General features: G+C 67.9%; 77 protein-coding genes, 1 tRNA gene, 1 other RNA gene, 1 pseudogene and 1 riboswitch (1 of these 81 cut by a window edge). Of the genes and pseudogenes, 43 read left to right on the top strand and 37 right to left on the bottom strand.

The genetic code is table 11. From position 1 onward, the window contains the following. Positions 1–258: 258 nt before the first annotated feature. A pseudogene (locus HWX39_RS36465) lies at positions 259–414 on the top strand (integrase); the annotation flags it as partial. A 91-nt stretch (positions 415–505) separates the two neighbouring features. Here HWX39_RS36465 and HWX39_RS30020 read toward each other — a convergent pair. Further along, positions 506–853, bottom strand: a complete 348-nt coding sequence (locus HWX39_RS30020) for a hypothetical protein (protein ID WP_175971308.1) — start codon at positions 851–853, stop codon at positions 506–508. 764 nt (positions 854–1,617) lie between these two features. On the opposite strand from HWX39_RS30020, the gene HWX39_RS30015 reads away from it, so the two are divergent. Both HWX39_RS30015 and HWX39_RS30010 read left to right on the top strand, forming a co-directional pair. After that, a tRNA-Met gene (locus HWX39_RS30015) sits at positions 1,618–1,694 on the top strand. A gap of 212 nt (positions 1,695–1,906) precedes the next feature. Next, the gene (locus HWX39_RS30010) at positions 1,907–2,239 is read left to right on the top strand and encodes a hypothetical protein (RefSeq protein WP_175971307.1); all 333 of its coding nucleotides are present in this window, start codon (positions 1,907–1,909) and stop codon (positions 2,237–2,239) included. Between the two features lie 46 nt (positions 2,240–2,285). Here HWX39_RS30010 and HWX39_RS30005 read toward each other — a convergent pair whose 3' ends face one another. Further along, positions 2,286–3,026, bottom strand: a complete 741-nt coding sequence (locus tag HWX39_RS30005; RefSeq protein WP_175971306.1) for an SDR family NAD(P)-dependent oxidoreductase — start codon at positions 3,024–3,026, stop codon at positions 2,286–2,288. Between the two features lie 115 nt (positions 3,027–3,141). Between HWX39_RS30005 and HWX39_RS30000 the strand changes: the two genes are divergently transcribed. Then, positions 3,142–3,756: a TetR/AcrR family transcriptional regulator gene (locus HWX39_RS30000; RefSeq protein WP_175971305.1), complete on the top strand. Its 615-nt coding sequence runs from the start codon at positions 3,142–3,144 to the stop codon at positions 3,754–3,756. A 29-nt stretch (positions 3,757–3,785) separates the two neighbouring features. On the opposite strand, the gene eco is transcribed toward HWX39_RS30000, so the two are convergent. Beyond that, positions 3,786–4,286 (bottom strand): serine protease inhibitor ecotin, encoded by a 501-nt coding sequence (gene eco / locus HWX39_RS29995; protein WP_175971304.1) that lies wholly within the window; start codon positions 4,284–4,286, stop codon positions 3,786–3,788. A gap of 143 nt (positions 4,287–4,429) precedes the next feature. On the opposite strand from eco, the gene HWX39_RS29990 reads away from it, so the two are divergent. Then, positions 4,430–4,735: a hypothetical protein gene (locus HWX39_RS29990; RefSeq protein ID WP_175971313.1), complete on the top strand. Its 306-nt coding sequence runs from the start codon at positions 4,430–4,432 to the stop codon at positions 4,733–4,735. A gap of 184 nt (positions 4,736–4,919) precedes the next feature. Here the strand turns inward: HWX39_RS29990 and HWX39_RS29985 are convergent, their stop codons facing one another. Then, on the bottom strand, positions 4,920–5,321 hold the full coding sequence (locus tag HWX39_RS29985) for a hypothetical protein (protein ID WP_175971303.1): 402 nt from the start codon (positions 5,319–5,321) through the stop codon (positions 4,920–4,922). 117 nt (positions 5,322–5,438) lie between these two features. Here HWX39_RS29985 and HWX39_RS29980 point away from each other — a divergent pair, with 117 nt between their 5' ends. Together HWX39_RS29980 and HWX39_RS29975 are read left to right on the top strand one after the other, a co-directional pair. After that, positions 5,439–5,819, top strand: a complete 381-nt coding sequence (locus tag HWX39_RS29980) for a DUF5594 family protein (RefSeq protein WP_175971302.1) — start codon at positions 5,439–5,441, stop codon at positions 5,817–5,819. A 159-nt stretch (positions 5,820–5,978) separates the two neighbouring features. Next, a complete protein-coding gene (locus HWX39_RS29975; protein ID WP_175971301.1) occupies positions 5,979–7,346 on the top strand; it encodes an MFS transporter in 1,368 nt (455 codons plus the stop codon). A gap of 31 nt (positions 7,347–7,377) precedes the next feature. Here HWX39_RS29975 and HWX39_RS29970 read toward each other — a convergent pair whose 3' ends face one another. From HWX39_RS29970 to HWX39_RS36460, 3 genes are all read right to left on the bottom strand, one after another. Further along, positions 7,378–7,971, bottom strand: coding sequence for an AAA family ATPase (locus HWX39_RS29970; protein WP_175971300.1), 594 nt, complete (start codon positions 7,969–7,971; stop codon positions 7,378–7,380). Next, positions 7,964–9,385, bottom strand: a complete 1,422-nt coding sequence (otsA, locus tag HWX39_RS29965) for an alpha,alpha-trehalose-phosphate synthase (UDP-forming) (protein ID WP_175971299.1) — start codon at positions 9,383–9,385, stop codon at positions 7,964–7,966. The genes HWX39_RS29970 and otsA overlap by 8 nt, the downstream gene beginning before the upstream one ends. A 141-nt stretch (positions 9,386–9,526) precedes the next feature. Beyond that, positions 9,527–9,724, bottom strand: coding sequence for a hypothetical protein (locus HWX39_RS36460; protein ID WP_244135124.1), 198 nt, complete (start codon positions 9,722–9,724; stop codon positions 9,527–9,529). A 288-nt stretch (positions 9,725–10,012) separates the two neighbouring features. Between HWX39_RS36460 and HWX39_RS29960 the strand changes: the two genes are divergently transcribed. After that, the gene (locus HWX39_RS29960; protein ID WP_175971298.1) at positions 10,013–10,564 is read left to right on the top strand and encodes a hypothetical protein; all 552 of its coding nucleotides are present in this window, start codon (positions 10,013–10,015) and stop codon (positions 10,562–10,564) included. Further along, positions 10,561–11,055 (top strand): hypothetical protein, encoded by a 495-nt coding sequence (locus HWX39_RS29955; protein WP_175971297.1) that lies wholly within the window; start codon positions 10,561–10,563, stop codon positions 11,053–11,055. Before HWX39_RS29960 ends, HWX39_RS29955 begins: the two co-directional genes overlap by 4 nt. Positions 11,056–11,105: 50 nt before the next feature. On the opposite strand, the gene HWX39_RS29950 is transcribed toward HWX39_RS29955, so the two are convergent. Then, entirely contained in the window at positions 11,106–12,443 is a 1,338-nt protein-coding gene (locus HWX39_RS29950) for a nitrate/sulfonate/bicarbonate ABC transporter ATP-binding protein (protein ID WP_011352844.1), read from the bottom strand. Between the two features lie 22 nt (positions 12,444–12,465). Beyond that, a complete protein-coding gene (locus HWX39_RS29945) occupies positions 12,466–14,223 on the bottom strand; it encodes an ABC transporter permease subunit (RefSeq protein WP_175971296.1) in 1,758 nt (585 codons plus the stop codon). A gap of 515 nt (positions 14,224–14,738) precedes the next feature. Here HWX39_RS29945 and HWX39_RS29940 point away from each other — a divergent pair. Further along, complete coding sequence (locus HWX39_RS29940) at positions 14,739–15,005, top strand: hypothetical protein (protein ID WP_014896379.1); 267 nt, start codon at positions 14,739–14,741, stop codon at positions 15,003–15,005. Positions 15,006–15,047: 42 nt separating this feature from the next. Here HWX39_RS29940 and HWX39_RS29935 read toward each other — a convergent pair whose 3' ends face one another. Together HWX39_RS29935 and HWX39_RS29930 are read right to left on the bottom strand one after the other, a co-directional pair. After that, positions 15,048–16,364 carry an ATP-binding protein gene (locus HWX39_RS29935; protein WP_175971295.1) on the bottom strand — a complete coding sequence of 439 codons (1,317 nt, stop codon included), beginning with the start codon at positions 16,362–16,364 and terminating at the stop codon, positions 15,048–15,050. Then, on the bottom strand, positions 16,348–17,073 hold the full coding sequence (locus tag HWX39_RS29930) for a response regulator (protein ID WP_009693256.1): 726 nt from the start codon (positions 17,071–17,073) through the stop codon (positions 16,348–16,350). Before HWX39_RS29930 ends, HWX39_RS29935 begins: the two co-directional genes overlap by 17 nt. Positions 17,074–17,297: 224 nt before the next feature. Between HWX39_RS29930 and HWX39_RS29925 the strand changes: the two genes are divergently transcribed. After that, positions 17,298–17,849: a periplasmic heavy metal sensor gene (locus HWX39_RS29925; RefSeq protein WP_175971294.1), complete on the top strand. Its 552-nt coding sequence runs from the start codon at positions 17,298–17,300 to the stop codon at positions 17,847–17,849. Between the two features lie 70 nt (positions 17,850–17,919). Here HWX39_RS29925 and HWX39_RS29920 read toward each other — a convergent pair whose 3' ends face one another. Continuing rightward, on the bottom strand, positions 17,920–18,615 hold the full coding sequence (locus HWX39_RS29920; protein ID WP_175971293.1) for a pirin family protein: 696 nt from the start codon (positions 18,613–18,615) through the stop codon (positions 17,920–17,922). Between the two features lie 369 nt (positions 18,616–18,984). Here HWX39_RS29920 and HWX39_RS29915 point away from each other — a divergent pair, with 369 nt between their 5' ends. The 4 genes from HWX39_RS29915 to HWX39_RS29900 all read left to right on the top strand — a co-directional run bounded on the left by HWX39_RS29915 (position 18,985) and on the right by HWX39_RS29900 (position 22,194). After that, a complete protein-coding gene (locus HWX39_RS29915) occupies positions 18,985–19,767 on the top strand; it encodes an ABC transporter substrate-binding protein (RefSeq protein ID WP_175951039.1) in 783 nt (260 codons plus the stop codon). A gap of 229 nt (positions 19,768–19,996) precedes the next feature. Next, on the top strand, positions 19,997–20,686 hold the full coding sequence (hisQ, locus tag HWX39_RS29910) for a histidine ABC transporter permease HisQ (protein WP_027786761.1): 690 nt from the start codon (positions 19,997–19,999) through the stop codon (positions 20,684–20,686). Then, positions 20,683–21,396: an ABC transporter permease gene (locus HWX39_RS29905; protein WP_069257301.1), complete on the top strand. Its 714-nt coding sequence runs from the start codon at positions 20,683–20,685 to the stop codon at positions 21,394–21,396. The genes hisQ and HWX39_RS29905 overlap by 4 nt, the downstream gene beginning before the upstream one ends. Before the next feature lie 18 nt (positions 21,397–21,414). Next, entirely contained in the window at positions 21,415–22,194 is a 780-nt protein-coding gene (locus HWX39_RS29900) for an ABC transporter ATP-binding protein (protein WP_175951038.1), read from the top strand. A 54-nt stretch (positions 22,195–22,248) separates the two neighbouring features. Here HWX39_RS29900 and HWX39_RS29895 read toward each other — a convergent pair whose 3' ends face one another. Continuing rightward, positions 22,249–22,743, bottom strand: a complete 495-nt coding sequence (locus HWX39_RS29895) for a GNAT family N-acetyltransferase (protein WP_175971292.1) — start codon at positions 22,741–22,743, stop codon at positions 22,249–22,251. A 133-nt stretch (positions 22,744–22,876) separates the two neighbouring features. Here HWX39_RS29895 and HWX39_RS29890 point away from each other — a divergent pair, with 133 nt between their 5' ends. After that, a complete protein-coding gene (locus HWX39_RS29890; RefSeq protein ID WP_175971291.1) occupies positions 22,877–23,803 on the top strand; it encodes a LysR family transcriptional regulator in 927 nt (308 codons plus the stop codon). A 562-nt stretch (positions 23,804–24,365) separates the two neighbouring features. Then, positions 24,366–25,445, top strand: a complete 1,080-nt coding sequence (locus tag HWX39_RS29885; RefSeq protein ID WP_175971290.1) for a porin — start codon at positions 24,366–24,368, stop codon at positions 25,443–25,445. A 142-nt stretch (positions 25,446–25,587) separates the two neighbouring features. Here the strand turns inward: HWX39_RS29885 and HWX39_RS29880 are convergent, their stop codons facing one another. Both HWX39_RS29880 and HWX39_RS29875 read right to left on the bottom strand, forming a co-directional pair. Further along, positions 25,588–25,926 (bottom strand): P-II family nitrogen regulator, encoded by a 339-nt coding sequence (locus tag HWX39_RS29880; RefSeq protein ID WP_006398637.1) that lies wholly within the window; start codon positions 25,924–25,926, stop codon positions 25,588–25,590. A gap of 83 nt (positions 25,927–26,009) precedes the next feature. After that, positions 26,010–27,716: an NAD+ synthase gene (locus HWX39_RS29875; RefSeq protein ID WP_175971289.1), complete on the bottom strand. Its 1,707-nt coding sequence runs from the start codon at positions 27,714–27,716 to the stop codon at positions 26,010–26,012. Between the two features lie 110 nt (positions 27,717–27,826). Between HWX39_RS29875 and HWX39_RS29870 the strand changes: the two genes are divergently transcribed. Further along, positions 27,827–29,005 carry a GNAT family N-acetyltransferase gene (locus HWX39_RS29870; protein ID WP_175971288.1) on the top strand — a complete coding sequence of 393 codons (1,179 nt, stop codon included), beginning with the start codon at positions 27,827–27,829 and terminating at the stop codon, positions 29,003–29,005. A gap of 83 nt (positions 29,006–29,088) precedes the next feature. Here the strand turns inward: HWX39_RS29870 and HWX39_RS29865 are convergent, their stop codons facing one another. After that, positions 29,089–31,347, bottom strand: coding sequence for a glycoside hydrolase family 3 C-terminal domain-containing protein (locus HWX39_RS29865; protein ID WP_175971287.1), 2,259 nt, complete (start codon positions 31,345–31,347; stop codon positions 29,089–29,091). Positions 31,348–31,490: 143 nt separating this feature from the next. On the opposite strand from HWX39_RS29865, the gene HWX39_RS29860 reads away from it, so the two are divergent. Next, positions 31,491–32,525: an AraC family transcriptional regulator gene (locus tag HWX39_RS29860; protein WP_175971286.1), complete on the top strand. Its 1,035-nt coding sequence runs from the start codon at positions 31,491–31,493 to the stop codon at positions 32,523–32,525. A 49-nt stretch (positions 32,526–32,574) separates the two neighbouring features. Continuing rightward, positions 32,575–33,399, top strand: a complete 825-nt coding sequence (locus tag HWX39_RS29855; RefSeq protein WP_175971285.1) for a GIY-YIG nuclease family protein — start codon at positions 32,575–32,577, stop codon at positions 33,397–33,399. Between the two features lie 54 nt (positions 33,400–33,453). Here the strand turns inward: HWX39_RS29855 and ppa are convergent, their stop codons facing one another. Beyond that, a complete protein-coding gene (gene ppa / locus HWX39_RS29850; RefSeq protein ID WP_027786751.1) occupies positions 33,454–33,981 on the bottom strand; it encodes an inorganic diphosphatase in 528 nt (175 codons plus the stop codon). Positions 33,982–34,320: 339 nt separating this feature from the next. Between ppa and HWX39_RS29845 the strand changes: the two genes are divergently transcribed. From HWX39_RS29845 to HWX39_RS29830, 4 genes are all read left to right on the top strand, one after another. Beyond that, complete coding sequence (locus HWX39_RS29845) at positions 34,321–35,760, top strand: aldehyde dehydrogenase family protein (protein WP_175971284.1); 1,440 nt, start codon at positions 34,321–34,323, stop codon at positions 35,758–35,760. Between the two features lie 92 nt (positions 35,761–35,852). Continuing rightward, on the top strand, positions 35,853–36,611 hold the full coding sequence (locus tag HWX39_RS29840) for an SDR family oxidoreductase (RefSeq protein ID WP_175971283.1): 759 nt from the start codon (positions 35,853–35,855) through the stop codon (positions 36,609–36,611). A gap of 112 nt (positions 36,612–36,723) precedes the next feature. Continuing rightward, entirely contained in the window at positions 36,724–38,028 is a 1,305-nt protein-coding gene (locus HWX39_RS29835) for an MFS transporter (RefSeq protein ID WP_175971282.1), read from the top strand. A 40-nt stretch (positions 38,029–38,068) separates the two neighbouring features. Next, positions 38,069–38,434: a DUF4180 domain-containing protein gene (locus HWX39_RS29830; protein ID WP_175971281.1), complete on the top strand. Its 366-nt coding sequence runs from the start codon at positions 38,069–38,071 to the stop codon at positions 38,432–38,434. A gap of 115 nt (positions 38,435–38,549) precedes the next feature. Here the strand turns inward: HWX39_RS29830 and HWX39_RS29825 are convergent, their stop codons facing one another. The 3 genes from HWX39_RS29825 to hemC are packed head-to-tail and all read right to left on the bottom strand — an operon-like array spanning position 38,550 to position 42,714. Further along, on the bottom strand, positions 38,550–39,737 hold the full coding sequence (locus tag HWX39_RS29825) for a heme biosynthesis protein HemY (protein ID WP_175971280.1): 1,188 nt from the start codon (positions 39,735–39,737) through the stop codon (positions 38,550–38,552). A gap of 2 nt (positions 39,738–39,739) precedes the next feature. Next, positions 39,740–41,710, bottom strand: coding sequence for a fused uroporphyrinogen-III synthase HemD/membrane protein HemX (hemDX, locus tag HWX39_RS29820; RefSeq protein WP_175971279.1), 1,971 nt, complete (start codon positions 41,708–41,710; stop codon positions 39,740–39,742). Continuing rightward, entirely contained in the window at positions 41,710–42,714 is a 1,005-nt protein-coding gene (hemC, locus tag HWX39_RS29815; protein ID WP_175971278.1) for a hydroxymethylbilane synthase, read from the bottom strand. The genes hemDX and hemC overlap by 1 nt, the downstream gene beginning before the upstream one ends. Before the next feature lie 207 nt (positions 42,715–42,921). Here hemC and ppc point away from each other — a divergent pair, with 207 nt between their 5' ends. Continuing rightward, complete coding sequence (gene ppc, locus HWX39_RS29810) at positions 42,922–45,948, top strand: phosphoenolpyruvate carboxylase (RefSeq protein WP_175971277.1); 3,027 nt, start codon at positions 42,922–42,924, stop codon at positions 45,946–45,948. A 118-nt stretch (positions 45,949–46,066) separates the two neighbouring features. Here the strand turns inward: ppc and HWX39_RS29805 are convergent, their stop codons facing one another. Continuing rightward, the gene (locus HWX39_RS29805; protein WP_175971276.1) at positions 46,067–46,819 is read right to left on the bottom strand and encodes a class I SAM-dependent methyltransferase; all 753 of its coding nucleotides are present in this window, start codon (positions 46,817–46,819) and stop codon (positions 46,067–46,069) included. A gap of 215 nt (positions 46,820–47,034) precedes the next feature. Between HWX39_RS29805 and HWX39_RS29800 the strand changes: the two genes are divergently transcribed. The 3 genes from HWX39_RS29800 (at position 47,035) to HWX39_RS29790 (ending at position 50,162) form a co-directional block, all read left to right on the top strand. Further along, the gene (locus HWX39_RS29800) at positions 47,035–47,844 is read left to right on the top strand and encodes a helix-turn-helix transcriptional regulator (RefSeq protein WP_175971275.1); all 810 of its coding nucleotides are present in this window, start codon (positions 47,035–47,037) and stop codon (positions 47,842–47,844) included. A 130-nt stretch (positions 47,845–47,974) separates the two neighbouring features. After that, a complete protein-coding gene (gene argH, locus HWX39_RS29795) occupies positions 47,975–49,384 on the top strand; it encodes an argininosuccinate lyase (RefSeq protein ID WP_175971274.1) in 1,410 nt (469 codons plus the stop codon). A gap of 94 nt (positions 49,385–49,478) precedes the next feature. Next, positions 49,479–50,162: an HAD family phosphatase gene (locus HWX39_RS29790; protein ID WP_175971273.1), complete on the top strand. Its 684-nt coding sequence runs from the start codon at positions 49,479–49,481 to the stop codon at positions 50,160–50,162. A gap of 82 nt (positions 50,163–50,244) precedes the next feature. On the opposite strand, the gene HWX39_RS29785 is transcribed toward HWX39_RS29790, so the two are convergent. The 5 genes from HWX39_RS29785 to apbC all read right to left on the bottom strand — a co-directional run bounded on the left by HWX39_RS29785 (position 50,245) and on the right by apbC (position 55,959). Next, a complete protein-coding gene (locus tag HWX39_RS29785; RefSeq protein ID WP_175971272.1) occupies positions 50,245–51,072 on the bottom strand; it encodes a lysozyme inhibitor LprI family protein in 828 nt (275 codons plus the stop codon). Further along, a complete protein-coding gene (locus HWX39_RS29780) occupies positions 51,072–53,351 on the bottom strand; it encodes an arginine/lysine/ornithine decarboxylase (protein ID WP_175971271.1) in 2,280 nt (759 codons plus the stop codon). Before HWX39_RS29780 ends, HWX39_RS29785 begins: the two co-directional genes overlap by 1 nt. 81 nt (positions 53,352–53,432) lie before the next feature. Further along, positions 53,433–54,002: a dCTP deaminase gene (gene dcd, locus HWX39_RS29775; RefSeq protein ID WP_006398615.1), complete on the bottom strand. Its 570-nt coding sequence runs from the start codon at positions 54,000–54,002 to the stop codon at positions 53,433–53,435. Positions 54,003–54,197: 195 nt separating this feature from the next. Continuing rightward, positions 54,198–54,734 carry a superoxide dismutase [Cu-Zn] gene (gene sodC / locus HWX39_RS29770; RefSeq protein WP_175971270.1) on the bottom strand — a complete coding sequence of 179 codons (537 nt, stop codon included), beginning with the start codon at positions 54,732–54,734 and terminating at the stop codon, positions 54,198–54,200. A 133-nt stretch (positions 54,735–54,867) separates the two neighbouring features. After that, on the bottom strand, positions 54,868–55,959 hold the full coding sequence (apbC, locus tag HWX39_RS29765) for an iron-sulfur cluster carrier protein ApbC (RefSeq protein WP_175971269.1): 1,092 nt from the start codon (positions 55,957–55,959) through the stop codon (positions 54,868–54,870). Between the two features lie 348 nt (positions 55,960–56,307). Between apbC and HWX39_RS29760 the strand changes: the two genes are divergently transcribed. Together HWX39_RS29760 and metG are read left to right on the top strand one after the other, a co-directional pair. Further along, a complete protein-coding gene (locus HWX39_RS29760) occupies positions 56,308–56,952 on the top strand; it encodes an OmpA family protein (RefSeq protein WP_175951015.1) in 645 nt (214 codons plus the stop codon). A 376-nt stretch (positions 56,953–57,328) separates the two neighbouring features. Then, a complete protein-coding gene (gene metG / locus HWX39_RS29755; RefSeq protein WP_175971268.1) occupies positions 57,329–59,491 on the top strand; it encodes a methionine--tRNA ligase in 2,163 nt (720 codons plus the stop codon). Positions 59,492–59,550: 59 nt separating this feature from the next. Here metG and HWX39_RS29750 read toward each other — a convergent pair whose 3' ends face one another. Then, complete coding sequence (locus tag HWX39_RS29750; protein ID WP_175971267.1) at positions 59,551–63,633, bottom strand: translocation/assembly module TamB domain-containing protein; 4,083 nt, start codon at positions 63,631–63,633, stop codon at positions 59,551–59,553. A gap of 28 nt (positions 63,634–63,661) precedes the next feature. After that, entirely contained in the window at positions 63,662–65,464 is a 1,803-nt protein-coding gene (locus HWX39_RS29745; protein WP_175971266.1) for an autotransporter assembly complex family protein, read from the bottom strand. A gap of 270 nt (positions 65,465–65,734) precedes the next feature. Here HWX39_RS29745 and HWX39_RS29740 point away from each other — a divergent pair, with 270 nt between their 5' ends. The 4 genes from HWX39_RS29740 (at position 65,735) to panD (ending at position 68,339) form a co-directional block, all read left to right on the top strand. Continuing rightward, entirely contained in the window at positions 65,735–65,923 is a 189-nt protein-coding gene (locus HWX39_RS29740) for a DUF3460 family protein (protein WP_006478107.1), read from the top strand. Positions 65,924–65,927: 4 nt separating this feature from the next. After that, entirely contained in the window at positions 65,928–66,800 is an 873-nt protein-coding gene (locus HWX39_RS29735) for a ScpA family protein (RefSeq protein WP_011352890.1), read from the top strand. Positions 66,801–67,067: 267 nt separating this feature from the next. Continuing rightward, the gene (gene panC, locus HWX39_RS29730) at positions 67,068–67,907 is read left to right on the top strand and encodes a pantoate--beta-alanine ligase (protein ID WP_175971265.1); all 840 of its coding nucleotides are present in this window, start codon (positions 67,068–67,070) and stop codon (positions 67,905–67,907) included. A 45-nt stretch (positions 67,908–67,952) separates the two neighbouring features. Further along, entirely contained in the window at positions 67,953–68,339 is a 387-nt protein-coding gene (gene panD / locus HWX39_RS29725) for an aspartate 1-decarboxylase (protein ID WP_174941621.1), read from the top strand. Positions 68,340–68,470: 131 nt separating this feature from the next. Here the strand turns inward: panD and HWX39_RS29720 are convergent, their stop codons facing one another. The 4 genes from HWX39_RS29720 to HWX39_RS29705 form a co-directional block, all read right to left on the bottom strand. Then, positions 68,471–69,139 (bottom strand): ParA family protein, encoded by a 669-nt coding sequence (locus HWX39_RS29720; protein WP_175971264.1) that lies wholly within the window; start codon positions 69,137–69,139, stop codon positions 68,471–68,473. Positions 69,140–69,275: 136 nt separating this feature from the next. Beyond that, positions 69,276–69,689, bottom strand: coding sequence for a DoxX family protein (locus tag HWX39_RS29715; protein ID WP_175971263.1), 414 nt, complete (start codon positions 69,687–69,689; stop codon positions 69,276–69,278). 150 nt (positions 69,690–69,839) lie between these two features. Next, on the bottom strand, positions 69,840–69,980 hold the full coding sequence (locus HWX39_RS29710; RefSeq protein WP_167316019.1) for a hypothetical protein: 141 nt from the start codon (positions 69,978–69,980) through the stop codon (positions 69,840–69,842). An 81-nt stretch (positions 69,981–70,061) separates the two neighbouring features. Then, a complete protein-coding gene (locus HWX39_RS29705; protein ID WP_175971262.1) occupies positions 70,062–71,564 on the bottom strand; it encodes a cobyric acid synthase in 1,503 nt (500 codons plus the stop codon). A gap of 74 nt (positions 71,565–71,638) precedes the next feature. On the opposite strand from HWX39_RS29705, the gene cobU reads away from it, so the two are divergent. From cobU to HWX39_RS29685, 4 genes are read left to right on the top strand one after another with little or no spacing between them, the layout of a single operon-like run. Next, positions 71,639–72,193 (top strand): bifunctional adenosylcobinamide kinase/adenosylcobinamide-phosphate guanylyltransferase, encoded by a 555-nt coding sequence (gene cobU, locus HWX39_RS29700; RefSeq protein ID WP_175971261.1) that lies wholly within the window; start codon positions 71,639–71,641, stop codon positions 72,191–72,193. Continuing rightward, positions 72,187–73,131 carry an adenosylcobinamide-phosphate synthase CbiB gene (gene cbiB / locus HWX39_RS29695; RefSeq protein ID WP_175971260.1) on the top strand — a complete coding sequence of 315 codons (945 nt, stop codon included), beginning with the start codon at positions 72,187–72,189 and terminating at the stop codon, positions 73,129–73,131. The genes cobU and cbiB overlap by 7 nt, the downstream gene beginning before the upstream one ends. Next, positions 73,124–74,143, top strand: a complete 1,020-nt coding sequence (gene cobD, locus HWX39_RS29690) for a threonine-phosphate decarboxylase CobD (protein ID WP_175971259.1) — start codon at positions 73,124–73,126, stop codon at positions 74,141–74,143. The genes cbiB and cobD overlap by 8 nt, the downstream gene beginning before the upstream one ends. After that, positions 74,140–75,054 carry a cobalamin-binding protein gene (locus HWX39_RS29685; protein ID WP_175971258.1) on the top strand — a complete coding sequence of 305 codons (915 nt, stop codon included), beginning with the start codon at positions 74,140–74,142 and terminating at the stop codon, positions 75,052–75,054. Before cobD ends, HWX39_RS29685 begins: the two co-directional genes overlap by 4 nt. Before the next feature lie 89 nt (positions 75,055–75,143). Here HWX39_RS29685 and cobC read toward each other — a convergent pair whose 3' ends face one another. From cobC to HWX39_RS29660, 5 genes are read right to left on the bottom strand one after another with little or no spacing between them, the layout of a single operon-like run. Beyond that, complete coding sequence (cobC, locus tag HWX39_RS29680; protein ID WP_175971257.1) at positions 75,144–75,728, bottom strand: alpha-ribazole phosphatase; 585 nt, start codon at positions 75,726–75,728, stop codon at positions 75,144–75,146. After that, positions 75,713–76,489, bottom strand: coding sequence for an adenosylcobinamide-GDP ribazoletransferase (locus HWX39_RS29675; RefSeq protein WP_175971256.1), 777 nt, complete (start codon positions 76,487–76,489; stop codon positions 75,713–75,715). The genes cobC and HWX39_RS29675 overlap by 16 nt, the downstream gene beginning before the upstream one ends. Beyond that, positions 76,479–77,534 carry a nicotinate-nucleotide--dimethylbenzimidazole phosphoribosyltransferase gene (cobT, locus tag HWX39_RS29670; protein ID WP_175971255.1) on the bottom strand — a complete coding sequence of 352 codons (1,056 nt, stop codon included), beginning with the start codon at positions 77,532–77,534 and terminating at the stop codon, positions 76,479–76,481. The genes HWX39_RS29675 and cobT overlap by 11 nt, the downstream gene beginning before the upstream one ends. A gap of 52 nt (positions 77,535–77,586) precedes the next feature. Continuing rightward, complete coding sequence (locus HWX39_RS29665; protein ID WP_175971254.1) at positions 77,587–78,402, bottom strand: ABC transporter ATP-binding protein; 816 nt, start codon at positions 78,400–78,402, stop codon at positions 77,587–77,589. Further along, the gene (locus HWX39_RS29660; protein ID WP_175971253.1) at positions 78,399–79,397 is read right to left on the bottom strand and encodes an iron ABC transporter permease; all 999 of its coding nucleotides are present in this window, start codon (positions 79,395–79,397) and stop codon (positions 78,399–78,401) included. Before HWX39_RS29660 ends, HWX39_RS29665 begins: the two co-directional genes overlap by 4 nt. A gap of 158 nt (positions 79,398–79,555) precedes the next feature. Next, positions 79,556–79,807: riboswitch (cobalamin riboswitch) on the bottom strand. A 154-nt stretch (positions 79,808–79,961) separates the two neighbouring features. Here HWX39_RS29660 and HWX39_RS29655 point away from each other — a divergent pair. From HWX39_RS29655 to HWX39_RS29635, 5 genes are all read left to right on the top strand, one after another. After that, positions 79,962–80,312 carry an ATPase gene (locus tag HWX39_RS29655; RefSeq protein WP_166961172.1) on the top strand — a complete coding sequence of 117 codons (351 nt, stop codon included), beginning with the start codon at positions 79,962–79,964 and terminating at the stop codon, positions 80,310–80,312. Then, positions 80,309–80,623, top strand: a complete 315-nt coding sequence (locus HWX39_RS29650) for a cell division protein ZapA (protein WP_011352906.1) — start codon at positions 80,309–80,311, stop codon at positions 80,621–80,623. The genes HWX39_RS29655 and HWX39_RS29650 overlap by 4 nt, the downstream gene beginning before the upstream one ends. Positions 80,624–80,704: 81 nt before the next feature. Further along, a non-coding RNA gene (gene ssrS, locus HWX39_RS29645) (6S RNA) lies at positions 80,705–80,886 on the top strand. A gap of 71 nt (positions 80,887–80,957) precedes the next feature. Then, positions 80,958–81,419 carry an EVE domain-containing protein gene (locus HWX39_RS29640; RefSeq protein WP_175971252.1) on the top strand — a complete coding sequence of 154 codons (462 nt, stop codon included), beginning with the start codon at positions 80,958–80,960 and terminating at the stop codon, positions 81,417–81,419. Positions 81,420–81,600: 181 nt separating this feature from the next. After that, positions 81,601–81,621 carry the start of an SIMPL domain-containing protein gene (locus tag HWX39_RS29635; RefSeq protein ID WP_174941592.1) on the top strand. It continues 720 nt past the right edge of the window, so the window shows 21 of its 741 coding nt (coding positions 1–21); the start codon lies at positions 81,601–81,603; the stop codon falls past the right edge of the window.

Here is an 81,621-nt window from a genome sequence, read left to right as displayed (position 1 = left end):
TGCCGAATACGTCCGTCAGTTGGGCCTGCAGGCCCAACTGACGGACCAACAGAACGCCGAAGACTAACATTGCCTTTGGCACTGAAAACCGGGACCGTTCATTTTAACCTCGGACTCTAACTGCAGTTCGGACTAAAACCGGGGGCAGGTTCAAGCCGTTGCCCGGTTCTACAGTCGCTTCTTCCTTACGTTTGCGTGGCATAGCGTGGCTCCTTGGCCGTCAGTTTATGCCTCGCACACAAAAGTTCGGATAGGCTCCGCCAGATTGCGCACGCCGAACGCAATCAGGTAACGGCCGCCTACATTCACGCCGAATATCTGCCGGAGCGCAGGCGAATAATGCAGGCATGGGGCGATCATCTCGATCGCTTGAAGGCCGGAGCGGCGGCCATTCATATCGCGTCAGCGCGCTAACCCGTCGATGGCTTGCCTGCCTCCCCTTGCTGCAACACTGGAGGCGAGCCTCTCTCATTCTAGCGTGAGCCGCAGTGCCGCACGTTTCAACCTAGCGGCCGACGAATGGAGATGCGGCAACCGCCCACATTCCAAGAAGAATCAGACACTCAACGGCGAACATTACTTGGTCGTATGTATTGCGAAGCGCTGAGCGCATCGCATAAACGACGTAAATCAATGTGAAGAGGGGGGTCACGACCCACGTGGCAGCGGTAAACAACAGAAAGCCCGTCGTGCCGGTTGTAAAAATCCCACTATGAAATCCGCCGACCTCGACATACCAGTATGCAAAGCCGAGCCACGGAATCCACAATCCGATGAAAGTAGCGATAGCGAGCGTGATCGCACCTGATGAAGGCCCTGATCCAGCGCTCTCGATGTCTTGTGATTCGCTCATAGTGTCGTTAGCTCCCAAATGATCCCGCAGCAGGTTCTCGCCGAGGCAGACGACGGTAGCTTCGGCGGCTCGCGGATTCTCCGGGGTTAGAGTCCGATTTCTGTAACGGGATGATAGCGAGATTCCGTCACGGCAGCGGACAGGCGGCGCTCTGTCAATGCGACATGGGTATGCCCCCCTTCCCGCGCATCTCCCACCGATTTTTCAGAGTTGCCACCGCACTGCCGGCTCCCTGCATTTCCGTATGAATATGCCCCCCCTTGGCGTGTCGGGGATAGAGAAGAGACTCAGGTGTGAGCCCCCGCGTCTTTTGTCCTAGACGCAGGGTCCCCAACTTTCCGGCCGCCTTAACACTTGCGGCCGGCGCAACAATGCCCGACCGAGGCGCATCGTGGACGCCCCTCTCGAAAACACGTTGTCGACGCCTCTTGAATCTCGGAGAACCGCGCCCCATCCGGCTTCACGGTCGTTACGGCCGGTCGGTACCTGTCCGCTCAGTGCAAAACGAGTTGGAGATTTGAAGAAGAACGCCGGAATCGGCCGCAAAGCCTTGTGGGGACCAGCCATCCTGGCGTAATCCACTTCCCCACGATCAAGCACCGCAACGACGGCGACGAAAGCGCCCGACGTCGAAGCAGATCGGGAAGCCACAGCAGCCAACCTGCACCCCAGATCGTCACGCTTGGTGAAGGTGAAGCGCAGATTCATTCGACGCAAATCACCAATCAATTGACTCCCCACATCAGCCCTAGTACACTTCGCGCCGCGGGGTGGAGCAGTCTGGCAGCTCGTCGGGCTCATAACCCGAAGGTCGTAGGTTCAAATCCTACCCCCGCAACCAATACCGAAGCCCGCTCTGCGAAAGCAAGCGGGCTTTTTGCTTTCCGCATGCCCTGTTGCGTGTGCGCTGACTGGCTGCACCGCGCACAAATTGCAGAACATTCAGTCCCTGGCGTCTCCTGCGACACACGATCGCACCCCGTCCGGTCACTTCTGTCTCGCGCCATACATTGCGTAGAATTCCGAACCTTCTCCAGCACCCGGACTCCCGCCATGATTCGAGCGATCGCGGCACTCGCCGCGCTTTCAGCGATGACCGGCACGGCAAACGCCGCCGACACCCTCACCGCGCCCGCGAAGCAGCGCTATGTCAGCCCTGGCATCGCCAACATCACGAACGCAGCAGCACCGCACGCGGAAACGTCCTCCCCCAATTCACGCTGCCGTGAACTGGCCGCCGGCATCGACGCCGTCACGCACGCCCCCGACCGAGGCCAGAAGGTCGTGCGCGGGATGGGCCGGGACGGCAAGCCGCGCAACGAGCTGCGCGCTTACGACAAGCGCGCCGATCTCGAAACAGAGCATCACCGGCTCGGCTGCCGATAACGAACGCAACACCACCCGGTCGAAAAATCACGCCGGGTGTCCGCATTCACGCGTTCGCACCACCATCGATCGTCAACCCGGTCCCGTTGATCGATCGCCCTTCCGGCCCGACCACGAACGCGACGAGCGCCACCACGTCATCGGCCTTGCCGTACTGCGGGATCGCCATCCGCGAACGCTGCGCACTGGCATGCTCGCCATCGGCCGGGTTCATGTCGGTATCCGTCGACCCCGGATGCACGATATTGACCGTGATGCCGCGCGGACCCAGATCGCGCGCAAGCCCCTGCGTCCAGCCGATCAGCGCGGCCTTGCTCGCCGCATAGAGGCTCATCCCTGCATCGGGCACGCGCGTGGCGAGGCAGCTGCCGGTCGACACGATGCGCCCGCCCTCCCCGAGATGCCGCGCCGCCGCCTGCGACGCGACGATCACCGCGCGCACGTTCACGTTCAGCGTCGCATCAATATCGTCGAGTGTGAGATCCGCTAGCCCGCCGGCCCGGAAAATCCCCGCGTTGTTGACGAGAATGTCGAGACCGCCGAACGCCTCCGCGGCACGATCGACCGCATCGCGCACGGCAACCGGATCGGCACTGTCGGCCTGGATCGCGACGGCGCGGCGGCCCAGCGCCTCGATACCGGCGACGACGGCCTGCGCCCGCTCGGCCGATTTCTCGTAGGTAATCGCGACGTCCGCGCCATCGGCCGCCAGCCGTTTCGCGATTGCCGCACCGATGCCCCGGCTGCCGCCAGTGATGAGTGCACGCTTGCCCTGAAGTCGGTTCATGTCGGTTCCTTTCCCAGTTTATGTAACGATCGACACAGAATGTGGCAAGTTGCGCAGCACAGTCAATTGATTTAATTTATCGATCAGTACAGATATCGATGAAGGAACGGACGCAATGGCTGAACGGGGCCGACCGAGAAGCTTCGACAAGGAAGCGGCGCTGGAGCGCGCGATGGAGGTGTTCTGGCGCCTCGGCTACGAAGGCGCGTCGATGGCCGACCTGACGGCCGCGATGGGCATCGCGTCGCCGAGCCTGTATGCGGCGTTCGGCAGCAAGGAAGCGTTGTTCCGGCAGGCGCTCGACCACTACCGTGCCACGGAAGGACGGGAAATCTGGGGGGGCGTCGAGCAGGCCGGCAGCGCGCACGACGCCGTGCGGAACTACCTGATGGATACCGCGCGCGTGTTCACGCGGCGGTCGAAGCCGACCGGCTGCCTGGTCGTGCTCTCAGCGCTACACCCGGCCGAACGTTCCGATACGGTTCGGCAAACGCTGATCGCGATGCGCGAGCGCACGGTGGAGAATCTGCGCGAGCGCCTCAGCCAAGGTGTCGCGACCGGCGAAATCGCGGCGCAAGCTAACCTCGACGCGATCGCGCGGTACTACGTGACGGTCCAGCAGGGGATGTCGATTCAGGCGCGCGACGGCGCAAGCCGTCGCGATCTGGAGGCCGTCGCGCAAGCCGCGCTGGCCGCGTGGCCAGCGCTCGTCGGTACGGGCGGCGCGTAACGGCAGGACGTCGCGGCCGCGCCGTAACGTTACTGCTTTGCCGCGTGCTGCACGTCCTTCGACGCATGCCACACGCGATAGCGCACCTCGAAGCCATCCGGCACATAAACGACGAGCGGCAGGCGGCTGTTGTAGCGCAGCAGCTGGCCGTCACCGCGCACCTGCACGAACCGTTGCTGCGGCGCCTGGCCCGGGCAAGCCATCAGCGTCGATGCCGGCCCTTTCACGTCGGTGAGCTGGTAGTACGTATAGCCCCAACCCTTCACGTCCTCGGCGGTCAGCTCGCCGCCGAACCACTGCTGGTTGCAGTCGGTCTGCAGCATCTTGCCGATCATCAGCTCCACGCGCGCATCGCCTTCGTTCTCGAGTGCGGGCAGCGCAATCACGACGCGCTGCTGGCCGGCCGCTGCCTGCGGAAACATCTTGATCGACTCGGCCGGCACGGCGGGCGCCGACGCAGGCCCGGCCACGCAGGCGGCGGCAGTCGTCACGCAGAAGGCGGCCAGCACGGCCCGGATCGCGAATTTCATCGATGGACTCCTGAAAAACAAATGAGCCCCGGATGCTAACACTTTCGCCGCAACACCTTACGGCACTGTAATTTGACGACACAATTGCAAACAGCTGGCAATCCCCTTGCGCGGTACTTATAGGGGAACCCATGGAGAACATCATGCTGAAGCTAATTGTTGCCGCAGGCGCCGCCACCCTGCTGGCCGGCTGCGTCGTCGCCCCGGATGCCGGATACGGCTACGGGCAGCCCTACTATTCCGCGCCGGGCTACGCGTACGCCCCGTCGCCGGTGTACGGCACGGTCAATATCTGGGGCGGTGGCGGCGGACGCGACTGGGATCGTGGCCGGCGCGATTACCATCGCTGGGACGGCGATCGTGGCAACCGCGGCAACGGCTGGGGGCACGGCGGCGGACACCGCGGCGACTGGAACGATGGCGGCGGAGGCGGCGGCCATCGCCACTGACCCATGCATTTGCAACCGTTTGTATCCGCACTCCGCGCGTCAGGATGACCGACGCGTCAGGCAGACGAACGCACGGCCGCGCAAAAAACGAAGGCCCTCGCATGAAGCGAGGGCCTTTTGTCGTCCGGTGCGACGAAGGGAACGGCGGTGGCACCAACCGTTCGCGCTTCGCGCGGCCGCCTGCTTACCAGCCGGCCGGCTGCGCGTAGCCGCCCGCTACGGGCGCGCCGCACACATACGCGCGCTGGTAGCGATCGTAGCAATAGTTCGGGCCGTCGTCCTGGTACTGCGCCTGCTGGTAGGTCGGATACGCAGGCTGCTGGTACGCGGGGGCCTGGTAGTACGTCGGCGGCTGATAGGCCGGTGCCTGGTACGCGGGCGCCTGATATGCAACGGGCGGATTCATCGCGGACGTCACGATCGCGCCCAGCACCGCGCCGCCGATCAAGGCGCCGATGACGGCGCCACCGTCGCGACCATGCGCGGACGCCGGACCTGCCACGGCAAGCGAACCGGCGAGGACACACACTGCGGCAATTTTTTTCATGATGGACTCCCACGCGAAGTGGTACTGGATGCGATGCATTGTGGCGGCTTGCGGCCGTAATAGATGCAGCAAGTGGTAACGCGCGATTACCGGTATCACGCACATCGAAATGCGCCGGCGCCGTGCTACGATTTTCGGCATACAGGAGACGCCGTCATGCAGCCCGAAACCGCCCGCCGTTTCGATACCGAATTCGCCCCGCGCATCGCACAGGCGATCGCGGCCTTCTTCGCCGATCACGTGCTGACCGACGTCGTCCCGTATGGCGGCCACGGGCACCCGACGTGCGTGCAGATCCGCAGCGCGCCGCACGAGCATGTCAGCGGCTTCGAGCATCCGCTGAACCTCGAGTTGACCTGGGACACCGACGAAATCGAGCGGCTGATGGAGCCGGACGGTCCGCAACGCTTCGAGCATTATCTGGCCGCGCTGCCGAAAAAGCTGGACGCGTGGCAGGGCGCGCGCGACATCGATCTCCTGTCGCGCACACAGGCCGACCCGCTCGTGCGGCTCGGCGGCCTCGACTTCGAAGGCTGAGTGCCGGCGTCGCGCCATGCGGCCCGGTGATACACTCGACCGGCCCCGCTCCAGCGCCGTTGCGCCGGCCGGGCCGCTCATCGCCACCTCCACCCTTTTCGCATGGTTGCGCACGCAACCGGCAACCGGGCGCGCGGACAACCACGCATCTGCCCCGCCATGAACGCCGATACCGGCCTGCCGCTTCCGCAACGCTACTGGGCGATCGTCTGCGTCGCACTGGGCATCACGCTCGCCGTGCTCGACGGCGCCATCGCGAACGTCGCGCTGCCGACGATCGCACACGACCTGCACGCATCCGACGCCGCGTCGATCTGGATCGTAAATGCGTACCAGCTCGCGGTCACGATCACGCTGCTGCCGCTCGCATCGCTTGGCGAGCGCATCGGATATCGCCGCATCTACATCGCGGGGCTTGCGCTGTTCAGCGCGGCGTCGCTCGGCTGCGCGCTCGCGGGCTCACTGCCGATGCTGGCCGTGATGCGCGTGATCCAGGGCTTCGGCGCGGCCGGCATCATGAGCGTCAACGCGGCGCTCGTGCGGATGATCTACCCGTCGTCGATGCTCGGGCGCGGGCTGTCGATCAACGCGATGGTGGTGGCGTTGTCGTCGGCAATCGGGCCGACGGTCGCGTCCGCGATCCTGTCGTTCGCATCGTGGCCGTGGCTGTTCGCGGTCAACGTGCCGATCGGTATCGCCGCGGTACTCGGCAGCCTGCGCGCGCTTCCGGCGAACCCGCTGCACGATGCGCCGTACGATTTCCCGAGCGCGCTGATGAACGCGTGCGTGTTCGGGCTGCTGATCACGGCCGTGGACGGGCTCGGCCACGGCGAAGGCCATGCGTACGTCGCGGCCGAGCTGGCCGTCGCGTTCGTCGTCGGCTACTTCTTCGTGAAGCGCCAGCTGTCGCAGCCGGCGCCGCTGCTGCCGGTCGACCTGATGCGCATCCCGATGTTCGCGCTGTCGGTCTATACGTCGACGGCGTCGTTCACGTCGCAGATGCTCGCGTTCGTCGCGCTGCCGTTCTGGCTGCAGAATTCGCTCGGCTTCTCGCAGGTCGAGACGGGCCTCTACATGACGCCGTGGCCGCTCGTGATCGTGTTCGCCGCGCCGCTCGCGGGCGTGCTGTCGGATCGCTATTCGGCTGGCATCCTTGGCGGGATCGGGCTCGCGCTGTTCGCGGCCGGGCTGTTGTCGCTCGCGACGATCGGCGCGCACCCGGGCACCGTCGATATTGTCTGGCGGATGGCGCTGTGCGGTGCGGGCTTCGGGTTGTTCCAGTCGCCGAACAACCGCGCGATGCTGTCGTCGGCGCCGCGCGAGCGCAGCGGCGGCGCGGGCGGCATGCTGAGCACCGCGCGGCTGACCGGGCAGACGCTTGGCGCCGCGCTCGTCGCATTGATTTTCGGGCTCGCGCCCGATCGCGGGCCGACGACTGCGCTCTATGTCGCCGCGGCATTCGCTGCGGTGGCCGCGGTCGTCAGCATGCTGCGCATCACGTCGCCTCGCCCGGACACGGCGACCTGACGCCGCCACGCACCACGCGCGCAGCCGGGCATCATGCCGCGTCGAGCGCGTCCATCACGAAACGCACGCGCGCCTGCACGCTGTCGCGCGGCAATTCGATCAGCCGGTAGTCATATGACGTGTAGCACTCGACCATCGCGTCGTAGGTGCGCACGGCTTCCGCGAAATCCTGCCGGCGCTCGGTGTCCTGCGCATAGACGTCCGGCCACGGCGGCGCGATGAACACGCGCGGGTGATAGCGGAAACGGCGGGCCGCGGCTTGCGCATGCGCGGGCACCGGCAGCCCCGTCAGTCTCAGGTAGCCGACCACGTCCGGCACGCCACGATCGAAGAACACGGGTCCGCGCACGCGGCGCGCAAGATCGTACGAGCGCATCTCCCAGCTCAGCATCAGCTCGGCGAACGCGGCCGGGTCGCGCCATGGCAACGCCTGACCGTCGATCGCCATCTGGTCGCGGATCACGCCGCGGCCCGCTTCCTGCGAGCGCGAGAAACCGGCGTGCTCGAGCGCATCGAGCAACGTGCTCTTGCCCGAACCCGGGCCACCGGTCACGACGAAGAAGCGGTGGACGGCGTCTTCGCTCGCGTCGTCGGCGGCGCCGGGCTCCTGCATGAAATCACGCATGCGCAACCCGCCGGCCCGCGCGGCGCGTGACCGACGCGGCGGCCGCAACGCTGCGCAAGTCGGCAACGAACGTATCGCGCCAGACCGACAGGTCGTTGACGCGCAGCCGGGCGAGGTTCTCCTCGTGGCGCGCCTGCCGCTCCGCGAGCGGCATCGACAGCGCGCGCTCGAGCGCCTCGGCCATCTGCGACAGGTCGTACGGATTGACGAGAAGCGCGCCGGTCAGCTCCGCTGCCGCGCCCGCGAACTCCGACAGCACGAGCACGCCCGGATCGGCCGGGTCCTGCGACGCGACGTACTCCTTCGCGACGAGATTCATCCCGTCGCGCAACGGCGTCACGTAGCCCACCTGCGACATCCGGAAGAACGCCATCAGCAGGTTGCGCTCGTACTTGCGGTTCAGGTACTGGATCGGTGTCCAGTCGAGCTGCGAAAAGCGGCCGTTGATCCGGCCCGCCTCGCCCTCGAGCGTTTCGCGAATGTCCTGATAGGTCTTCACGTCGGAGCGCGTCGGCGGCGCGATCTGCAGGAGCGACACGCGCCCCTGCCAGCCCGGCGCATTCGCGAGCATCCGCTCGAACGACTGGAAGCGCTCGACCAGCCCCTTCGAGTAATCGAGGCGGTCGACGCTCATCACCAGCTTGCGGCCGTCGAGCGCCTCGCGCAGCATCTTCACCGGCTTGCGCGTGCCGTACTGGACGGCCACCTGCGCAATCGCGTCGGGATGCACGCCGATCGGATAGGCGGCGACCTTCACGACGCGACCGTGCGCGTGCAGCATCCCGTCGTCGCTCGCCGCGCCGATCCCGCGCCGCTCGATGTAGTCGGTAAACGCCTGCTTGTCGTTCTCGGTCTGGAAGCCCGCGACATCGTACGCGCACATGAACTTCACGAGTTCCTCGTGCGGCGGCACGAGACGCAGCATGTCGGGCGACGGAAACGGAATATGCAGGAAGAAGCCGATCGGGTTCTTCACGCCGAGCTCGCGCAGGCAATGCGCAAACGGCAACAGGTGATAGTCGTGCACCCAGATCAGGTCGTCGGGGCGCAGCAATGCGGCAAGCTGCTTGGCGAGCATCGCGTTCACTCGAAGATAGCCCGCGTACTCCTGGCGGTCGAAGCGCGCGAGATCGCCGCGGTAATGGAACACCGGCCACAGCGTCGCGTTCGAGAAGCCGCGGTAGTACTGGTCGTAGTCGCGCCGGGTCAGCCCGACCGTCGCATAGGTGACGTTGCCGTCCCGCTGGATCGCGGGCTCGGCGTCGGGCGCGCCGACGATCTCGCCGTTCCAGCCGAACCAGATGCCGCCCGTTTCCTTCAGCGCGTCCATCACGCCGACCGCCAGGCCACCCGCGCTCGGGCGTGTGTCCTCGCCGGCGGCGACACGGTTCGATACCACGATCAATCTGCTCATGCGGCTTCCCCTCCTCGATTCGATTGGCTGGCGCGCGACGCGCGCCACGGCGGACACGGCTCCTCGAAGGCGGCCGTGCAGCGATTCAGACGTGAGCAATGCAGGTGTGAAAGACAGCGGCCGAGTGCGGCGGCAATGACATCAGGCGTCCTGCTCCTGGCCGAGATCCCGCTGATAGTCGAGCCCTTCCGGGCGAGCGCCGCCCTGGTTGTGATCACCGTCGGACGGCGTCTCGCCGGGCGCGCCGGCAGGCGGTACCGCTGGCGCGTCGGTCCGCGGACGCGGGTGGTCTGCCGCTGCATCCGGCGGCCGGGGCGAAAACCGTTTCGAACGACGCATGGCTGGGTGTCTCATGTGCGGCGCGGCCCGAGGCCGTCGTAGAAACATTCCATGACTCAAAAGTCTAGGTCGCTTCCTTGCATGCCAAGGTAACAATTGCCTTCAATTTGTAACGTTTCGACCCCGCTCGATTCATCTGTCCGACAATGGCGCCGCGCGCACGCGCGCGGCCTGCCGTCCGGCGATTTGTCAAAGCTTTGCAATTTTCCTATGACAATTGCGAAACAATGACGCGGCATGACGGCGTGCATGCGACGCCGCTCACCCAGACAGGACTTGCACTCAGGGATGAACAATCGTTTCGAATCGCCGCGCCGGGCCATGCCGGCGCGCGTCGTGCTGGCCGTGATCGCCACGGCCGCACTGCTGTCCGGCTGCAACTCGCTGTATAGCGAGGGCGCGACAGCCGGCGCCGGTATCGCGGGCGCCGCGATCGCCTCCAAGGTCACCAGCAACGCCGCCGTCGCGACGGGCATCGGCCTCGGCGCCGTCGCCGGCGCGCGAGCAGGCGTCCAGTACACGCAGCGCGTCGCTCACCGCTACACACAGGATCAGATCGCGAAGGCCGCCGGCCCGCTCGACGTGGGCGGGGTCGCGCCTTGGTCGACGCACCACGCGTTCCCGATCGAGGACGACGAGCAAGGTCGCGTGACGGTCAGCCGGATGATCAGCGTCGGCCCGCTCGACTGCAAGGAAATCGTGTTCGCGGTCGACACGCCCGCCAAGGGCGACAAGGCCGCGCAATCGGCGTTCTACGTCGCCACGATCTGCCGCGACGGCCCCGTGTGGAAGTGGGCATCGGCCGAACCGGCGACCGAACGCTGGGGCGCGCTGCAATGAGCGTCACGCTTCGTATCGCGGCCATCGGCGCGCTGTGCGCGGCGACGGCCACGCTGTCGGGCTGCGGGTCGGTCGGCGCGGCGAGCGGCGCGCTCGCCGGCGCGGCGACGGGCCTCGTCACCGCGAACCCGGCGGTCGGCGTCGGCGTCGGGATTGCCGTGCAGGCGGCGACCGACGAAGCCGTCAACCGCACGATGAAGCAGTTCCATCAGAACCAGCAGGACGCGATCGCGAAGGTGGCCGGCAGCCTGGCCGTCGGCGATGTGAAGCCGTGGAAGGTGAAGAACACGCTGCCGCTCGAAAACGGCGAAGGCGAAGTGCGCGTCACGCGCGCATACGCGTCGGCGCTCGCGATGTGCAAGGAATTCGCGTTCTCGGTGAAGGACGGCGACAAGGCCGACTGGTATTTCGCGAATGCGTGCCAGCAAGGCACGCACTGGAAGTGGGCGTCGGCGGAACCGGCGGTCGACCGGTGGGGGAATCTGCAGTAAAGGTGCGCGGCGCATACACACATGCCGGGCCGTACGGCCCGGCATGTCGATCAGGACTCGACGTCCTCGAGACTGAAAATCTCGGTCTGGTCGTTGTACGAGAAGATCTCGCCGTAACGGCCCCAGTCGATCACCGCGTCGAGCGTCTCCTCGGCGGCGCCGTCCGACAGGAAATCCTCCAGCTCCTGCTCGAAGCGCACGCGCGGCGCACGATGGCCCGGGCGCTCGTTCAGCACCTTCTTGATCCGCGCGGCGAGCGGCACATGCTTCAGCAGGTGATCCGCGAACATCAGCTTGCGCTCCTGCGTGCCGAATTCCGCGAACACGCGCCCCGGCGGCGTCAGGAACACGTCCCCTTCCCGCACGTCCGCGAAACCGAGGTACTGCAGCACTTCGGCGATCGGGAACAGGTCGTCGACCTCGAGGTGCAGCGTGCGCGCGATTTCCGGCATGTCTGCGCGGCCGTGGTACGGCGCCATCGCGAGCGTCTCGATCAGGCCGGCCATCAGGTTGGTCGACACCTGCGGCAGCCAGCTGCCGAGCTCGAGCCCCTTCTTCGTCGCCTCGCCGGTCTGGCGGGCCGTCATCTTCGCGTAGATGTCGTCGACGAGCTTGCGGAACGCCGGGTCGAGACGGTTGCGCGGATGCTTGAACGGCACCTTGATCTCGGCGATCACGCGGCCCGGGTTCGACGACAGCACGAGGATCCGGTCGCACATGAACACCGCTTCCTCGATGTTGTGCGTGACGATCAGCACCGACTTGATCGGCATGCGGCCCTGCGTCCACAGATCGAGCAGGTCGGTACGCAGCGTCTCGGCCGTCAGCACGTCGAGCGCGGAGAACGGCTCGTCCATCAGCAGGATCGTCGGGTCGACGACGAGCGCGCGCGCGAAGCCCACGCGCTGGCGCATGCCGCCCGACAACTCGCGCGGGTACGCGTTCTCGAAGCCGTCGAGACCGATCAGGTCGATCGCGGCAAGCGCACGCTCGCGCCGCTCGCGTGCGCCGACGCCGAGCGCTTCGAGGCCGGCTTCCACGTTCTGCAGCACGGTGAGCCACGGGAACAGCGCGAAGGTCTGGAACACCATCGCGACGCCTTCGGCCGGGCCGCGCAGCGGCTGGCCGAGGTAGGTCACCTCGCCGCCGGTCGGCTCGATCAGCCCGGCGATGATACGCAGCAGCGTCGACTTGCCCGAGCCGGAACGGCCGAGCAGCCCGACGATCTCGCCTTCGCGCAGCGACAGGTTCGCATCGTCGAGCACGAGCAGCTCGCCCTGCGTCTTGTTGAAGCCGCGACAGACGTGATCGACGCGCAGGATTTCCTCACCGAGGCGCGGCGGTTGGTTCGTCTGGACGGGGGCGTTTACAGCATTCGGATTGTGCATCGCGTTTCGCTCTCAATCGGTCTCAGTCGAGCCGCAGCTTCGCTTCGGCGAAAGCATACAGCGGACGCCACAGCAGGCGGTTGAACAGGGTAACGAACAGGGACATCACGGCGATGCCCAGGATGATCTTCGGAAAATCGCCGGCCGCGGTGGTCTGCGCGATATAGGCGCCGAGGCCGTGCGCCTCGATCTTGGTATTGCCCCACTGCACGGCCTCCGACACGATGCTCGCGTTCCAGGCACCGCCCGATGCGGTGATCGCGCCGGTCACGTAGTACGGGAAGATGCCGGGCAGGATCGCCTGCCGCCACCACTGCCAGCCACGGATGCGGAAGTTCGTCGCCGCTTCGCGATAGTCGTTCGGGTAGGACGTCGCGCCGGCAATCACGTTGAACAGGATATACCACTGGGTGCCGAGCACGATCAGCGGCGACAGCCAGATGTCGGGGTTCAGGTGGAAGCGCGCGATCACGATCACGAACACCGGAAACAGCAGGTTCGCCGGGAACGCCGCGAGGAACTGCGCGAGCGGCTGCAGCTTTTCGGCGAGCTTCGGGCGCAGCCCGATCCACACACCGATCGGCACCCAGATCACCGACGCGATCGCGATCAGCACGACCACGCGCAGCAGCGTGATGAGCCCGAGCACGATCACATGGCCGACGTCGCTCATCGTCACCCCGGTCGACACGAAGCTGATGACGCGCCACACGATATACGCCGTGCCGATCAGTAGGAGTCCCGCCCACGCAATGTCGACCGTGCGCGACGCCTTCTTCTCGACTTTCGGCAGCGAGAAACGCATCGCACCCGACAGCGGCAGGCGCAGCGGAATCCGCGCGGCCTTCGCGAAGAACCAGCCGGCCGGCACAAGCAGCTGATGAATCAGCCGTGTGCGGCGCACGAGGTCGAGCAGCCAGGACTGCGGTGCATCGCCCGACGCGGTGTTTTCCATCCGGAACTTGTCGGCCCACGCGATGAGCGGGCGGAACAGGAGCTGGTCGTACGCGAGGATCACGACGGTCATCGTGAGGATCACCCAGCCGATCGCACCGAGGTTCTTGTCCGAGATCGCCTGCGCGAGATACGCGCCGATGCCCGGCAGCGTGATGGTCTGGTTGCCGACGGTGATGGCCTCCGACGCGACGACGAAGAACCAGCCGCCCGACATCGACATCATCATGTTCCAGATCAGGCCCGGCATCGAGAACGGCACTTCGAGCTTCCAGAAGCGCTGCCACGACGTCAGGTGAAAGCCGCGCGACACTTCGTCCAGATCGCGCGGCACCGTGCGCAGCGACTGGTAGAAGCTGAACGTCATGTTCCACGCCTGGCTCGTGAAGATCGCGAAGATCGCCGCGAGCTCGGCGCCGAGCACGCGGCTCGGGAACAGCGCGAGGAAGAACGTGACCGTGAACGAGATGAAACCGAGCACCGGCACCGACTGCAGGATGTCGAGGATCGGGATCAGCACCATGCCGGCACGCCGGCTTTTCGCGGCGAGCGTGCCGTAGATCAGCGTGAACGCAAGCGACGCAACCATCGCGGCGAGCATCCGCAGCGTGGTGCGCAACGCGTATTCAGGCAGGTTCGACGGGTCGAGCGAGATCTTCTGCGTCTGCAGGGTGCCGATCGGCGCCATCGTTTCGTGGAAACCGACGATCGCCATCGCGAGCAGGCAGATGATCAGCGGAAACGCGATGAAATCCCACCGGTTCGGCAGGACGCGCCACGCGGACGCGTTGGCGGTCCGGTTCGGATTGAAGAATCCGACGTCCATCAGGCGCTCTCCCCGGTAAGGCCGAACGAAGCCGGCAGTCGATGTTGATTCATGGCAAAGCGCACGGGTGCGGTAATTCGATTGACTGACGATCGCGCGAGCGCAGAGCGCCGTGCGTGCGTGCATGCGCTGCCGCGCCCCGGACAAGTCGGCCTGCGACGGCACGACACTACACCAACCTGTATTTCAGGTACAACCGTCCGGGAACGGCGCACGCGGTGCACGGATCGTGCCTGGCGGGCGCGTGGGCGGATGGCGGGTGCGCGGGTCGAGCAGCCCGGCCGCAGTCTTTCGGCCGGCATGCAGGCACGAATTATGCCGTGATCCGGCCCGCCCGTGAACCCGCCATCCGCACGCGCGCGCAAACCATGTCGGGCGTCACCAGCCGGATACGACTAAGCGGGTATGATCAGGGCTGGCCCGTGGGGTCTGTTACGCACGGTACGGAGGCAATGCATGCGCGTGCCCGATGTCAACAGGCCCCGGGAATCAATCGACGAGCGGGAGGAAAGGGAATGGCAGGAAACTTGGTGATCGTCTGCCGCGATCAGGATGCCGACGCGTTCTACGAATTGATGCAGGAGTACGGGTCGTTCCAGACGCGATTGTCGTCCACGGCGTGGTACCTGAACATGAACATCGTGCCTGAATCGCTGCAGGAGGAAATCCTGGAACGCCTCGGCCGGTATACGACCGTCTACATCTTCGAGGCCACCAGCGTGACCTACAACACCATCGACAGCAACGCGGCCGAGACGCTCGGTACGCTGTTCGGCGAATGATGCCGCGCGGCGCCGGCCCGGCCGGGCTGGCGCCGCAGCCGCTCATGCGGCCTGTGCGTGGCGTTCGTCCTTCGGCACGACCTCGAACGGGAACGTCATCGCGACGCGCAGGCCGCCTTCGGGGCGGTTGCCGATGTCGCACGCCCCGCCCAGCCTGAGGACGAGCCGCTCGACGATCGCGAGCCCGAGCCCGCTGTGGCCGTTGCCGCCGCGCGCGGGGTCGAGCCGCACGAACGGCCGCGTGGCCGCCGCGAGGTCGCGCGGCGCGATCCCGCCGCCGCTGTCGCTGACCGACAACACGTAGCCGGTCGGCGTGCGCGCCGTCTCGATGAGCACGGGCGGCGCACCGTATGCATGGGCGTTGTCCAGCAGGTTCGACAGGATCCGGTCGAGCGTCGCCGTCGGCAGCCGGAAGCCCGGATCGGCGTCGAGCCGGGTCTGGACCGTCGGCGCATTCGGCGCGACCGCACGATAGCTGCGCGCGATCCGCTCGCACGTCTGATCGACCGGCACCGGCTCGCTGCGATCGGACCCGCCGTGCGCAAACACGAGGAATTGATCCACGATGTGCGACATCGAATCGACGTCCCGCACGACGCCGTCGCGCAACCGGACGTCTTCCATCATTTCCGCCCGCAGGCGCATCCGCGCAAGCGGCGTGCGCAGGTCGTGCGCGACGCCCGCCAGCATCACCGCACGGTCGCTCTCGGCCTGCGACACCTGTTCCACCATCTGGTTGAAGCCATGCGTGAGCTGGCGCAGCTCGCGCGGGCCGCGCTCGCGCAGCGGCGGCACCGGCTGGCCGCGGCCGAAGCGCGCGACCGCACGCGCCAGCGAACGCAGCGGCTGCTGCAGCTGCCAGGCGGCGAACAGCGCGGCGATCACGCCGGCCGAGAAGATCGTGCCGAGCCACAACAGCATCCGGTCGAGCGAGCGTGGCGGCCGCAGCGGCTGAACCGGCACCACGATCCAGTTGCGGTCGGTCGGCTCCTTCACCCACAGCACCGGCGGATGGCCGGGCGCGCCGATCTCGACGCGCGTGCCGGGCGGCATCCGTTCACTCACGTCGTCGCGGAACCGCTTGAGCGGCGCCGGCAGGTTCGACGGGTCGCCATTCGGCACGTCGGTGCTGTCCGGCGCCACGAGCCGCACACGCGAAGGCAGCGGCTGGTCGGGCGTGCGCTCGACGTGCTGGCGCACCGCGTCGACCAGGAACGCGGCCTCTTCGACCGCGTAACGCGTCTGCATCTGGCTGCGCTCGAGCCGCATCGCGAAAAACCACGCGAAGTGCGACAGGAGCAGGACACCGACGACGAGTAGCGCCAGCCGCCCGAACAGCGAATCAATGGGTTTGCGCATGGGCCTCGCCGTCGGGCACGAACACGTAGCCACGCCCGCGGACCGTCTGGATGAAGCGCGGCGTCGACGGATCCGTTTCGAGGATGCGGCGCAGGCGCCACACCTGGACGTCGATGCCGCGGTCGGTACCGTCGTACTCGGGCCCGTGCAGGAGCTCGAGCAACCGCTCGCGCGTCAGCGTGCGCAGCGCATGGTTCACGAAGATCTTCAGCAGCGCGAATTCACTGCTCGACAGCGTGGCCGGCTTGCCGTCGACCGACAGCGTGCGCGCCTGGAAGTCGAGCACGAAGCGGCCGAATGCGAACGGCTCGCGCTGTTCAGGAGCCGCCGCCGACGGCGTCGCGCGGCGGCGGCGCAGCACGGCCTGCACGCGCGCGAGCAGTTCGCGCGGGTTGAACGGCTTGCCGAGGTAGTCGTCCGCGCCGAGCTCGAGCCCGACGATGCGGTCGACGTCGTCCGCGCGGGCGGTCAGCATGATCACGGGGATGTCGTCGCCGGCCGCGCGCAACTGGCGCAGCGCGGTCAGGCCGTCGACGCCCGGCATCATCAGGTCCAGCACGATCAGGTCGGGCCGCTCTCGCTCGAGGCGCTTCTCGAGCGTCGCCGCGTCGTGCAGCACGGACACTTCCATCCCCTGGCGCACGAGGTAGTCGCGCAGCAGGTCTCGGAGTTCTTGGTCGTCGTCGACGATGAGGATCTGGGTAGTCATGGCTCGAAGTTTACCGCGCGAGGGCGGAGTCGAAGAACGAAACAAAGGGACGAAAGGGTTACTGCGGGTTACCGCGCAAGGCAACTGTAATGCGCGGTAACCCGGCCACCGCCCCACGTAACACCGGCAGCGGCCTGCATCGCTAACCTGCGTCTTACCGGATGCGGTACTCGGCGTTCCCGGCACCGCATCGCCGGACCCTTTGGATACAAGGAGTTTCTGAAATGTATAAGAAGACTTCCCGCGTGGCCATCGCGGCCGCCACCGTGCTCGCTCTCGCATTCGGCACCGCGCACGCCGCGCAGCCCGACGACATGCCGCCTCCGGGCGGCCCCGGCGCCCACCAGATGCACGGCGGCCACGAAGGCGGCCCGTTCGGCGCCATCATGAAACTGCACGACCAGCTGAAGCTCAATGCGTCGCAGGAACAGCAATGGCAGGCGGCCGTCAACACGATGAAGCAGAATCGTGAAGCGATGCGCAAGACCCACGAGCAGATGCGCGACCAGTTCAAGGCGCAGCAGAACCAGCCGATCCTCGACCTGAGCGCGATGCACTCGGCACGCCAGCAGGCCGAGTCGCAGAACGCGCAACTGCGCGAGCAGACGTCCGCCGCGTGGCTCACGTTCTACAACGGGCTGAACGACCCGCAGAAGACGATGGTCAGCACGGCGCTCAAACAGCAGTTCGCGAAGATGGAACAGCGCCACGAGAAGATGAAGGCGCGCTGGGAGCAGCATCGCGCGGCCAACGCCGCGTCGGCGCCGGCGCAGTAAGCCGGCGGGCCGCTCCCCGGAGCGGTATCGAAGGGGACGCGGGCACCGGCCCGCGTCCCCTTCTTGCGTTTCAGGCCACGTCGAGCAGCAGCACCTCGGCCGCCCGGCCGCGCGCGAACGACACCGCGTCCACGTCGCCGATCCGCGCGCCGTCGCCCGCGGCCAGCGCGCGGCCATTCACCTCGAGGTCGCCGCGCACCACGTGCACGTATGCGCGGCGCCCGGCCGGCACGTCGAACGCCGCCGCCTCATCGCCGTCGATCAGCCCCGCGAAGATGCGTACGTCCGCCCCGATCGACAGCGCACCATCGCCACCGTCCGGCGCCGCCACCAGCCGCAGCCGCCCGCGTTTCTCGTCGTCGACAAAGCGCGTCTGCGCGTAGCCGGGACGACCGCCCGCCCCGGCCGGCGCAAGCCAGATCCGCAGCAGGCGCAACGGCTCGTCACGCGATGCGTTGGTTTCGCTCAGCATGACGCCGGTGCCGGCGCTCACGCGCTGCACGCCGCCCGCGCGAACGATCGCCCCGTTGCCGAGGCTGTCGCGATGCGCGAGCGCGCCGCCGAGCACGCAGGTGACGATTTCCGCATTGCGGTACGGCCGCATCCCGTAGCCGCGGGTCGGTGCGATGCATTCCTCGTTCAGTTCACGCAACGCGCCAAACGCCGACGGCCCGCTCCGGCCGGACGAGAGAGGAAAGCTGTGAAGGAATTCGTGCCAGCCATGGCTGCGCTGGTCGCGGTCGGCGGCGCGGCGGATCTGGAACATGGGACGGACACTCCGTGAGATGCTCGGTTCGGGTATGCCGTCACTGTATGAGTGTGCCAATCGCGCCACAATCCGCCGCTTGCGCACCGCATCGTTGCACCCGCGGTTGCAATCGATGCAATGCTCATTGCGAATGCGACGATTATCGCAACAGCCGGATCAATGTGTCGAAGAATCGATCGGTCCGCCCGGATCGCCGGTTTCCGGGTATCGCGTTCGGGTAAAATACCGGCCTTTTGGCGTTCGCCGTTGCGGCGGCCGCCATTGCCAGAGCGCCGATCGGCGATTTTTGGCCGTCTAGAATACGTCGCGACGCCCGGTCCAACCGGCCGCGAGCGCTCCCGGAAAGTCAGCAACAAAAGGATGGAAATGAAGAAGGCCGCCCTGTGCGCCGCCCTCGCCCTCGTGGCGGGCAGCGCCTTCGCGAAGGAGTGGAAGACCGTGCGGATCGGCGTCGACGCCAGCTACCCGCCGTTCGAGTCGACCGCGCCGAGCGGTGAGATCGTCGGCTTCGACGTCGATCTCACCAAGGAAATCTGCAAGCGCATCAACGTGAAATGCGTGTGGGTGGCGCAGGATCTCGACGGGATCATCCCGGCGCTGAAGGCGAAGAAGTACGACGTCATCGTGTCGTCGCTGACCGTCACGGACAAGCGCCGCGAACAGATCGACTTCTCCGACAAGGTATACGACGCGCCGGCGCGGATGATCGCGAAGACCGGCTCGCCGCTGCTGCCGACGATCGCGTCGCTGAAGGGCAAGCGCGTGGGCGTCGAGCAGGGCTCGACGCAGGAAACCTACGCGAAGGCGTACTGGGAGCCGCAGGGCGTGACGATCATTCCTTACCAGAACCAGGACCAGGTCTATGCCGATCTCGGCTCGGGCCGTCTCGACGCGACGCTGCAGGACGAGTTGCAGGCCGACTACGGCTTCCTGCGCACGCCGCGCGGCAAGGGCTTCGCGTTCGCCGGGCCGGAAGTGAAGGATCCGAAGACGATCGGCGACGGCACCGCGATCGGCCTGCGCAAGGAAGATACGGACCTGAAGCTCAAGATCAACAAGGCGCTGGCCGACATGCACAAGGACGGCACGTACGACCGGCTGTCGCACAAGTATTTCGCGTTCAGCGTCTATTCGGCTTCGGCCCGCTGAGCGACGAAAAGAAGCGGCAACGGATGCGGGGGCGGCCCCGCATCCGCGCAGTACAGGCAGTCAACCACGCGCCGCCCGCCCCCTCGCCCGCCGCTCGCGCGACGGACAGGCCCGGCACCGTTGCCGGGGCGGACGGTCATGATACGTACGGGGCGTTCCGCGCAGCTTGGCGGACGCGTCTTTCGCGGCGCACCGCGTGCGCCCTAAGGGACCACACCAGGGACCACATATGTTTCTACAAGGTTACGGCCCGCTGATCCTCGCTGGCACCTGGCAAACCGTCAAGCTGGCGGTGCTTTCGCTTGCGCTGTCGTTCCTGCTGGGCCTGCTCGGCGCGGGCGCGAAGCTGTCGCGCAACCGGTTCACGAACGGCGTCGGCACCGTCTACACGACGCTGATCCGCGGCGTGCCCGACCTCGTGCTGATGCTGCTGCTGTTCTACAGCCTGCAGATCTGGCTGAACATGGCGACCGACGCACTCGGCTGGGACCAGATCGACATCGACCCGTTCCTCGCCGGCGTGCTCGTGCTCGGCTTCATCTACGGCGCGTACTTCACCGAGACGTTCCGCGGCGCGTTCCTGTCGGTGCCGCGCGGCCAGCTCGAGGCCGGCAGCGCGTACGGGATGACGAGCTGGCAGGTGTTCACGCGGATCATGTTCCCGCAGATGATGCGCTTCGCGCTGCCGGGCATCGGCAACAACTGGCAGGTGCTCGTGAAGTCGACCGCGCTCGTGTCGATCATCGGGCTCGCCGACGTCGTGAAGGCGTCGCAGGATGCCGGCAAGGGCACGCTGCGGTTCTTCTTCTTCACGCTGATCGCGGGTGCCGTCTACCTCGCGATCACGACGATCTCGAACTTCGTGCTGATGTGGCTCGAAAAGCGTTACTCGACCGGCGTCCGCAAGGCTGACCTATGATCGAACTCATCCAAGAATACTGGCGCAACTATCTCTACACCGACGGCTATCGCATCACCGGTGTCGCGATCACGCTGTGGTTGCTGGTCGTGTCGATCGGCCTCGGCTTCTGCCTGTCGGTGCCGCTCGCGGTCGCGCGCGTGTCGAAGAAGAAGTGGCTGTCGGGCGCCGTGTGGCTCTACACGTACGTGTTCCGCGGCACGCCGCTCTACGTGCAGCTGCTGCTCTGCTACACGGGCCTCTATAGCCTGCAGGCCGTGCGCGGCACGCCGATGCTCGACGCGTTCTTCCGCGACGGGATGCACTGCACGCTGCTCGCGTTCACGCTGAACACCTGCGCGTACACCACCGAGATCTTCGCGGGCGCGATCAAGGCGACGTCCTACGGCGAGATCGAAGCCGCGCGTGCGTACGGGATGTCGACGTTCACGATGTATCGCCGCGTGATCCTGCCGTCGGCGCTGCGCCGCGCGCTGCCGCTGTACAGCAACGAAGTGATCCTGATGCTGCACGCGACCACCGTCGCCTTCACCGCGACCGTGCCGGACATCCTGAAGATCGCCCGCGACGTCAACTCGGCGACCTACATGTCGTTCCATGCGTTCGGCATCGCCGCCCTGCTCTATCTCGTGATCTCGTTCACGCTCGTGTGGCTGTTCCGCCAGGCCGAGCGCCGCTGGCTCGCGTATCTGCGCCCGCAAGGCAAGTAAGTTTTCGCAGGACTATTGATGAATTCCCAGACTCAGAAGCTTTTCGTCGACGATCTGCACAAGCGGTACGGCGACAACGAGGTGCTCAAGGGCGTGTCGCTGAAGGCGAACTCGGGCGACGTGATCAGCGTGATCGGCTCGTCCGGCTCCGGCAAGAGCACGATGCTCCGCTGCATCAACTTCCTCGAACAGCCGAACGCGGGCCGCATCTTCGTCGACGGCGAGGAAGTGCGCACCGCGCTCGACAAGACGGGCGCGCTGCGCGCGGCCGATCCGAAGCAGCTGCAGCGCGTGCGCACCAAGCTGTCGATGGTGTTCCAGCACTTCAATCTCTGGTCGCACATGAACGTGATCGAGAACGTGATGGAAGCGCCCGTGAACGTGCTCGGCATCCCGAAGAAGGAAGCCGAGGAGCGCGCTCGCGCGTATCTCGAGAAAGTCGGCCTCGCGCCGCGCGTCGAGAAGCAGTATCCGTCGCACCTGTCGGGCGGCCAGCAGCAGCGCGTGGCGATTGCCCGCGCGCTGGCGATGCATCCGGACGTGATGCTGTTCGACGAGCCGACGTCGGCGCTCGACCCGGAGCTGGTGGGCGAAGTGCTGAAGGTGATGCAGAAGCTGGCCGAGGAAGGCCGCACGATGATCGTCGTCACGCACGAGATGGGCTTCGCACGTAACGTGTCGAACCACGTGATGTTCCTGCACCAGGGCCGCGTCGAGGAAGAAGGCGTGCCGTCCGAGGTGTTCGCCAACCCGAAGAGCGAACGCCTGCGCGGGTTCCTGTCGGGCAGCCTCAAGTAACGCACGCCGCACGAGCGGGCGCCCGCGGTTCGCCGCGCGGCGCCCGTTTTGCGTTTACGCGGTCACCGGCGTGCTGTCGGCGAACGTGCGCAATTCGTCGCCCGCGAGCCGGTAGCGCACCCATTCGCTCTGCGGCGCCGCGCCGACGCTCTCGTAGAAGCGGATCGCCGGCTCGTTCCAGTCGAGCACGCTCCACTCGAAACGCCCGCAGCCCGACTCGACCGCGATCCGCGCGAGCGCCTTCAGGAGCCGCAGCCCGGCGCCCGCACCACGAAAACGCGGCGACACGTACAGGTCCTCGAGATACAGCCCCTGCCGGGCAAGCCATGTCGAATACGAGAAGAAATACACGGCGAAGCCGGCCGGCTCGCCGTCGACCTCGCACATCAGCGCGCGCGCCGGCGATCCCTCGCCGAACAGGCTGCGCTCGAGCGACGCGGGCGTCGCGATCACTTCGTGTTCCGCCTTCTCGTAGATGGCCAGCTCGGTGATGAAACGCAGGATCTGCGGCACGTCGGCGACGGTGGCGGAACGGATGTCGATTTGCACGGGTTGAGCCCTCCTCCGGCCCTGACTTGAAACGGAACACGGCGCCGCGCAGCCGCGCTGGCGCCAATCAGGTCGTCATGCTACGTTCGCGCTGCGCCTGCAGGAAGTGCAGTTTCTTCATCCGGACCTGAACATGATGCATCCCGATCTGCGCCGCCTCGACCTGAACCTGCTGCTCGTGTTCGACGCGCTGTACCGTCACCGCTCCGTCGCCGCGGCCGCACACGAACTCGCGTTGAGCCCGTCCGCGCTGAGCCACGCGCTTGCACGGCTGCGCGACGCGATCGGCGACGCGCTGTTCGTCCGCCTCGGCAACGAGATGCAACCTACCGTGCGCGCCGACGACATCGCGACCTGGGCCGGCGACGCGCTCGACGCGATGTCGAAGGGGCTCGCCCGCGCGCGCCGCTTCGATCCCGCGCACAGCGACCGCACGTTCGTGTTCGCGGCGACCGACTACACGGCATTCGCCGTGCTGCCGGCGTTCCTCGCCCGCATCCAGCATGTGGCACCACGCTTGCGGATCCGCGTCATCCATTCCGACCGGAAGATCTCCGTCGACGAGCTCGCGGCCGGCCGCATCGATTTCGCGCTCGGCTACCACGAGGAATCGGCGGCCGACGCACCCGGCATCGAGGACTTCGACTGGTTCTCCGACGACTACGTCGTGATCGCGAGCGCCACGCATCCGGACATCCGCCGGCGGCTGACGCTCGACCAGTACCTGGCGGCACGCCACGTGGTCGTCACGCCGTGGAACGAGTCGCGCGGCGTCGTCGATCATGTGCTCGACCGGCTCGGCCTCGCGCGTCAGGTCGCCGTGCAGTTGCCGACCGTGCTGGCCGCGCCGTTCGTGATCGCGGAATCCGCGCTGCTGATGACCGTGCCGAACCGCGCCGCGCAGGCGCTGCGGCACGCGGCGCCGATCCGCATCTTTCCCGCGCCGTTCGAGATCCCGCGCTACACCGTGAAGGTCTACTCGCACGCGAAACATGCGCGCACCGATGCACATCGCTGGATTCGCGCGCAGTTGCTCGCCGTAAGGCCGGAGCCTGCCTGACCGATGCACGCCGGTGCATCGCGTTGCGCGTGACCGAGCGGGCACGACAAGCACCGGCCGGCGGCGTCCGGCAGCCGCCCGTTCATTACGAAATACTTACCGATTTCTCATGTCGGGCGCTTACGCTCGCGCCCTCGCAACGTCAATAGTGGCAATCCTTGACCCCTGTTTGCGAAATTCGTGTCTGCCTTGCGGGACAAGGGTTTTCCGTTAATTGCAAACCCTCGGCGCACCGGTTGCGCACCGTGTTGCATGGCAATTTGACGACAGGTGTTAGTCAAACAACGATTTCCATCGCCACAAAATTGTATTTTTGCTAAATTAGTAACCAAAGTAGCAAAACGAAGTTCGTGAAATGTAGTTTAGCTTCACGACACTACAAGGAGACCCCGCAGGCCGACCCGGCTGCGCGGGACCAATCAACGGTTTTCCGTCCGCTTGCCCGCGTGCTGCGCTTACCGGCCCTGCACGAGGTCTCCCTGGTTATCCCGCTTTTGCCCGGCGCTCGCGCTCCGGGCATCTCGTGCAGTCTGGGTTGACTTTTTGACAGGGTATGGAGGAGATGATGAAGAAAGCTTTGGTCGCGGCCGCGCTGATGGCTGCTGGGGTGGTGACGGCGCACGCGCAGAGCAGCGTCACGCTGTATGGCCGCCTGGACGCCGGCATCGAGTACCTGAACGGCCTGCAAAACGGCCACCAAGTGCGCGCGGAAAGCGGCGACTGGGGCACGAGCCTCTGGGGCTTGAAGGGCACCGAGGACATCGGCGGCGGCAACAAGATCCTGTTCCACCTCGAAGGCGCGTTCAACACGATGACGGGCGGCTTCAGCGGCTCGATCTGGGATCGTTATGCGACGGTCGGTATCTCCAACGACCGCTACGGTACGCTGCTGTTGGGTCGCGAGCTCGCGATCGCCAACGGCGTGTGGGACTTCGACCCGTTCGGCCAGTCGGCCTGGTCGACGGCATCGCTGGTGCGCGGCCGCAACTGGAACAAGACCAGCAACAACGTGTCGTACCAGTCGCCGCAGTTCTACGGCCTCGACTTCTACGGCCAGTTCTCGTTCTCGAACTCGACCAGCTTCAACGGCAACACGACGGCCGGCGCAGCGGGCCGTGCAGCCGGCGCACAGGTCACCTATACGAATTCGCTGTTCCAGTTGCGCGGCATCTATGACGAAACGCGCGACAGCAACGGCCGCTTCTCGGACGTGTTCAACTACTCGCGCGAATACTTCGCGGGCGTGAACGTGTTCCTCGGCCAGTTCAAGGTGCAAGCGGCCTACCAGGCCTCGCGCGCCGACGGCAGCGGCGGCCCGGCAGTCAACGCCGGCGTGACGGGCACCCAGCAAGTCTGGGGCGGCGTGACGTGGCAGGCAACGCCGGCAGCGGCGCTGATCGCAGCCGTGTATCACGTGAACGCGAACCACGGCGGCGGCAACGCGAACATCTATACGGTTGGCGGCTCGTACAACATCTCGAAGCGCACGCTGTTCGACCTGCAGGTCGCGACGGTGCGCAACAGCAAGAACGCCAACTTCGGCCTGAACGCGAACGGCGCCGGTACGGCCGTGTCGACGGGCAACCCGAATCCGGGCGGCAGCCAGACCGGCGTCTACGCCGGTATCCAGCACCTGTTCTGATCAGGCGACGTTCTCAAAGAATCGATTCAACGACGTTTTCCACGCTGCTGCGAGAGGCGCGTATCGGTGCGGTACCCAACCGGGTATCGCACCGTTTTTTATTGGCGGGCCGGTTTCGCCGTCCCATCGACGAATGCGGCGCTCAGACGGCCGCTTCGTTCTCTTCGCCGGTGCGGATGCGGATCACGCGCTCGACGTCCGACACGAAGATCTTGCCGTCGCCGATCTTGCCGGTGCGCGCCGCGCCGATCACCGCATCGATCACCTGGTCGACCTGCGCTTCCGCGACGACCACCTCGATCTTCATCTTCGGCAGAAAATCGACGACGTATTCGGCGCCGCGATACAGCTCGGTATGGCCCTTCTGGCGGCCGAAGCCCTTCACTTCCGTCACGGTCAGGCCCGTGAGACCCACTTCGGCGAGCGCTTCGCGGACTTCGTCCAGCTTGAACGGCTTGATGATGGCTGTGATGCGTTTCATGATGGTTGTCCCTCAATGCTCGTTTGGATGAAAAATCGCGATCCCGATTGTAAGCCGGCGAGCCGCGCACGGCGCGACACGGCTCAATCGAGCCGTTCGGTAAAACGTGACGTGATCGGGTAGCGCCAGTCGCGCCCGAATGCGCGATGCGTGACACGAATGCCGATCGGCGCCTGGCGGCGCTTGTATTCGTTGATCTTGATGAGCCGCGTCACGCGTTCCACGTCGGCCTGGGCATAACCCGCCGCGACGATCTCGGCGAGCGGCCGGTCCTCTTCCATGTACATCCGCATGATCGCGTCGAGCACGTCGTACGGCGGCAGGCTGTCCTGGTCGGTCTGGTTCTCGCGCAGCTCGGCCGACGGCGCGCGCGTGAGGATCCGCTCGGGGATCACGTCGCGCAGCAGGTAATCGGCCGTTTCGTTGCGATAGCGGCAGAGCCGGTACACGAGCGTCTTCGCGATGTCCTTGATCACCGCGAACCCGCCGGCCATGTCGCCGTACAGCGTGCAGTAGCCAACCGCCATCTCGCTCTTGTTGCCGGTCGTCAGCACGATCGAGCCGAACTTGTTCGACAGCGCCATCAGCAGCGTGCCGCGAATGCGCGCCTGGATGTTTTCTTCCGTCGCGTCTTCCGCGCGGCCCGCGAACTCGCCCGCGAGCGATACGCGGAACGCATCGAACATCGGCGCGATCGCGATCTCGTCGTAGCGCACGCCGACGCGCCGCGCCATTTCCGCCGCGTCGGTGGTCGAGATGTCGGCCGTGAAGCGCGACGGCATCATCACCGCGCGCACGCGCTCGGGCCCGAGCGCATCGCATGCAACGGCCAGCACCAGCGCCGAATCGACGCCGCCCGACAGCCCGATCAACACGCCCGGAAACCCGTTCTTGCCGATGTAATCGCGCACGCCCGTCACGAGCGCGCGGTACACCTGCGCGTCCGTCGACAGCTCGGGCGCGATCGCGCCCGGCAGCGGCCGCGCGCCTTCGAATTCGACGATCGCGTGCCCTTCGTCGAACTGCGGCATCTTCGCGACCAGCGCGCCCTGCGCGTCGAGCACGAACGAGCCGCCGTCGAACACGAGCTCGTCCTGCCCGCCGACGAGGTTCACGTACACCATCGGCAGCCCCGTTTCGCGAATCCGCGCGCGCAGGATGTCGAAGCGCACCGCTTCCTTGTTCATGTGGTACGGCGAGCCGTTCGGGATCAGCAGCACCTGCGCGCCGGCCGCCTTCGCGATCTGCGCGGCCGATGCGTGCCACGCATCCTCGCAGATGATCACGCCGAATTTCACGCCGTTCAGCTCGAACACGAGCGGCTCGGCGTCCGTCGCGAAATAGCGCTTCTCGTCGAACACCTCGGCGTTCGGCAGATCCTGCTTGCGGTAGGTGCCGACGATCTCGCCGCCGACGATCAGCGATACCGCGTTGTAGGTATCGGTGGGCGGCACGCCGCGCTCGATCGGTCGGTTTGCATTACCATCGACGGCTGGCGCGTGCACGCCTTCGCCTGTGCCGCGCAGCGGATGGCCGACCAGCACCGCGAGCCCGTCGAACGCCTTCAGGGCGTCGGCGAGTGCGTCGAGTGCAGCCGCGGCCGCCGCGTAGAACGCGGGCCGCAGCAGCAGGTCTTCCGGCGGATAGCCGGACAGCGCGAGTTCGGGTGCGACCATCAGCTGCGCACCATCGTTGTGCGCGGCGCGCGCGGCCGCGACGATCCGCGCGACGTTGCCGGCGAAGTCGCCGACGGTGACGTTGATCTGGGCGAGAGCGAGTCGGGTCTTCATGGCGGGATCGGCGCAGCCCGGCGGCGCGCCCTGAACGGCTGACGAAAACGTCCCGGTGCGGGCCGCGCAGGCCCGCGCATCCGGCGACACAGAATGGTACGGATTCACGCTTGAAACACGAACGCATCGATTATCGCACGGGCATCCTGTCGTCCCCCGCGGAGGTGCCGGCCGAGGAATGGAACGCGCTGCTTGCCCGCGACGCGCAGCCGACGCCCTTCCTGCGCCACGAATTCCTCGACGCGCTGCACGTCGCGCGCTGCGCGGTCGACGATACCGGCTGGTCACCCCACTTCGTCACGCTGACCGACCCGCGCACCGGCCGCCTCGCGGCCGCCGCGCCCGTCTACGCGAAACAGCATTCGTATGGCGAATACGTGTTCGACTGGGCCTGGGCCGACGCGTACCAGCGCAACGACCTGCCCTACTACCCGAAGCTGTTGTGTGCGGTACCGTTCACGCCCGTGCAGGGCACGCGCCTGCTCGCGGCCGACGACGACGCGCGCCGCCGGCTCGCGGCCACGCTGCTCGCGTTCGCCGAGCAGAGCGACGTGTCGTCGCTGCACGTGCTGTTCCCGACCGGCGACGAAGCGGCGCTCCTCGAATCGATGGGGATGATGCTGCGCGAAGGCGTGCAGTTCCACTGGATCAACGACGGCTACCGCCACTTCGACGATTTCCTCGCCACGCTCGAGCAGAAGAAACGCAAGAACATCCGCGCGGAGCGGCGCAAGGTGCACGATGCGGGCGTGACGTTCAGGCGGCTCACCGGCGACCGGATCACCGACGCCGACTGGCGGTTCTTCTCGCGCTGCTACCGGCAGACCTATCGCGAACACTATTCGAGCCCGTACCTGAACCTCGACTTCTTCCGCACGATCGGCGCGACGATGCCCGAGAACCTGCTGCTCGTGATCGCAGAAGCCGGCGGCCAGCCGATCGCCAGTGCGCTCGCCGTCTACCGGCGCGGCGAAAACGGCGGCGGCACGCTGTACGGCCGCTACTGGGGCGCGGTCGAACATGTGCCGTGCCTGCATTTCGAAACGGCCTACTACCAGTTGCTCGAATTCTGCATCGAGGCCGGGCTCGATACGTTCGAAGGCGGCGCGCAGGGCGAGCACAAGCTTGCGCGCGGCTTCCTGCCGACCGTCACGCACTCCGCGCACTGGCTCGCGCACCCGGCGTTCTCGGACGCGGTCGCGCGCTTTCTCGAACGCGAGACCGAGCATATTCACGCATACGTCGACGAACTGCGCGAACACGATCCGTTCCGGCGCGGCACCGGGTAACGCGAGACGGCTCGCGCGCCGCCCCGCATCGGGGGAATCCGGCGCGTGGCCGGCCGGGCCCGCCCGATGCATGACGCGGCCGGTCAGCGCGCCGCGAGCGACACCGCCTGCGACAGCGCCTGCGGATCGCGCGACGACGCGGCGGCCGTGAGCGTATAGCTGCCCGCACCGACCCGCCATGCATGCGTGGTCACGTCCCAGGTCGCGAAACGCTGCGACGGAATCGCAATGCCGACCGTGCGCGCCTCGCCCGGCTGCAGCGCGACCTTGGTCCAGCCGACGAGCCGCTTCGGCGGCTCGCCGAGCGACGCGGGCAGCGCCGCATAGACCTGCACCGTCTGCGCACCGGCCCGCGCGCCGGTGTTCGTCACCGTCACGCCGACCGTCACGTTGCCCGATGCATCGGCCGCCGCGGTCATCCCGGAAAGCGCGTACGTCGTGTACGACAGCCCGTAGCCGAACGGGAACAGCGGCTCGATCGCCTTCGCATCGAACCAGCGATAGCCGTACGCGAGCCCCTCCGCATAGACGGTCTGCGACCTCGCCGGATCGATCGCCGGCTGCGGCAGGTCGGCCTCCTGCTTCGGGAACGTCAGCGGCAGCCGGCCCGACGGGTTCGCATCGCCGAACAGCAGGTCGGCGATCGCCTGGCCGCCCTGTGCGCCCGGATACCACGCTTCGAGCACGCCATGCACGTTCGCGAGCCACGGCATCAGCACGGGGCTGCCGTTCTCGAGCACGACGATCACGCGCTTCGCCTTCGCCGCGACCGCGGCGATCAGTGCGTCCTGGTCGTACTGCTGGTTGTACGGGTCGGCCTTCGCATCGGGCAGCGACAGGCTCGCGAGGTCGAGCCCTTCCGTCTGCCACTGCGTCGCGAACACGATCGCGACATCGGCCTGCGCGGCCGCGCTCGCCGCGGCATTCGCGTCGGTCCCGTCGAGATAGCTGACCGATGCGTTCGGCGCCTTCGCGCGGATCGCCGCGAGCGGCGCGGACTTGTACCAGGTCGCGCAACCGCCGAACAGCATACCGGCCGGTTGCTGACAGGTCGTCACCGCGTTGCCGTCGATCGCCGGCACCGCGCCCGAGCCGCCGCCCGACAGCACGCCCGCGTCCGCATGCCCGCCGATCACGACGACCGACTTCAGCGCGCCGGCCGCCAGCGGCAGCACGGACCGCGCATCGCCGGGCGCGGCCGCGTTCTTCAGCAGCACCGCGGATTGCCGTGCGATCGCGAGCGCATCGGCGTTGCCGGCCGCTTCGTCGATCGCGCCGCCCGGCTTCGGCGGTGCGTCCATCACGCCGACGCGGATCAGCGTGCGCAGCTTGCGCTGCACCATGTCGTTCAGCCGCGACGCAGACACGCTGCCGGCCTGCAGCGCCGCGCGCAGCTTCGTGTTGAAGAACGAGCCGAGCGGCGCGTTGCTGTCGTCCGCCGCGCCCGGTTCCTCCTCGTCGAGCCCCGCCTGTACGGCCGCGACCGTCGAATGCGTCGCGCCCCAGTCCGACTGCACGACGCCCTTGAAGCCCCATTCGTTCTTCAGCACCGTCGTCAGCAGATACGGGTTCTCGCACGCATACACGCCGTTCAGCTTGTTGTACGAGCACATCACGTTGCCCGGCTGGCCGTCCTTCACGGCAATCTCGAACGCGAGCAGCTCGGCCTCGCGCATGGTTCGCTCGTCGACGACCGAATCGATCGTCATCCGGTTGGTTTCCTGGTCGTTGAACGCGAAATGCTTGATCGTCGCGATCACCTTCTGCGCCTGCGTCGCCTGCGTGCGCGCGGCGCCAAGCGTGCCCGCGAGCACCGGATCCTCGCCCATGTATTCGAACGTGCGTCCGTTGCGCGGCTCGCGCGCAAGGTTCACGCCGCCGCCGAGCCCTTCCGCGAAGCCGAGCGCGCGCAATTCGAGCGCGATGCGCGTGCCGTAGGTGCCGGCGAGCGCCGGATCCCACGTCGCCGCGAGCGCGACCGGCGCGGGCAGCGCGGTCACGCGCGCGTTCCTCACGTTCACGCCGCCTGCCGAATCGGCGCTGCTGACGCCCGGAATGCCGAGCCGCGGCACGCCCGGGATGTAGCTCGCGCCGTTCAGCGCGTCGGCCGGAAACGGCCCGCCCAGGTCGAGCGCGGGCATTCCCGTGCCGTGCACGAGCTGCAGCTTCTCGTCGGTCGTCAGTTGCGCGACGAGCGCGGCCGCGCGCTGGTCGGCCGCGGCATCGGGGTCGGCCGGCGCGGCCGGGCCTGCGTGGATGTCGTCGCCGCCGCACGACGCGAGCAGCACCGTGAGCGCGCACGCGGACGCAATCGTCGAACACCGGAACAGCGAAGTTTTCATTGATCCTCCTGAATCGATCTGTTGTACTTGTCGCCACACTCCAGCGTTCGAGTCTAAGAATCGACCGGTCACCATGCTTGACCGGCAGGAGCAGCACTTGACCTCTCGCAGCGGGGACAAACCCGAAGGTCATGGAGAGAGACATGGAGTTACGACAGAAATCGGTATCCGTCCGGGTCTACCGACAGGCGTTCGACGACATGCGCCGCAACGGCTTCGACGTCGCGCCGCTGTATGCGACGCTCGGCATCGGCGCGGCCGACCTCGCCGACGACGCGCGGCGCATCCCCGGCGATCGGCACGTCGCCGCGATGCGGCTGATGAGCGAATGGCCGTTGTCCTGGCATCGGCCGCCGCCGCAGGTCGTGCCGTGGCTCGTGCCGTTCCCCGAGCTCGCGGGCATCACCTGCAACGCCGCGACGCTGCGCGACGCGCTGCACGGCTACCTGCGCTACCGCGAACTGATCGGCAACGTCGACTGGGTGTTCGCGCATGAAACCGGCGGCGCGATCGCGCTCGAGTACGTGAACGAGGGTGACGGCCGGCCCGCCAGTAGCGCGTTCGCGAATTTTGCGATCCTCGCCGCGCTCGCGCGCCTGTACGATCCGCACGTGCAGGTCGACGAAGCCGCATTCGCGGGCCGCGCGTTCGCGCCGACGGCCGCGTTGCGCGACCTCCTCGGCGCGGCCGTGTCGTTCGATGCCGCGCACAATCGCGTCGTGCTGCGCTCCGCGCGCTTCGACACGCCGTTCGAGCGCTACAACGCGCCGCTCGCGGACATCCAGCGCCACGCAGCCGACGTCGCGCGCGAACGCGTGCGCGCCCGCTCGACGTTCGGTTCGTCGGTCGAGCAATGCGTGCGTGACTGGCTGCGCACGTCCGACGACGCCGACGTGCCATCCGACACGCTGATGGAGCACGTCTGCACGCGCTTCGCGATGTCGCGCTGGACACTGCGCCGGCGCCTGCATCGCGAAGCGGTCGGGTTTCATGCGCTCGTCGCGCAGGCGCGGCTCGGCGAAGCGCGCGACCTGCTGTTGAACACGCAACTGCCGATCGGCGAGATCGGCGTACGGGTCGGCTTCCGTTCGACGAGCGCGTTCACGCGCTTCTTCACGCGCGAACTCGGCGCGGCGCCGAGCCGCTTCCGCGACGGGCACGGCGATCGGTGGCGTTGACGGGCACTTTTTCTGAGACACTGGCGGCTTCGCATCCCGCCGCCCTGCCATGTCCTGGTTTCTGTATCTGATCGAATGCGCCGACGACAGCGTCTACACCGGCATCACGACCGACGTTGCCGCGCGCTTCGACGAACACGCCTCCGGCAAGGGCGCGCGCTACACGCGCTCGCGCAAGCCGCGTGCGGTGCTCGCATCGTTTCCGCTGCCCGACCGGTCGAGCGCGTCGCGCGCCGAATACTGGGTGAAGCGGCTCACGGCCGTGCAGAAGCGGGAACTGGCTGCCGGGTTGCGGTCGCTGGAATCGGTGATGCCGGCCGCGCCGGCCGTCGATACGAGTGGTGACGCGGCCGGGTTGAAGGCCGGTGCCAGCGGGCGGAAGAAGGCGAAGGCGGAAAACGTCGATAGCGCGGCGAAGACGGTTGAGACGGGTAAAGGCAGGAAGAAGGCGGGAAAGGCCGGGAAAGCTGAAAAGGTCGACAAGCCTGCGAAAGCCCCCAAGCCTGCGAAAGCCCCCAAGTCTCCGAAGGCGACAAAAGCTGCCCCGGTCGCAAAGCGCAAGAAGCCCGACAGCGATGCGGTCGCAAGAAAGACTTCGTCGCGCGACACCCCGTTAAAAAAGGACAAGCCGGCCGCGACCGCTTCGTCGAAAAGAAAAGCGCAGGCAGCCAGCGGCAAACCCGTCACGAACGGACGCGAAGTCGACGCGCCCGCACCGGGTCGCCGCCGGCCGGCTGCTACCGATGCGGCCGCCGTTGCACCCGTTGCACCTCGCCGCGCGAAGCGCACGAAGGACGCGCCGGCCACAGCCACGTCGCCCACCTCCATACGCAAACCACCTCAACGCACAAAACAAAACCGCGCGGCCTCCTGAGGAGACACGCGCGGTTTGCGTTTCGCACGAACCGGCCGTCGGCCGGTACGCCGCTTACTTCTTGTAGTTCGCTGCGCCGTCGGCGATTTCCTTGTGCGCGGCTTCGATGCCGGCCCAGCCTTCGACCTTCACCCACTTGCCCTTCTCGAGCGCCTTGTATTGCTCGAAGAAGTGCTTGATCTGATCCTTCAGGTACTCGGGCACGTCGTCGATCGACTTCAGGTTGGCCGTCATCGGGCAGACCTTGTCGTGCGGCACGGCGACCAGCTTCGCGTCGACGCCCGACTCGTCGGTCATCTGCAGCATGCCGAGCACGCGCGAACGCACGATCGAGCCTGCCAGCAGCGGGAACGGCGTGATCACCAGCACGTCGACCGGATCGCCGTCGCCCGACAGCGTCTGCGGGATGTAGCCGTAGTTCACCGGATAGCGCATGCCCGTGCCGATGAAGCGGTCGACGACGAGGAGGCCCAGTTCCTTGTCCGCCTCGTACTTCACCGGATCGCTTTGCGCGGGAATCTCGATGATCACGTTGAAATCTTGCGGCAGGTCCTTGCCGGCCGGAACATGATTGAAGCTCATGAGCACTCTCTGTAGGTCGATGGGAATTCGGGACAGGGCGCCGCGGCCGATGCACCGCCGCAGGCGCCCCGCAAGGGAATGCGCCATTATAGCCAATCGACCGGTGGCGTCCGGATGACGATCGGCCGATAATCGTTCCGGATGCCCGCCCGACGAACCACCGGCCGCGTCATGTGGAATCGGCGTTGGCGTTGAAGTGGGGTCGCCGGTCGACGGCGAAGCATGGGACTCGATTAAGCATGGGACCCGAGTAAGCGCTGAAGCGCTAACTCGGGTCGACCGCAAAGCATGGGACCCGAGTAAGCGCTGAAGCGCTAACTCGGGTCGACAGGAGCTGGCATGGAAGAGGCGAAGCACTTCATCGCGGGCGAATGGACGTTGCCCACGCAACTGGAAACCATCGCGGTCGTCGATCCATCCGACGGCCAGCCATTCGCATCGATCGCCCGCGGCACGGCGCCCGACATCGAGCGCGCGGTCGCCGCCGCCCGCGATGCATTCGCGGGCCCGTGGGGCGCCGCCAGCGCCGCCGAGCGCGGCCGCGTGCTGATGCGGCTGTCGGCGCGTGTCGCCGCCTCGATCGAGGAACTCGCCGCGATCGAGGCGCGCGACACCGGCAAGCCGCTGAAACAGGCACGTGCCGACGCAGCCGCGCTCGCGCGCTACTTCGAGTTCTACGCAGGCGCCGCCGACAAGCTGCACGGCGAAACCCTCCCCTATCAAGCCGGCTACACGGTGCTGACGGTGCGCGAGCCGCACGGCGTCACGGGCCACATCGTGCCGTGGAACTACCCGATGCAGATCTTCGGGCGCAGTGTCGGCGCCGCGCTCGCGGCCGGCAACGCCTGCGTCGTCAAGCCGGCCGAGGATGCGTGCCTGTCGTTGCTGCGCGTCGCCGAGCTGGCCGCCGAGGCCGGGTTGCCGGCCGGTGCGCTTAACATCGTCACCGGCTACGGCCATGAAGCGGGTGCCGCGCTCGCGCGCCATCCCGGCATCGACCACATCTCGTTCACGGGCTCGCCGGCCACCGGCAAGCTGGTGACGCAGATGGCGGCCGAGAACCACGTACCCGTCACGCTCGAACTGGGCGGCAAGTCGCCGCAGATCGTGTTCGCCGACGCCGATCTCGAAGCGGCGCTGCCCGTGCTCGTGTCCGCGATCGTGCAGAACGGCGGGCAGACCTGCTCGGCCGGCAGCCGCGTGCTGATCGAGCGCGCGGTGTACGAGCCGCTCGTCGAGCGCCTCGCCACCGCGTTCAACGGGCTGCGCGTCGGCCCGAGCCGAGCCGACCTCGATTGCGGCCCGCTGATCAACGCGAAGCAGCAGCAGCGCGTGTGGGATTTCCTGTCCGACGCGCAGCACGACGGCATTCCGATGGCCGCGCACGGGCAGGTCGTCGCCGATGCGCCCGAAAGCGGCTTCTACCAGGCGCCCGCGCTGTTGCGCGACGTGCCGCCGTCGCACCGGCTCGCACAGGAGGAAGTGTTCGGCCCCGTGCTCGCCGCGATGCGTTTCGTCGACGAAGACGAAGCCGTCGCGCTGGCGAACGGCACGCCATACGGCCTCGTCGCTGGCATCTGGACGCGCGACGGCGCACGCCAGATGCGTGTCGCGCGGCGCCTGCGGGCGGGCCAGGTGTTCATCAACAACTATGGCGCGGGTGGCGGCGTCGAGCTGCCGTTCGGCGGCGTCGGCCACTCGGGGCATGGCCGCGAGAAAGGCTTCGAGGCACTGTACGGCTTCACCGCGCTGAAGACGATCGCGATCCGGCACGGCTGATTGCGTAGCAAGCAGCACGCGGCACGTGGCCGGCAGCGCCCGGCCGCGTGCCGAAACACGACGGCACTCATATCCAGCACAGGAGACACACCATGCGGTTGAGCGGCAAGACGGCAATCGTCACGGGCGGAGGCTCGGGGTTCGGCGAAGGCATCGCGAAGACGTATGCGCGCGAAGGCGCGAACGTCGTCGTCAACGACCTGAACGGCGCGGCAGCCGAGCGCGTCGCGAGCGAGATCGCGCTCGCGGGCGGCAAGGCCATCGCGGTGGCCGGCGACGTGTCGAAGCGGGACGACTGGCACGCGCTGCTGCAGGCCACGCTCGACGATTTCCACACGGTGCAGATCGTCGTGAACAACGCGGGCACCACGCACCGCAACAAGCCGGTGCTCGACGTGACGGAAGCCGAATTCGACCGCGTGTACGCAGTCAACATGAAGAGCCTGTTCTGGTGCGTGCAGACCTTCGTCCCCTACTTCCGCGAACAAGGCGGCGGCGTGTTCGTGAACGTCGCGTCGACGGCCGGCGTGCGGCCGCGGCCCGGCCTCGTCTGGTACAACAGCACGAAGGGCGCGATGATCACCGCAAGCAAGTCGCTCGCGGCCGAACTCGGCGCGGATCGCATCCGCGTGAACTGCATCAACCCCGTGCTCGGCGAAACGGCGTTGATGACGGAATTCATGGGCTGCGAGGATACCCCCGATAACCGCAGCCGTTTCCTCGCGACGATCCCGCTCGGCCGCTTCTCGACGCCGCAGGACATCGCGAACGCGGCGCTTTACCTCGCATCCGACGAGGCCGAGTTCATCACCGGCGTCTGCCTCGAAGTTGACGGCGGGCGCTGCATCTAGCCGTATCCGGGCTGCCCGGCCGGCACAACGTTCACGCAGGCATCGCAAGAAACCGGGTCCGGCACCCTGCGCCCGCCCCGGCCCATGACAAACAAAAAGGACAGGAGACAACATGGCAACATCGACGCAGTCGCTGCCGGGCTCGTCCGGCGCATTCGAGGAAGCAACCTACCGCAAGGTGTCGTGGCGACTCACGCCGCTTCTGCTGCTGTGCTACGTGGTCGCGTATCTCGACCGCGTGAACGTCGGATTCGCGAAGCTGCAGATGGCGAGCGACCTGAACCTCAGCGATACCGTCTACGGGCTCGGCGCCGGGATCTTCTTCTTCGGCTATTTCCTCTTCGAAGTGCCGAGCAACATCATCCTGCACAAGGTCGGCGCGCGCGTGTGGATCGCACGCATCATGGCGACGTGGGGCGTGATCTCGATCCTGACGATGTTCGTCACGACGCCCACGATGTTCTACGTGATGCGTTTCCTGCTCGGCGTCGCCGAAGCGGGCTTCTTCCCCGGCGTGATCCTCTACCTCACCTACTGGTATCCCGCGCACCGGCGCGGCCGCATGACGACGTTCTTCATGACGGCAGTCGCCTTGTCCGGCGTGATCGGCGGGCCGCTCTCGGGCTTCATCCTGAAGGCATTCGACGGCATGAGCGGGTGGCACGGCTGGCAATGGCTGTTCCTGCTCGAGGGTATTCCGTCGGTGCTGGTTGGCGTCGTCGTGTTCCTCAAGCTGGACGAGCGGATCGCGAAGGCAAACTGGCTGACCGACGAAGAAAAGGCGCTGCTCGCGCGCAACGTCGATGCCGAAGAAGCCACCAAGGAAGACCTGCCGCTCGGCGCCGTGCTGTCGAGCCCGCGCGTGTGGCTGATGGCGCTGATCTACTTCTCGTTCGTGATGGGGCTCTACGGCGTCGGCTTCTGGCTGCCGACGATCATCAAGGCCACCGGCGTGACCGACACGTTCATGATCGGCCTGCTGTCGGCGATTCCGTATGCGGCCGCCGTGGTCGCGATGATCCTGATCGCACGCAGCGCGGACCGGCGCCGCGAACGCCGCTGGCACGTCGCGATTCCGGCCGCGATCGGCGCGCTCGGGCTCGTGCTGTCGGTGATCTGGGCGCACCAGACCGCGCTCGCGATGCTCGGCCTCACGCTCGCGACGATTGGCATCCTGACGACGCTGCCGCTGTTCTGGAGCCTGCCGACCGCGTTCCTCGGCGGCACCGCGGCCGCGGCCGGCATCGCGATGATCAACTCGATCGGCAACCTCGCCGGCTTCCTCAGCCCGTACATGATGGGCTGGCTCAAGCAGGCAACGGGCGCCAACGATTCGGGCATGTACATGCTTGCCGGGTTCCTCGTGCTCGGCGGGTTGCTGGCGCTGTCGGTGCCGAAGCGGCTGGTCGACAAGTGATGCGGAGCGCGACACGATCATGACGACGGAGCCAACCCGCATGCCCCATCGAATCGTCCAGGCAGCCGGCCGCCGTGTGCTGGTCCGCGATCCTGCCGCCGGGCTGGTCCAACGCGAAAGCGATGCGCTCGACCTCGTCGCGCTCGCGCACGAGCACGAAGCCGACTGGGTCGTGGTCCCCGCGGACGCGCTGCACGACGACTTCTACCGGCTCGACAGCGGGCTGGCGGGCGCCGTCCTGCAGAAGCTCGTCAACTACGGCGTCAGGCTCGGCGTGGTCGGTGACATCGAGCGCTGGCTTGCGCGCAGCGAAGCGCTTCGCGCGCTCGTTCGCGAATCCAATCGCGGGCAATCGGTGTGGTTCGTCGCGAACGAGGATGACCTGCTGCACAAGCTCGGCGCGTGACGTGTCGTCCAGCCCCGCTCCGGACGAAAAAAAGCCCCGAAGGCCGGAAAACCTTCGGGGCTTTGTTGCGCAGGTTGCGCGAGCCGCCTGCAGCAGGCAGCCCGAGTGACCCGCATCAGACCACCGTAATCGCGAGCGCGCTTTCGCGGTAATGCTTCGCAGCCTTGTCGGTTTCGCCGAGATGCTCGAACAGGCGTGCGAGCGCCCGATGCGCACGCACCTTCAGCGCCTCGTTGTCGGCCAGCTTCAGTGCCGATTCGAGGAACGACTGCGCCTTGCCCCACAGTTGCTGCTGCTGGCACAGGCGGCCGAGTGCGAACAGCAGGTCGGCGTCTTCCGGGTGATCCTTCTTCCACCCTTCCGCCTTCTGGATCAGCGGCAGCGCATCGGCGCCGGCCGTGTCCGGGTAACGGCGCAGCAGGCGGGCATCCCAGTTGTGCGCGAGCGCGTCCTCGACGATGCGGCGCGCTTCGTTGCGGCGCTCGAGCGAGACGAGCAGATCGGCCGCGAGATCGGCGAGACGCGGCGACTGGCGCTCGACCGGCGACAGCGACTGCCACACCTCGAGCAGCGCGTCCGGGTCGTGCCGGCGTTCGCGCAGCAGGTTTTCCGCAGCCTGCTGGCGCAACCGTACGGCCGCGGCCGGATGCAGCGCCTCGCGCTTCTCGAGCGCCTTCGCAAGCTTCAGCACCTCGGCCCAGTTCTTCAGCTGCTGCTGCGCCCGCAGCGCGACCTGCTGCGCATGGATGCGCTTGCCGCCCGCCTGCAGGTCGGCCAGCGCGGCAAGCGCGCCGTCGGCATCGCGTGCATCCGCTCGCATGTCGGCCGCGGCGAGCAGCCGTGCGTCCTGCCATTCCGGCGCGTCGACCTTCGACAGCCAGTCGTCACGGCGCGTGTACTCGTGCATCCGGTGCGCGGCCGTGGCCGCGACGAGACTCGCCGCGCCCTGGTTCGCATCGACCGACAGCGCTTCGCGTGCAGCCTTCTCCGCCCGCGAGAAGCGCCCCGCGTACAGGTTCGCGATCGCGTCGCGCAGCGATGCCTGCGCCTTCTCGTTGCGCGAACGCGCCCGATACGCGGCGACCCGCTGCGGCATGCGCCAGATGTTGCGCACGATGCGCAGCAGCGCATACACGACGATGAACAGCACGACGATCGCGATCACGAACAGGTTCAGCGACACGTCGATCCGGTACGGCGGGTAGACGAGCAGTACCTGCCCCGCGTCGAAACGGCCGACGGTGGCGAGCGCAGCGGCGATCGCGAACAGGACTGCGAGCCAGACGATTCCTCGAAGCGTCATCGTTACCCCCGGCTCTTGAACTGCTGAACGGCGTTCAGGCTGGTGTTCAGGTTCGGCACCGCAACCGTCAGCGAGGCGCCGTCAACCTGCTTGAGCAGATCCTCGACGGTCTGCGTGTCCTTCGATGCCTGGTCGAAATACTTCCCGAGCGACGCCTGCGCGGCGTGCAGGTCGGCCTTCATCGCGCTGTCGTTGCGCGCGAGCAGCGACAGGCGCGCGGTCAGCAGGCGCAGCTTCACGTTCTCACGCACGAAGTAGCCCTGGTCGGGCGATGCGAGCATGGCGTCCGCGTTGTCGATCCGGCGCACCTGCACGAGCCCCTTCAACTGCTGGCCGAGGCCGGCCGAGAAGTCGTGCCACCACACCTTCCAGCGCGGCTCGCCGGCCACGGCCGACGACGCGGCGTCGGCCGGCGCGGCCTTCGGCGCCTCGTGCGGGACGATCGCCTCGCCGGACAGCGGCAGCGCGTCGATCTTCGCGATCGCGTCGTCGAGCTTGATCGCAAGGCCGGTGAGGTCGGCCGCCGGTGCGGCCTTCAGCTTCTCGATGTCCAGCGCGAGCGCCTTGCGCACCGTGACGGCCTGCGCGCTCTGCGACGTCGCGAGGCGCGCGTCGGCGTTCTGCAGCGCGATCAGCGCGAGCTGCGTGTTGCCGGTCAGTTGAAGCTGCTGGCTCGCGCTCGACAGCATCTGGTCGACTTCCTCGAGCATCCAGGCATCGCGGTTGCGCGACAGGTCCTGGTATTGCTGCTGCAGCGCCTGCTGCGCGCTCTGCGCGTCGGCGAGCTTGCCGTCGAGCTGCGCGAGCTGCGTGTCGACCTGATGGGTGCTCGCGAGCGCCTGCTCGGTCTTCAGGCGCGTCTCGGCCGTCTGCGCATCGAGCGCCTTCTGGCGCGCGACGAACGTGCCGTCGAGCCGGTCGATCTTGCGGTTCAGCGCGTAGCCGCCGACGCCCGCCGCGCAGCCGAGCACGACGACGACGAACCACAGCACCGCGCTGCCGCCGCGGCGCGCGGGCGGTTCGGACGCCATATAGGCGGGACGGGACGGCGGTGCGGATGCAGCGGCCGGCTGGGAAGCGACGCTGTTGGAATCGTTGGTATCTGTCATGCGTTTAGTCACCGGTGCGGCTGTCGCCGGTTGGACGGCCTGGTCGGCCATCGTTCGAAACGCGCGGACGATGCGCTCATCGCCCGCGCCGGTCAGCGTAATCCTATCAAAACCCAATGCGCGCGCGGTCTGCTCGATCCGCGGATGCGGCGTCACGAGCGGCGCGTGCTTCAGCGCGTCGATCTCGGCATCGTTCAGATGCGCCCGCGCGAGTTCGTGCAGGTTGCGCACGCCTTCCGAGCTCGTGACGAGCCACGCATGCGGCTCGCCGTCGAGCAGCGCATGCACGCGCTCCCACGCGCCGACGCGCGGATCGGGCACGACGCGCCGATACGCGGCGACGAGCGTGACATCCGCGCCGGCCTCGCGCAGCCGGTCGGCGAGCCATTCGCGCCCGCCGTCGCCGCGCACGATCAGCACGCGCTTGCCCGCCAGCGCCTGCGCGCCGCCGAATGCGGCCTCGATGCACGCGAACAGGCTTTCCGAATCGTAATGGGGTACGCCTCCGTCGGCCGGCGCCTGCGGCGCGACCACGCGATACGCGGGCGCCGCGATGCCGTGACGCTCGAGCGCCGCGACACTGCCGGGCCCGACCACGCCGACCGGCAGTGCGTTCGGCCAGATCGCGCCGTACTGCGCGAGCGCGCGGTCGATCGCGTTCGGCGACACGAAAATCACCAGCGCGTAGTCGGCGAGCGCCGCGAACGCTGCGTCGAGCGGCGCCGGATCGTCGAGCGGCGCGATGTCGATCAACGGGAATTCGAGCACGTCGCAGCCGGCCTCGGCCAGTTGCGACGCCAGCGCGCCGGACTGGCCGGCCGGGCGCGTCAGGACAGCGGTGAACGCGCGCGCGCCGCCCGCCATCAGGCGTCGCCCTTGCCGGCGGGCGGCGCGCCCGCGAGCAGCGCCTGGACGATGTCGAGCGCGCCTTGCGCCTCGAGTTCGTCGGACACGGCGCGGCCGAGCGCGAGCGCATCGGCGACGGTCATCACGGCCCCGCACGCCTCGGCCGTCAGCACGCGTTTGCCGTCGGTCGTCGACACGCGGCCCGTCAGGTACAGTTCGCCCGCGCGCCACACCGCGTGCGCGGCGAGCGGTACCTCGCAGCTGCCGCCGAGCGCGCGCGACACCATCCGCTCGGCCTCGACCGCGAGCGCGGTCTGCGGGTCGTGCAGCGGCGCGAGCCATGCCGCGACGTCGCTGCGCTGCGATGCGATCTCGATGCCGAGCGCGCCCTGGCCCGCGGCGGGCGGGCTCGCCTCGACGTCGAGCAGCGCGCGGATCCGCGCGTCGAGGCCGAGGCGTTTCAGGCCGGCGGCCGCGAGGATGATCGCCGCGTAGTCGCCGCGATCGAGTTTCGACAGGCGCGTGTCGAGGTTGCCGCGCAGCGGGCGCACTTCCAGGTGCGGGTAGCGCGAGCGCAGCATCGCCTCGCGGCGCAGGCTCGACGTGCCCACCACGGCGCCGGCCGGCAGCGCGTCGAGCGACGCGTAGTCGTTCGACACGAATGCGTCGCGCGGGTCCTCGCGTTCCATGATCGCGGCGAGCGAGAAGCCGTCGGGCAGCGCCATCGGCACGTCCTTCAGCGAATGCACGGCGAGATCGGCGCGGCCGTCGGCCAGCGCGGCCTCCAGTTCCTTCACGAACAGTCCCTTGCCGCCGACCTTCGACAGCGTGCGATCGAGAATCTGGTCGCCGCGTGTCGTCATCCCGAGGATTTTCACGTCACAAGCTGGATATAATTTGCGCAGCGCATCACGCACATGTTCGGCTTGCCACATCGCCAGGCGGCTTTCGCGCGAAGCAATCGTCAACGTCGCGGGCAGCTGTGCCTGTTGCGGCCCGGCCGCAGGGGTCTCGGAATTCATTGCTGGAACATCGAAGGACGGGATTGAAGATCGAACAATGGTAGCACGCACGCCCCTGCCCGCCCGGGCCCGGAGCCTGCGTCCGGCCTGCCGCCGAGCGGGTCGCGGCGCCGATGTGCGGATGTGCCGCACGTAGCTGGTTGCTTGACCGCAGTTTCGCAGTTTCCGCAGTTCCTTTTGACTCGAGTTTTCCCAAGGAAACCCATCGTGAAGTCTTCCGGATCGGCGCGTACGGCGCGCCGCAATGCTGCCCTGTCCTCCTCCGACGCCTCGACGGACACCGTCGCCACCACCGCGAACGGCCGTGCGAAAACGGCAACGAAACCGAAAGACCCGATACGTCAGACAAAACGCGCGACGAACGCCGCCGGCCCGGCTGCCCGCACCGCGGCCCGCACGGCCGGTGCGACGAAGTCCGGCACGCGCACGCGCGAGGACAAGGACGGCCCGCTGTTCGAGGACATCCGCTTCCTCGGCCGCCTGCTCGGCGACGTCGTGCGCGAACAGGAAGGCGACACCGTGTTCGACGTCGTCGAGACGATCCGCCAGACCGCGGTCAAGTTCCGCCGCGAGGACGACAGCGAAGCCGCGCAGACGCTCGAGAAGAAGCTGCGCAAGCTGACGCCGGAGCAGACGGTGAGCGTCGTGCGCGCGTTCAGCTATTTCTCGCACCTCGCGAACATCGCGGAAGACCGCCACCACAACCGCCGCCGCCGCATCCACGCGCTGGCCGGCTCCGCGTCGCAGCCCGGCACGGTTGCGTACGCGCTCGAACAGCTGAAGACGACCGGCAACGCGTCGAAGCGCCTGCTGCAGCGCTTCTTCGACGATGCGCTGATCGTGCCGGTGCTGACCGCGCACCCGACCGAAGTGCAGCGCAAGAGCATTCTCGACGCGCAGCACGACATCGCGCGCCTGCTTGCCGAACGCGACCAGGAACTGACGAGCCGCGAGCGCCAGTACAACGAAGCGATGCTGCGCGCGCGCGTGACCGCGCTGTGGCAGACCCGCATGCTGCGCGACGCGCGCCTGACGGTCGGCGACGAGATCGAGAACGCGCTGTCGTACTACCGCGCGACGTTCCTCGACGAACTGCCCGCGCTGTACGGCGACATCGAGGCCGCACTCGCCGAGCACGGCCTGTCCGCACGCGTACCCGCATTCTTCCAGATGGGCAGCTGGATCGGCGGCGACCGCGACGGCAACCCGAACGTGACCGCGGCGACGCTCGACGAAGCGATCAACCGCCAGGCCGCCGTGATCCTCGAGCACTATCTGGAACAGGTGCACAAGCTCGGCGCCGAGCTGTCGGTGTCGAACCTGCTCGTCGGCGCGAACGACGCCGTGAAGGCGCTCGCGGCAGCGTCCCCCGACCAGTCGCCGCACCGCGTCGACGAGCCGTATCGCCGTGCGCTGATCGGCATCTACACGCGCCTCGCGGCAAGCGCGCGCGTACGTCTCGGCGAAGGTACGGTGCCCGTGCGCAGCGCGGGCCGCGGTGCGCCGCCCGTGCGCGCGATCCCGTATGCGGATTCCGATGCGTTCGTCGCCGACCTGAAGGTGCTGACCGCGTCGCTCGACGAACACCACGGCACGTCGCTCGCCGCGCCGCGCCTCGCGCCGCTCGTGCGTGCAGCCGAAGTGTTCGGCTTCCACCTCGCGAGCATCGACCTGCGCCAGAGCTCCGACATCCACGAAGCCGTGGTCGCCGAACTGTTCGCCCGCGCGGGCGTCGAGGCCGACTACGCGGCACTCGCCGAGGAAGACAAGCAGCGCGTGCTGCTCGCCGCGCTCGCCGATCCGCGTCCGCTGCGCTCGCCGTACATCGAATACTCGGCACTCGCGCAGAGCGAGCTCGGCGTGTTCGAAAAGGCGCGCGAAGTCCGCGCGCAATTCGGCGCACGCGCGGTGCGCAACTACATCATTTCGCATACGGAAACCGTCAGCGACCTCGTCGAGGTGCTGCTGCTGCAGAAGGAGACGGGCCTGCTCGAAGGCGCGCTCGGCGTACCGGGCGGCGATGCGAGGAACAGCCTGATGGTGATCCCGCTGTTCGAGACGATTCCCGACCTGCGCGACGCCGCGCGCATCATGCGCGAGTACTTCGCACTGCCGGGCATCGACGCGCTGATCGCGCACCAGGGCGCCGAGCAGGAAGTGATGCTCGGCTATTCGGACAGCAACAAGGACGGCGGCTTCCTCACGTCGAACTGGGAGCTGTATCGCGCGGAGCTCGCGCTCGTCGACCTGTTCCGCGACCGCAAGATCACGCTGCGCCTGTTCCACGGCCGCGGCGGCACGGTCGGCCGCGGCGGCGGCCCGACCTACCAGGCGATCCTGTCGCAGCCGCCGGGCACCGTGAACGGCCAGATCCGCCTGACCGAACAGGGCGAGGTGATCGCGAGCAAGTTCGCGAACCCGGAGATCGGTCGCCGCAACCTCGAGACGGTCGTCGCCGCGACGCTCGAAGCAACGCTCCTGCCGCAGAACAACGCGCCCGCGCAGTTGCCGGCGTTCGAGGCCGCGATGCAGACGCTGTCCGATTCGGCGATGGCCGCGTACCGTGCGCTCGTCTATGAAACCCCGGGCTTCACCGACTATTTCTTCTCGTCGACGCCGATCACCGAGATCGCCGAGCTGAACATCGGCAGCCGCCCGGCTTCGCGCAAGCTGCAGGATCCGAAGCAGCGCAAGATCGAGGACCTGCGCGCGATTCCGTGGGGCTTCTCGTGGGGCCAGTGCCGGCTGCTGCTGACGGGCTGGTATGGCTTCGGCAGCGCGGTGAGTGCGTATCTCGACGGCGCGCAGGACGACGCCGAGCGCACGAAGCGCGTCGCGCTGCTGAAGAAGATGAACAAGACCTGGCCGTTCTTCTCGAACCTGCTGTCGAACATGGACATGGTGCTCGCGAAGACCGACCTCGCGGTCGCGTCGCGCTACGCGCAGCTCGTTTCCGATCGCAAGCTGCGCAAGCACGTGTTCGAGCGGATCGTCGCGGAATGGGAGCGCACGTCGCAGGCGCTGGCGGAAATCACCGGGCAAGAAGGCCGCCTCGCGACCAACCCGCTGCTCGCGCGCTCGATCAAGAACCGCTTCCCGTATCTCGATCCGCTGAACCACCTGCAGGTCGAGCTGATCAAGCGTCACCGCGCGGGCGACACGAACGCGCGGCTGCGCCGCGGGATTCACCTGACGATCAACGGGATCGCGGCCGGCCTGCGCAACACCGGTTGACCCGCCTGCGGCGCGGTGTGATACCGCGCCGGCCGACATCGTGGAAGCCGCGATACGCGAGGGTGCGTATCGCGGCTTTTTTCATGCGCGGGTCAAACCGCAGCGGCCCACCTCGCGCTCAGTGCGCGTCGATCAGCAACGCGTCGTGTTCGAACGAACCGTCGGGCTGCACCGCGTAATAGCCGCGCACCTCGTCGGGCGCATGCGCCCACAGCGCGCGAATGCCGGTGACGCTGTCGGCCGGCGTGCGGATGCGCGCGACCCACGTATCGAAATCGATCGGCAGCCGCCAGCGGCTGTGCACGTGCGCGTCGAAGCCGGCTTCGCGGAACATCGCGAGCCATTCGTCCGCACGGTAGTCGCGTACGTGCGACGCGTCGCGCAGCACCTCCGCGGCCTGCAGGTAGGTGTCGAGAAGCGGATGGTCGTTGCCGGCGATATCGATCATCAGCACGCGGCCGCCCGGTTTCAGCACACGGCGCACCTCGGCAAGCGCCGCGCGCATGTCGTGCCAGTGGTGCGCGCTCATCCGGCTCACGACCCAGTCGAACGTCGCCGGCTCGAACGGCAGTTGTTCGGCCGGGCCCTGCTGCGTGCGGATGTTCGCGAGCCCGCGTTCGCGCGCGGCCGCGTCGACGGTCGCGAGCATCTGCGCGGCGAGATCGTAGGCGACCACGTCGCGCACGTGCGGCGCGACCGCGAAGCTCGCATGGCCGGCGCCGCAGCCGAGATCGAGCACCGCGGCGTCGGGCGTTGTGCGCACCGCATCGGCGAGCGTCTGCAGATCGGCGCCCGTCGCATGGACCGTGCTCGTCAGATAGGCGTCGGCCGTCGTGCCGAATGCGTCGGCGACCTGGTCGTGGTGTTTCATCGTTCGCTCCTTTGTCCAGTTGCCGGTACGACAGACGCCTGCGCGCCTGTACCGGCCCCATGCAACGCGTTTTGTGGGACGCGCGCTGCCCTGTCAGCACGCGAGCCGCTACAATAGGCCTGCGTTTGTACCAGTACAAGTTAAGCAGTTATTCTGGTATTCGATACACCTGCCTGATCGTTGCCGCGTCCCCGCTTCCATTTCACCGTTTCCGCATGAACCACCCGTCCTCCGCCCCGGTCCCGCCGCTCGACGCCACACCCGCCCGTGCACTCGGCGAATTCATCCGCGCCCACCGCGAGCGGCTGTCGCCGCAGGCCGTCGGCCTGCCGCCCGGCCCGCGCCGCCGCACGCCGGGGCTGCGGCGCGAGGAAGTCGCGCAACTATGCGGCGTCAGCCCGACCTGGTACACGTGGATCGAGCAAGGCCGCCCCGTGTCCGCGTCGGCCGACGCGCTCGCGCGGATCGCCGTTGCGCTGCAACTATCGAAAGCCGAACGTGCGTACCTGTTCGAGCTGGCTGCGCAGCGCGACCCGGCCGAACCCGACGTCGCGGGCGGCGACCTGCCGCCGACGCTCGCCGCGACCGTCGCGGCAATCGCGACACCCGCGTACGTGCTCGACCGGCAATGGAACGCACTCGCATGGAACGCACCGGCCGCCGCGCTCTTTTCCGGCTGGCTCGACGGCGAGCACGACCGCAACCTGCTGCGCTTCACGTTCATGTCGCCCGCCGCGCGCATGCTGATCGTCGACTGGGAAACCCGTGCGCGGCGGCTCGCGGCCGAATTCCGCGCCGATTCGATCCGTCACCTGACCGATGCGCCCACTCGCGCGCTGATCGACGCACTGACCGCCGGCAGCGATGCGTTCGCGCAGTACTGGGCGTCGCAGGACGTGTTCGAACGCGAAGGCGGCCTCCGCGAATTCGACCATCCGGCCGACGGTCGCCTCGTGTACCAGCAGATCACGCTGAAGCCCGCGCACCGCGAGGACCTGAAGCTGGTGGTGCTGGTGCGCGACTGAACGGGCCGGCACGCACCTGCGCGCCGCCGCGCACGGCGGCACGGCGCGGCGGGCAGGCCCGCGAATGTTAGAATCGCGGGATTCCCTCGGCGGCGCACGCCGCCCAAACATCCCCCTTCGAAGAATCGCCATGACGTCCCAACTGCACAAAAAGGGCGAGGCCTGGTCGGCCCGCTTCTCGGAACCGATGTCGGAGCTGGTCAAGCGCTACACGTCGTCGGTGTTTTTCGACAAGCGCCTCGCGCTCGTCGACATCGCCGGCTCGCTCGCGCACGCGAACATGCTCGCCGCGCAGCAGATCATCAGCGCCGACGACCTGGCCGCGATCGAACGCGGGATGACGCAGATCAAGGGGGAAATCGAGCGCGGCGAATTCGAATGGCAGCTCGACCTGGAAGACGTCCACCTGAACATCGAGGCGCGCCTGACCGCGCTGATCGGCGACGCCGGCAAGCGCCTGCACACGGGGCGCTCGCGTAACGACCAGGTCGCGACCGACATCCGCCTGTGGCTGCGCGGCGAGATCGACCGTATCGGCGGCCTGCTGAACGACCTGCGCGGCGCGCTGCTCGATCTCGCGGAACAGAACGCCGACACGATCATGCCGGGCTTCACGCACCTGCAGGTCGCCCAGCCCGTCACGTTCGGCCACCACCTGCTCGCGTACGTCGAGATGTTCTCGCGCGATGCAGAGCGCATGCGCGACTGCCGCACCCGCGTGAACCGCCTGCCGCTCGGCGCGGCCGCACTCGCCGGTACGAGTTACCCGATCGATCGTCACGCCGTCGCGAAGACGCTCGGCTTCGACGGTATCTGCACGAACTCGCTCGACGCGGTGTCGGATCGCGACTTCGCGATCGAATTCACGGCCGCCTCCGCGCTCGTGATGACGCACGTGTCGCGCTTCTCCGAAGAACTCGTGCTGTGGATGAGCCCGCGCGTCGGCTTCATCGACATCGCCGACCGCTTCTGCACCGGCAGCTCGATCATGCCGCAGAAGAAGAACCCGGACGTGCCCGAGCTCGCGCGCGGCAAGACGGGCCGCGTGAACGGCCACCTGATGGCGCTGCTGACGCTGATGAAGGGCCAGCCGCTCGCGTACAACAAGGACAACCAGGAAGACAAGGAACCGCTGTTCGACACGGTCGATACCGTCGCCGACACGCTGCGGATCTTCGCCGAGATGGTTGCCGGCATCACCGTGAAGCCGGACGCGATGCGCGCGGCCGCGCTGCAGGGCTTCTCGACCGCCACCGACCTCGCCGACTACCTCGTGAAGCGCGGCCTGCCGTTCCGCGACGCGCACGAAGCCGTCGCGCACGCGGTGAGGATCTGCGACGACCGCGGCATCGACCTGGCCGACCTGACGCTCGACGAGATGAAGCAGGAACTGCCGAACGTCGCGCACCTGATCGGCGAAGACGTGTTCGGCTACCTGACGCTCGAGGGCTCGGTCGCCAGCCGCAACCACCCGGGCGGCACCGCGCCCGACCAGGTGCGTGCGGCGGTCAAGGCCGCGCGCGCCGCGCTCGGCCAGTAAGCCCGCTGTTCCGGACGGACGCCTTCGGCGTCCGTTTTTCGTTCGGGCGGCTGTCGTGCCGCCCATCGCCCTCCCTGCTTCCCGAATGCCGCCGATGACTTTTTCCGCCGCGCTCTTCGACATGGACGGCCTGCTCGTCGATTCCGAGCGGACCATCATGAACACGTGGATCGACGCGTCGAATGCGCACGGCGTCACGCTGACGGCCACCGATTACCTGCAGATCGTCGGCCGCTCGTTCGCCGAAGGCCAGATCATCCTGGCACGCCTGATCGGCAACCCCGATACGTTCGACGCCGTGCGCACCCGTGTGCGCGAGCAGCTCGCGGCGCCCGAACCGCATCCGAAGTTTCCGCTGAAGCCCGGCGCGTTCGCGCTGCTCGACGCGCTCGCGCAGGCCGGCATTCCGTGCGCGGTCGCGTCGTCGTCCGCTTGCGACGTGATCCGCGCGCGGCTCGACGCGGTCGGCGTGCTGCCGTTCTTCCGCGCGATCGCGGGCGGCGACGAAGTCGCGCGCGGCAAGCCCGACCCGGCCGTCTACCGGCTCGCGGCCGAGCGCCTCGGCGTGCCGGCACACGCGTGCGTCGCATTCGAGGACAGCGACTTCGGCGCGCAGTCGGCCGCCGGCGCGGGCGCATCGGTCGTCACCGTGCCCGACCTGAAGGCGCCGACGCCCGAAATCGTCGCGCTGAGCCTCCACGTGCTCGCCTCGCTCGACGATGCAGTCGCGCTCGTGCCGTCGTGGTTCGGCGGGCACGACACGCAACGCCCGGCATAGATCACCTGCCGCCCAATGCAAAAACGGGCACCTTGGGTGCCCGTTTTGCCGTATCGCCGTACAACCGGCTTCGCGATTGCGCTTACTTGTTGCCGGCCGTCTCCGACAGCCGCTTCATCGTCGCAATGCGCGCGCCGATCAGGTCGACGCGGCCGTCCTCGCCGACGAGCGGCGCCGTCGCATCGCGGAACCCGACCCACGCGCGCTGCGCGCGGACGAGCGTCGCGGCCGAATGCGCGGGCATCTTGCGGCGCAGCTTCTGGTAATAGCGGTTCAGGTCGAACAGCGCGTGCTCGCACGCGGCGTCCTGTTCGCACGGCCGCACGCGGCGCAGGGCCGGGTCGCGCGGCGCGTTCGCCGGCTTGCCGTTCGGCTTGGCCGCGCTCGAGGCACCACTCGCGCCGCCCTGCGCGCCGCTCGCGGCCGCGACCGGCACGGCGGCAGGCGCAGGCGCATAGCGATCGGCGGCACTTCGCAGCGCCAACGCGCGATCGCGCACGGGCTGCAGTTGCAGGTCGGCACTCGACATCGCGTACGACGTGCCGCGCGTCGTGTCGTACACGGCCTTCAGCAGATGTACTTCATCCTTGCGCCACGTGACCCAGTGACGCTGGCTGTCCTGCCAGCCGCGCTTCGCGTCGGCCGGCGCATCCTTCAACAGGCGCTGGTAAGCGCCGTCCATCACCGCCTGCCACTGCTGCTGCGCCTCGCCCATGCACTGGACCTGGCCGGCCGGCGACGACCGGTCGCGCCGCGCGAGGCATTGCCGCATCGCGACGTCGATCGGGTCGGCCGCCGCGACTTCCGCGTGCGCGACACCCGCGCCCGCCAGCCCGGCCGCCCCTGCCGCCCAGACGACGAGCGCGGCCAGCGCCGCGCGCATCGCCTGGATTCGTCCGTGCGCAGCCATCAGTCGCGTACGCAGTCGACGAAGTACTCGACGCGGCCGTTCACCTCTTCCGCGACGAGGCCGTGGATGTCGGTGTGGAAGCCCGGGAAGCGTTCGTTGAAGTCGCGCGCGAACCGCAGGTAGTTCACGATCGTCTTGTTGAAGCGCTCGCCCGGGATCAGCAGCGGAATGCCCGGCGGGTACGGCGTGAGCAGGATGCTCGTCACGCGGCCTTCGAGCTCGTCGAGCGGCACGCGGTCGATCTTGCGGTGCGCGAGCTTCGCGAACGCGTCCGACGGCTTCATCGCCGGCTCCATGTCCGACAGGTACATCTCCGTCGTCAGGCGGGCGATGTCGTTCGCGCGGTACACGTCGTGGATCTGCGTGCACAGGTCGCGCAGGCCGACACGCTCGTAGCGCGGATGCTGCGCGACGAATTCCGGCAGCACGCGCCACAGCGGCTGGTTGTTGTCGTAGTCGTCCTTGAACTGCTGCAGCTCGGTCACCATCGAGTTCCAGCGGCCCTTCGTGATGCCGATCGTGAACATGATGAAGAACGAGTACAGGCCGGTCTTCTCGACGATGATCCCGTGCTCGGCCAGGTACTTCGTGACGATCGCGGCCGGAATGCCGGTCTCGCCGAACTCGCCGTCGACGTCGAGCCCCGGCGTGATGATCGTCGCCTTGATCGGGTCGAGCATGTTGAAGCCTTCCGCGAGCGGGCCGAAGCCATGCCAGTGGTCGTTCGGCTTCAGCATCCAGTCGTCGCGCGAACCGATGCCTTCTTCGGACAGGTTGTCCGGGCCCCATACGCTGAAGAACCAGTCGTCGCCGTATTCGGCGTCGACCTTGCGCATCGCGCGGCGGAAATCGATCGCCTCGGCGATCGATTCCTCGACGAGCGCGGTGCCGCCCGGCGGCTCCATCATCGCGGCCGCGACGTCGCACGACGCGATGATCGCGTACTGCGGGCTCGTCGACGTGTGCATCAGGTACGCCTCGTTGAAGCGGTGCTTGTCGAACGTGCGGTTCTCCGAATCCTGCACGACGATCTGCGATGCCTGCGAGATGCCCGCGAGCAGCTTGTGCGTCGAGTGCGTCGCGAACACCAGCGCGCCGGTACGCGGACGGCCGTCGCCGATCGCGTGCATGTCGCGGTAAAAGTCGTGGAACGTCGCATGCGGCAGCCACGCTTCGTCGAAGTGCAGCGTGTCGAGCAGGTCGCCGAGCAGGTCCTTGATCATCTCGACGTTGTAGACGACGCCGTCGTACGTGCTCTGCGTGATCGTCAGGATCCGCGGCTTCATGTCCGGGTTCTCGCGCAGCGCCTCGCGCGCGAACGGGTTCGCCTCGATCTTCTTGCGGATGTTCTCCGGCTTGAATTCGTCGCGCGGGATCGGCCCGATGATGCCGAAATGGTTGCGCGTCGGCGTGAGGAACACCGGAATCGCGCCCGTCATCGTGATCGCGTGCAGGATCGACTTGTGGCAGTTGCGGTCGACCAGCACGATGTCGCCGGGTGCAACCGTCGCGTGCCAGACGATCTTGTTCGACGTCGACGTGCCGTTGGTCACGAAGAACAGGTGGTCCGCGCTGAAGATGCGCGCCGCGTTGCGCTCGGACGCCGCGACCGGGCCCGTGTGGTCGAGCAGCTGGCCGAGTTCGTCCACCGCGTTGCAGACGTCCGCGCGCAGCATGTTCTCGCCGAAGAACTGGTGGAACATCTGGCCGAGCGGGTTCTTCAGGAACGCGACGCCGCCCGAGTGGCCCGGGCAGTGCCACGAGTACGAGCCTTCGTCCGCGTACTTGACGAGTTCCTTGAAGAACGGCGGCGCGAGCGAGTCGAGATAGACCTTCGCCTCGCGGATGATGTGGCGCGCGACGAACTCCGGCGTGTCCTCGAACATGTGGATGAAGCCGTGCAGCTCGCGCAGGATGTCGTTCGGCAGGTGGCGCGACGTGCGCGTCTCGCCGTACAGGAAGATCGGGATGTCCGCGTTGCGGCGGCGCACTTCGGTGACGAACGCGCGCAGTTCGATGATCGCGGTCGCGAGCTCGGGCAGTTCGCCGTCCGGGCCGGTTTCGCCGAGCATGAGTTCGTCGTCGTCGATCGACAGGATGAAGCACGACGCGCGGCTCGACTGCTGCGCGAACGACGTCAGATCGCCGTAGCTCGTGAGACCGAGGACTTCGACGCCCTCCTTCTCGATCGCTTCGGCCAACGCCCGGATGCCGGAGCCCGAGATGTTCTCGGAGCGGAAATCTTCGTCGATGATGACGACGGGGAAACGAAACTTCATGGGCGATTCTCCAAAAAGAACGACCGCGGCGCGTCACGCGCAGCGGTCACCCGGAAACTGGTGAGACGTTATGCAACCAGATCAGGTTTTCGGCAGCGTGACACCACGCTGCCCCTGATACTTGCCGCCGCGATCGGCGTACGACACGTCGCACACTTCGTCGCTCTCGAAGAAGAGCACCTGCGCGACGCCTTCGTTCGCGTAGATCTTCGCGGGCAACGGCGTGGTGTTCGAGAATTCCAGCGTGACGTAGCCTTCCCACTCGGGTTCGAACGGCGTCACGTTGACGATGATCCCGCAGCGCGCATAGGTCGACTTGCCGAGGCAGACCGTCAGCACGGTGCGCGGGATGCGGAAATATTCGACGGTGCGGGCCAGCGCGAACGAGTTCGGCGGGATGATGCACACGTCGCCCTTGAAATCGACAAACGAACCCTCGTCGAAGTTCTTCGGGTCGACGATCGTCGAATTGATGTTCGTGAAGATCTTGAATTCGTCCGCGCAGCGGATGTCGTAGCCGTAGCTCGACGTGCCGTAGCTGACGATCCGGCGGCCGTCCTCGGACGCGCGAACCTGATCGGGCACGAACGGCTCGATCATCTTGTGCTCTTCGGCCATGCGCCGAATCCATTTGTCGGACTTGATGCTCATGCCAGCCTCCGCCGGGTCGTCCCAAGGAGGCTGACGGCCCCCTGGAGGGGCAGCGAACAAAGTGAGCGTGGGGGTCGATTCATATCGGGGCGCCAGGAAACGCTGCGTGACGGAAAACGGAGGCCGCCATTCAGGACGGCGGCCGGGGAAAGGCCGACATTTTACGCGATCATCGGCCCGCGCACGCGGCGGCCGTCAACGGATCACGCCGCAGGCGAGCGCGGGCCCCGCGCCATGCTGCGCAAACGCGGGATCGCTCGGGTCGCGGTGCACCAGCGCCGCGCGGTTCATCGCCGAGCGCACGCCGTCGAGGGCCAGATCGGGCGCGACGATGAAGCCGGCCGCGACGCCGTTCGCATCCGCGTGGATGTTGCCGAGATCGCCGGCGACGCGAGCGCCCGCGCGCAGCCGGTCGGCCGCCGGCGCGAACACCTGGCCGGCGCTCGAGCCGTCGCCCGCGTTGCAGTCGCCGCGTTCGTGTACCTGTAAAGCGTGATCGCTGTTCGGCGGCAGCCCGGCCAGGTTGTAGGTAACCTGCACGCCGTCCGGACGCTCGACGAACGTCACCGCGCCGCGCGTCTGCGAACCGACCGTCGGCTGCAGTTGCGCGTCGGCCCGTTTTTCGTGCGACGAGGAAAAGGAGGTGCAGCCGGCCAGCAGGCCCAGCGCGGCGGCGGCCAGCAGCGCGCACCGCACGCGGCCGGCGCGCACGCCGTGATGTCGTTGTTTCATTCGATCCTCATGCCGGCTGGCGGCCGTTTGACACGACGGCCGCGCCGGGCGGGTAAAGGGACCCGGGAAAAGTCGCCATGATACCGCGCCTCGCGGCGCCGTAAACAGCGTGAGGCCCCGCCCCGCAAGGGTTTTACGTATTTTGAACAACGATCGACGGGAACTTCGACGTCATGTCGCGCGATCGCTCGGCAATCGCCAGCGCGACCCCGCGTGCGATGTCGCGGTAGCGACGCGCCAGCGCGCCTTCGGAATCGGCCACGACCGTCGGCGTGCCGCTGTCGGCCCGCTCGCGGATCGCGATGTCGAGCGGCAGGCTGCCGAGCACGTTCACGCCATAGTCCTTCGCCATCCGCTCGGCCCCGCCGGCGCCGAAGATGTGCTCCTCGTGGCCGCAGTTCGAACAGATGTGGATGCTCATGTTCTCGACGATGCCGAGGATCGGAATCCCGACCTTCTCGAACATCTTCAGGCCCTTCTTCGCGTCGAGCAGCGCGATGTCCTGCGGCGTCGTGACGATCACCGCGCCCGTGACAGGCACGCGCTGCGCGAGCGTGAGCTGGATGTCGCCCGTGCCGGGCGGCATGTCGACGATCAGGTAGTCGAGCTCGCGCCAGTTGGTCTGGCGCAGCAACTGTTCGAGCGCGGAGGTCGCCATCGGGCCGCGCCACACCATCGGGTTGTCTTCCTCGATCAGAAAGCCGATCGAGTTTGCCTGCAGCCCGTGGCCGACGAGCGGGTTCATCGACTGGTTGTCGGGCGACTCGGGGCGCTGGCCGTGGATACCGAGCATCGTCGGCAGCGACGGGCCGTAGATGTCGGCGTCGAGAATGCCGACCGACGCGCCTTCCGCGGCGAGCGCGAGCGCGAGGTTGACGGCCGTCGTGCTCTTGCCGACGCCGCCCTTGCCCGACGCAACCGCCACGATGTTCTTCACGTTCGGCAGCAGCTTCACGCCGCGCTGCACCGTGTGCGCGACGATCTCCTGCGACACCGCGACGCGCGCGTCGCGCACGCCGGCCACGGCCTGGAGCGCTGCGGTGACGCGTGCGCGCACGTCGTCGTGCTGGCTGCGCGCGGGATAACCGAGCACCACGTCGAGCGCCACGACATCGCCGTCGATCGCGACGTTGCGCACGCCCTTGTTCGCCGCATACGGACGGCCGGTATTGGGGTCGACGACGGCCGCCAAAGCGGCGTCGACTTGTGCCCGGTCAATGCTCATCGAAACTCCGTGAAAACGTTTTTCTCGCGCGCGAACGTCAAAAAATATCAAATTACGCTGCGAAAATCGGAAAAAGTGAAAGAATCTGTTGCACGCCATTGCGCGAACGCGCGACCCGGCGCACTCTTCGCGTGCGGCATGCTATGGGGCCAAATCGGCCGCTTACCGCCTATATTGTAGAGGCTGACGCGCTGCCCTGTCCCAACAGCCACGCTGGCGGACAGGGCATGCGGCCACCTCGGCGGCTGCCGCGGGCGCAGGCCTGCCCTCCTTTTTCGGGCGGCCCGCGCAGGGAGCCGTAACTGTTGTCATCGTTGTCGACTCGTTCAACCAAGAGAGGAATCCAAGATGAACATGAAAATCGCGACCCGCTTGTCCGTCTTCGCATTGGCCGGCGCACTGCTGGCAGGCTGCGCCACGCAGCAAGGCAACAACACGGCCGTCGGTACCGGCACGGGTGCGGCGCTGGGCGCAGGCATCGGCGCGCTGGCGGGCGGCGGCAAGGGCGCGGCGATCGGCGCGGGCGTCGGCGCGCTGGTCGGCGGCGTGACGGGTTACAACTGGCAAGCGATCAAGAACAAGCTCGCGCCGTCGGCAGCGCAAACGGGTACGCAAGTGACCGAGCAGCCGGACGGCTCGCTGAAGCTGAACGTGCCGAGCTCGGTGACGTTCGCGACGAACCAGTACGCGATCACGCCGGCCTTCACGCCGCTGCTGAACGACCTGGCGACGACGCTGAACCAGAACCCGCAAGTGACGGCATCGATCGTCGGCTACACGGACAGCACGGGCTCGGCCCAGCTGAACCAGACGCTGTCGCAGAACCGTGCGCAAAGCGTCGTGAACGCCCTGGCACAGCGCGGCGTGAACGGCGGCCGCCTGTCGGCGCAAGGCATGGGCGCATCGAACCCGATCGCGGACAACGCGACCGAAGCTGGCCGCGCACAGAACCGCCGCGTCGAAATCTACCTGCGCGCAGCGCAGGCGCACTAAGCGCACAACGAGGGGAACGCGCGGGCTCGACGCCCGCGCAGCCCCGCCGGACAAGGCTTCCGGCGGAGCCGGTAACCAATCGAAAAAATTTTCGAACTTCTGTCGCGGGCCGTGGTCAGTATTTATGGTACGCGGCTGGTGTTGCCGGCGCGTCACCATTCTCCTCTTGTCGTTGTTGCTCCGGGGCCGTATCCGCCCCGGTTTTTTTTGCCCGCAGAAATCGTGCCGCAACGCAGCACATCACCGACGGGCACACCGCTTGCGCAGCCCCTTCCGTCTCGGCGCCCGGTCAAGGGCGCCTGCCCGCGTCGCTGGCGCGCGCCCCTGCTAGAATCGCAGTTTCCCGTCGTTTTACCGCTGTCCCTCTACAGACCCTATGTCCGCATCCGACCTCACTCCCGTGCAGGCTGCGGCGCCGCAAGGCCGCCGCCAGATCCTCGTTACGTCCGCACTGCCCTATGCCAACGGGCAGATCCACATCGGCCACCTGGTCGAGTACATCCAGACCGACATCTGGGTGCGGACGCTGCGAATGCATGGCCATGAGGTCTACTACATCGGCGCCGACGACACGCACGGCACGCCGATCATGCTGCGCGCGGAGAAGGAAGGCCTGAGCCCGAAGCAGCTGATCGATCGCGTGTGGGCCGAGCACAAGCGCGATTTCGACAGCTTCGGCGTGTCGTTCGACAACTTCTACTCGACCGATTCGGACGAGAACCGCGTGCTGAGCGAGAAGATCTACGTTGCGCTGAAGGACGCCGGCTTCATCGCCGAGCGCGAGATCGAGCAGGCATACGACCCCGTCAAGGAAATGTTCCTGCCGGATCGCTTCATCAAGGGCGAGTGCCCGAAGTGCCACGCGAAGGACCAGTACGGCGACAGCTGCGAAGTGTGCGGCTCGACCTACCTGCCCACCGAACTGCTGAACCCGTATTCGGTCGTGTCGGGCGCGACGCCGGTGCGCAAGACGTCGAAGCACTACTTCTTCCGCCTGTCCGATCCGCGCTGCGAAACGTTCCTCCGCGAATGGGTGAGCGGCCTCGCGCAGCCCGAAGCGACCAACAAGATGCGCGAATGGCTCGGCGACGCCGGCGAGGCCAAGCTCGCCGACTGGGACATCTCGCGTGACGCGCCGTACTTCGGCTTCGAGATCCCGGGCGCGCCCGGCAAGTATTTCTACGTCTGGCTCGACGCGCCGGTCGGCTATTACGCGAGCTTCAAGAACCTGTGCGACCGCAATGGCATCGACTTCGATGCGTGGGTCCGCCCGGGCTCGACCACCGAGCAGTATCACTTCATCGGCAAGGACATCCTGTACTTCCACACGCTGTTCTGGCCCGCGATGCTCGAGTTCTCGGGCCACCGCACGCCGACCAACGTGTTCGCGCACGGGTTCCTGACCGTTGACGGCGCGAAGATGTCGAAGTCGCGCGGCACGTTCATCACCGCGCAGAGCTACATCGACACCGGCATGAACCCCGAATGGCTGCGCTACTACTTCGCCGCGAAGCTGAACGCGACGATGGAAGACATCGACCTGAACCTCGACGACTTCCAGGCGCGCGTGAACAGCGACCTCGTCGGCAAGTACGTGAACATCGCGAGCCGCGCGGCAGGCTTCCTGATCAAGCGCTTCGACGGCCGCGTGCAGGACAGCGCGATGAACCACCCGCTCGTCGCGAAGCTGCGCGAGGCAATCCCCCAGATCGCCGCGCACTACGAAGCACGCGAGTACGGCCGCGCACTGCGCCACACGATGGAACTCGCGGACGAAGTGAATGCGTACGTCGACGGCGCGAAGCCGTGGGATCTCGCAAAGGATCCGGCCAACGCGGTCGCGCTGCACGAAACCTGCAGCGTGAGCCTCGAATCGTTCCGCCTGCTGTCGCTCGCGCTGAAGCCGGTGATGCCGCGCGTCGCCGCTGCCGTCGAGTCGTTCTTCGGGATCGCGCCGCTCGCATGGGCCGATGCCGCGAAGCCGCTGTCGTCGGAACAGCCGATCAAGGCGTACCAGCACCTGATGACGCGCGTCGACCCGAAGCAGATCGAAGCGCTGCTCGCCGCGAACCGCGATTCGCTGCAGGCCGAAGCCGCCGGCGCGGCTGTCGCGAGCGCGAACGCCGCGAAGGATGCGAAGAACAACGCGAAGGCGAAGGCGGACGCGAAGCAGGCGGTCGTGAACGGCGCGGACGATGCCCCCATCTCGATCGACGATTTCGCGAAGATCGACCTGCGCATCGCGAAGATCGTCGCGTGCCAGGCCGTCGAAGGCTCGGACAAGCTGCTGCAGCTCACGCTCGACGTCGGCGAGGAAAAGACCCGCAACGTGTTCTCGGGCATCAAGTCCGCCTACCAGCCCGAGCAGCTCGTCGGCAAGCTGACCGTGATGGTCGCGAACCTCGCGCCGCGCAAGATGAAGTTCGGCCTGTCCGAAGGGATGGTGCTTGCCGCGTCGGCAACCGACGAGAAGGCCGAGCCGGGTCTCTACATCCTCGAGCCGCACAGCGGCGCGAAGCCCGGCATGCGCGTGAAGTAAGCCGCACGCGCGGCTGCTCGCGCGAAAAAAATGCCCCGCACGTCGTGCGGGGCATTTCTTCATGGCTGCTCGGCACGCCGCTCGCGGGCGCCGTCACGGCCGAACCAACGGTCGAAGCGCCGCGTGTAGTTCAGGTCGATGCCCTGGAACGTGCCGCCGTACGCGGACACCGACCAGAAGCGCGTCAGGTTGATCGTCGCCTTGAATGCGTTGCTCGCCGATTGCAGGCCCTGCTCGAAGCCGAGCACGAACCGCTCGTTGATCGCCTTCGACACCAGCACGACCTGCGGGTCGGTCAGGCCGACTTCGCTGCGGCCCACCGAGACCTCGTCGAGACCGAAGGTCTGCGCAACGCGCTTGCCGGTCACGCTGCCGAGCAGCCCGAGCGCCGCCGTCATCGCACCCTGCTGGCCGACGTTGTTGCCCTGGTCGGTGCCGTGCCCGAACAACAGCCACGACAGCTTTTCGTTGTCCGTGACGTTCGGCTCCGACACGAGCTTGACCGTCAGCGACTGGATCGTGCCCGTTACCTGCACGCCGGCCTCGACCTCCTGGTTGCGCCGCATCGCGAGGATGTTGACGCCCGGGTTCGACACGGGGCCGTTGAACGTGAAGAAGCCGTTCTCGATCGCGAGCTTGCGGCCGAACGACGTATACGTCGATCCCTCGGTCACGCGCACGTTGCCGACCGCGCGCAGCGGCGCGCCCGGCGCGCTCATCACGGTGATCGTGCCGCGCAGCCCGAGATCCGCGCCGTGGCCCTTGAAGCGGAAGTTGTCGCCGAGGCCGATGTCGATGTTCGCGCGCGGCGCGAGCGACGGCGCCGGCTTGTCCCCGGCCGGCTTCGGCTTCGCGACCGCGGTGCCGGTCGGCGTCTCGCCGCGCACCGTGCCGCCCGGCCCCACGATCACCACATCGTCCGACAGGTGCGGCGCCGATTCCTCGGGCAGGTCGAACAAGGCGCGGTCGACGACGAACTTGCCGTCGATCGACAGCGCGCCGCGCGGCCCGTCGTTCGCGACCGTTGCCTTGCCCGACAGCGACAGCTTGCGATCCGGCGCCGCGAACAGTTCGAGCTTGTCCGCGACGATGCTCGCTGTCAGGTCGGGCGCCTCGCCATCGAGGCGCACGCGGCCGAGCGCGCGCAGCGTACCGTCGCCGCCGTGAAATTCGACCTGCTGGAATTCGACGAGGTTCTCCGAAAGCTTGATGCGTACGATACCGTCCTTCAACTGCACGCCCTGGTCGATCAGCGTCGCGGACAGGTCGTCGCCCGTCAGCATCCCCGACAGGTTAGGCTTCGCCGGCGTGCCCGCGACCGTCAGCTTCAGCGCCGCGCGCCCGCCGAGCAGATAGCTCGGCCCGAACAGGTTGCCGGTCGTCTTCAGCGCCGGGATGTCGGCGTCGATGCGGCCCGACAGCGGGCCGTCGTCGACCACGCCGAACATGCCGTCGCGCAGCGCGAACGGCACGGTGACGTTCGCGTCGAGCGTGCCGATCCGGTTCGCCTTCGCGAGCGCCGTCACGTTGAGCCGGTTGCCGGGCGTGAAGCTCGCACGCGCGGACAGGTCGGTCAGCCCCAGCGATGCGATGCCGCGCCCGCTCTCGATCGTCACGTCGCCGCCGCGACGCTTCACCTGCACATAGCCCGTCGAGTTCGCGCCGAGCGAGAAATCCCAATCGGCGTCGAGCACGACGTCGGTCCGCACCGGTGGCCGCTGGCCCGTCAGCTCCTGGCGGACCTCGAGGAAACGCGCGATCGACGCGCCGCTCACCGAGCCCGCCGAGCGCATCTGGCCGTGATCGAACACGAACGATTTCAGGTCGATCGCCGCGCCCTCGAGCGTGAGCCGCGTCGCGCCGAGCGTCACGCGGCCGGCGCCGGCCGATACGGTCAGCGGCGACTGAAGCGCGACGGCCGGCGTGCCGCGGTTCGCAAGACGCGTGACGGTGCCGTCCCAACGCATCCCGTCGCGGTTCTCGACCACGCCGCCGTTCGCCGCGAGCGTCACGTCGATCACGCGGCCGCCAGCCGTCCCGAGCGCCGACGCGTCGAGCGTGTGCTTCGCGCGCGTGCCGTCGAGGTTCGCGCGCAGCGATTTCAGCTTCAGCGAGCCGAGCGCGATGTCGGACGCGTCGGCCGTCAACACGAGCGCGCCGTGCGCGCCGTCGCGGATGTCCGCGCGGCCCTGCGCCGCGCCGATCCGGCTCGAGCCGACGACCACGTGCTCGGCCTTGTAGGTGGCCGTCACGTTCGGGTGCGCGAAGCTGCCGGTCAGGTCGCCCTGCGCCTGCACGAGCCCTTCCACGCCGAAGCCGAGCCGGTCGAGTTGCGGCGCGTCGACGACGAAGCGAAGCCGGTCGCCCGGCGCGCCGAAGCTGCCGCGCAGATCCACGTGGTTGCCCGCGATCGACAGGTTCGCGTTGCTCGGCAGAATGCGTGAGCCGGCGAGCTGCACGACGCCGGCGCCGGTCAGCGGCACGCCGTCGTACAGGCTGTCGCCGAGCTTGAAGGTCGCCTTCGTCGACACCTGCGGCGCGAACGCGCCCGACGCCGTCAGCGTGCCCGACACGCGCGTCTCGCCGCGCTGGGCCGGCGCCTTCGCGACCTTGGCGGGCGCCTTGCCGCCACCCGCCTTCGGCGCACGCATCGCGGCGAGCAGCAGCGGATCGAATGTCGTCAACGTCGCCTTCGCGTCGTAGCTCGAATGCGCATCGTGGCGGAACACGCCCGTCAGGTCGATCCGGCCCTTGCCCGCCGTCACGCGTGCGTCGGTCAGCACGGTCTGCTGCGGCGTCAGCGCAACCTTCGCGCGGGCGCCGAGGGCGAGCTTCGGGTCGTTCAGGTTGAAGTCGACCGTCGTCACGTCACCCGCGAGCGTCACGCCGAGCGGGCCGGCGAGACGCATCGGCCGCAGCTCGGCGACGAAGGCATTCAGGTCGAGGTTCGCGACCTTCAGGTCGAAGCGGCCCTTGCCGCCCGTCAGCGTGCCGTTGCCCGTCACGCTGCCGTCGCGGATCAGCTTCAGCGCGAGCGCGTCGATCCGCTGCGCGTGCGCGTCGAGATGCACGGTCGCGTGCGCGTCGATCACCGGCAGTAGGTGATCGCCGAGCGTGCCGGGTTTCGCGTTGACGATCGACACCGGGCCCGTCACCGCGAAACCCTTCGCGGGCTCGGCCCCGGCCGGCGCGGTCACGGGCGCGAGTTCCGCGCGCACCGCGAGATCGGCGGCCGGCGCGCCGGGCGCAAGGGCCTGCGGGTTCACGTGATCGAACGCGAGCGACGCGCGCGTGAGCGGCACCGCGCCGAACGGGGCGGCCTCGACGTGCGCGCGCCCGTTCAGCTTCATCCCGCTCGCGTCGACGTCGGCGACGAGCGCCTCGAGCGAACCCGACACGCGAGCGCGCGCGTCGACCGGCTCGCCGGACAGCTTGCCCGCATAAGTGGCTTCACCCGTCAGCGCGAACGGCTTCACGCCATCGAGCTTCGCGCGTGCGGTCAGCGCGCCGTACGGGGTATCGACGCCCTCGAGCACGAGTTCGTGGTGACGGCCGTCACTGCGGCCGTTCAGCGCGATATGGTCGAGCTGCGTCGTCGAGCCGCCGTCGTGGATCGCAAGGTGATCGACGCGCAGGTCGTCGATGCGCAACTGCAGCGGCAGGCTCAGGTCCTGCGGCGTCGTAGTCGGCGTCGACGGCCCCGGCGGGATTCGCACGTCGATCGTGCCGACGCGAAGATAGGCGATGGTCAGCCGCCACGGCGCACGGGTCAGCGCCCAGCGGCCGTCGAGCCGGTCGATGCGGATTTCGGTGCCGGTACCGTCGGGGCTCGTCCATGCGAACCCGCGCAGCCGCACGCCGGTCGCGAGCGAGCCGCCGTCGAGCGTACCCGCGAGCCGTGCGCCGAGCACGCGCTCGGCCACCTGCCACGCGAGCCGCGTGCCGTGCTCGGTCGTCACCGCGGCCAGCACGAGCCCGACCGCCAGCACGACGAGCAGCGCGACCGTCACGAGCGTCCACGCGACGACCCGTCCGATGCGCGCGACGGGCCCGCGGCGCGGCGCGCGCGGCGGCGCGTCGGGCGCGCCGTCGGGCGAGTCCGGATCGTGAGGCGGCGGCGTGTCGTTCGGGTCCTTCGTCATGCGGTTCGTCGTCGGTGAAGCGGTACGGTCAGAAAGCGATGCCGAGCGTCAGGTACGGGCGCACGCTATGGTTGCGCAACCCGTACGCGACGTCGACGTTGATCGGGCCGACGGGGCTGCGCCAGCGCGCGCCGATGCCGACGCCCGGGTAGAACACGCGCTCGCCCCACGCATCGGTGGCGGTGCCGATGTCGAAGAACGTCGCGGCGCCCCAGTCGCGATTGAACCAGTGCTGGTATTCGGCGGTGCCCGTCATCAGGTACTTGGTCGGCAGCACGGAGCCGTCGACGCTGTTGCCGATGCTCTGGTAGCCGTAGCCGCGCACCGAGTTCGAGCCGCCCGCGCGGAACAGCAGCGACGCCGGCACACCGGTCGAGCTGCCGCTCGTGAACACGCCGCCGAGTTCCGCGCGGAACACGAACAGGTCGCGCTTGCCGATCGGCAGGTACTGCTGGCCGCGCGCGTAGCCGCGGATGAACGACTGGTCGGTCAGCACACCCTTGACCGCGAAGCCGGCCTCGGCGTGGATCAGGTTGCCCGAACGCGGGAACAGCGGATCGTCGACGTTGCGGCGCGTCCACGCCCATTGCGGCACGAGCGCGCGGCTCGTGGTCGGCCCGGCGCCGTTCTGGTCGAGCCGGTCCTGGTAGTACATCAGCGAATACGAATAGTCGATGAACTGGCCGGTGCGCGTGCGCTGCGCGCCGATCCGCGCGCTGTAGATGCGCGTGTCCGACACGTTGGTGTTCGTGTACGACGCGAGCACGCTGTTGGTCCAGCCCTTCTCGCCCGGCGGCATCGACAGCTGGACCTGCCCGTATTGCTGGATCTGGTCGAGCCGGCCCGACACGGTCAGCGGCCATGCGGCGCCGAACGTGTCGAGATACGTATAGGAGCCCTGCACGTGCGGCCCGGTATCGGTGGCAAAGCCGACGCCGCCACGAATGTTGTTGTACGGGAACTCGCTGACCTTCACGTGCACGGGTGTGCGCTCGGGCTTCGCCGTATCGTCGCCGACGTCGATCGCGACGCTCGCGTAATACGGCGTGTTCTGCAACTGCCGCTGCAGTTCGGTGATGCGCTGCACGTCGTAGATCTCGCCTTCCGACAGCGGATTGACGTTCGTGACGATCTTTTCCGGATAGCGCCGTACGCCGTCGACGTCGACCTTGCCGATCGTGAACGTCGGGCCGCTGTCGAACGTGACCGCGAGCGTCGCGCGCTGCGTGCTCGGGTCGATGCGCGCCTCCGACGACGCGATCTTCCCGCCGAGATAGCGGCGCGACTGCAGTTGCTTGAGCGCGGCCCCCTTCGCGCCGTCCCAGTCGGACTGCGTGAACGGATCGCCCGGCTTCAGCGAGAACGCGAAACGGGTCGCCGCTTCCTGCTTCGGATCCTCGGTGTCGATGGGCCCGTTGAAGGTCAGGTCGACGCTCGACACGATCGTCTGCTTCCCCGGATCGACCGCGATGCGCACGTCGCGCTTGCCGTCGCGCGTGCGCACGTCGGTGCGCACGACCGGCGAGAAATAGCCGGCCGTCGCGGTCAGGTCGCGCACCTGCTGCGGCGTGGCGGTGACGAGGAAGTCGAACTGGTCGTCGCTGATGTCGTCGCGCTTCGCGAAGCGCGCGATATCGAGATGCGACTTGAGCAGCTTGCGAACCGAGCGCGGCGCGTCGATGTCGACGTCGTACTTCGCGTGGGCCGGCAGCGCGATGCACGCGGCAAGGCAACCCGCGAGGGCCAGCCACGCGACGCCGGCGCGATTGCGTTCCACGCGCGGGCCCGCGTCATGTGCCGTATGTGCTTGCTGATTCGACTGCCCCGCCAAATATGACCTCGCCCTCGGTTATCACGGTTTTGTGGAAAACCCCGTATTTGACCACAGGGTGCCGGCACCAAAGCTTAATGTTTGTAAACCGCTTTGCAAGCGTGCGAGCGTGGCCGCGGCATCATGCGTGACGGTGCGCGTTCGGGCGCCGGCGGCATGCCGGACCGCGGATTCGACGCGCGATTGACGCCGGCTGTTCCCGCGATGCGGTAAAATCCCGCCATCGTGAATCCGGCGCATCGTGCGCCGCCCGAAACGGAAAACCCAGCCATGCCGTACCAGTCCGATGTCACGCAGTTCCTGAACCAGCTCAAGCAGCAGAAGCCGACGCTCGAGGAAGAGCAGCGCAAGGGCCGTTCCCTGCTGTGGGACAAGCAGCCGATCGATCTCGAAGAGCGCGCCGAGCAGCAGGAATCGCGCGTGAAGCAGACGTCGTACGTCTACTACCAGAACTTCTGACGACGTGAGCGCCGCAGACGAGGCCAGCGCCGCCCGGCAGGACGACGCGATCGCCGCGCCCGCGGGCGCCGATTCGACGCCCGACACGGTCGACGGTGTCGCGGCGTTCGCTCGCCTGTACGGCGAGCCGCTCTTCAAGCTGCCGCAGGATCTCTACATCCCGCCCGATGCGCTCGAGATCTTCCTCGAGACCTTCGAAGGCCCGCTCGACCTGCTGCTCTACCTGATCCGCAAGCAGAACTTCAACGTGCTCGACATCCCGATGGCGCAGGTCACCGCGCAATATCTGGGTTACGTCGACCAGATCCGCACGTCGAACCTCGAACTCGCGGCCGAGTACCTGCTGATGGCCGCGATGCTGATCGAGATCAAGTCGCGGATGCTGCTGCCGGTCAAGAAGGCCGACACCGGCGAGGAAGCCGAGGATCCGCGCGCCGAACTCGTGCGCCGCCTGCTCGAATACGAGCAGATGAAGCTCGCCGCGCAGCGGCTCGACCAGTTGCCGCAGCTCGGCCGCGACTTCCTGCGCGCCGAGGTCTACATCGAGCAGAGCGTCACGCCGCGCTTCCCCGACGTGAATTCGGACGACCTGCGCGCCGCATGGGCCGACGTGCTCAAGCGCGCGAAGCTCGTCCAGCACCACAAGATCTCCCGCGAGGAGCTGTCGGTGCGCGAACACATGAGCCTGATCCTGCGCCGGCTGCAGAACGCGCGCTTCATGGAGTTCGCCGAGCTGTTCGACACGTCGCGCGGCGTGCCGGTCGTCGTCGTGAATTTCATCGCGATGCTCGAGCTCGCGCGCGAGTCGCTCCTCGAGATCACGCAGGCCGAGCCGTTCGCGCCGATCTACGTGCGTCTCGCGTACCTGCCCGCGTAACCCCCGCGCCCGGCCTTTCCGTTCTCCCGAGTCATCCCGGCACACGCGCCGCCTCAGCGCAGCCCGGCGCGGCCGCGCGAGCCGTTACCGGCACGCCCGATTAAAAAGTGAACGATCGTTCTTTTTCCGATGCGTTTGGCGGCCAAATCCTCTACAATCCGCCGACGCCCGATGCGCCGCCCGCGCGCCGGCGTTCTCCGCTTCGACCCCGACGCCGCTGCTGCGGCGCCAACGCGCGCCACAGCGCGAGGAACCCGCTACCCGATCATGAAAGTCATCAGCTCGATCCATGAACTGCGCGACCAGCTGCGCGGACAGAACCGCACGGCGTTCGTGCCGACGATGGGCAACCTGCACGAAGGGCACCTATCGCTGATGCGCCTCGCGCGCCAGCACGGCGACCCGGTCGTGGCGAGCATCTTCGTCAACCGGCTGCAATTCGGCCCGAACGAGGATTTCGACAAGTATCCGCGCACGCTCCAGGACGATATCGAGAAGCTGCAGAAGGAAAACGTCTACGTGCTGTTCGCGCCGACCGAGCGCGACATGTACCCGGAACCGCAGGAATACCGCGTGCTGCCGCCAGACGATCTCGGCGGGATCCTCGAAGGGGAATTCCGGCCCGGCTTCTTCACCGGCGTGTGCACGGTCGTGACGAAGCTGATGGCCTGCGTGCAGCCGCGCGTCGCCGTGTTCGGCAAGAAGGACTACCAGCAGCTGATGATCGTGCGCCGCATGTGCCAGCAGCTCGCGCTGCCGGTCGACGTCATCGCCGCCGAAACCGTGCGCGACGAGGACGGCCTCGCGCTGTCGTCGCGCAATCGCTACCTGTCGGCCGACGAGCGCAACGAAGCGCCCGAACTCGCGAAGACGCTGCAGCGCATCCGCGAGAACGTGCTCGGCGGCGAACGCGACCTCGGCAAGCTCGAGGAAATGGCCCGCACGCATCTGGCCGGCCGCGGCTGGGCGCCCGACTACATCTCGATCCGCCGCCGCGCGAACCTGATCGCGCCGAGCGCGGCCGAGCTCGAAGCCGGCGAACCGCTCGTCGTCGTAGCCGCCGCGAAGCTCGGCGCGACGCGCCTCATCGACAACCTGGAAATCTGACGGGCCGCCCCGCCCGCGCCTCTCACGACGCATCACGGAGACACCATGCAGCGCCACATGCTCAAATCGAAGATCCATCGCGCGGCCGTCACGCACTGCGAGCTGCACTACGAAGGCTCGTGCGCGATCGACGAAGACCTGCTCGAAGCATCGGGCATCATCGAAAACGAACGGATCGACATCTGGAACATCAACAACGGCGAGCGCTTCTCGACGTACGCGATCAAGGGTGAGCGCGGCAGCGGGATGATCTCGCTGAACGGCTCGGCCGCGCGTCGCGCGCAACTCGGCGACCTCGTGATCATCGCGGCATTCGCGATGGTCGACGATGCCGAGCTGCAGGCCGGCTGGAAGCCGAAGCTCGTGTTCATCGACGACGGCAACAAGATCAAGGGCCACCGCGATCACGTGCCGACGCAGAACTGGACCTGACCTGAACGGCCATCCGCGCAGCCTGGTGCGCGGGAGCAGCCGCGCCGCTCGTGGTCGAAGGGCCGGATTCCGTACGCCACGGAACCCGGCCCTTTCTTATTGCATCGTGCGCCGGTCCGGCGGCCGCGCGATCAGGACGCCTTGGCGGCCTTCTCCGCCTTCTCTGCCTTGGGCGCCCGGCGTTCGGCCCATTCGACGATCGGCCGCCACTGTTCGAGATCCTTCTCGACCCGGCTCTTCGCGACGTCCCACAGCGTGAGGCCGTGCGCGGCGATCTGCACGTAGTTCTGCGTGTCGCGCACGAAGCCGAGCACCGGCAGGCCGAGCCCCTCGACGAACCGGTGAAGCTGGTCCGACGAGCGCGTGCGTGCATCGACCCGCATCCCGACGATCCCGACCTCGACGCTGCCCTTGCGCACGGCCTTCTCGCCGGCGAGGCGCTCCAGAAACTGCTGCGTGGCCAGAATATCGAACATCGACGGCTGCAGCGGCACGATCACCTTGTCCGCCAGTTGCAGCGCGACGTTGAGCCGGTTGCCGTGCAGGCCGGCCGGCGTGTCGATCACGGCATATTCGAGGCCGCGCGGCGGCTTCGTCGGCGCATCCGGATCAAGCTCCCATGCCTCGATCGCCGGCAATCCGGCCGGCCGCAGGTCGAGCCACGCATGCGCGGACTGCTGCCGGTCCAGGTCGGCGAGCGCGACCCACGCGCCCTGCGCCGCGAAAAAGCCGGCAAGATTGGTGGACAGCGTGCTCTTTCCCACGCCGCCCTTCGGATTCGCCACCACGATCACCGTCATGAATTCCCCCGAAAGAACCGCGCGGCGCCGGCCGCATGGCAGGCGCCGCTCGATTGCGGATACAGGGAGCGATGATATCGGCAAACGGGGGGTCACCGGAACGGGTTGCACCGCGCCGCGTCTGCTTACTTTCTCCTTACACACGCCGAACCGCGGCCTCCCGTGCGCCGAGCGCGAACGCGCCGCCGCCCAGCAGCGCTTGCACGGCAAGCGTGACGGCCCAGAACGCCGGATATTCCCAGCCGCCGTTCGGTGATGCGAAGCTCCAGCCGTTCGGCAGATGCGCGGCGGTCGCGCCGAGCATGAACGGCAGCAGCACGAGCGCGGCGACGCGCACGCGCAAGCCCGCGAGCAGCGCAACGCCGCCAGCCAGTTCGACGAACGTCGTCAGGTAAGCGAGCCAGCCCGGCAAGCCGATCGACGCAAAGAACTGAGCGGTGCCGGGCAGCGTGAAGACGAACACCTTCTGCGCGACGTGCGCGAGGTACAGCACGCCGAGCGTGACGCGCAGCAGGGTCGCGGCACATTCGTTGAGGCGATTGGGGTTCATGGCGAATTCCTTCGTGAGTGGTGTGAATGGATCGCACTCTATTCGAATCGATTCGACCGATAAACGCGCCAATTCGCTTTAACTGATTCCTTTGAAGAGTTAATTGGGGCGTAAAAAAGGGGCATGACCGATCATGCCCCGTGACCAGCTTCAGTAACCGCTCTTGCCTTGCGTGGCGTCGCCGGAACCGGACTGGCTGCCGCCCGGCGCGTACGAATCGCACGCGTGCGCAACCGCCGACGCGCCCAGCAGCGCCGCGAGCAGCACGCTCCACCACCATCGAGCCTTCATCGCCGCACTCCTCCAGGCGGACATCCGCCCTCCTGTGTTGTACGCGATCCAGCGGAAAAAGCGAGCACGGCCCGCTCCGCGTCAGCGAAACTCGGCGTACAGCGCGTCGAGGTCGAGATGGTCGGCGAACGTGTCGGCCAGCCGCTCGAGCGATGCCTCGCGCAGCGCCGGATAGTCGATGCGCTCGGCGCCGTCGAGCCCGGCCCACGCGAGCAGCGCCGTGCAGGCGTCCGGCGAGTCGAACAGCCCGTGCACGTAGGTCGCGAGGATCTGGCCATCGCCGGAAACCGCGCCGTCGGGGCGTGTGCCGTCCTGCGCGGCGTCGGCTGCCAGCGCCAGTGCGGGCGATTCGAGCGCAGGCCCTTGCGTATCGCCCATGTGGATCTCGTATCCACGCACGGCAGCCCCGCCCGGCAGCGCGAGGCGCCCCGTCACGTTCTTCAGCGTCTTGTCGGGCTGCAGCGTCGTGTCGAAATCGAGCAAGCCGAGCCCCGGCACGCTACCGGGCGCGCCTTCGAGGCCGAGCGGATCGTCGAGCGAGCGGCCGAGCATCTGCATCCCGCCGCATATGCCGATCACCTTCCCGCCGTAGCGCAGGTGGCGACGGATCAGCGTGTCCCAGCCCGCGTCGCGCAGCCATGCGAGATCGCGCTGCACGCTCTTCGAACCGGGCAGGATCAGGAGGTCGGCGTCCGGCACGGGGCCGCTCTTCCAGTACGTGAATTCGACCTGCGGATGCGCACGCAGCGGATCGAAATCGGTGTGGTTGCTGATGCGCGGCAGCGCCGGCACGACAACCCGCAGCACGCCGGCGTCGCCCCGTGCGGCTGCGCTGCGCGCCTGTGCGGGCAGCATGTCCTCGGCGTCGAGCAGCAGCCCGTGCAGGTACGGCAGCACGCCGAACACGGGCTTGCCCGTTTGCGCGCGCAGCCAGTCGAGCCCCGGTTCGAGCAGCTTGATATCGCCGCGGAAGCGGTTGATCACGAAGCCGCGTACGCGCGCACGTTCGCTGTCCGACAGGCACGCGAGCGTGCCGACCAGGTGCGCGAACACGCCGCCGCGGTCGATATCGGCGACGAGCACGACCGGGCAGTCGACACGTTCGGCAAAACCCATGTTCGCGATGTCGCCATCGCGCAGGTTGACCTCCGCCGGGCTGCCCGCGCCCTCGACGATCACCGTGTCGTAGCCGGCACGCAGACGCGCGTACGACTCGAGCACCGCGTCGAACGCGACCGGCTTGTAGTCGTGATAAGCGCGTGCGTCGAGATTCATGCGCGCCTTGCCGTGAATGATCACCTGCGCGCCGCGGTCGCTCGTCGGCTTCAGCAGCACGGGGTTGAAATCCGTATGCGGCGCGACGCCCGCGGCCAGTGCCTGCAGCGCCTGCGCGCGGCCGATCTCGCCGCCGTCGGCCGTCACCGCGCTGTTGAGCGCCATGTTCTGCGGCTTGAACGGCGCGACGCGCGCGCCGGCGCGGCGTGCCAGCCGGCACAGGCCGGCAACCAGCGTGCTCTTGCCCGCGTCGGACGTCGTGCCCTGGATCATCAGCGTGCCGCGCGGCCGCGGCTCGGGTGCATTCATCGTGTAAAGGTCATCGCGAGGCAAAGGCCGCATTATCCCCTGCGCCGCTATGCCCGCGCCGTTACAATCACGCGATGATTCCGCACGACCTCACCTTCGTCCTCGGCGGCGCGCGCTCGGGCAAGAGCGCGTATGCCGAGCGGCTCGCCGCCGACAGCGGCCGCCCCGTCACCTACATCGCGACCGCAACCGCCGCCGATGCCGAATTCGCGCAGCGCATCGCGCACCATCGCGCGCGCCGGCCGGCCGACTGGGGTTTCGCGGACGCGCCCGTCGATCTCGCCGGCACGCTCGCGCGGCTCGACGATCCGCACGCGTGCCTGCTCGTCGACTGCCTGACGCTGTGGCTCACGAACCTGCTGTGCCCGGCCGACGGCGAACCGCTCGACGATGCGCAGTACGCGGCGCAGGTCGACCGGCTCGAGCACGCGTTGCGCAGCGCGCACGCCAAGGTGATCGTCGTCAGCAACGAGATCGGGCTCGGCGTCGTGCCGCTCGGGTCGGTCACGCGCCGCTACGTCGATGAACTCGGCCGCCTGAACCAGCGCGTCGCCGCGCTCGCGACGCGCGCGACGCTGCTCGTCGCCGGGCTGCCGCTCGACCTCAAGACGGGAGCGCCGTCATGCTGATGCTGTCGCTGCCCGTCGTCGCGATGTTCGCGGTCGCGGCCGCGATCATCGACCGGGCGATCGGCGAACCGGCCGGCTGGCATCCGCTCGTCGCGTTCGGCCGCCTCGCCGCGCGCATCGAAGGCGCGCTGAACACGGGCCGGCGCGGCCGCATGGTCGGCGTCGTCGCGTGGATCGCGGCGGTCGTGCCGCCGGTCGCCATCGCGGCATGGTTCACGGCCGTGCTGCCGTGGCCGCTTGCGGCCGCGCTGCACATCGCGCTGCTGTGGTTCGCCCTCGGCGCGAAAAGCCTCACGGACCACGTCGCGCCGATCGCGGCTGCCTTGCTGCGGCATGACCTCGGCGCCGCCCGCGCGCTGACCGCGCGCATCGTGTCGCGCGACACGAGCGATGCCGACGAAGGCGCGCTGTCGCGCGCGGCCGTCGAATCGGCGCTCGAGAACGGCAACGACGCGATCTTCGGCGCGCTGTTCTGGTTCGTCGTCGCAGGCGGCCCCGGCGCGCTGCTGTTCCGGCTCGCGAATACGCTCGATGCGATGTGGGGCTACCGCACGCCGCGCTTCCTGACCTTCGGCTGGGCCGCCGCGCGCCTCGACGATGCGCTGAACTGGATTCCCGCGCGCCTCACGGCCGCGAGCTACGCGCTGCTCGGCGACACGGCCGCCGCATGGCGCTGCTGGCGCACGCAGGCGCGCCACTGGGACAGCCCCAACGCGGGCCCGGTGATGGCTGCCGGCGCCGGCAGCCTGAACGTGCAGCTCGGCGGCCCCGCCGTCTATCACGGTGAGATCGAGGACCGTCCCGCGCTCGGCACCGGCGCAACGGCGACCGCCATTCACATCGTCGCCGCGCTGTCGCTCGTCACGCGCACACTTGCCCTGTGGCTCGCGCTGCTGGTCGCGAGCGGCGCACTCGCCATGGCCACCCATCATGTCTGACACCCGCATCGCGCACGGCGGCAACCTGCACGAAGCCGCGCGCCGCCACGGCATTCCGTACGACACGTGGCTCGACCTGTCGACCGGCATCAATCCGGTCGGCTATCCGGTCCCGCCCGTCCCGGCCGACGCATGGCGCCGGCTGCCCGACGACGGCGACGGCCTCGCGGCCTGCGCCGCGCAGTACTACCACGCACCCGATCCCGCACACGTGCTGCCGGTTGCCGGCAGCCAGGCCGCGATCCGCGCGTTGCCCGCGTTGCTGCCGACCGGCGACGCCGGCGTCGCGCCGCTCGCGTACGGCGAATACGCGCCTGCCTTCACACGCCACGGCCATCGCGTCGTCGCGCTCGATATCGATGCAGATACGCTGCCTGCGACGCTGCGCCACGTCATCGTCGGGAATCCGAACAACCCGACTGCCGAATTCGTGCCGGCCGGGCGCCTGCTCGATTGGCACGCGCAACTGGCGTCACGCGGCGGCACGCTGATCGTCGACGAGGCATTCGCCGATACGGGCGCGACGCGCTCGCTCGCGCCGCACGTCGATCGTCCTGGGCTCATCGTGCTGCGCTCGGTCGGCAAGTTCTTCGGGCTCGCCGGCATCCGCGCCGGCTTCGTGCTCGCGTGCCCAGACCGGATCGTCGCGCTGCGCGACCTGCTCGGCGCTTGGACGGTCGGCGGCCCCGCCCGCCACGCGGTCGCCGCGGCGTTCGCCGATCGCGCCTGGCAGGCCGCCGCCCGCGAACGGCTCGCGGCCGACGGCGAGCGGCTGGCCGGCTTGCTGCGCGCGCACGGCTTCGCGGTTCGCGCGACGCCGCTCTTCAGCTGGACCGACGACCCGCGCGCCGCGGCGCTGCATGCGGCACTCGCGGCACGCGGGGTCTGGACGCGGCACTTCCCGACACCGTCGAGCGTACGCGTCGGTCTGCCGGGGAGCGAAGCGGAATGGCAGCGCCTCGGCGACGCGCTCGCGCACTGCGTGCCGACGCTGCAACGGGAATCCGCATGAATCCGTCCATGTTTCGCCGGCTCGCGCGAGTCGCGCTACTGGCCGCGCTTGCTGACGCGCCACTCGTCCAAGCCGATGTCACGGCACGCGACGACGCCGGCAATACGGTCACGTTGCCCGCGCCCGCGCAGCGCGTGATCAGTCTTGCGCCGCACGCGACCGAGCTGGTCTACGCGGCCGGCGGCGGCGCGAAGCTCGTCGGCACCGTCACGTACAGCGACTATCCGCCCGCCGCGCAAGCGATACCGCGCGTTGGCGACAACAAGGCGCTCGACCTCGAGCGGATCGCCGCGCTGAAGCCCGACCTGATCGTCGTCTGGCGGCACGGCAACGCCGAGCGGCAGACCGACGCGCTGCGTGCGCTGCACATCCCGTTGTTCTTCAGCGAACCGAAGCGTCTCGACGACGTATCGTCGTCGCTGCGCCGGCTCGGCACGCTGCTCGGCACGCAACCGGCTGCCGATGCGGCCGCGGCCGCCTATACGCGCGACATCGCGGCGCTGCGCGCGCGTTATGCCGCGCGCACGCCGGTCACGATGTTCTTCCAGGTCTGGGATCGGCCGCTGATGACGCTCAACGGTGCGCACCTTATCAACGACGTGATCGAGCTGTGCGGCGGCCGCAACGTATTCGCGTCGCTCAAGCCGCTCGTGCCGACCGTCACCGACGAGGCTGTGCTCGCGGCGAATCCGGAGGCGATCGTGACGACCGGCGTGGGGGCGTCGCGGACGGACGAACCGCTGCCGAGCCTGGCGCGCTGGCGCACGTGGCCCGCACTGACGGCCGCGGCACGCAACAACCTGTTCGCGATCGACGGCGATCTGCTGACGCGGCCGTCGCCGCGGATCGCGCTGGGCGCAGCTGCGCTGTGCGAGGATCTCGATACCGCGCGTGCGCGGCGGCCGCACTGATTGCCGGCGACTTGCGCGTGTATCGCGCGTCAGATGCCTGAGACGAATTGACCGCGCGCTGCGCCGCTCGCACGCGGTTGCCAGCGCGCCTATTCGTCCCAGTGCACCGCTTCCCACATTCGCGTGGCGGCATCCGCGCGCAGCCAGACGACACCACCTGGCGGTACGGGTCGCGACAGCAACGTATCGAGCGGCACGCGCAGTACATGCGATGCAAAGGTACGAATCACGCCCGCATGCGTGACGACCCATTGCGGCCGGTCGAACTGCACCACTGCGTCGACCCGCCCCGCGACCCGCGCGGCAAATCGTGCAACGCTTTCGCCGCCATGCGTACGCGCATGCATCAGGTCCGCCGCCCACGCATCGAGCGCCGCGCGATCGATATCGTCCCAGCGCCGCATTTCCCACGCGCCGAAATCCATTTCCTGCCAGCCAGCGTCGCACCGTAATGGCACGCCGCACGCCTGCGCGAGCCGTTCGGCCACCGACGCGCAACGCGTCAGCGGGCTCGTCCAGACCTGTTCGGGAAGCGGCACGCGGAGTGCCGACAAATGCGCGCGCACGGCCTGCGTGCCGGCGTCGGCCGGTGCGGCGAGCGGCACGTCGCTGCGTCCGTAGCAGATGCCCGGCTCGACGCCGACGGCGGGATGACGGATCAGGACGACGTCCATCCGAGCACCACGAGGTAGATCGCCAGTTCGCACAGTTGCTGTGTGAAGCCGAGACAGTCGCCCGTATAGCCGCCGATCCGCTTCACGAAATAGCGGGCGGCCCACGCGCGCACCAGCACGAGCGCACCGCATGCGGCGACGCCCATGCGCCAGTCGGGCCAGAACAGCCAGGGCAATCCGAATAGCGCCGCGACGCACGCCGCGCGTGTGCCCATCCGTTGCGCAACCGGTTTCGCCTTGCCTTCGGGCCGCACGTAGTCGAGCGTCATCAGCAGGCTCACCGCCGCCGCGCGGCTCGCCGCATGGGCGGCGATCATCGTCCACGCGGCACGCAACGGCAGCAGGGACGCAAGCGCCTGCCATTTCACGCCAAGCGAGATCACGAGCGCGACTGCGCCGAACGTACCGATCCGCGAGTCGTGCATGATGCGCAGCACGTCGTCGCGCGTATAGCCGCCGCCGAATGCATCGCAGCTGTCGGCCAGGCCGTCCTCGTGAAAGGCGCCCGTTGCGAGCAGCGTCGCGGCCATCGACAACCCGACCGCGATCGACGGCGGCAGCACGCGCAACGCAGCGAGATAGACGAGCGCGCCCCATGCGCCGACCGCTGCGCCGACGAGCGGGAAATAACGCGCGGCCTGGTCGAGATCGCCGGCTGCGTAGCCGATCGTGCGCGGCACGGGCACGCGGGTGAAATAGCCGAGCGCGACAAAGAAGTAACGCAGTTCAGCCCGCACGCCGCGCGCGCGATCAGGCGCCACGATTGTCGACGCCGGCGGATTCGAAGCTCGCCATCTCGGTGAGGAATGCGGCAGCCGCACGCACGAGCGGCAGCGCGAGCGCCGCACCCGTGCCTTCGCCAAGCCGCAGGTCGAGCGCGAGCAGCGGCTTCGCGCCGAAATGCTCGAGCATGCGCCGGTGCCCGGCCTCGTGCGACGTATGCGAGAACACGCAGTAGTCGCGCACGCCCGGCACGATGCGCTCGGCGACGAGCAGCGCGGCCGTCGCGATGAAGCCGTCGACGAGAATCGTCATCCGCTCGCTCGCGGCCGCGAGATAGGCGCCCGTCATCATCGCGATCTCGAAGCCGCCGAACGTCGCGAGCACATCGAGCGGCGCAATCGCGTGCGAGTGCTTGACGAGCGCGCGTCCGAGCACCGCACGCTTGTGCGCGAGGCCCTGGTCGTCGAGGCCCGTGCCGCGCCCGACGCACGCGTCGATCGGCACGCTGAGCAGGCGGCTCATCAGGCACGCGGCCGACGACGTGTTCGCGATTCCCATCTCGCCGAAGCCGATCACGTTCGTGCCGAGCGACGCATGCAGGCGCACGCGCGCCGCGCCGGCCGCGAGCGCCGTCATAGCCTCGTCGCGCGTCATCGCCGGCTCCGCCGCGAAGTTGCGCGTGCCGCGCGCGACCGGCAGCGACACCAGCCGGTCGGACAGCGGCAGCGGCGACGCGACGCCCGCATCGACGATCTCCAGCGTGCTCTGCGCGACGCCCGAGAACGCGTTGATCGCCGCCCCGCCGGCGAGGAAGTTCGCGACCATCTGCGCGGTCACCGCTTGCGGATAAGGACTCACGCCCTCGGCGGCAATCCCGTGATCGCCGGCAAACACGATCATCACGGGACGCCGCACGACCGGCCGTTCCGTGTGCTGGATCAGACCGATCTGCAGCGCGATCGCCTCGAGCTGGCCGAGGCTGCCGGGCGGCTTGGTCTTGTGGTCGATCACGTGCTGCAGGCGCTTGCGCAGCACGTCGTCGAGCGGTGCGATCGCGGGCGGGAAGTGGGTTGGGGTCGTCATCGAAGTGCCGGGTCGTTGGCGCGGTGTGCGCCGCGCATCGGATAAGAAAAGGTCATTGTCGCTCGGGCCATGCGGGCAGCAGCGCATCGCGGCCGTTCTCGCGGATCAGCACGAGCGGATAACCGAACGCATCGCTCGCGCGCTCCGGCGTCAGCACGTCGTGCACGGGGCCGGCCCACGCATGGCCGCGGCCGTCGAGCAACAGCGCATGCGTCGCGAAACGCCGCGCGAGATTCAGATCATGGCACGAGAACAGCACCGTGCGCGGGCCTGCGTCGAGCCATGCGGCCAGCGCGGTCAGGCAATCGATCTGGTGATGCAGGTCGAGATGCGCGAGCGGCTCGTCGAGCAGCATCAACGGCGCGTCCTGGCACAGCGTCGCGGCCAGCGCGACGCGCTGCCGCTCGCCGCCCGACAGCGACAGCACGTCGCGAGAAGCGAGCGCGGTCAGGTCGAATGTCGCCAGCGCGTCGCGCGCGGCCGCGCGGTCGCCGTCGCGCTCCCATCCCCAGCCGCCGAGGTACGGAAAGCGGTTGAGCAGCACCGTGTCGAAGACGGTCGCGCTGAAGGCGTCGTGCAGTTGCTGCGGCATCAGCGCGCGACGCTGCGCGAGTTGCCCGGGTGGCCATGCGGCAAGCGGGCGGCCGCCGATCTCGACGTGTCCGCCGGCCGGCGGCTGCAGCCCGGCGAGGGTCGCGAGCAGCGTCGTCTTGCCCGCGCCGTTGGGTCCGGCGACGCACCAGATCTCGCCGGGACGGAATGCCCGGGTAAAGCCGTCGAGCAGCGTGCGCGCACCGGCCTTCAGCGTCAGGCCGACGGCCGCGTAGTTCATGTCGCCGGCAGTGGCATGCAGTGCGGCCCCCGTCATCGCATCGGCCTCCTCAACAACATCCACAGGAACACCGGCACGCCGATCAGCGCGGTCATCACGCCGACCGGCAGTTGCGCGGGCGCGATCACGGTACGTGCGAGCAGGTCGGCCGCCATCACGCCGCCGCCGCCCGCGAGCATCGCGGCCGGCAGCAGCATGCGCTGGTCATTGCCGAAGGCGAGCCGCAGCGCATGCGGCACGACGAGGCCGACGAAACCGATCGTGCCGGCCGTCGTCACCGCGGCCGCGGCGGCCAGCGACGCGACGAGATAGATCCGCACGCGCAGGCGCGCAACGGGCACGCCGAGCGCGAGCGCGGTCGCGTCGCCGCGCAGCAGCACGTTCAGTTGCGGCGCGGCCGGCAGCGCGACGCATGCGGCCAGCAACAGCGCCCCCCACGCGAACCACGGCGTGGTCACGCCGTTCAGGTCGCCGGTCAGCCAGAAGATGATCCCGCGCAGCCGTGCATCGGGCGCGAGCGACAGCAGCAGCGTGACGAGTGCGCCCCACCCCGCCGCGATCACGACGCCCGTGAGCAGCAGCCGCGGCGACGCATCGCGCGCTTCGCCGCGCCACAGCTCGCGGCGTGCGAGACCGAGCACGAGCGCGACCGACACGAGCGAGCCGGCGAACGCCGACGCATCGACGAGCCACCACGCGCCGCCCGCGATCATCGCGACGAGCGCGAAGCCGGCCGCGCCACCCGACACGCCGAGTACGTACGGTTCCGCGAGCGGATTGCGCAACAGCACCTGCAGCAGTGCACCGGCCAGCGCGAGCAGCGCGCCGCATGCGAAGCCGGCGAGCGCGCGCGGCAGGCGCAACGTGCGGACGATATCGGCGAACAGCGCGTCGCCGCCATGCGGCACGAGCGACGCGAGCGCCTGCCAGGGCGACATCGGCACGCTGCCGATCGACAGCGACGCGACGAACAGCAACGCGACCGCCGCAGCCAGCGCGGCCCAGATCGCGGTGGCGCGCGCGGCGCTCATGCCGCGCGCGGCGCTGCACACGACGTGCGGCGCCCCCGCTTGCGGCCGCTGGCCGGTCGTGACGTGAGCGCCGCGCGGACGATTGGGGTCAGCATCGAAGAAGATTCCGTGAAGCGTTGCGCGCCCCGCCTCCCCGCAGGCCGCGCGTCACGAAGCCCGTGCGGGCTCCCCGTCTCGGCCGGTATCCGGGCTGGCGGCGGTCCGGCTCGCCTTCCCGCGCAATGACGCGCAGTGGCCCGCGTCCGCATGCAAGACTTGCACGCGAAACGCGCCCGAGCCGGCCTGCGTCACGGGACGCGGCCGCTTACCGTTGCGGGGGCAGCGCAGGTTGGCAGGCTTCCGGCGCCCGCGCCCTGCTTCCCGTTTAACCGCGCGTTCCACGCGCGAGCACCGAGGCGGCGCCAGTTTAGGAGCGGGTCGCGCGAGCGTCAAGGAAGCGTCCGGACGTGCACGGGACGCGCCGATTCGCGGCAAGAAGCAGGGGTGTTACGACTGGAAACGTTACAGATGTCGGATTGCGCGTTATTCCGCGCTAAAATGCTGGGTCTTTAGAGGACGCAGCAAATGCTCAACGAACTCGAAACCCTATCTCAAAATATTGGCCGTCTGATTTCGCTGAACAAGCGCTATCACTCGGAACGGCTCGCGCTCGAGGAGCAGGTCGCGCAATTGCGCGCGGATGCGGACACTGTCCGCGCGGAACTCGCGCAACTGCGCGACGAACGCAATGCACTTGCGGCCGAACGTGACACGCTGTCGGCAAAGATCGACGACGCCCAGGTGAAACTGAACGCGATTCTCGAAAAGCTGCCGCGCTCGAAAAGTGCGGAGCAAGCCGACAACCAGCTCGACCTGCTGGATGGGCAGGCGCGTACGGATGGCGATGACGCGGCCAGCCACGGAGAACATGCATGAGCACCAAGCAGATCGAAGTCTCGATTCTCGGTCAGGCCTATCGGCTCGCCTGCTCGGCCGAGACCGAAGCGGCACTGCTCGAAGCGGTCGCGCGCGTCGATGCCGAAATGTCGAAAATCCGCTCGAACAGCTCGGTACGCGGCACCGATCGCATCGCCGTGATGGCGGCGCTGTCGCTCGCGTCCGAATTGCTGCGGCTGCAAACGAGCGTGCGGCACGGTGAAGCATTTCCGGCGGAGGAAATCCGTCGTACAATGCACCAGATGAATGAACAGCTCGGCGCGGTGCTCGCACAGCACGAGACGCAGTAACGTTTCAATCGATGCGTCGATTCCCCTTGATCTCGGCGATCAACGGTGGTCAAATTGGCGCATCGAATCACAGTTCAGTCAGCTTCCCTGCCTGGTTCGCCAAGGTCATATATTCCTTGAACCAATGCCATGTGCACGGTTGCGGAAATTTGTAGCACGGGCGCGCGCGTCACTCTGTCTGATGTACCCGAAGTGCTGCTAACTGCGACCAATTCTGAACCTCAGGTTCAGGATGCCGGCCTAGCGGCCAAGGCGGGGGCCTATCCAACGGCATCGGGCGAAGCCCGGTGCCGTTTTCTTTTGTAGCAGCCTCTTTCTGCGTCGATCACGATCCATGCAATACTGGCTGATGAAGTCCGAACCGGACGAAGCAAGCATCGACGATCTCGCCAACGCACCGCAGCGCTTGCTGCCGTGGACGGGCGTGCGTAACTATCAGGCGCGCAATTTCATGCGCGACACGATGAAGATCGGCGACGGCGTGCTGTTCTATCATTCGAGCTGCCCCGAGCCGGGCATCGCGGGTCTCGCCGAAGTGTCGTCGACGCCCTACCCCGACCCCACGCAGTTCGATCCGAAAAGCCCCTATTACGACCCGAAGTCGACTCAGGAAGCACCGCGCTGGCTGCTCGTCGACGTGCGCTACGTGAAAAAAACGCCGCTCGTGCCGCTTGCCGCGCTGCGCGAACACGACGAACTCGCCGACATGCGCGTGCTCGCACGCGGCAACCGGCTGTCGATCACGCCTGTCACGCGCGCCGAATGGCGCTTCATCACCGAAAAGCTGATGAAGTAGGCACACGCCAAAGGTCAAATCTGGTCAGTACGCGCCGCCGCCACGGAACTCGCGGCACTGTCGCGCGGCCTAAGCAACCGCTGTCGCGCCGATCAGGCCGGCCGTCGTTTTTTCGTCGCGCGGTACGCCCGCGTCGTGCACGCGCGATCCGCGTGCACGCCCTCGCACAAGGAGTCCAACAATGACCAAGAAATCCGCACTC

This window comes from Burkholderia sp. BCC0322, from assembly GCF_902833045.1.
GTDB lineage: Bacteria > Pseudomonadota > Gammaproteobacteria > Burkholderiales > Burkholderiaceae > Burkholderia.
The sequence above is the reverse complement of the archived record's forward strand: the minus strand, read 5'-3'. Positions and strand labels throughout refer to the sequence as shown.

Coding starts and splice junctions, on each gene's coding strand:
- HWX39_RS29990 (WP_175971313.1), top strand. CDS start 4,430: ATGCTGAAGCTAATTGTTGCCGCAGGCGCCGCCACCCTGCTGGCCGGC.
- HWX39_RS29830 (WP_175971281.1), top strand. CDS start 38,069: ATGCCCCATCGAATCGTCCAGGCAGCCGGCCGCCGTGTGCTGGTCCGC.
- dcd (WP_006398615.1), bottom strand. CDS start 54,002: ATGAGCATCAAGTCCGACAAATGGATTCGGCGCATGGCCGAAGAGCAC.
- HWX39_RS29685 (WP_175971258.1), top strand. CDS start 74,140: ATGAATCCGTCCATGTTTCGCCGGCTCGCGCGAGTCGCGCTACTGGCC.
- HWX39_RS29740 (WP_006478107.1), top strand. CDS start 65,735: ATGCCGTACCAGTCCGATGTCACGCAGTTCCTGAACCAGCTCAAGCAG.
- HWX39_RS29640 (WP_175971252.1), top strand. CDS start 80,958: ATGCAATACTGGCTGATGAAGTCCGAACCGGACGAAGCAAGCATCGAC.
- HWX39_RS29975 (WP_175971301.1), top strand. CDS start 5,979: ATGAACGCCGATACCGGCCTGCCGCTTCCGCAACGCTACTGGGCGATC.
- HWX39_RS30020 (WP_175971308.1), bottom strand. CDS start 853: ATGAGCGAATCACAAGACATCGAGAGCGCTGGATCAGGGCCTTCATCA.
- cbiB (WP_175971260.1), top strand. CDS start 72,187: ATGCTGATGCTGTCGCTGCCCGTCGTCGCGATGTTCGCGGTCGCGGCC.
- HWX39_RS29760 (WP_175951015.1), top strand. CDS start 56,308: ATGAACATGAAAATCGCGACCCGCTTGTCCGTCTTCGCATTGGCCGGC.
- HWX39_RS29875 (WP_175971289.1), bottom strand. CDS start 27,716: ATGAAGACCCGACTCGCTCTCGCCCAGATCAACGTCACCGTCGGCGAC.
- HWX39_RS29780 (WP_175971271.1), bottom strand. CDS start 53,351: ATGAAGTTTCGTTTCCCCGTCGTCATCATCGACGAAGATTTCCGCTCC.
- HWX39_RS30000 (WP_175971305.1), top strand. CDS start 3,142: ATGGCTGAACGGGGCCGACCGAGAAGCTTCGACAAGGAAGCGGCGCTG.
- HWX39_RS29925 (WP_175971294.1), top strand. CDS start 17,298: ATGTATAAGAAGACTTCCCGCGTGGCCATCGCGGCCGCCACCGTGCTC.
- HWX39_RS29885 (WP_175971290.1), top strand. CDS start 24,366: ATGATGAAGAAAGCTTTGGTCGCGGCCGCGCTGATGGCTGCTGGGGTG.
- HWX39_RS29960 (WP_175971298.1), top strand. CDS start 10,013: ATGAACAATCGTTTCGAATCGCCGCGCCGGGCCATGCCGGCGCGCGTC.
- HWX39_RS29825 (WP_175971280.1), bottom strand. CDS start 39,737: ATGACGCTTCGAGGAATCGTCTGGCTCGCAGTCCTGTTCGCGATCGCC.
- HWX39_RS29940 (WP_014896379.1), top strand. CDS start 14,739: ATGGCAGGAAACTTGGTGATCGTCTGCCGCGATCAGGATGCCGACGCG.
- panD (WP_174941621.1), top strand. CDS start 67,953: ATGCAGCGCCACATGCTCAAATCGAAGATCCATCGCGCGGCCGTCACG.
- hemC (WP_175971278.1), bottom strand. CDS start 42,714: ATGAATTCCGAGACCCCTGCGGCCGGGCCGCAACAGGCACAGCTGCCC.
- HWX39_RS29865 (WP_175971287.1), bottom strand. CDS start 31,347: ATGAAAACTTCGCTGTTCCGGTGTTCGACGATTGCGTCCGCGTGCGCG.
- HWX39_RS29660 (WP_175971253.1), bottom strand. CDS start 79,397: ATGAGCGCCGCGCGCGCCACCGCGATCTGGGCCGCGCTGGCTGCGGCG.
- HWX39_RS29980 (WP_175971302.1), top strand. CDS start 5,439: ATGCAGCCCGAAACCGCCCGCCGTTTCGATACCGAATTCGCCCCGCGC.
- otsA (WP_175971299.1), bottom strand. CDS start 9,385: ATGAGCAGATTGATCGTGGTATCGAACCGTGTCGCCGCCGGCGAGGAC.
- HWX39_RS29720 (WP_175971264.1), bottom strand. CDS start 69,139: ATGACGGTGATCGTGGTGGCGAATCCGAAGGGCGGCGTGGGAAAGAGC.
- cobC (WP_175971257.1), bottom strand. CDS start 75,728: ATGGACGTCGTCCTGATCCGTCATCCCGCCGTCGGCGTCGAGCCGGGC.
- HWX39_RS29935 (WP_175971295.1), bottom strand. CDS start 16,364: ATGCGCAAACCCATTGATTCGCTGTTCGGGCGGCTGGCGCTACTCGTC.
- HWX39_RS29790 (WP_175971273.1), top strand. CDS start 49,479: ATGACTTTTTCCGCCGCGCTCTTCGACATGGACGGCCTGCTCGTCGAT.
- apbC (WP_175971269.1), bottom strand. CDS start 55,959: ATGAGCATTGACCGGGCACAAGTCGACGCCGCTTTGGCGGCCGTCGTC.
- HWX39_RS29835 (WP_175971282.1), top strand. CDS start 36,724: ATGGCAACATCGACGCAGTCGCTGCCGGGCTCGTCCGGCGCATTCGAG.
- ppa (WP_027786751.1), bottom strand. CDS start 33,981: ATGAGCTTCAATCATGTTCCGGCCGGCAAGGACCTGCCGCAAGATTTC.
- HWX39_RS30010 (WP_175971307.1), top strand. CDS start 1,907: ATGATTCGAGCGATCGCGGCACTCGCCGCGCTTTCAGCGATGACCGGC.
- HWX39_RS29970 (WP_175971300.1), bottom strand. CDS start 7,971: ATGCGTGATTTCATGCAGGAGCCCGGCGCCGCCGACGACGCGAGCGAA.
- cobT (WP_175971255.1), bottom strand. CDS start 77,534: ATGACGACCCCAACCCACTTCCCGCCCGCGATCGCACCGCTCGACGAC.
- HWX39_RS29845 (WP_175971284.1), top strand. CDS start 34,321: ATGGAAGAGGCGAAGCACTTCATCGCGGGCGAATGGACGTTGCCCACG.
- cobU (WP_175971261.1), top strand. CDS start 71,639: ATGATTCCGCACGACCTCACCTTCGTCCTCGGCGGCGCGCGCTCGGGC.
- HWX39_RS36460 (WP_244135124.1), bottom strand. CDS start 9,724: ATGCGTCGTTCGAAACGGTTTTCGCCCCGGCCGCCGGATGCAGCGGCA.
- HWX39_RS29905 (WP_069257301.1), top strand. CDS start 20,683: ATGATCGAACTCATCCAAGAATACTGGCGCAACTATCTCTACACCGAC.
- argH (WP_175971274.1), top strand. CDS start 47,975: ATGACGTCCCAACTGCACAAAAAGGGCGAGGCCTGGTCGGCCCGCTTC.
- HWX39_RS29655 (WP_166961172.1), top strand. CDS start 79,962: ATGCTCAACGAACTCGAAACCCTATCTCAAAATATTGGCCGTCTGATT.
- HWX39_RS29855 (WP_175971285.1), top strand. CDS start 32,575: ATGTCCTGGTTTCTGTATCTGATCGAATGCGCCGACGACAGCGTCTAC.
- HWX39_RS29985 (WP_175971303.1), bottom strand. CDS start 5,321: ATGCATCGCATCCAGTACCACTTCGCGTGGGAGTCCATCATGAAAAAA.
- HWX39_RS29880 (WP_006398637.1), bottom strand. CDS start 25,926: ATGAAACGCATCACAGCCATCATCAAGCCGTTCAAGCTGGACGAAGTC.
- HWX39_RS29860 (WP_175971286.1), top strand. CDS start 31,491: ATGGAGTTACGACAGAAATCGGTATCCGTCCGGGTCTACCGACAGGCG.
- HWX39_RS29955 (WP_175971297.1), top strand. CDS start 10,561: ATGAGCGTCACGCTTCGTATCGCGGCCATCGGCGCGCTGTGCGCGGCG.
- HWX39_RS29930 (WP_009693256.1), bottom strand. CDS start 17,073: ATGACTACCCAGATCCTCATCGTCGACGACGACCAAGAACTCCGAGAC.
- HWX39_RS29800 (WP_175971275.1), top strand. CDS start 47,035: ATGAACCACCCGTCCTCCGCCCCGGTCCCGCCGCTCGACGCCACACCC.
- eco (WP_175971304.1), bottom strand. CDS start 4,286: ATGAAATTCGCGATCCGGGCCGTGCTGGCCGCCTTCTGCGTGACGACT.
- HWX39_RS29900 (WP_175951038.1), top strand. CDS start 21,415: ATGAATTCCCAGACTCAGAAGCTTTTCGTCGACGATCTGCACAAGCGG.
- HWX39_RS29710 (WP_167316019.1), bottom strand. CDS start 69,980: ATGAAGGCTCGATGGTGGTGGAGCGTGCTGCTCGCGGCGCTGCTGGGC.
- HWX39_RS29705 (WP_175971262.1), bottom strand. CDS start 71,564: ATGAATGCACCCGAGCCGCGGCCGCGCGGCACGCTGATGATCCAGGGC.
- hemDX (WP_175971279.1), bottom strand. CDS start 41,710: ATGGCGGGCGGCGCGCGCGCGTTCACCGCTGTCCTGACGCGCCCGGCC.
- HWX39_RS29665 (WP_175971254.1), bottom strand. CDS start 78,402: ATGACGGGGGCCGCACTGCATGCCACTGCCGGCGACATGAACTACGCG.
- HWX39_RS29750 (WP_175971267.1), bottom strand. CDS start 63,633: ATGACGAAGGACCCGAACGACACGCCGCCGCCTCACGATCCGGACTCG.
- cobD (WP_175971259.1), top strand. CDS start 73,124: ATGTCTGACACCCGCATCGCGCACGGCGGCAACCTGCACGAAGCCGCG.
- sodC (WP_175971270.1), bottom strand. CDS start 54,734: ATGAAACAACGACATCACGGCGTGCGCGCCGGCCGCGTGCGGTGCGCG.
- metG (WP_175971268.1), top strand. CDS start 57,329: ATGTCCGCATCCGACCTCACTCCCGTGCAGGCTGCGGCGCCGCAAGGC.
- HWX39_RS29785 (WP_175971272.1), bottom strand. CDS start 51,072: ATGGCTGCGCACGGACGAATCCAGGCGATGCGCGCGGCGCTGGCCGCG.
- HWX39_RS29945 (WP_175971296.1), bottom strand. CDS start 14,223: ATGGACGTCGGATTCTTCAATCCGAACCGGACCGCCAACGCGTCCGCG.
- HWX39_RS29805 (WP_175971276.1), bottom strand. CDS start 46,819: ATGAAACACCACGACCAGGTCGCCGACGCATTCGGCACGACGGCCGAC.
- panC (WP_175971265.1), top strand. CDS start 67,068: ATGAAAGTCATCAGCTCGATCCATGAACTGCGCGACCAGCTGCGCGGA.
- HWX39_RS29650 (WP_011352906.1), top strand. CDS start 80,309: ATGAGCACCAAGCAGATCGAAGTCTCGATTCTCGGTCAGGCCTATCGG.
- HWX39_RS29915 (WP_175951039.1), top strand. CDS start 18,985: ATGAAGAAGGCCGCCCTGTGCGCCGCCCTCGCCCTCGTGGCGGGCAGC.
- HWX39_RS29840 (WP_175971283.1), top strand. CDS start 35,853: ATGCGGTTGAGCGGCAAGACGGCAATCGTCACGGGCGGAGGCTCGGGG.
- HWX39_RS29890 (WP_175971291.1), top strand. CDS start 22,877: ATGATGCATCCCGATCTGCGCCGCCTCGACCTGAACCTGCTGCTCGTG.
- HWX39_RS29715 (WP_175971263.1), bottom strand. CDS start 69,689: ATGAACCCCAATCGCCTCAACGAATGTGCCGCGACCCTGCTGCGCGTC.
- hisQ (WP_027786761.1), top strand. CDS start 19,997: ATGTTTCTACAAGGTTACGGCCCGCTGATCCTCGCTGGCACCTGGCAA.
- HWX39_RS29920 (WP_175971293.1), bottom strand. CDS start 18,615: ATGTTCCAGATCCGCCGCGCCGCCGACCGCGACCAGCGCAGCCATGGC.
- HWX39_RS30005 (WP_175971306.1), bottom strand. CDS start 3,026: ATGAACCGACTTCAGGGCAAGCGTGCACTCATCACTGGCGGCAGCCGG.
- HWX39_RS29950 (WP_011352844.1), bottom strand. CDS start 12,443: ATGCACAATCCGAATGCTGTAAACGCCCCCGTCCAGACGAACCAACCG.